This is a genomic window from Pseudomonas sp. LD120, assembly GCF_009861525.1.
In the GTDB taxonomy this organism is placed as follows: domain Bacteria; phylum Pseudomonadota; class Gammaproteobacteria; order Pseudomonadales; family Pseudomonadaceae; genus Aquipseudomonas.
This window is the reverse complement of record NZ_WVHL01000005.1, coordinates 1-113,183: the sequence shown is the minus strand read 5'-3', so window position 1 is coordinate 113,183 and position 113,183 is coordinate 1. Positions and strand designations below refer to the sequence as shown.

At 60.9% G+C, this 113,183-nt stretch carries 100 protein-coding genes, 2 tRNA genes, 4 rRNA genes and 2 pseudogenes (1 of these 108 running past the window's edge); 52 read left to right on the top strand and 56 right to left on the bottom strand.

Translation table 11 applies throughout. The features are described from left to right. The 4 genes from trkA to def form a co-directional block, all read right to left on the bottom strand. A protein-coding gene (gene trkA, locus PLD_RS14800; protein WP_159893923.1) for a Trk system potassium transporter TrkA crosses the window boundary here: on the bottom strand, positions 1 to 130 show its beginning. It extends 1,244 nt beyond the left edge of the window; only the first 130 of its 1,374 coding nucleotides appear in the window; the start codon lies at positions 128 to 130; the stop codon falls past the left edge of the window. A 22-nt stretch (positions 131 to 152) separates the two neighbouring features. Next, positions 153 to 1,478: a 16S rRNA (cytosine(967)-C(5))-methyltransferase RsmB gene (gene rsmB, locus PLD_RS14795; protein WP_159893921.1), complete on the bottom strand. Its 1,326-nt coding sequence runs from the start codon at positions 1,476 to 1,478 to the stop codon at positions 153 to 155. Then, entirely contained in the window at positions 1,475 to 2,425 is a 951-nt protein-coding gene (gene fmt, locus PLD_RS14790) for a methionyl-tRNA formyltransferase (RefSeq protein WP_159893919.1), read from the bottom strand. The genes rsmB and fmt overlap by 4 nt, the downstream gene beginning before the upstream one ends. A 114-nt stretch (positions 2,426 to 2,539) precedes the next feature. Beyond that, positions 2,540 to 3,046, bottom strand: a complete 507-nt coding sequence (gene def, locus PLD_RS14785) for a peptide deformylase (RefSeq protein ID WP_159893917.1) — start codon at positions 3,044 to 3,046, stop codon at positions 2,540 to 2,542. A gap of 399 nt (positions 3,047 to 3,445) precedes the next feature. Between def and dprA the strand changes: the two genes are divergently transcribed. Both dprA and PLD_RS14775 read left to right on the top strand, forming a co-directional pair. Beyond that, positions 3,446 to 4,558 carry a DNA-processing protein DprA gene (dprA, locus tag PLD_RS14780; protein ID WP_159893915.1) on the top strand — a complete coding sequence of 371 codons (1,113 nt, stop codon included), beginning with the start codon at positions 3,446 to 3,448 and terminating at the stop codon, positions 4,556 to 4,558. Between the two features lie 94 nt (positions 4,559 to 4,652). After that, positions 4,653 to 5,210 (top strand): L-threonylcarbamoyladenylate synthase, encoded by a 558-nt coding sequence (locus PLD_RS14775; RefSeq protein WP_159893913.1) that lies wholly within the window; start codon positions 4,653 to 4,655, stop codon positions 5,208 to 5,210. 170 nt (positions 5,211 to 5,380) lie between these two features. On the opposite strand, the gene PLD_RS14770 is transcribed toward PLD_RS14775, so the two are convergent. After that, positions 5,381 to 6,361 (bottom strand): NADPH:quinone reductase, encoded by a 981-nt coding sequence (locus PLD_RS14770; RefSeq protein WP_159893911.1) that lies wholly within the window; start codon positions 6,359 to 6,361, stop codon positions 5,381 to 5,383. A gap of 167 nt (positions 6,362 to 6,528) precedes the next feature. Between PLD_RS14770 and hemF the strand changes: the two genes are divergently transcribed. After that, positions 6,529 to 7,443 (top strand): oxygen-dependent coproporphyrinogen oxidase, encoded by a 915-nt coding sequence (gene hemF, locus PLD_RS14765; RefSeq protein ID WP_159893909.1) that lies wholly within the window; start codon positions 6,529 to 6,531, stop codon positions 7,441 to 7,443. A 118-nt stretch (positions 7,444 to 7,561) separates the two neighbouring features. After that, positions 7,562 to 8,383: a shikimate dehydrogenase gene (gene aroE, locus PLD_RS14760; protein ID WP_159893907.1), complete on the top strand. Its 822-nt coding sequence runs from the start codon at positions 7,562 to 7,564 to the stop codon at positions 8,381 to 8,383. Positions 8,384 to 8,551: 168 nt separating this feature from the next. Here the strand turns inward: aroE and PLD_RS14755 are convergent, their stop codons facing one another. The 3 genes from PLD_RS14755 to betC all read right to left on the bottom strand — a co-directional run bounded on the left by PLD_RS14755 (position 8,552) and on the right by betC (position 12,862). Further along, positions 8,552 to 10,120: a SulP family inorganic anion transporter gene (locus PLD_RS14755; protein ID WP_159893905.1), complete on the bottom strand. Its 1,569-nt coding sequence runs from the start codon at positions 10,118 to 10,120 to the stop codon at positions 8,552 to 8,554. A 209-nt stretch (positions 10,121 to 10,329) separates the two neighbouring features. Then, complete coding sequence (gene choX, locus PLD_RS14750; protein WP_159893903.1) at positions 10,330 to 11,247, bottom strand: choline ABC transporter substrate-binding protein; 918 nt, start codon at positions 11,245 to 11,247, stop codon at positions 10,330 to 10,332. Positions 11,248 to 11,347: 100 nt separating this feature from the next. Beyond that, positions 11,348 to 12,862 (bottom strand): choline-sulfatase, encoded by a 1,515-nt coding sequence (gene betC, locus PLD_RS14745; protein ID WP_159893901.1) that lies wholly within the window; start codon positions 12,860 to 12,862, stop codon positions 11,348 to 11,350. Between the two features lie 114 nt (positions 12,863 to 12,976). Between betC and PLD_RS14740 the strand changes: the two genes are divergently transcribed. Beyond that, the gene (locus tag PLD_RS14740) at positions 12,977 to 13,927 is read left to right on the top strand and encodes a LysR family transcriptional regulator (protein ID WP_159893899.1); all 951 of its coding nucleotides are present in this window, start codon (positions 12,977 to 12,979) and stop codon (positions 13,925 to 13,927) included. A 175-nt stretch (positions 13,928 to 14,102) separates the two neighbouring features. Then, positions 14,103 to 14,429: a DOPA 4,5-dioxygenase family protein gene (locus PLD_RS14735; protein WP_159893897.1), complete on the top strand. Its 327-nt coding sequence runs from the start codon at positions 14,103 to 14,105 to the stop codon at positions 14,427 to 14,429. A gap of 56 nt (positions 14,430 to 14,485) precedes the next feature. On the opposite strand, the gene PLD_RS14730 is transcribed toward PLD_RS14735, so the two are convergent. From PLD_RS14730 to trpB, 3 genes are all read right to left on the bottom strand, one after another. Next, positions 14,486 to 14,929: an anti-virulence regulator CigR family protein gene (locus PLD_RS14730; RefSeq protein ID WP_159893895.1), complete on the bottom strand. Its 444-nt coding sequence runs from the start codon at positions 14,927 to 14,929 to the stop codon at positions 14,486 to 14,488. A 123-nt stretch (positions 14,930 to 15,052) separates the two neighbouring features. After that, the gene (gene trpA / locus PLD_RS14725) at positions 15,053 to 15,865 is read right to left on the bottom strand and encodes a tryptophan synthase subunit alpha (protein ID WP_159893893.1); all 813 of its coding nucleotides are present in this window, start codon (positions 15,863 to 15,865) and stop codon (positions 15,053 to 15,055) included. Next, the gene (trpB, locus tag PLD_RS14720; RefSeq protein WP_016965136.1) at positions 15,865 to 17,085 is read right to left on the bottom strand and encodes a tryptophan synthase subunit beta; all 1,221 of its coding nucleotides are present in this window, start codon (positions 17,083 to 17,085) and stop codon (positions 15,865 to 15,867) included. The genes trpA and trpB overlap by 1 nt, the downstream gene beginning before the upstream one ends. Positions 17,086 to 17,215: 130 nt before the next feature. Between trpB and PLD_RS14715 the strand changes: the two genes are divergently transcribed. Next, entirely contained in the window at positions 17,216 to 18,109 is an 894-nt protein-coding gene (locus PLD_RS14715) for a LysR family transcriptional regulator (protein WP_159893891.1), read from the top strand. Here PLD_RS14715 and PLD_RS14710 read toward each other — a convergent pair. Then, positions 18,106 to 18,432, bottom strand: coding sequence for a YqjD family protein (locus PLD_RS14710; protein ID WP_159893889.1), 327 nt, complete (start codon positions 18,430 to 18,432; stop codon positions 18,106 to 18,108). The genes PLD_RS14715 and PLD_RS14710 overlap by 4 nt on opposite strands. 158 nt (positions 18,433 to 18,590) lie before the next feature. On the opposite strand from PLD_RS14710, the gene PLD_RS14705 reads away from it, so the two are divergent. Together PLD_RS14705 and PLD_RS14700 are read left to right on the top strand one after the other, a co-directional pair. Beyond that, the gene (locus tag PLD_RS14705) at positions 18,591 to 18,806 is read left to right on the top strand and encodes a dodecin (RefSeq protein ID WP_159893887.1); all 216 of its coding nucleotides are present in this window, start codon (positions 18,591 to 18,593) and stop codon (positions 18,804 to 18,806) included. 134 nt (positions 18,807 to 18,940) lie between these two features. Continuing rightward, positions 18,941 to 19,165, top strand: coding sequence for a DUF1161 domain-containing protein (locus PLD_RS14700; RefSeq protein ID WP_159893885.1), 225 nt, complete (start codon positions 18,941 to 18,943; stop codon positions 19,163 to 19,165). A 70-nt stretch (positions 19,166 to 19,235) separates the two neighbouring features. On the opposite strand, the gene PLD_RS14695 is transcribed toward PLD_RS14700, so the two are convergent. After that, positions 19,236 to 20,237, bottom strand: a complete 1,002-nt coding sequence (locus tag PLD_RS14695; protein ID WP_159893883.1) for an LLM class flavin-dependent oxidoreductase — start codon at positions 20,235 to 20,237, stop codon at positions 19,236 to 19,238. Between the two features lie 241 nt (positions 20,238 to 20,478). Between PLD_RS14695 and PLD_RS14690 the strand changes: the two genes are divergently transcribed. Then, positions 20,479 to 20,910, top strand: a complete 432-nt coding sequence (locus tag PLD_RS14690; protein ID WP_159893881.1) for an OsmC family protein — start codon at positions 20,479 to 20,481, stop codon at positions 20,908 to 20,910. A 151-nt stretch (positions 20,911 to 21,061) separates the two neighbouring features. Further along, complete coding sequence (locus PLD_RS14685; protein ID WP_159893879.1) at positions 21,062 to 21,295, top strand: DUF1161 domain-containing protein; 234 nt, start codon at positions 21,062 to 21,064, stop codon at positions 21,293 to 21,295. 6 nt (positions 21,296 to 21,301) lie between these two features. Here PLD_RS14685 and PLD_RS14680 read toward each other — a convergent pair whose 3' ends face one another. Next, positions 21,302 to 21,721 (bottom strand): hypothetical protein, encoded by a 420-nt coding sequence (locus PLD_RS14680; protein WP_159893877.1) that lies wholly within the window; start codon positions 21,719 to 21,721, stop codon positions 21,302 to 21,304. Positions 21,722 to 21,885: 164 nt separating this feature from the next. Here PLD_RS14680 and PLD_RS14675 point away from each other — a divergent pair, with 164 nt between their 5' ends. Then, positions 21,886 to 22,962, top strand: coding sequence for an aminopeptidase (locus tag PLD_RS14675; RefSeq protein ID WP_159893875.1), 1,077 nt, complete (start codon positions 21,886 to 21,888; stop codon positions 22,960 to 22,962). A 104-nt stretch (positions 22,963 to 23,066) separates the two neighbouring features. Here PLD_RS14675 and PLD_RS14670 read toward each other — a convergent pair whose 3' ends face one another. Further along, on the bottom strand, positions 23,067 to 23,717 hold the full coding sequence (locus PLD_RS14670; RefSeq protein ID WP_159893873.1) for an HAD family hydrolase: 651 nt from the start codon (positions 23,715 to 23,717) through the stop codon (positions 23,067 to 23,069). Positions 23,718 to 23,745: 28 nt separating this feature from the next. After that, positions 23,746 to 24,291 carry a gamma carbonic anhydrase family protein gene (locus PLD_RS14665; protein WP_159893871.1) on the bottom strand — a complete coding sequence of 182 codons (546 nt, stop codon included), beginning with the start codon at positions 24,289 to 24,291 and terminating at the stop codon, positions 23,746 to 23,748. 102 nt (positions 24,292 to 24,393) lie between these two features. On the opposite strand from PLD_RS14665, the gene prlC reads away from it, so the two are divergent. Both prlC and PLD_RS14655 read left to right on the top strand, forming a co-directional pair. After that, positions 24,394 to 26,445 carry an oligopeptidase A gene (prlC, locus tag PLD_RS14660; protein ID WP_159893869.1) on the top strand — a complete coding sequence of 684 codons (2,052 nt, stop codon included), beginning with the start codon at positions 24,394 to 24,396 and terminating at the stop codon, positions 26,443 to 26,445. Beyond that, entirely contained in the window at positions 26,442 to 26,720 is a 279-nt protein-coding gene (locus tag PLD_RS14655) for a YheV family putative zinc ribbon protein (RefSeq protein WP_047290196.1), read from the top strand. Before prlC ends, PLD_RS14655 begins: the two co-directional genes overlap by 4 nt. A gap of 111 nt (positions 26,721 to 26,831) precedes the next feature. On the opposite strand, the gene PLD_RS14650 is transcribed toward PLD_RS14655, so the two are convergent. Further along, positions 26,832 to 27,491 carry a dual specificity protein phosphatase family protein gene (locus tag PLD_RS14650; RefSeq protein WP_159893867.1) on the bottom strand — a complete coding sequence of 220 codons (660 nt, stop codon included), beginning with the start codon at positions 27,489 to 27,491 and terminating at the stop codon, positions 26,832 to 26,834. 247 nt (positions 27,492 to 27,738) lie between these two features. Between PLD_RS14650 and PLD_RS14645 the strand changes: the two genes are divergently transcribed. Both PLD_RS14645 and PLD_RS14640 read left to right on the top strand, forming a co-directional pair. After that, positions 27,739 to 28,797 carry a PA0069 family radical SAM protein gene (locus PLD_RS14645; RefSeq protein WP_159893865.1) on the top strand — a complete coding sequence of 353 codons (1,059 nt, stop codon included), beginning with the start codon at positions 27,739 to 27,741 and terminating at the stop codon, positions 28,795 to 28,797. 242 nt (positions 28,798 to 29,039) lie between these two features. Further along, positions 29,040 to 29,774 (top strand): carbonic anhydrase, encoded by a 735-nt coding sequence (locus PLD_RS14640; RefSeq protein ID WP_159893863.1) that lies wholly within the window; start codon positions 29,040 to 29,042, stop codon positions 29,772 to 29,774. Positions 29,775 to 29,876: 102 nt separating this feature from the next. Here the strand turns inward: PLD_RS14640 and PLD_RS14635 are convergent, their stop codons facing one another. Then, positions 29,877 to 30,527: a hypothetical protein gene (locus PLD_RS14635; RefSeq protein ID WP_159893861.1), complete on the bottom strand. Its 651-nt coding sequence runs from the start codon at positions 30,525 to 30,527 to the stop codon at positions 29,877 to 29,879. A 373-nt stretch (positions 30,528 to 30,900) separates the two neighbouring features. On the opposite strand from PLD_RS14635, the gene coxB reads away from it, so the two are divergent. The 4 genes from coxB (at position 30,901) to PLD_RS14615 (ending at position 35,293) form a co-directional block, all read left to right on the top strand. Further along, on the top strand, positions 30,901 to 32,028 hold the full coding sequence (coxB, locus tag PLD_RS14630) for a cytochrome c oxidase subunit II (RefSeq protein ID WP_159893859.1): 1,128 nt from the start codon (positions 30,901 to 30,903) through the stop codon (positions 32,026 to 32,028). An 82-nt stretch (positions 32,029 to 32,110) separates the two neighbouring features. Next, entirely contained in the window at positions 32,111 to 33,706 is a 1,596-nt protein-coding gene (ctaD, locus tag PLD_RS14625; protein ID WP_159893857.1) for a cytochrome c oxidase subunit I, read from the top strand. Positions 33,707 to 33,814: 108 nt separating this feature from the next. Next, entirely contained in the window at positions 33,815 to 34,372 is a 558-nt protein-coding gene (locus PLD_RS14620) for a cytochrome c oxidase assembly protein (protein WP_159893855.1), read from the top strand. Positions 34,373 to 34,405: 33 nt separating this feature from the next. Continuing rightward, positions 34,406 to 35,293, top strand: coding sequence for a cytochrome c oxidase subunit 3 (locus PLD_RS14615; RefSeq protein WP_159893853.1), 888 nt, complete (start codon positions 34,406 to 34,408; stop codon positions 35,291 to 35,293). Positions 35,294 to 35,300: 7 nt separating this feature from the next. Here the strand turns inward: PLD_RS14615 and PLD_RS14610 are convergent, their stop codons facing one another. Continuing rightward, positions 35,301 to 35,504, bottom strand: a complete 204-nt coding sequence (locus PLD_RS14610) for a twin transmembrane helix small protein (RefSeq protein WP_092318205.1) — start codon at positions 35,502 to 35,504, stop codon at positions 35,301 to 35,303. A gap of 70 nt (positions 35,505 to 35,574) precedes the next feature. Here PLD_RS14610 and PLD_RS14605 point away from each other — a divergent pair, with 70 nt between their 5' ends. Genes PLD_RS14605 through PLD_RS14585 form a run of 5 tightly spaced genes read left to right on the top strand, consistent with a single transcriptional unit; the run spans position 35,575 to position 39,483 of the window. Further along, on the top strand, positions 35,575 to 36,315 hold the full coding sequence (locus PLD_RS14605) for an SURF1 family protein (RefSeq protein ID WP_159893851.1): 741 nt from the start codon (positions 35,575 to 35,577) through the stop codon (positions 36,313 to 36,315). Then, positions 36,281 to 36,871: a hypothetical protein gene (locus PLD_RS14600; RefSeq protein WP_159893849.1), complete on the top strand. Its 591-nt coding sequence runs from the start codon at positions 36,281 to 36,283 to the stop codon at positions 36,869 to 36,871. Before PLD_RS14605 ends, PLD_RS14600 begins: the two co-directional genes overlap by 35 nt. Positions 36,872 to 36,881: 10 nt before the next feature. Beyond that, complete coding sequence (locus PLD_RS14595) at positions 36,882 to 37,961, top strand: heme A synthase (protein ID WP_159893847.1); 1,080 nt, start codon at positions 36,882 to 36,884, stop codon at positions 37,959 to 37,961. Beyond that, positions 37,949 to 38,851, top strand: a complete 903-nt coding sequence (gene cyoE, locus PLD_RS14590) for a heme o synthase (RefSeq protein ID WP_159893845.1) — start codon at positions 37,949 to 37,951, stop codon at positions 38,849 to 38,851. The genes PLD_RS14595 and cyoE overlap by 13 nt, the downstream gene beginning before the upstream one ends. Beyond that, positions 38,848 to 39,483, top strand: a complete 636-nt coding sequence (locus PLD_RS14585; protein ID WP_159893843.1) for an SCO family protein — start codon at positions 38,848 to 38,850, stop codon at positions 39,481 to 39,483. The genes cyoE and PLD_RS14585 overlap by 4 nt, the downstream gene beginning before the upstream one ends. A gap of 206 nt (positions 39,484 to 39,689) precedes the next feature. Here PLD_RS14585 and PLD_RS14580 read toward each other — a convergent pair whose 3' ends face one another. From PLD_RS14580 to zur, 7 genes are all read right to left on the bottom strand, one after another. Further along, positions 39,690 to 40,463: a MetQ/NlpA family ABC transporter substrate-binding protein gene (locus PLD_RS14580; protein ID WP_159893841.1), complete on the bottom strand. Its 774-nt coding sequence runs from the start codon at positions 40,461 to 40,463 to the stop codon at positions 39,690 to 39,692. Between the two features lie 63 nt (positions 40,464 to 40,526). Continuing rightward, on the bottom strand, positions 40,527 to 41,192 hold the full coding sequence (locus PLD_RS14575; protein ID WP_159893839.1) for a methionine ABC transporter permease: 666 nt from the start codon (positions 41,190 to 41,192) through the stop codon (positions 40,527 to 40,529). Beyond that, on the bottom strand, positions 41,192 to 42,199 hold the full coding sequence (locus PLD_RS14570; RefSeq protein ID WP_159893837.1) for a methionine ABC transporter ATP-binding protein: 1,008 nt from the start codon (positions 42,197 to 42,199) through the stop codon (positions 41,192 to 41,194). The genes PLD_RS14575 and PLD_RS14570 overlap by 1 nt, the downstream gene beginning before the upstream one ends. Positions 42,200 to 42,446: 247 nt before the next feature. After that, the gene (locus PLD_RS14565; protein ID WP_159893836.1) at positions 42,447 to 43,166 is read right to left on the bottom strand and encodes a PA5502 family lipoprotein; all 720 of its coding nucleotides are present in this window, start codon (positions 43,164 to 43,166) and stop codon (positions 42,447 to 42,449) included. Between the two features lie 37 nt (positions 43,167 to 43,203). Further along, positions 43,204 to 43,992: a zinc ABC transporter permease subunit ZnuB gene (gene znuB / locus PLD_RS14560; protein ID WP_159893834.1), complete on the bottom strand. Its 789-nt coding sequence runs from the start codon at positions 43,990 to 43,992 to the stop codon at positions 43,204 to 43,206. Next, the gene (znuC, locus tag PLD_RS14555) at positions 43,985 to 44,770 is read right to left on the bottom strand and encodes a zinc ABC transporter ATP-binding protein ZnuC (protein WP_159893832.1); all 786 of its coding nucleotides are present in this window, start codon (positions 44,768 to 44,770) and stop codon (positions 43,985 to 43,987) included. The genes znuB and znuC overlap by 8 nt, the downstream gene beginning before the upstream one ends. Continuing rightward, positions 44,770 to 45,252, bottom strand: a complete 483-nt coding sequence (gene zur / locus PLD_RS14550) for a zinc uptake transcriptional repressor Zur (RefSeq protein ID WP_159893830.1) — start codon at positions 45,250 to 45,252, stop codon at positions 44,770 to 44,772. Before zur ends, znuC begins: the two co-directional genes overlap by 1 nt. A gap of 66 nt (positions 45,253 to 45,318) precedes the next feature. Here zur and PLD_RS14545 point away from each other — a divergent pair, with 66 nt between their 5' ends. After that, complete coding sequence (locus tag PLD_RS14545) at positions 45,319 to 46,239, top strand: zinc ABC transporter substrate-binding protein (protein WP_159893828.1); 921 nt, start codon at positions 45,319 to 45,321, stop codon at positions 46,237 to 46,239. Positions 46,240 to 46,323: 84 nt separating this feature from the next. Here the strand turns inward: PLD_RS14545 and PLD_RS14540 are convergent, their stop codons facing one another. Beyond that, entirely contained in the window at positions 46,324 to 47,274 is a 951-nt protein-coding gene (locus PLD_RS14540; RefSeq protein ID WP_159893826.1) for a homoserine kinase, read from the bottom strand. Positions 47,275 to 47,336: 62 nt separating this feature from the next. Next, the gene (locus tag PLD_RS14535; RefSeq protein ID WP_159893824.1) at positions 47,337 to 47,624 is read right to left on the bottom strand and encodes a DUF2782 domain-containing protein; all 288 of its coding nucleotides are present in this window, start codon (positions 47,622 to 47,624) and stop codon (positions 47,337 to 47,339) included. Positions 47,625 to 47,698: 74 nt separating this feature from the next. On the opposite strand from PLD_RS14535, the gene polA reads away from it, so the two are divergent. Next, positions 47,699 to 50,491 (top strand): DNA polymerase I, encoded by a 2,793-nt coding sequence (polA, locus tag PLD_RS14530; RefSeq protein ID WP_159893822.1) that lies wholly within the window; start codon positions 47,699 to 47,701, stop codon positions 50,489 to 50,491. A gap of 412 nt (positions 50,492 to 50,903) precedes the next feature. Here the strand turns inward: polA and yihA are convergent, their stop codons facing one another. Then, on the bottom strand, positions 50,904 to 51,545 hold the full coding sequence (gene yihA / locus PLD_RS14525; RefSeq protein WP_123723777.1) for a ribosome biogenesis GTP-binding protein YihA/YsxC: 642 nt from the start codon (positions 51,543 to 51,545) through the stop codon (positions 50,904 to 50,906). A gap of 191 nt (positions 51,546 to 51,736) precedes the next feature. Here yihA and PLD_RS14520 point away from each other — a divergent pair, with 191 nt between their 5' ends. The 7 genes from PLD_RS14520 (at position 51,737) to PLD_RS14490 (ending at position 59,177) form a co-directional block, all read left to right on the top strand. Then, positions 51,737 to 52,027, top strand: a complete 291-nt coding sequence (locus PLD_RS14520; protein WP_159893820.1) for a cytochrome c5 family protein — start codon at positions 51,737 to 51,739, stop codon at positions 52,025 to 52,027. A gap of 45 nt (positions 52,028 to 52,072) precedes the next feature. Next, positions 52,073 to 52,678 (top strand): cytochrome c, encoded by a 606-nt coding sequence (locus tag PLD_RS14515; protein ID WP_159893818.1) that lies wholly within the window; start codon positions 52,073 to 52,075, stop codon positions 52,676 to 52,678. Positions 52,679 to 52,875: 197 nt separating this feature from the next. Then, positions 52,876 to 53,505: a thiol:disulfide interchange protein DsbA/DsbL gene (locus tag PLD_RS14510; protein ID WP_159893816.1), complete on the top strand. Its 630-nt coding sequence runs from the start codon at positions 52,876 to 52,878 to the stop codon at positions 53,503 to 53,505. Positions 53,506 to 53,517: 12 nt separating this feature from the next. Then, positions 53,518 to 54,396, top strand: coding sequence for an endonuclease/exonuclease/phosphatase family protein (locus PLD_RS14505; RefSeq protein ID WP_159893814.1), 879 nt, complete (start codon positions 53,518 to 53,520; stop codon positions 54,394 to 54,396). Beyond that, a complete protein-coding gene (locus tag PLD_RS14500; protein ID WP_159893812.1) occupies positions 54,393 to 56,600 on the top strand; it encodes a diguanylate cyclase in 2,208 nt (735 codons plus the stop codon). Before PLD_RS14505 ends, PLD_RS14500 begins: the two co-directional genes overlap by 4 nt. Positions 56,601 to 56,701: 101 nt before the next feature. After that, entirely contained in the window at positions 56,702 to 57,484 is a 783-nt protein-coding gene (locus PLD_RS14495; protein ID WP_159893810.1) for an N-acetylmuramoyl-L-alanine amidase, read from the top strand. Positions 57,485 to 57,554: 70 nt separating this feature from the next. Further along, positions 57,555 to 59,177 (top strand): EAL domain-containing protein, encoded by a 1,623-nt coding sequence (locus PLD_RS14490; protein WP_159893808.1) that lies wholly within the window; start codon positions 57,555 to 57,557, stop codon positions 59,175 to 59,177. Positions 59,178 to 59,181: 4 nt separating this feature from the next. Here PLD_RS14490 and PLD_RS14485 read toward each other — a convergent pair whose 3' ends face one another. Continuing rightward, positions 59,182 to 60,969, bottom strand: coding sequence for a KinB sensor domain-containing domain (locus PLD_RS14485; protein ID WP_159893806.1), 1,788 nt, complete (start codon positions 60,967 to 60,969; stop codon positions 59,182 to 59,184). Positions 60,970 to 60,979: 10 nt separating this feature from the next. Next, positions 60,980 to 62,326: a sigma-54-dependent response regulator transcription factor AlgB gene (algB, locus tag PLD_RS14480; RefSeq protein ID WP_159893804.1), complete on the bottom strand. Its 1,347-nt coding sequence runs from the start codon at positions 62,324 to 62,326 to the stop codon at positions 60,980 to 60,982. 438 nt (positions 62,327 to 62,764) lie between these two features. On the opposite strand from algB, the gene PLD_RS14475 reads away from it, so the two are divergent. The 5 genes from PLD_RS14475 (at position 62,765) to PLD_RS14455 (ending at position 67,162) form a co-directional block, all read left to right on the top strand. After that, on the top strand, positions 62,765 to 63,049 hold the full coding sequence (locus PLD_RS14475; protein WP_159893802.1) for a hypothetical protein: 285 nt from the start codon (positions 62,765 to 62,767) through the stop codon (positions 63,047 to 63,049). An 82-nt stretch (positions 63,050 to 63,131) separates the two neighbouring features. Continuing rightward, a complete protein-coding gene (locus tag PLD_RS14470; protein WP_084378456.1) occupies positions 63,132 to 63,296 on the top strand; it encodes a DUF1328 domain-containing protein in 165 nt (54 codons plus the stop codon). 2 nt (positions 63,297 to 63,298) lie between these two features. Further along, entirely contained in the window at positions 63,299 to 63,763 is a 465-nt protein-coding gene (locus PLD_RS14465; protein ID WP_159893800.1) for an inhibitor of vertebrate lysozyme family protein, read from the top strand. A gap of 743 nt (positions 63,764 to 64,506) precedes the next feature. Beyond that, the gene (gene gltP / locus PLD_RS14460; RefSeq protein ID WP_159893798.1) at positions 64,507 to 65,835 is read left to right on the top strand and encodes a glutamate/aspartate:proton symporter GltP; all 1,329 of its coding nucleotides are present in this window, start codon (positions 64,507 to 64,509) and stop codon (positions 65,833 to 65,835) included. A gap of 97 nt (positions 65,836 to 65,932) precedes the next feature. Further along, positions 65,933 to 67,162, top strand: coding sequence for a nucleoside recognition domain-containing protein (locus PLD_RS14455; protein ID WP_159893796.1), 1,230 nt, complete (start codon positions 65,933 to 65,935; stop codon positions 67,160 to 67,162). Positions 67,163 to 67,224: 62 nt separating this feature from the next. Here PLD_RS14455 and PLD_RS14450 read toward each other — a convergent pair whose 3' ends face one another. From PLD_RS14450 to PLD_RS14410, 9 genes and pseudogenes are all read right to left on the bottom strand, one after another. Further along, the gene (locus tag PLD_RS14450) at positions 67,225 to 67,854 is read right to left on the bottom strand and encodes an ABC-type transport auxiliary lipoprotein family protein (protein ID WP_159893794.1); all 630 of its coding nucleotides are present in this window, start codon (positions 67,852 to 67,854) and stop codon (positions 67,225 to 67,227) included. Further along, on the bottom strand, positions 67,851 to 68,789 hold the full coding sequence (locus PLD_RS14445; protein ID WP_159893792.1) for an MlaD family protein: 939 nt from the start codon (positions 68,787 to 68,789) through the stop codon (positions 67,851 to 67,853). Before PLD_RS14445 ends, PLD_RS14450 begins: the two co-directional genes overlap by 4 nt. Before the next feature lies 1 nt (position 68,790). Continuing rightward, on the bottom strand, positions 68,791 to 69,594 hold the full coding sequence (locus PLD_RS14440) for an ABC transporter ATP-binding protein (protein ID WP_159893790.1): 804 nt from the start codon (positions 69,592 to 69,594) through the stop codon (positions 68,791 to 68,793). Beyond that, on the bottom strand, positions 69,591 to 70,739 hold the full coding sequence (locus PLD_RS14435) for an ABC transporter permease (RefSeq protein WP_159893788.1): 1,149 nt from the start codon (positions 70,737 to 70,739) through the stop codon (positions 69,591 to 69,593). Before PLD_RS14435 ends, PLD_RS14440 begins: the two co-directional genes overlap by 4 nt. A 54-nt stretch (positions 70,740 to 70,793) precedes the next feature. Continuing rightward, positions 70,794 to 71,837, bottom strand: coding sequence for a DUF5924 family protein (locus PLD_RS14430; RefSeq protein ID WP_159893786.1), 1,044 nt, complete (start codon positions 71,835 to 71,837; stop codon positions 70,794 to 70,796). A gap of 159 nt (positions 71,838 to 71,996) precedes the next feature. Continuing rightward, positions 71,997 to 73,382 carry a pitrilysin family protein gene (locus PLD_RS14425; RefSeq protein ID WP_159893784.1) on the bottom strand — a complete coding sequence of 462 codons (1,386 nt, stop codon included), beginning with the start codon at positions 73,380 to 73,382 and terminating at the stop codon, positions 71,997 to 71,999. A 56-nt stretch (positions 73,383 to 73,438) separates the two neighbouring features. Then, positions 73,439 to 75,097 (bottom strand): Na/Pi cotransporter family protein, encoded by a 1,659-nt coding sequence (locus PLD_RS14420; protein WP_159893782.1) that lies wholly within the window; start codon positions 75,095 to 75,097, stop codon positions 73,439 to 73,441. A gap of 214 nt (positions 75,098 to 75,311) precedes the next feature. After that, complete coding sequence (locus PLD_RS14415; protein WP_159893780.1) at positions 75,312 to 76,079, bottom strand: TerC family protein; 768 nt, start codon at positions 76,077 to 76,079, stop codon at positions 75,312 to 75,314. A gap of 66 nt (positions 76,080 to 76,145) precedes the next feature. Then, positions 76,146 to 76,268 (bottom strand): annotated as a pseudogene (locus PLD_RS14410) (hypothetical protein); the annotation flags it as partial. A 263-nt stretch (positions 76,269 to 76,531) separates the two neighbouring features. Between PLD_RS14410 and PLD_RS14405 the strand changes: the two are divergent. Further along, positions 76,532 to 76,927, top strand: coding sequence for a GFA family protein (locus PLD_RS14405; RefSeq protein WP_371929085.1), 396 nt, complete (start codon positions 76,532 to 76,534; stop codon positions 76,925 to 76,927). Positions 76,928 to 76,948: 21 nt separating this feature from the next. On the opposite strand, the gene PLD_RS14400 is transcribed toward PLD_RS14405, so the two are convergent. The 10 genes from PLD_RS14400 to PLD_RS14355 all read right to left on the bottom strand — a co-directional run bounded on the left by PLD_RS14400 (position 76,949) and on the right by PLD_RS14355 (position 86,901). Further along, positions 76,949 to 78,910: a DUF4105 domain-containing protein gene (locus tag PLD_RS14400; protein WP_159893774.1), complete on the bottom strand. Its 1,962-nt coding sequence runs from the start codon at positions 78,908 to 78,910 to the stop codon at positions 76,949 to 76,951. Next, complete coding sequence (locus tag PLD_RS14395) at positions 78,907 to 79,227, bottom strand: DUF2388 domain-containing protein (protein WP_159893772.1); 321 nt, start codon at positions 79,225 to 79,227, stop codon at positions 78,907 to 78,909. The genes PLD_RS14400 and PLD_RS14395 overlap by 4 nt, the downstream gene beginning before the upstream one ends. A gap of 27 nt (positions 79,228 to 79,254) precedes the next feature. Continuing rightward, positions 79,255 to 79,557 (bottom strand): DUF2388 domain-containing protein, encoded by a 303-nt coding sequence (locus tag PLD_RS14390; protein ID WP_371929027.1) that lies wholly within the window; start codon positions 79,555 to 79,557, stop codon positions 79,255 to 79,257. Between the two features lie 107 nt (positions 79,558 to 79,664). Continuing rightward, the gene (locus PLD_RS14385; RefSeq protein ID WP_159893768.1) at positions 79,665 to 79,982 is read right to left on the bottom strand and encodes a DUF2388 domain-containing protein; all 318 of its coding nucleotides are present in this window, start codon (positions 79,980 to 79,982) and stop codon (positions 79,665 to 79,667) included. Between the two features lie 464 nt (positions 79,983 to 80,446). Then, the gene (locus PLD_RS14380; protein ID WP_011331828.1) at positions 80,447 to 80,662 is read right to left on the bottom strand and encodes a DUF1127 domain-containing protein; all 216 of its coding nucleotides are present in this window, start codon (positions 80,660 to 80,662) and stop codon (positions 80,447 to 80,449) included. Between the two features lie 318 nt (positions 80,663 to 80,980). Beyond that, entirely contained in the window at positions 80,981 to 82,474 is a 1,494-nt protein-coding gene (locus PLD_RS14375; RefSeq protein ID WP_159893766.1) for an acetyl-CoA hydrolase/transferase family protein, read from the bottom strand. A gap of 179 nt (positions 82,475 to 82,653) precedes the next feature. After that, the gene (locus PLD_RS14370; protein ID WP_047306786.1) at positions 82,654 to 84,090 is read right to left on the bottom strand and encodes an NAD(P)(+) transhydrogenase (Re/Si-specific) subunit beta; all 1,437 of its coding nucleotides are present in this window, start codon (positions 84,088 to 84,090) and stop codon (positions 82,654 to 82,656) included. Next, the gene (locus PLD_RS14365; RefSeq protein WP_005783507.1) at positions 84,090 to 84,413 is read right to left on the bottom strand and encodes an NAD(P) transhydrogenase subunit alpha; all 324 of its coding nucleotides are present in this window, start codon (positions 84,411 to 84,413) and stop codon (positions 84,090 to 84,092) included. Before PLD_RS14365 ends, PLD_RS14370 begins: the two co-directional genes overlap by 1 nt. Positions 84,414 to 84,428: 15 nt before the next feature. Beyond that, on the bottom strand, positions 84,429 to 85,550 hold the full coding sequence (locus PLD_RS14360; RefSeq protein ID WP_159893764.1) for a Re/Si-specific NAD(P)(+) transhydrogenase subunit alpha: 1,122 nt from the start codon (positions 85,548 to 85,550) through the stop codon (positions 84,429 to 84,431). Positions 85,551 to 86,001: 451 nt separating this feature from the next. Next, the gene (locus tag PLD_RS14355; protein WP_159893762.1) at positions 86,002 to 86,901 is read right to left on the bottom strand and encodes a LysR family transcriptional regulator; all 900 of its coding nucleotides are present in this window, start codon (positions 86,899 to 86,901) and stop codon (positions 86,002 to 86,004) included. Between the two features lie 157 nt (positions 86,902 to 87,058). Here PLD_RS14355 and PLD_RS14350 point away from each other — a divergent pair, with 157 nt between their 5' ends. The 10 genes and pseudogenes from PLD_RS14350 to PLD_RS31165 all read left to right on the top strand — a co-directional run bounded on the left by PLD_RS14350 (position 87,059) and on the right by PLD_RS31165 (position 98,155). Beyond that, complete coding sequence (locus tag PLD_RS14350; protein WP_159893760.1) at positions 87,059 to 88,240, top strand: acyl-CoA dehydrogenase; 1,182 nt, start codon at positions 87,059 to 87,061, stop codon at positions 88,238 to 88,240. A gap of 13 nt (positions 88,241 to 88,253) precedes the next feature. After that, positions 88,254 to 89,474, top strand: a complete 1,221-nt coding sequence (locus tag PLD_RS14345) for a CaiB/BaiF CoA-transferase family protein (protein WP_159893758.1) — start codon at positions 88,254 to 88,256, stop codon at positions 89,472 to 89,474. A gap of 645 nt (positions 89,475 to 90,119) precedes the next feature. Further along, positions 90,120 to 91,658 (top strand): 16S ribosomal RNA (locus PLD_RS14335). A 123-nt stretch (positions 91,659 to 91,781) separates the two neighbouring features. Further along, a tRNA-Ile gene (locus PLD_RS14330) sits at positions 91,782 to 91,858 on the top strand. Between the two features lie 10 nt (positions 91,859 to 91,868). Next, a tRNA-Ala gene (locus PLD_RS14325) sits at positions 91,869 to 91,944 on the top strand. Between the two features lie 221 nt (positions 91,945 to 92,165). Beyond that, positions 92,166 to 95,057 (top strand): 23S ribosomal RNA (locus tag PLD_RS14320). Positions 95,058 to 95,195: 138 nt separating this feature from the next. Further along, positions 95,196 to 95,311 (top strand): 5S ribosomal RNA (gene rrf, locus PLD_RS14315). Positions 95,312 to 95,423: 112 nt separating this feature from the next. Next, positions 95,424 to 95,539 (top strand): 5S ribosomal RNA (rrf, locus tag PLD_RS14310). Together the 16S, 23S and 5S rRNA genes with 2 tRNA genes alongside form the textbook arrangement of a ribosomal RNA operon. A gap of 735 nt (positions 95,540 to 96,274) precedes the next feature. Continuing rightward, positions 96,275 to 97,300: pseudogene (locus tag PLD_RS31170) on the top strand (cache domain-containing protein); the annotation flags it as partial. Positions 97,301 to 97,369: 69 nt separating this feature from the next. Further along, a complete protein-coding gene (locus PLD_RS31165) occupies positions 97,370 to 98,155 on the top strand; it encodes a methyl-accepting chemotaxis protein (protein WP_371929084.1) in 786 nt (261 codons plus the stop codon). A 77-nt stretch (positions 98,156 to 98,232) separates the two neighbouring features. On the opposite strand, the gene PLD_RS14300 is transcribed toward PLD_RS31165, so the two are convergent. Then, entirely contained in the window at positions 98,233 to 98,991 is a 759-nt protein-coding gene (locus PLD_RS14300) for a thioesterase II family protein (RefSeq protein WP_159893754.1), read from the bottom strand. A gap of 299 nt (positions 98,992 to 99,290) precedes the next feature. Here PLD_RS14300 and lapG point away from each other — a divergent pair, with 299 nt between their 5' ends. Next, a complete protein-coding gene (gene lapG / locus PLD_RS14295) occupies positions 99,291 to 99,983 on the top strand; it encodes a cysteine protease LapG (RefSeq protein WP_159893752.1) in 693 nt (230 codons plus the stop codon). Positions 99,984 to 99,997: 14 nt separating this feature from the next. After that, complete coding sequence (gene lapD, locus PLD_RS14290) at positions 99,998 to 101,944, top strand: cyclic di-GMP receptor LapD (RefSeq protein ID WP_159893750.1); 1,947 nt, start codon at positions 99,998 to 100,000, stop codon at positions 101,942 to 101,944. Positions 101,945 to 101,992: 48 nt separating this feature from the next. On the opposite strand, the gene PLD_RS14285 is transcribed toward lapD, so the two are convergent. The 5 genes from PLD_RS14285 to PLD_RS31150 form a co-directional block, all read right to left on the bottom strand. Continuing rightward, the gene (locus PLD_RS14285) at positions 101,993 to 102,331 is read right to left on the bottom strand and encodes a tryptophan synthase subunit beta (RefSeq protein ID WP_159893748.1); all 339 of its coding nucleotides are present in this window, start codon (positions 102,329 to 102,331) and stop codon (positions 101,993 to 101,995) included. Positions 102,332 to 102,489: 158 nt separating this feature from the next. Next, a complete protein-coding gene (locus PLD_RS30465; protein ID WP_256674829.1) occupies positions 102,490 to 111,327 on the bottom strand; it encodes an immunoglobulin-like domain-containing protein in 8,838 nt (2,945 codons plus the stop codon). Further along, positions 111,324 to 112,379 carry an immunoglobulin-like domain-containing protein gene (locus PLD_RS31160; RefSeq protein ID WP_256674636.1) on the bottom strand — a complete coding sequence of 352 codons (1,056 nt, stop codon included), beginning with the start codon at positions 112,377 to 112,379 and terminating at the stop codon, positions 111,324 to 111,326. The genes PLD_RS30465 and PLD_RS31160 overlap by 4 nt, the downstream gene beginning before the upstream one ends. After that, entirely contained in the window at positions 112,330 to 112,605 is a 276-nt protein-coding gene (locus tag PLD_RS31155) for an immunoglobulin-like domain-containing protein (RefSeq protein WP_256674635.1), read from the bottom strand. The genes PLD_RS31160 and PLD_RS31155 overlap by 50 nt, the downstream gene beginning before the upstream one ends. Further along, positions 112,602 to 112,754, bottom strand: coding sequence for a hypothetical protein (locus PLD_RS31150; RefSeq protein ID WP_371929024.1), 153 nt, complete (start codon positions 112,752 to 112,754; stop codon positions 112,602 to 112,604). The genes PLD_RS31155 and PLD_RS31150 overlap by 4 nt, the downstream gene beginning before the upstream one ends. Between the last annotated feature and the right edge of the window lie 429 nt (positions 112,755 to 113,183).

The window sequence follows — 113,183 nt, the reverse complement described above, 5'->3', positions numbered from 1 at the left end:
CCAGGCGATCGCCGAGGTCGCGCAGACGCTCGCCGTCGGTGTCCACCACGGTGATATCGTTGGCTTCGCTGGCCAGGTGTTCGGCCAGTGTGCCGCCCACTTGCCCGGCACCGAGGATGATGATTTTCATCCAGTCACTCCCTAAAAACCGTTTAGCCGCGAGTTGCGGCGATCTTGATCAGCTTGGCGTAGTAGAAACCGTCGTGGCCGCCTTCTTGCGCCAGCAGTTGGCGCCCGTGGGGCTGCTTGATGCCGGCCGCAGGCTGCCCCAGTTGGCCGCCGATGTCCAATTCACGAGCGCCTGGGGTACGGGTCAGGAACGCCTCGATAACCTCGGTGTTCTCGGTGGGCAAGGTCGAGCAGGTGGCGTAGAGCAGGATGCCGCCCACCTCCAGGGTTTGCCACAGGGCGTCCAGCAGTTCGCCTTGCAACTGCGCCAGGGCCGCGATGTCGTCGGGCTGACGAGTCAGCTTGATGTCTGGGTGACGGCGGATCACCCCGGTGGCCGAGCACGGCGCGTCCAGCAGAATGCGTTGGAACGGCTTGCCGTCCCACCAGGTTTGGGTGTCGCGGCCATCGGCGGCGATCAACTGGGCATCGAGCCCCAAGCGGTCGAGGTTTTCCCGCACCCGCACCAAGCGCTTGGCTTCCAGGTCCACCGCTACCACGCCGGCCAGGGCCGGTTGCACTTCGAGGATGTGGCAGGTCTTGCCGCCCGGGGCGCAGCAGGCGTCCAGCACCCGTTGTCCCGGCGCCAGCTCCAGCAGGTCGGCGGCCAGTTGTGCGGCTTCGTCCTGCACGCTGATCCAGCCTTCGGCAAAGCCCGGCAGGCTGCGCACATCGCCGGCTTCGTCGAGAACGATAGCGTCCTGGCTGTAGACGCAAGCCTTGGCCGTCACGCCAGCCTCGGCCAGCAACTGGAGGTAAGCGTCCCGCGAATGATGCCGGCGATTGACCCGCAGGATCATCGGCGGGTGGGCGTTGTTGGCAGCGCAGATGGCTTCCCACTGCTCGGGCCAGAAGGCCTTGAGGGATTTTTGCAACCAGCGTGGGTGCGCGGTACGCACTACCGGGTCGCGTTCCAGCTCAGTCAGCAGGGCCTCGCTTTCGCGCTGGGCGCGGCGCAGCACCGCATTGAGCAAGGCCTTGGCCCAGGGTTTTTTCAGTTTGTCGGCGCACCCCACGGTTTCACCGATGGCGGCGTGGGCCGGCACCCGGGTGTAGAGCAGTTGATAAAGCCCCACCAGCAACAGTGCCTCGACATCGGCATCGGCGGCCTTGAACGGCTTTTGCAGCAGCTTGGCCGCCAGTGCCGACAGACGTGGCTGCCAGCGCGCGGTGCCAAAGGCCAGGTCCTGGGTGAAGCCGCGATCGCGGTCTTCGACTTTGTCCAGCTGGGTCGGCAGCGAGCTGTTGAGCGAGGCCTTGCCGTTGAGTACCGCGGTCAGCGCCTTGGCGGCGGCCAGGCGCGGGTTCATTGGGCGTCCGCCGTCTGGCCGAGGACGGTGCCGAGGGCGAATTTCTCGCGACGGCTGTTGAACAGGTCGCTGAAGTTCAGCGCCTTGCCGCCGGGCAGTTGCAAGCGGGTCAGGCACAGCGCCTGTTCACCACAGGCGACGAGCAAGCCGTCCTTGCTGGCGCCGAGGATTTCCCCCGGGATGCCCTGGCCTTCGGCCAGGGTCGCGGCCAAGACTTTCAGGGCTTCGCCATTCAGGGTGCTGTGGCCGATCGGCCAGGGGTTGAAGGCCCGTACCAGGCGCTCCAGCTCCACGGCAGGGCGGCTCCAGTCGATGCGCGCTTCGTCCTTGTTCAGCTTGTGGGCGTAGGTGGCCAGGCTGTCGTCCTGGACTTCGTCTTGCAGGGTGCCGGCGGCCAGGCCTTCGATGGCTTGCAGCACCGCTGGCGGGCCCATCTCGGCCAAACGGTCGTGCAGGCTGCCGCCGGTGTCATCTGCACTGATCGGGGTGCTGACCTTGAGCAGCATCGGTCCGGTATCCAGACCGGCCTCCATGCGCATCACGGTCACGCCGCTTTGTGCATCACCGGCCTCCACGGCGCGCTGGATCGGCGCCGCCCCGCGCCAGCGTGGCAGCAGCGAGGCGTGACTGTTGATGCAACCCAGGCGCGGAATATCCAGCACCCCCTGCGGCAGGATCAGGCCGTAGGCCACTACCACCATCAGGTCCGGCTTGAGCGCCGCCAGTTCGGCCTGGGCCTCGGCGTTGCGCAGGGTCGGCGGCTGCAGTACGGGAATGTTGTGTTCCAGGGCCAGTTGCTTGACCGGGCTGGGCATCAGCTTCTGCCCGCGTCCGGCCGGACGATCCGGTTGGGTGTAGACCGCGACGATCTGGTAAGGGCTGTCGAGCAGGGCCTTGAGGTGTTCAGCGGCGAATTCGGGGGTGCCGGCAAAGACGATGCGCATCATGGGGTACTCGCTTGCAAAGGGGGCGCAGGAGAAACGATCGCGGGCAAGCCCGCTCCTACACAAATGCTTCATTGTAGGAGGGCGCTTGCCCGCGATGCATCACTGGATAAGGAATCAAGCCTGTTGGCGATGCTGCTTTTCCAGCTTCTTCTTGATCCGGTCACGTTTGAGCGTGGACAGGTAATCGACGAACAGCTTGCCGTTCAGGTGGTCGCATTCGTGCTGGATGCACACCGCGAGCAAGCCCTCGGCGATCAGCTCGTAAGGCTTGCCGTCGCGGTCCAGAGCCTTGACCTTGACCCGCTGCGGACGGTCGACGTTCTCGTAGAAACCCGGTACCGACAGGCAGCCTTCCTGATACTGGTCCATCTCGTCGGTCAGGGCTTCGAACTCGGGGTTGATGAACACCCGGGGTTCGCTGCGGTCTTCGGACAGGTCCATGACCACGATGCGTTGGTGCACGTTGACCTGGGTCGCCGCCAGACCAATGCCTGGGGCCTCATACATTGTTTCAAACATGTCATCGACCAACTGACGCACTTCGTCGTCCACTACGGCCACGGGTTTGGCGATAGTGCGCAGGCGCGAATCGGGGAATTCGAGGATGTTTAAAATGGCCATAAGCGTAATTGCTACACGTGTGAAGTAAGGGCGGAGTCGGCGTCCTGGCAGGTACTGGACCTGGTCCGCCGATGCAAAACGTGCTCTGGGAAGGAGCGAGCCGCGCAGGCTCTGGCGTTTTACGCGAGTGCACATAATAAAGGGATTCAGCCCATGAGGAAATCACTGTTCGCCCGTCAGGCGTTGGCTTGGATGGCCATCGATCGGCCTTGCACGGCGCTTCGACAGGCGAGGTGGGCGCTTGGGCGGGCGGTTACGCGGTGGCGCGGACAGAGCAATGCCGAGGCTCGTCCGTTGTAGTCCAGGCGTTCAAGGAAACCTTTCCTCAACAAGTTACCAACAGACTTATCCACAGCTTGTTCCGGCGTTCGCCGGACCGATGATGATCAAGGATGATTCATGTCGCACTCGACTGCTGCCTCTATTTCCCCGGCGGAACTTGAAGCCCGTATACGTTTGCACGCTCTGCCGGCCTTGGGACCCATGCGCTTTCAGCGTTTGCTCCAGGCCTTCGGTTCAGCCTCTAAAGCCCTGAGCGCTCCGGCCAGTGCGTGGCATTCCTTGGGCCTGCCGGTGGCGTGTGCCGACGCTCGACGCAGCGCTGAAACCCGTGAGGGCGCGCGCCGCACATTGGCCTGGATAGACAACCAGGCCCAGCATTTACTGATGTGGGACCAGCCTGGCTACCCGGCCTTGTTGGGACAGTTGGAGGATGCGCCGCCGCTGCTGTTCGTCGCCGGTGATCCGTCGATTCTTGAGCGTCCGCAGTTGGCGATGGTGGGCAGTCGCCGCGCCTCGCGGCCGGGCTTGGATACCGCCGCGGCGTTTTCCCGGAGCCTGGCCGGTGCTGGATTTGTGATCACCAGCGGTTTGGCCCTGGGCATCGATGGCGCGGCTCATCAGGCGGCCCTGGACGTTGGCGGACGCACTGTGGGCGTGCTGGGCACCGGTCTGGAAAATTTTTATCCACAGCGCCACCGGGTGCTGGCCAAGGCCATGATCGACCAGGGCAGCGCAGTGATTTCCGAGTTTCCCCTGGACACCGGCCCACGTCCTGAGCACTTCCCCAGGCGTAACCGGATCATCAGCGGTTTGTCGCTGGGCGTGCTGGTGGTGGAGGCCAGTGTCGCCAGCGGCTCGTTGATCACCGCGCGGCTGGCGGCGGAACAAGGCCGCGAGGTGTACGCCATTCCTGGCTCGATCCATCACCCCGGTGCCCGGGGGTGTCATCAGTTGATACGCGATGGCGCGGTGCTGGTGGAAAGCGTCCAGCACATCCTTGAAACGCTGAGCGGGTGGCGACACCAGCCGCCCGCTTCAGCACCGCCTGCCGCCAGTGCTCACCACCCATTGCTGGCGTTGCTGCACGTCGCGCCCCACAGCAGCGAGGCCTTGGCGCTGGCCAGCGGCTGGCCCCTGCCCCGGGTGCTGGCGGCCTTGACGGAGTTGGAGATCGACGGCTGTGCGGTCAATGAAAATGGCCGTTGGTTGGCGTGTCTGGGCGAGACTTGAGTGTGGTCATGGACTGTCGCCAAACGGGAACAGACCCTAGGTTTTATAGGCAGGATCGGTAAACTGCGCACAGCTTTTATCTGGAGGTTCGGCAATGGTCAGCAGTTGGCGTGTGCAACAAGCCGCACGAGAGGTTCGCGCAGGGGCGGTGATTGCTTATCCAACCGAAGCGGTCTGGGGCCTGGGGTGCGATCCGTGGAATGAAGAGGCGGTGGATCGCCTGTTGGCGATCAAGTCACGTTCGGTGGACAAAGGCTTGATCCTGGTCGCAGACAATATCCACCAGTTCGATTTCCTCTTCGAGGACTTTCCGGACACTTGGATCGATCGCATGTCCAGCACCTGGCCGGGGCCCAACACCTGGTTGGTGCCCCATCAAAACCTGCTGCCTGAGTGGGTGACCGGGGTGCATGACACCGTCGCGTTGCGGGTCAGCGACCACCCGTTGGTGCGTGAACTGTGCGCGCTGGTGGGGCCGTTGATTTCCACCTCGGCCAACCCTCAGGGCCGGCCAGCGGCGCGCACACGGATTCGGGTCGAGCAGTACTTCCGTGGGCAGTTGGACCTGGTACTCACCGGCAGCTTGGGCGGGCGCAAGAACCCCAGCCTGATACGCGATCTGGCCACCGGCAAGGTGGTGCGGCCTTCCTGAGGCATCTGTGGCAAGGGAGCGTGCTCCCGCTCGGCCGCGCAGCGCTCGCAGTCACGAGCAGCGCGTTGCAGCACAAGACACGCGGTGCCTGGATGGGGCTGCGATGCAGCCTCGCTCGCCACAGGGGGCAGCCCGGTTTCCGGCGAGTGCCTTCGCAGCAGGTAATGACCTCAATCGGGCAACAGCACCGTCGAACCGGTGGTGCGTCGCGCCGACAGTTCGATGTGCGCCTTGGCGGCGTCCGCCAGGGCAAAGCGCTGGCCAATCTCGATCTTCAACTTGCCGCTGACAATCATGGCGAACAGGTCGTCGGCCATGAGCTGCAGGTTCTCGGCATTGTTGGCGTAGCTGGCCAGGGTCGGCCGGGTGACATACAGCGAGCCCTTGGCCGAGAGAATCCCCAGGTTCACCCCTTCCACCGCACCCGAGGCATTGCCGAAGCTGACCATCAGACCACGTGGCGCCAGGCAATCCAGGGAGGTCAGCCAGGTGTCCTTGCCGACCCCGTCGTACACCACCGGGCACTTCTTGCCGTCGGTCAGCTCCAGCACTCGCTGGGCCACGTCTTCATGGCTGTAGTCGATGGTTTCCCAGGCGCCCAAGGCTTTGGCGATGGCGGCTTTTTCCGGCGAGCTGACGGTGCCGATCAGCTTTACCCCAAGGGCCTTGGCCCACTGACAGGCCAGGGAGCCGACGCCCCCCGCGGCGGCGTGGAACAGTATGGTTTCGCCCCCCTTGAGTTCATAGGTCTGACGCAGCAGGTACTGCACGGTCAGGCCCTTGAGCATCACCCCGGCGGCTTGCTCGAAGCTGATGGCGTCCGGCAGGTGCACCAGGTTGGCTTCGGGCAGCACATGCATAGTGCTGTACGCGCCCAGCGGGCCGCTGCCATAGGCCACGCGATCCCCGACCTTGAAGCGGGTTACGGCGCTGCCCACGGCGTCCACCACCCCGGCCCCTTCGGCGCCCAGGCCCGAAGGAAGCGCCGGCGGTGCATACAGGCCGCTGCGGAAATAGGTGTCGATGAAATTCAGGCCGATGGCCTGGTTGCTGACGCGCACCTGCTGCGGACCCGGCTCGACCGGTTGGTCATCCACATACTCGAGTACTTCGGGGCCGCCGTGGGCACGGAACTGGATACGTTTGGCCATCTGTATGCTCTCCTGGGTCGTCGCGTGAAAGGGCTCTATCGGACGCCTGTGCTTGACCTTCGTCAACTGCGACCGAATACAGTGCGGTGTTATGCTACGCGCCCATTTGCACCGGCCTGCGTTTTATCCCTAGCGCCGCGTAGCTCTGCCCGATTCAAGGTGATGCCATGACTACCCGCACCGAGGCCGTAAAAGCCTACCTGCTCGACCTGCAAGACCGCATTTGCGCGGCACTGGAAACCGAAGATGGCGGCGCTCGTTTCGTCGAGGATGCCTGGACCCGTCCGGCTGGTGGCGGCGGACGCACCCGGGTCATCGGCGACGGCGCAGTGATCGAAAAGGGTGGGGTCAACTTTTCCCACGTGTTCGGCAGCGGCCTGCCACCTTCGGCCAGCGCTCACCGCCCGGAACTGGCCGGTCGCGGTTTCGAGGCCCTGGGCGTGTCCCTGGTGATCCACCCGCATAATCCCCATGTGCCGACGTCCCACGCTAACGTGCGCTTTTTCATCGCCGAGAAGGAAGGTGAAGAGCCGGTCTGGTGGTTCGGCGGTGGTTTCGACCTGACCCCCTACTACGGCAACATCGATGACTGCGTGCACTGGCATCGAGTGGCCGAGCGGGCCTGCGCGCCATTCGGTCCGGATGTGTATTCGCGCTACAAGACCTGGTGCGACAGTTATTTCTACATCAAGCACCGCAACGAGCCTCGGGGCATCGGCGGGCTGTTCTTCGATGACCTGAACGAGTGGGATTTCGACACCAGCTTCGCCTTCATGCGGGCCATCGGCGACGCTTACATCGAGGCTTACCTGCCTATCGTCCAGCGCCGCAAGGCGATGCCCTACACCGAGTCGCAGCGTGAGTTCCAGGAGTTCCGTCGCGGCCGTTATGTGGAGTTCAATCTGGTCTACGATCGCGGCACGCTGTTTGGCTTGCAATCGGGCGGTCGCACCGAGTCGATCCTCATGTCGCTGCCGCCGCAGGTGCGTTGGGGGTACGACTGGAAGGCCGAGCCTGGCAGCGAAGAGGCGCGCCTGACCGAGTACTTCCTGCAAGACCGCGACTGGTTGGGCAACCACTAATACCGCACGCACTGCTAGCGCCGACTGCTCGGCCAAGAGGCCGTTGCAGCGGGCGCTGTTCGCGCTGGCGCAGTTGCCGGCCAGCCCGCTCTGGTGGGTGTTGAGCACAGGGGGAGAGATGGATCAGTACGTTGTTTTTGGTAATCCGATCGGCCACAGCAAGTCACCGCTGATTCATCGGCTGTTTGCTCAGCAGACGGGCCAGCAGTTGCAGTACACCGCCTTGCTGGCGCCTCTGGATGATTTTGCGGGCGCTGCCCGTAGCTTCTTTGCCCACGGACGCGGCGCCAATGTCACGGTGCCGTTCAAGGAAGACGCCTATCGTTTGTGCGACAGCCTGACCGAGCGAGCGCAGCGGGCCGGCGCGGTAAACACCCTGAGCAAACAGGCTGACGGCACGCTGCTGGGAGACAACACCGACGGCGCCGGGTTGGTGCGCGACCTGATGGTGAACGCCGGGGTCAGTCTCAAGGGCAAGCGGATTCTGCTGCTGGGAGCCGGTGGTGCCGTGCGCGGGGCCTTGGAACCCTTGCTGGCGCAGCAGCCGGCCTCGGTGGTAATTGCCAACCGCACGGTGGCGAAGGCTGAGCGTTTGACCGAGCTGTTCGCCGACTTGGGCCCGGTGTCGGCCAGTGGTTTCGACTGGCTGCAGGAGTCGGTGGACCTGATCATCAACGCCACCTCCGCCAGCTTGTCGGGGGAACTGCCGCCGATTGCCAGCAGCCTGATCGAGCCGGGCCGGACGGTGTGCTACGACATGATGTACGGCAAGCAACCGACGCCGTTCTGCCGTTGGGCCAGTGAACAGGGCGCGGCGCTGGTACTGGACGGCCTGGGAATGCTCGCCGAGCAGGCGGCGGAAGCCTTCTACCTGTGGCGTGGGGTGCGCCCGGACAGTGCTCCGGTGCTGGCCGAACTGCGGCGCCAGCTGGCCCTGTAACCCCCTGAAGATGAGGTGTGGCGGGGGAGCTTGCTCCCATTAGGCCGGGTTGGCGTACCAGCGCGCAGCGGTCGTCAAGCGGCTATCGCCCAGCAACAGGCAGAACCGGGAAACCGGCCTTGGGCTTGCTGCGCGAGCCACAGGTGGCGTCTCCCTCAAACCTTGGTGTCAGTCTTCGAAGTGGATCGGGCAGTGCTCCGGTCCTTCGAGCTTGATCAATTCCTCTTTTACCGTCTGTCGCGCCCGGCGCAGGGTCAGGCTGCGGTCCTGGCGTTTCAGCCGGCGCGCTTCCTGATGCAGCATCGCTACTCCTGAATAGTCGATGAAGTTGATCTGCCGTGCGTCGATCACCAACCGTGGCGCGTGGCAGCGTTGCATGCGCACCTGCAGGTAATGGCTGGCGCCGAAGAAGATCGACCCGCCGACCCGCAGGATGTCCTCATCGCCTTCGCTGAACTGCTGCACCCGGGGTTGCGAGGTGCGCTTGAGGTAGAAGAACAGCGACGCCAGCACCCCGGCGTAGATCGCTGTTTGCAACTCCAGAAGCAAGGTGGCGATGCAGGTCAGGCTCATCACCACGAATTCGGCGCGGCTGACCCGGAACAACGCGCGAACGCCTCGGTGATCCACCAGCCCCCAGCAGATCAGCAGGATGCTGCCAGCCATGGCCGGGATCGGAATATGTGCAATCAGCCCGGCGCCGGTCACCGCGAACAGCGCCACCCAGAGCGCCGAGAACACCCCGGCCAGGGGCGAGCGGGCGCCGGCTTCGTAGCTCAAGCCCGAGCGGGTGAAGGAGCCTGAGGACAGGTAGCCAGAGAAGCACGCACCGACGATGTTCGACAGGCCCTGGGTGCGGATTTCCTGGTTGGCGTCCAGCAGTTGCTCCGAGCGCGCCGACAGCGAGCGGGCAATCGACAAGCTGGTGACCAGCCCCAGCATGCCCACCGCCACGGCGCTTGGCAGCAGGCGCAGGATCAGCTCCAGGTCCAGTGGCACGGGGCTCAACGGTGGTAAGCGGCCAACAAAGGCGCTGACCCGTTGCACATGGCCGAACAGCCCTGGCAGCAACCACACCACCCAGGCGCTGAGTATCAGGCTGATCAACAGGCTCGGCCAGCGTGGCGCCAGCAGCTTGAGGCCAAGGCCGACAATCAGCGTGCCCAGTCCCAGCAGCAGCGAAGGCAGGTCCACGGCATCCAGATGCTCCAGCAGCTGGCTCAGGCTAGTGAGGGCGGTGGCTTGGCTGGGCAGGTCCAGGCCCAGCAGGTTAGGCAACTGTCCCAGGGCGATCACCACCGCCGCGCCGAGGGTGAAGCCCAGCACCACCGAATGCGAGACGAAGTTCACCAGGGCGCCGAAGCGCAACATCCCCAATAGCCACTGGAACACTCCGGCCAGCAGGGTCAGCAGCAGGATCAGGGTGATGTAGTCCTCGGAGGCCGGCAGCGCCAGGGGGCTGACACTGGCGTACAGAACGATGGAAATCGCCGCCGTGGGTCCGCAGATCAGGTGCCAGGAGGAGCCCCAGAGGCAGGCGATCAGCACCGGGACTATGGCCGCGTACAGCCCGTACTCCGGGGGCAGGCCGGCGATCAGGGCGTAGGCGATGGATTGTGGCAGGGCGAGAATCGCGCCGCTCAAGCCCACCAGCAAGTCACGACCGACGCTGGCGCGGGTCTGCTGTGGCAGCCAGCTCAGAAAGGGCAGCAGTGAACGGCGATTGGGCCAGGCCATGATTCCTCGCGGTTGGGTTGATTCAAGAGGTGTCAGGGTAATGCATTGTCCAGGCTTGGGCGTGGGGCTGAGCAACCTGCTCGCATTGCTCAGCCTCGTGGTCGCGGATTCTGCACTCGCGGCTTGCTGCTGGAACGCATTGGTCGCGGTTGGGACTGCTGCGCAAGCCCGCCCCCTGGCTGCAGCCATCGCCGTCGAGCATGGGCGATCTACAGGTTGGCCTGCACGGCCCCCAGCGCGTCTTGGCCATCGAAGGTCTTGACCCCTTCCAGCCATGGCTCCAGCACCGTCGGGTTGGCCTTGATCCAGGCCTTGGCCGCCTCGGCGTTGCTGACCTTCTTGTTTATCACCCAGGACATGATGCTGTTCTCCATGTCCTGGGTGAAACGCAGATTGCTCAGCAGCTTGCCGACATTCGGGCAGGCCTGTGCGTAACCTTTGCGGGTCAGGGTGTAGACGCTGCCGCTGGCACCGAAATACTTCTCGCCACCGGTCAGGTAGCGCATGTTCAGTTGCACGTTCATTGGGTGTGGGGTCCAGCCGAGGAAGGTCACGAAGCGCTGCTTCTTGGTGGCCCTGGAGACTTCGGCAAGCATTGCCTGCTCGCTGGATTCGATCAGCTTCCACTGGCCGAGGTTGAACTCGTTGTGCTTGATGATTTCCTGCAGCGACAGGTTGGCCGGGGCGCCGGAGCCGATGCCGTAGAGCTTGTGGTTGAACCGGTCGGCGAACGTGTTCAGATCGGCAAAGTCATGCACCCCCGCCTCCCACACGTAGTCCGGAACTGCCAGGGTGAATTCGGTGCCTTCCAGGTTTTTCGCCACCTGGGTGACCTCGCCATTGGCCACGAACTTGTCGTAGAAGCCTTGCTGCGCCGGCATCCAGTTGCCCATGAAGACATCCACCTGGCCGTCCTTGAGCCCGCCGTAGATGATCGGCACCGCCAGGGTATCGATCTTGGCCTTGTAGCCCATGCTTTCCAGCAAAAAACCGGTGATGGCGTTGGTGGCGGCGATGTCGCTCCAGCCTGGATCGGCCATTTTCACCGTCTCGCACGAGTCGGCCCAGACGGATGCGCTGCCCAGAGCCAGGAAGCCGATTGCCAGTGCTGTGGATAATCGTTGCATGTTCTTCCCCTTAAAACCGGTTCACGATCGGCGGCGCTTCGCTCATGCGTGGTTAAAAAGGCCTGAGCGTCGCGCGCTGGATCCTGTACAGGTGCTTACGTTATTGGTGTTGGCAGGGTTGTGGATAACGAGCCTTGCGCTCCAGGTCATCGAGGTCGATGTGGTTACGCATGTATTGCTCACCGGCGTCCACCATGGGCTGATGGTCCCAGCTCTTGCGTTTGCCCCGGCTCAGGGCGTCGGCCACCAGGCGGCGACGGCGCTGGCTGACCAGGACCTGTTGGTGAAGCGTCGGAATGTCCCATTTGTCCCGGGCTTCGGCGAGGAAGGCGCTGAACAGCGTTTGATGCTCGGCCGACTGGCTGAGGTCGCGGTGTTCCTGCGGGTCGTTGGCTACATCGAAGAGTAGACAGGGGTCGTCTTCGCTGTAGATGAATTTGTAGGCGCCCCGACGAATCATCATCAGCGGGCTGATGCTGCCTTCGGCCATGTATTCGCCGAACACCTCATCGTGGCCGCCCTGCCCCAGCAGATGGGGGACCAGGGAGCGGCCGTCCAGAGGTAGGTCGGGCTCCACGCGGCCACCGGCCAGCTCCACCAGGGTCGGCAGCAGGTCGGCGGTGGAGACGGCGGCGCCAACCCGCCCGGCGGCGAACTGCCCCGGCGCGCAGATCAGCAGCGGCACCCGGGCGGCCATTTCGAACCAGTGCATTTTGTACCAGAGGCCGCGCTCGCCGAGCATGTCGCCGTGGTCGCCGGAAAACACGATCAGGGTGTCGTCCGCCAGCCCGGTGTCTTCCAGGGTCTGCAGCAGCTTGCCGACGTTGCTGTCGATGTAGCTGCAGGCGCCGAAGTAGGCCCGTCGCGCGTCGCGGATCTTATCCACAGGCAGCGGTTTGTTCCACAGGTCGTAGACCTTGAGCAGGCGCTGGGAATGCGGGTCCAGCTCGCTCTGCGGTGGGGTCTGGGGCAGCGGAATGTCGTCGTCGCGGTACAGGTCCCAGAAGGCCTTGGGAATGGTGTAGGGATCGTGGGGGTGGGTCATGGAGACGGTCAGGCAGAACGGCCGGTCGCCGGCTTCGCGCACATGGTCGAACAGGTACTGCTGGGCCTTGAACACCACCTCTTCATCGAAATCCAGTTGGTTGGTGCGCACGCAAGGGCCGGCCTGCAGCACCGAGGACATGTTGTGGTACCAACTGGGGCGCACCTCGGGTTCATCCCAGTTCACCGCCCAGCCGTAGTCGGCGGGGTAGATGTCGCTGGTCAAGCGCTCTTCGTAGCCGTGCAACTGATCCGGGCCGCAGAAGTGCATCTTGCCCGACAGCGCCGTGCGATAGCCCAGGCGCCGCAGGTAGTGGGCGTAGGTGGGCACGTCAGCGGGGAAGTCCGCGGCGTTGTCGTAGGCGCCGATTCTGCTCGGCAACTGGCCGCTGACCAGGGTGAAGCGCGAGGGCGCGCACAGCGGACTGTTGCAGTAGGCGGCGTCGAACACCACGCCTTGGGCGGCCAGGCGGCTGAGGTGCGGCAGCTGGATCGGCGATGGACCGTAGAACGGTAGCAAGGGCGCGGCCATCTGATCGGCCATGATGAAAAGAATGTTCTTGCGCTTCATGGGTTCGCGGCATTCCATAGTCAAGGGTTATGCGAAAGTGCTGCGATTGAGCATGGATTCCATGTCTTTGGCGGTAAAGCCCATGCACGGCAATGACTAGGATAAGTACAGCTTATGTATGAAGCCCTTGGCGACCTGTCCCTGGACCTGCTCCGGGTGTTTGAAGCGGCCGCACGTCTGCGCAGCTTCACCGCGGCGGCAGTGGAACTGGGCACTACCCAGCCGGCGATCAGCCAGCAAATCAAGCGGCTGGAAGAGCAATTGGGCGTACGCTTGTTCGACCGCATCTACCGGGGCATCGAACTGACCGACTCCGGCGCGTTGTTGCTGGAGCAGGTGCAGATCGGCTTGCAGAGCATCGATGCCGGTCTCACTGCCCTGGTCCAGCAGCATCAGCACGAGGTGTTGCAGGTGGCCACGGATTTCGCCTTCGCCGCCTACTGGCTGATGCCGCGCCTGCATCGCTTCCATGAGGCCAACCCCCAGGTGGACGTCAGCCTGGTGACCAGCGAACGCAGCCACAGCATGCTGCGCAGCGATATCGACGTGGCGGTGTTGTTCGGCGACGGGCGTTTCAAACACGGCGAAGGTCACTGGCTGTTCAGCGAGGAAGTGTTTCCGGTGTGCAGCCCGCTGCTGCTCAAGGACCGCGCTGCCCCCCTGCCCGCCCATGCCCTGCTGGAGATGCCGCTGCTGCACCTGCGCGGCGAAAACGCCAGTCACTGGTTCGACTGGAGCGGGGTGTTCCGCGAACTGGGACTGGCCGGCGCCCCGCCCCCCGGGCAATTGCGTTTCGACAACTACACCCTGCTGATCCAGGCGGCCATCGGCGGCCAGGGCGTGGCCATCGGCTGGCGCCACCTGGTGGACAACCTGCTGGACCAGGGCCTGCTGTGCCGGCCGATCGCCCAGAGTGCGCTGTCCGCCTACGGCTATTACGTGGTGCTGCCGCCGCGCAAGCGTCGCGGGCCGTTGATCCAGCGCTTCGTCGATTGGCTGATGGCCGAGCAGGCCGGCAGCGGCCAGTTCCTCACGGGATTGTCGTTGCCGTCCATTGCCTTATAGGTGGATCGCAGCCTATAAGGCTGCGCCAGCAACTGCTGGAGGTGGCGGCGACGCTGGTGCAAGCGTTTTGAGCCGGTCGGCTTTCGGTGTTTTCATGGGGTCGGTGTTTTCTTCACAGCGGGTGTTCTGCATCTGTGGCGAGCCTTGAGGGCTCGTCTTTATCGCGAGGCTTTGCATGCAACGGATCAAGGGCTATCACGCCCATGTCTACTTTGACGCCAGCACCCTGGACCAGGCCCGGGCCTTGTGCGAGCAGGCGGCGCAGCTGTTCGAGCTGCAAATGGGCCGGGTACATGAGCGGCCGGTCGGGCCGCACCCGGATTGGAGCTGCCAGTTGGCGTTCGCTCCCGAGCTATTTGCCCAGGTGGTGCCGTGGTTGGCGCTCAATCGCCGGGGGCTGGTGGTGTTTTTACACCCGGACACTGGCAATGACCTGTTGGATCACACGGATCATGCGATGTGGATGGGAGCCGTCAGGCTGCTGGATGTGTCGGGGTTCTAAGGTGCGGCGGTGCACGGTAAGCCGGCTCCTGGAAGCCGGACTTGTACAAAAAACGATCAGTAGAGCACGCCGTTGAGGATCTCGTAGACGATCCCGGTGCTCACGGCGATCAGGATGATGTCACCGCCCATGCGTCGCCATTCGTAGCCTTGATACACCGGTAGGCGCGACAGGGCGCGGCGGTCGAGGCGCTCGCCGTAGTAGCCGTGAGGCAACGGCCGACCGCGGACCAGGTGGATACCCGGTGGCGGTGGAGCGCCGCGTACGAAGTAGCGGTGGTTGTCGCGGATGGTTTGACGCACCGGGCCAAAATCCCGGGGCGGGCCGCCCCGGTGGTTATTCCCTGAGCCGCGATGTTCATGACCGCGGTTGTCCCAATGCTCCTGCTGTGGCCCACCGCGATTATGGCCACCGCGTTCGTCGGCCATGACCTGTAGTAGCGGGCTTGCGCTGAGCATCAGCACGGCCGCACCGGCAATCAGACGTTTGGGCATTTTCATCAGGCATTCCTCACAGCGCATGCAGCAAAAAGGGGTTCAGAACGTTGGCTCTGAACCCCCAAGGTCTTGCTTATTTAGTCTGCGTGGCGAGGCGCTAATTCCTCTGTATCGGGAACTTTACCTTCAGCTGACCCGGGCTTGACGCACGCCTTCGGACAAGGCCGCGCACAGGCTCAGGACTCCGTCCACCGCTTGCTCGCAAGACTCGGCATTGGCGATGTGGTCGATCAGCGCCGAGCCCACGACCACGCCGTCTGCCAGGCGGGCGATGGCGGCGGCCTGCTCCGGGGTGCGGATGCCGAAACCGATGCTGATGGGCAGGTCGGTGTGGCGTCGCAGGCGGGCCACGGCCTCCTCCACATGCTCCAGGGTGGCGGCGCCGGCGCCGGTCACCCCAGCTACCGAAACGTAGTAGACAAAGCCGGAACTGCCATCGAGCACCTTCGGCAGGCGCGCGTCGTCGGTGGTCGGCGTGGTCAGGCGGATGAAGTCGATGCCGGCGGCCTGGGCCGGGTCGCAGAGCTCGCTGTTATGTTCCGGTGGCATGTCGACCACGATCAGGCCATCCACCCCGGAGGCCTTGGCGTCGGCGATGAAACGCCCCACGCCGTAGTGGTGGATGGGGTTGAAGTAGCCCATCAGCACCAACGGGGTTTCGTGGTTGCCGTCGCGGAATTCGCGGACCATCTGCAGGGTTTTCGCCAGGTTTTGCTGGGCTCCCAGGGCGCGGATGTTGGCCAGCTGGATCGCCGGGCCGTCGGCCATCGGATCGGTGAAGGGCATGCCCAGTTCGATCACGTCGGCGCCGGCTGCGGGCAGGCCCTTGAGGATCGCCAGGGAGGTGTCGTAGTTCGGATCGCCTGCGGTGATGAAGGTCACCAGGGCGGCGCGGTTCTGTTCTTTGAGCTTGGCAAAGCGGGTGTGCAGGCGGCTCATCAGTGTTTCTCCTGCTGGGACTGTTGCATGTGGTGCATGACGGTTTGCATGTCTTTGTCGCCACGCCCCGAGAGGTTGACCACCATCAGGTGATCCTTGGGTAGGGTCGGTGCGCGCTTGAAGACTTCGGCCAGGGCGTGGGCGCTTTCCAGGGCCGGGATGATGCCCTCCAGGCGGCAGCATTGGTGGAACGCGGCCAGGGCTTCGTCGTCGGTCACCGAGGTGTATTCGACGCGGCCGATGTCGTGCAACCAGGCGTGTTCCGGGCCGATGCCGGGGTAGTCGAGGCCGGCGGAAATCGAGTGGGCGTCGATGATCTGGCCATCGTCGTCCTGCAGCAGGAAGGTGCGGTTGCCGTGTAGCACGCCGGGTACGCCGCCGTTGAGGCTGGCGGCGTGTTTGCCGGTCTCGATGCCGTAGCCGGCGGCTTCGACGCCGATGATCTGCACGCTTTTATCGTCAAGGAACGGGTGGAACAGGCCCATGGCGTTGGAACCGCCGCCGATGCACGCCACCAGGCTGTCCGGCAGACGGCCTTCCTGGGCTTGCATCTGCTCGCGGGTTTCCTTGCCGATCACCGCCTGGAAGTCGCGGACCATGGCCGGATACGGGTGCGGGCCGGCCACGGTGCCGATCAGGTAGAAGGTGCTGTCGACGTTGGTTACCCAGTCACGCAGGGCTTCGTTCATGGCGTCTTTCAGGGTGCCGGTGCCGGCGACGACCGGGATCACTTCGGCGCCTAGCAGCTTCATGCGGAACACGTTGGCCTGTTGGCGTTCGATGTCGGTGGTGCCCATGTAGATCACGCATTGCAGACCAAAGCGCGCGGCCACGGTGGCGGTGGCCACGCCGTGCATGCCGGCACCGGTCTCGGCGATGATGCGTTTCTTGCCCATGCGCCGGGCCAGGAGGATCTGGCCGATGCAGTTGTTGATCTTGTGCGCGCCGGTGTGGTTCAGCTCTTCGCGCTTGAGGTAGATCTTGGCGCCGCCGCAGTGTTCGGTCAGGCGCTCGGCGAAGTACAGCGGGCTTGGACGACCGACGTAATCGCGCTGGAAGTAGGCCAGTTCCTTGAGGAACTCGGGATCTTCCTTGGCCTTTTCGTATTCACGGGCCAGGTCGAGGATCAGCGGCATCAGGGTTTCTGCCACGTAGCGGCCGCCGAACGCACCAAACAGGCCGTTGTCGTCAGGACCATTACGCAATTGGGACTGGGTCATTGGAGCGCTCCCGGAGAAGTGTGTGGAAAGACGGTGTCGTCGAAGAACAATGGTGTTCACTCTACCCCTGACACTGGTGGCTGAAAACCGATAAGATCGCCACAACCTGTCAGGAAAACTCACAAGTAAAATGAGCCGCGATCTGCCTCCCCTGAATGCCCTGCGGGCCTTCGAAGCCGCCGCCAGACTCAACAGCGTCAGTCAGGCTGCCGAGCAATTGCACGTCACTCACGGCGCGGTCAGCCGCCAGTTGAAAGCGCTCGAAGCGCACCTGGGGCTGAGCCTTTTCGTCAAGGACGGGCGAGGCCTTAAACTCACAGATGCCGGAGTCCGCCTGCGGGATGTCAGCAATGAGGCATTCGAGCGTCTGCGCGACGTGTGCGCCGAACTGACCCAAAGCAGCGCCGATGCGCCGTTCGTCCTTGGCTGCTCTGGCAGCTTGCTGGCCCGCTGGCTGATTCCGCGCCTGGGACGATTGCATGCCGACCTTCCGGACTTGCGCCTGCACCTGTCTGCCGGTGAGGGCGATCTGGACCCACGCCGCCCGGGGCTGGATGCCTTGCTGGTGTTCGCCGAGCCGCCGTGGCCTGCGGACATGCAGGTCTATGAGTTGGCCTGCGAGCGCATCGGCCCGGTGCTCAGCCCGCGTTATGGCGGTTACCCGCATTTGCGCGAAGCGCCGGCCACGGTGCTGCTGGAAGAGTCTCTGTTGCACACCACCTCGCGCCCCCAGGCCTGGCCCAGTTGGGCGCGGCAAAATGGCATCGCCACCGAACGGCTGAAGTACGGGCAGGGTTTCGAGCATCTGTATTATTTGCTGGAAGCGGCCGTGGCTGGGCTTGGCGTGGCGATCGCCCCGCAACCGCTGGTGACCGAGGACTTGCTGGCGGGCAGGCTGGTGGCCCCGTGGGGGTTTTCCGACACCCCGGGGCAACTGGCGCTGTGGCTACCCAAGCGCGCCGCGGACGGGCGCGCTCGGCAACTGGCGCAGTGGCTGAAAAATGAACTGCGCCAGCAACGTTAATTACGGTGTTTGCACAACAGATACGCGGCCAGCAGACCAATAGCGCCGACGGCCACACCGGCAGTGGTCCACGGGTGCTCCTGGGCATAGTCGCGGGTGGCGATCCCGGTTTCACGGGTTTTTACTTTGACTTCTTCATACGCGTCGGCGAGCAGGCTACGCGAGTGCTTCAAGGCACTTTCAGCATTGCTTTTGAGCGCTTTGAGGGTTTTGCGCGACTCGTCAGAAGCGTCGTCCTTGAGGCTTTCCAGGGATTTGAGCAGGCTTGCGATCTCAGCTTCCATGCTTTCCAGTGAGGCTTTGCGTAGCGAAGTATTGGCCATGTCGGCTCTCCTGCAGGGTGATGAGTGGGCTGTGTAATATCCGACTGCGACGTATGGGGAAAGTGCAGAAAATCTGAATTTCCCCCTGGGCAATGGCGCCCCCCGTAATAAGAACAATCACTGCTAGGCTGTAATTCACAGCTAAAAAGGAGAACGCCATGACCGATCATCACACCTACAAAAAAGTTGAGCTGGTGGGTTCGTCGCCCAACAGCATCGAAGAGGCGATCAACAACGCGCTGGCCGAGGCGCATAAAAGCATCAAGCACTTGGAGTGGTTTGAAGTGACCGAAACACGCGGTCATATCAAGGACGGCAAAGCGGCGCACTTTCAGGTCACGCTCAAGGTGGGGTTTCGGATTGTGAATAGTTGAAGGCTTGAGCTAGGCTCTGGAACTTGTGCGCTGGCCGATTGCCATAGGAAATGGCAAAGCGCTACAACTGTTTTGAACCTCTGTCAGGCCGGCCTCTACGCCGCCTCTTTTGATCCGACCAGGGAATGTGACCGATGAAAAACCTAGTATTAGCTGCTGCTTTGTTGAGTCTTGCGGGAACTGCCTTAGCCGCTGGCAAGCCCTGTGACGAGCTCAAAGGCGAGATTGCTGCAAAGCTCGACGCCAATGGCGTCGCGCACTACTCGCTGGAAGTGGTGGACAAAGGCGCGGCGGCAGACGGCAAAGTGGTCGGCTCTTGCGAAGCCGGCACCAAGGAGATTGTCTACAAGCGTGGCTGAGCCCTTGTAGAGGTAAAAAAACCGACGCCAAGGCGTCGGTTTTTTTTGCCTGCCAGAACCTGCCCCGGCCTTAGCCTTTCATCACTTGTGACAGCAATTCATAGGAATGCAGGCGATCGGCGTGTTCGTACAGGTCGCAGGTGAAGATCAGTTCATCGGCACCGGTCTGCTCGATCAGGACTTCGAGCTTGGCGCGGATTTTTGCCGGGCTGCCGATCATGGCCAGTCCCAGGAAGCTCATGACGGCCTCCTTCTCGTGGGGCAGCCACAGGCCATCCATGCTTTGTACCGGCTTGCGCTGCACCAGGCTCTGGCCACGCATCAGCGCGAGAATCCGCTGGTACACCGAAGTGGCCAGGTACTCGGCCTGTTCATCGGTGTCGGCGGCGACCAGCGGTACGCCGAGCATCACGTAAGGTTTGTCGAGCACCGCCGAAGGCTTGAAGTGGTTGCGATAGACGCGAATTGCCTCATGCATGTAGCGCGGAGCGAAATGTGAGGCAAAGGCATAGGGCAAACCCCGCTCTCCAGCCAATTGCGCGCTGAACAGGCTGGAACCCAGCAACCACACCGGCACGTTGGTCCCGGTGCCTGGTACCGCGATCACTCGCTGTTCTGGGGTACGCGGGCCGAGATAGGCCATCAGCTCCGCCACGTCTTGGGGGAAATCGTCGGCACTGCCGGAGCGTTCCCGGCGCAGGGCGCGGGCGGTCATCTGGTCTGAACCCGGTGCGCGGCCCAGGCCCAGGTCGATGCGGCCCGGGTACAGGCTTTCCAGGGTGCCGAACTGTTCAGCGATCACCAGTGGCGCATGGTTGGGCAGCATGACGCCGCCGGAACCGACGCGAATGGACGAGGTGCCAGCGGCCAGGTAGCCGAGTAAAACCGAGGTCGCGGAGCTGGCGATGCCGTCCATGTTGTGGTGCTCGGCGACCCAGAAGCGAGTGTAGCCGCACTTTTCCACGTGTTGCGCCAAGTCCAGGGAATTGCGCAAGGATTGCGCCGGGCTGCCGTCTTCGCGCACGGGCACCAGGTCGAGGGTCGAGAATTTAACAGCGGACAGCGCAGTCATAAGCCTGCTTCTCCTTAAGGGTGTGCAGGCTTGTGTCATGAGCCAAAGCCTGTCGAAGTCTGTAAGTCAGACCTATGCAATGTGGGCATATACCCGAGTTTCAATAGTCAGAGTGAATTTGTCGGGTAAATGAACGCCGATCACCCCGTCTGAACTTTGCCGTCAGATCTATCCTCAGAACCCTTAGGCAACGCAAACCATTACGGTGCGAATCATCGCGCTGGTTCTTAAGGAGATAGAGATGAGTATCAAAAAGAAAGCCTCGGCTCATTGGGAAGGTGATCTGAAAACCGGTATTGGCTCTATTTCGACCGAAACCGGTGTGTTGCGCGAAGCGCCTTACGGTTTCACGGCGCGTTTTGAAGGTGGCAAGGGCACCAATCCGGAAGAGTTGATCGGTGCCGCCCATGCGGGCTGCTTCTCCATGGCTTTTTCGATGATTCTTGGTGAGGCCGGGCTCAAGGCGGACAGCATCGACACCCAGGCGCAAGTGACCCTGGATCAGGTCGACGGCGGCTTCGCCATCACTGCGGTGCAGCTGATTCTGAAGGCGAAGATCCCCGGCGCCAGTCAGCAGCAGTTCACTGAGTTGAGCAATAAGGCCAAGGAAGGTTGCCCGGTGTCCAAGGTGCTTAACGCCAAGATCAGCCTGGATGCGACCCTGGTCGGCTGACGCGGGCGCAGCGCGGCGAGCCGGTTCCTTGCCCCATGGCCGGAGCCGGCCAGCGCGCTGGCCCAGAACTCGTTTCCAATACCTGTGGTCGAATGCTCGACTGCGGCTTCAGTGCACGTTCGTGCGCGCCGCAGCCAGGGAGCTTTAGATCATGAAACGTTTTGCCTTGGCGGTTGTTAGTTGTGCGCTGGCCTCATCGGCCCTGGCCGCCCCCAAGCCCTGTGATGAACTCAAGGCCGAGATCGAAGCCAAGATCCAGGCCCGGGGCGTACCGTCCTACACGCTGGAAATCGTCAACAACGACGAAGTCCAAGACACCAACATGGTGGTCGGCAGCTGTGAAAACGGCACCAAGAAGATCATCTACCAGAAGAACGATGGCTGAGCCCAATCAGGGCACGCAATTGATCATGCGCTCCTCGGCGACGATCTCGCGCTGGGCGTTGTACAGCCGGGCGCTGGGGGTGAACGCCAGGTTGCGCGCTTCCAGGCGATAACGCTGGCCGGCCTGGAAATGGTCGTAGCGCACTGTCAGGTAGCACAGGCGTTCCTGAGGTTCGGCATTCATGCCCATGCCGCCGGAGAACACCTCGAAGTCAAAGCGCACCGTCAACTCATGGCTACCCGGGCTGACCTGGAAGTAGCGGCCGTCCTGCAAACGCTGGTTGTCCAGGCGTTCGGCCATCACCAGTTTGCCGCCTGGGGTCGGTGTGGCCAGGTCGATCCAGGCCTGCTGGGGATCGACGTTGGGCAAGGGGCTGGAGCAGGCGCCGAGGGCGGTGAGGCTGAGGGCGAGCAATAAGTGGCGCATGGCGGTGGCCGATTGAGCGTGGGGAATCTGAGCATAACGCTGATCAACGACCTTGGCAGCCCTCTGCTGGTGTTGCGGGCATTTCCAGTGACGTCACGGGCGCCTGGCGAAGTGTCGGGCTGGCGAGATAGTCTTGCCGGCAGATTTTCTCCGGATGATGCACATTGAACAGGCCGCCTTCATGCCATCGGATACGTGATGCCGTTTCGCGTGTCCTGCTGCCGATCCTGATGCTTGGCCTGCTCAGCGGCTGCAGCAGCCTGGATTACTACAGCCAACTGGCCAGTGGACAGTTGCAGCTGTTGCGGGCGCGCACCCCGGTGGCCGAGGTGTTGGCAGATCCCGCTAGTGACCCGACCCTGCGGGCCCATCTGGCCCAGTCGCAGCGGGCCCGGAGCTTTGCCAGCCAGTACCTGCACCTGCCGGACAACCGCAGCTACCGGCTGTACGTCGACATCGGCCGGCCCTATGTGGTGTGGAATGTGTTCGCTACGCCGGAGTTCTCCCTGAGTCCGCAAACCCACTGCTTTCCCATTGCCGGTTGCGTCGCCTACCGCGGCTACTACAGCCAGGGCGCGGCTCGCGGTGAGGCGGCGCGGCAGCAGCTAAAAGGCATGGATGTGGCAATTGGCGGGGTGGAGGCGTACTCGACCCTGGGCTGGTTCGACGATCCGATCATCAGTTCGATGATGCACTGGGGCGATGAGCGCCTGGCGACCCTGATCTTTCATGAGCTGGCCCATCAGCGCTTCTATGTGAAGGATGACACCGAGTTCAATGAATCTTTTGCCACCTTCGTCGAGCAGGAGGGCACACGGCAATGGCGGGCCTATCGCGGTTTGCCGCCCCAGGACAACGTCGATGTGCGCCAGCGTGATCAGTTCATCCAGCTGTTGCTCGATACGCGCAAACGCCTGGAGCGTCTATATGCCCTGCCCTTGCCCGTCGAGCAGATGCGTCAGCGCAAGGCATTGGCGTTCGAGCGTTTGCGCGAGGATTATCGGCAACTGCGTGACAGCCAGTGGGCCGGCTCCAAACGTTATGATGCCTGGATCAATGCGCCGCTGAACAATGCGCGGCTGCTGCCGTTCGGCTTGTACGACCAGTGGGTGCCGGCATTTGCCGCGTTGTTCAAACAGGTGAGGGGCGACTGGCCGGGGTTTTTCGCCGCGGTGGAGACGCTGGGGCAGTTGCCGGTCGAGCAGCGCAAGGCGGCCTTGCAGCGACTGATGGGGGCTTGAGGTAACGCGGATCGAGCGCGGTGGCAGGTTGTGACAAGCGCGCTGGGCGCCCCGGCGGGAGCAAGCGCCCTTGTCCCCGTGGGTGCCTTGGGTTCGGCTGGTGCCTAATGGCCTAAAAACGCCTGGTGCAGCTCGGCCAGGGTTTCGAAGTGATAGGCCGGTGCTTCTGCAATCAACTCCTCGCGACTGCCAAAGCCATAGCCCACCGCCGCTGCGTCCAGGCCGTTGCGCCGGGCTCCGATCAGGTCATGCTTGCGGTCGCCGATCATCAGGGTGGTGGCCGGGTCGAGCCGTTCCTGCTCCAGCAAGTGGGCGATCAGCTCCACCTTGTCGGTGCGGGTGCCGTCCAGCTCGCTGCCGTAGATCACCTTGAAGTGCCGGGCGAAGTCGAAATGGCGGGCGATTTCCCTGGCGAACACCCAGGGTTTGGAGGTGGCGATGTACAGTTGTCGGCCTTGGTTGCCGAGGGTTTCCAGCAGCGGCATGACACCGTCGAAAACCCGGTTCTCATAGAGACCGGTGACTTTGAAGCGTTCGCGGTAGAAGTTCACCGCTTCCCAGGCCCGGGCTTCGTCGAAGGCGTAGAACTGCATGAACGCCTGCAACAGCGGTGGGCCGATGAAGTGTTCCAGCCGGGTCAGGTCCGGCTCATCGATGCCCAGCTTGCCCAGGGCGAACTGGATCGAGCGGGTGATGCCTTCGCGCGGGTCGGTCAGGGTGCCGTCGAGGTCGAATAATACGCTTTGGTAATGCATGGTAGGTCCTGGGCAGTGCAGCTATGGGTCAAGGCTGGTCGTAGCCTTCGGCCAGGTGCAGGTCTTTGAGTTTCACGTAGTTGGCCGCGCTGTAGGTGAAGAACGCCCGCTCCTTGTCGGTCAGCGGGCGTGCCTGTTTCACCGGGCTGCCGACATAGAGGAAACCGCTTTCCAGGCGCTTGCCCGGCGGTACCAGGCTGCCGGCGCCGACGATCACCTCGTCTTCCACCACCGCGCCGTCCATGACGATGCTGCCCATGCCGATCAGGACCCGGTTGCCGATGCTGCAGCCGTGGAGCATGACTTTGTGGGCGATGGTCACGTCATCGCCGATCAGCAGCGGGAAGCCGTCGGGGTTGAAGGGGCCGGCGTGGGTGATGTGCAGCACGCTGGCGTCTTGCACGCTGGTGCGCGCGCCGATGCGGATACGGTGCATGTCGCCGCGGATCACGGTCAGCGGCCAGACTGAGCTGTCGGCGCCGATTTCCACGTCGCCGATGACCACCGCCGAGTGGTCGACAAAGGCCCGTTCGCCCAGGTTGGGTGTGTGTTTCTGGTAGGTGCGAATGGCCAAGTGCGCATGCCTCTCTGAGATTTATTAATGGGGTCTATAGCTGCGGTGGCTGTCGATTGTAATTAAGATGGCGCAATGTTTCTTCCAGCCAAGGTGCCCACCGTGAGTGTGAACAACCCTCTTCTGCAGCCCTACGACCTGCCGCCGTTCTCGGCGATCCGCGCCGAGCATGTGCAACCGGCCATCGAACAGATCCTGGCTGACAACCGCGCCGCCATCGCTGAGATCCTCAAGACCCAAGCCACCCAGCCGACCTGGGCTGGCCTGGTGCTGGCCATGGACGAGCTGAACGATCGACTGGGCGCCGCCTGGAGCCCGGTCAGCCACCTCAACGCAGTGTGCAACAGCGCCGAGCTGCGCGAAGCCTACGAGGCGTGTCTGCCGGCCTTGAGTGCCTACTCCACGGAAATGGGCCAGAACCGCGAGCTGTTCCAGGCCTTCGACGCCCTGGCCAAGAGCCCGGAAGCCGCTGGGTTCGACGTGGCGCAGAAGACCATCCTCGAACACTCCCTGCGGGACTTCCGCCTGTCGGGCATCGACTTGCCGCCCGAGCAGCAACAGCGCTACGCAGAGGTACAAAGCCGGCTCTCGGAGCTGGGCAGCCGTTTCTCCAACCAGTTGCTGGACGCCACCCAAGCCTGGACCAAGCACATTACCGATGAAGCGGCCCTGGCCGGTCTGACCGATTCGGCCAAGGCGCAAATGGCGGCCGCCGCACAGGCCAAAGGCCTGGAAGGCTGGCTGATCACTTTGGAATTCCCTAGCTACTACGCGGTGATGACCTACGCCGAGGATCGTGCCCTGCGCGAAGAAGTCTACGCCGCCTATTGCACCCGAGCGTCGGACCAAGGCCCCAATGCCGGTCAGAACGACAACGGTCCGGTGATGGAAGAAATCCTCGACCTGCGTCAGGAGTTGGCCCAGCTCCTGGGTTTTGCCAGTTTCTCCGAGCTGAGCCTGGCCACCAAGATGGCCGAGTCCAGCGATCAGGTGCTGAGTTTCCTGCGGGACCTGGCCAAGCGCAGCAAGCCTTTTGCCGCTCAGGACCTGGAACAACTGCGGGCTTATGCCGCCGAACAGGGCTGCGCTGACCTGCAAAGCTGGGACAGCGGTTTCTACGGCGAGAAGCTGCGCGAACAACGTTACAGCGTGTCCCAGGAAGCCCTGCGCGCCTACTTCCCCATCGACAAGGTGCTGAGCGGGCTGTTCGCCATTGTCCAGCGCCTGTACGGCATCGAGATCGCCGAGCAGACCGGCTTCGACACCTGGCATCCGGATGTTCGCCTGTTTGAAATCAAGGAGAACGGCCAGCACGTCGGGCGCTTCTTCTTCGACCTTTACGCCCGCGCCAACAAGCGTGGCGGAGCCTGGATGGACGGTGCCCGCGATCGTCGTCGCACGGTTGACGGTGTGTTGCAGAGCCCGGTGGCCAACCTGGTGTGCAACTTCACCCCGGCCGACAGCGGCAAGCCTGCACTCTTGACCCACGACGAAGTCACCACCCTGTTCCACGAGTTCGGTCACGGTTTGCACCACTTGCTGACCCGGGTCGAGCATGCCGGTGTTTCCGGGATCAACGGCGTGGCCTGGGACGCGGTCGAACTGCCGAGCCAGTTCATGGAGAACTGGTGCTGGGAGCCGGAAGGCTTGGCGTTGATCTCCAGCCACTACGAGACCGGTGAGCCGCTGCCCCAGGACCTGCTGCAGAAGATGCTGGCGGCGAAAAACTTCCAGTCCGGGCTGATGATGGTGCGCCAACTGGAGTTCTCCCTGTTCGACTTCGAACTGCACGCCACCCATGGCGATGGCCGCAGCGTGCTGCAAGTGCTGGAAACCGTGCGCGACGAGGTCTCGGTGATGCGTCCGCCGGCCTACAACCGCTTTCCCAACAGCTTTGCCCACATCTTCGCCGGTGGTTACGCCGCGGGTTACTACAGCTACAAGTGGGCGGAAGTGCTGTCGGCCGATGCCTTCTCCAAATTCGAGGAAGACGGCGTGCTCAACCCTGCCACCGGACGGGCGTTCCGTGAGGCGATCCTGGCCCGTGGCGGCTCCCAGGAGCCGATGGTGCTGTTCGTCGATTTTCGCGGACGGGCGCCGTCGATTGACGCACTCTTGCGCCACAGCGGCCTCAGCGAGGACGCGGCAGCATGAGTGACGCACCCGTGAAGACCAAGAAACGCTTTATCGCCGGGGCGGTGTGCCCGGCGTGCAGTGAGCAGGACAAGCTGATGATGTGGAGTGAGGACGACGTACCCCATCGCGAGTGCGTGGCCTGTGGCTACTCCGACACCCTCAACGAGCAGGGCCTGTCGGTGCCCAAGGAGCTCGGGACCCGGGTCAACAGCGCGACGCCCAAGGTGGCCGACACCAAGGTGCAATCGGTGCAGTTCTTCCCCAACCCCAAGTTGAAGAAAAAAACCGATTAAGGGTGCAAGAAGAAGCCGGCTCCTGTGCGGGAGCCGGCTTGTCGGTCAAGCGCTTTGCCTTGCTTGCTTTCGTCCGCACGGTGGTTTGTGGCCACCTTGAGCGGCGAGCCTTCAGTGACTCAGTGGCTTGGTGGCCGTCACCGTCTCGAACCAGCTCTTCACCGAACAGGTGGCGAACACACTGGTGCTGCAATCGCCATTGGCCAGCGCGGTGCGCAGTTTGTCGATATCCGCCTGCATCATGTAGCGAATGCCATCCTTAAAGTGGGAGCTGTCGCCAAACCCGCCTTCGGTCATTTCATTCAGCGCATCTTCTTTGCTCCATCCCTGAATCACTACTCGATACATCGCCGACATCAAGCCGGTGCGGTCCGAGCCATGCTTGCAGTGCATCAACACCGGGCCTTGGGCTTCAGCGGTCTGGATCGCGCGTAGGACTTTGAGCACATCGGCGTCATCCACATGGTTGGTGCGATAGGGCAACTGCACTTGGTTGATGCCCGAAGCGCTCAGCCAATGAGCGTCGGACTCCGGCAGAAAATTGATCACTGTGCCGACCTTGAGTTTTTCCAACAACGCCAGCGCGTCTTTGTCCGGCAGGGCACTGCGATACAGTGTTGGCGACATTTCATACAGGTTGTACTGTTTTTCCACTGGCTGGGCCCACTGTTCCGGGCGGCTGCTGGGGGCGTCGGCGGCGTGGGCCTGTGGCCCTGCGAGCAGTGCCAGCAATGTCAGGCACAGTGCAGGAAACAATCGAATTCTGAACATGGACGGGTCACTGGGTGGGATTCAATACTTCAAAGTGTGTGCTTTTCTCGGTCAAAGCTCTGTGAGGCGTCTGTCAAAGAAACGTGAACCTAAACGACATCCCCGCGCGGCAAGCCGGACACGTGCCAGCACCATATGAGCAGGTGGTGTAACGCGGTTCGACAAAGGCTGGGTTTCGGTCCGGCGGTGCTGGTCAGATAAATCTGGCTCCATTACTGTATGTGCATACAGTCATGGAGCGCTGCTTATGTTCAGCCCTTTACCGTCTCGTGGTCGCGGCACCGCGAGTAACCCGCACAATCGCTTCGCCCCCCGGCATTCGGTGGCCGAGGACGATGGTTGGTACCAAGAGGTGCCGCTGACCCAGGGCACCGAGGTGCGGTTTGAAACGGCCAAGTCGATCATCACCCGCAACAGTTCGCCGGACCTGCCCTTCGACCGTTCGATCAATCCGTATCGCGGCTGCGAGCATGGCTGCATTTATTGTTATGCGCGGCCCAGTCACGCGTACTGGGATATGTCGCCGGGGCTGGACTTTGAAACCAAGCTAATCGCCAAGAGCAACGCCGCGGCGCTGCTGGAGCAGCAACTGTCCAAGCCGGGTTATCGCTGCGCGCCAATCAACCTGGGTTCCAACACCGACCCGTATCAGCCCATCGAGCGTGAGCAGCAACTGACCCGGCGCACCCTGGAAGTACTGCTGCGCTATCGGCATCCGGTGACCATCGTCACCAAAGGCTCGTTGATCCTGCGCGACCTCGACTTGCTGACGGAATTGGCGCAGCGGCGGCTGGTGGCGGTGATGATCAGCCTGACCACCCTGGACGATGAGCTCAAGCGCATTCTCGAACCGCGGGCGGCAGCGCCCAAGGCGCGTTTGCGGGCGATCCGGGTGATGCGTGAGGCCGGCATCAAAGTGGGAGTGCTGTGTTCGCCGATGATTCCGATGATCAACGACAGCGAATTGGAAAGCCTGCTCAGTGAGGCTCATGCCGCCGGGGCGCAAAGTGCGGCGTATATGATGCTGCGCTTGCCCCTGGAGGTGGCGCCGCTGTTCGAGGAGTGGCTGGCGGCGCATTATCCGCAGCGCGCGGCTCATGTACTCAGCCTGATCCGCCAGAGCCGTGATGGTGAGCTTTATGACAGTCGCTTTGGCAGCCGCATGCGCGGTGAGGGCCCTTTCGCCGACCTTCTGGCCCAGCGCTTCGCCAAGACGCTCAAGCGCCTGGGGCTCAATCGTCGCGAGGGTTTCGACCTCGACTGTTCGGCCTTCTGTCCGCCGGGCGGGCAGATGTCGTTGCTGTGAGGAACATTGGCCTATCGTTGAATAGCCAGCACGGAGCGTCGAGGTACCCTGGTCACTTTTTGGTATCGCCCAGCGCGGCGTTCCAGAGCGTTTCATTCAATTTGAGTCAAGGTTTCAGGGCTGCCTTGTTCATCAAGTGACTTATGGGTCACGCTTGGCCATCCGCTCGACTTTTAATCGAGCGCTGGCGTCGTGCCGGATAATTCTGGAAAATTCATCAAATCCGACAGAGAGGCTGAAGCATGAGTGACAAGGATAAACAGCCGTTGGCTGCGTCGGCTCCCGCACCCAGCGAGGCCGCCGAAACCGCCGATGCAGCGTTGCAGCATATCGTTGACGGCTTTTTGCATTTTCATCATGAAGTCTTCCCGCAGCAGGAAGAACTGTTCAAAAAGCTCGCTACAGCACAGCGTCCGAGGGCAATGTTCATTGCCTGCGCCGATTCGCGCATCGTTCCCGAACTGATTACCCAAAGCTCCCCCGGCGACCTGTTCGTGACCCGCAACGTGGGCAACGTAGTGCCGCCTTATGGGCAAATGAACGGGGGTGTTTCCACGGCGATCGAGTACGCGGTGCTGGCCCTTGGGGTACACCACATCATCGTTTGCGGCCATTCGGATTGCGGCGCCATGCGTGCGGTGCTCAACCCGCAAAGCCTGGAGAAGATGCCCACGGTCAAAGCCTGGCTGCGTCACGCTGAAGTGGCGCGGACCATGGTTCATGAAAACTGCGCTTGCGCCGACGAGTCGTCCAGCATGCATGTGCTGACCGAGGAGAACGTCATCGCTCAGTTGCAGCATTTGCGCACCCACCCCTCGGTGGCCTCGCGCATGGCCAACGGCCAATTGTTCATCCACGGCTGGGTCTACGACATCGAGAGCAGTTCGATCAAAGCCTACGACGCGGATAAAGGTTGCTTCCTGCCGCTTGATGGCACCCTGCCGATTCCTGTGGCGACGCCTAAAGCGCGCTTCTGAGTCTTCCTGAATCTCTGTCGGCGTCAGGACCGCTATTGGCGCGGTGCGGCGTGGCCCCCTCACCACAAGGCTCGGTTCGAGCCTTGCTGGTGAGGCGTGAGGTCAGGCGGCGGGCTGGTCGAGTTCCAGTTCCACGCCCAGTTGGCGCGACAGGCAGGGCCAGCGCTTCCAAGCGTTTTCGGTGTCCGGGCTGCTGAGTTTGTCGCGGTAGGTTTCCACCGATTCCAGGGCGAAGCTGTCTTCGTCGAGCATGGCGTCGACGGCGTGATGCACGGCTTCGTCCAGTTGGTTGGCGAAGGACTCGCCGATCAGTTGGTGGGCGATGAGGTTGGCGACTGTCATGTCCAGAGGGATCAGCGGACGGCCGAAGTGCTTGATGTACAGATCGTTGACCTCTTCCACCAGGCGGTGGGCCAGGTAGGCTTCGTCCAGCAGGCTGTCGAGGCCTACGTGGCCTTCCATGATGGCCGGGGGTTGGAGGAAGAATTGCTCGGCGATCTTCAGTACCGGTTTGATCTGCGATTCGATGCCGGCTTCACGGGCAACGGCGTTGGCGGCGTCCAACAGGTCGGGAACCTGGTCGATGTAGGCCCTGACGAAGCGGGTCATGACGCCCTCGGCATCGACTTCGGGCAATTGGATGGCGGGGTGCAGGTGAGGCAGTTGGGTTTTCAACTGCTGGGTCAGCAGACCGGTGCTGGCTTCGTGTTGCTGGGCCAGTTGGATCTGCTCGCGCAATGCGGCGGTGTTCATGAAAACTCCAGGGAACAAGGGCAAATGATTAGGGAAGACATAAGTTAGCGTGCTTACAAAATCGGCTAAGACGCATTTGTAATAATTATTTCATGCTTAGTCATCAGGGTTATATCGCTTTGTGTATGGGCCATCCTGACCCCTCCAGTGCCGTGGCTTACACCTTCCTTTTCCAGTGTCTCAGCTCATTTACGCCACCGCGTTGCGAGGTGAGAGTCGCTGTCTATACTCGCCAAGGAATGAAGTTAGCTGATGACGCTCGACTGCAAACGCAGCGAGGCCCCGGCCGGTTTAAGTTCGTAGTCTAGGCAGCCGCTCCCTTGCCGCAGGTGTTGAGCCTCCGGGATAACAAGAACGATAAGGGGAACCCGCAATGATGCGACATCCACCTGTTTGGATGGGCCTCCTGTTGTGGTCGGTATTCAGCCAGGCGCAAGCCGCCTGGACGGTGAATATGACGCCTGGGGCGACCGAGATAAGCCACGCGGTATTCGACCTGCACATGACCATCTTCTGGATCTGTGTGGTGATCGGGCTCATCGTCTTCGGCGCGATGTTCTGGTCGATGATCGTGCACCGTCGCTCCACCGGCCAGGTCCCGGCCCGCTTCCACGAAAGCACCACGGTGGAAATCCTCTGGACCATCATCCCCTTCCTGATCCTGGTGGCCATGGCTGTCCCGGCGACGGCGACCCTGATCAAGATGTACGACACCAGCGAGCCGGACGTGGACATCCAGATCACCGGCTACCAGTGGAAGTGGCACTACAAATACCTGGGCCAGGATGTGGAGTTCTTCAGCAACCTGGCCACCCCCGCCGAGCAGATCCACAACAAGAGCGCCAAGGGCGAGCACTACCTGCTGGAAGTCGACCAGCCCCTGGTGCTGCCGGTGGGGGCCAAGGTGCGTTTCCTGGTGACCGCCGCCGACGTGATCCACTCCTGGTGGGTGCCGGCCTTCGCGGTCAAGCGTGACGCCATCCCGGGGTTTGTCAACGAAGCCTGGACCCGGGTCGACAAGCCCGGCATCTACCGTGGTCAGTGCGCCGAGCTGTGCGGCAAGGACCACGGCTTCATGCCGATCGTGGTCGAGGTCAAGAGTCAGGCCGACTACGCCACCTGGCTGGGCGAGCGCAAGGCCGAGGCTGCCCAGCTCAAGGAGCTGACCAGCAAGGAATGGACCCTCGACGAGCTGGTGGCCCGTGGCGACAAGGTCTACCACACCACCTGTGTCGCCTGTCACCAGGCGCAAGGCCAGGGCCTGCCGCCGATGTTCCCGGCCCTCAAGGGCTCGAAGATCGCCACCGGGCCCAAGGGCGATCACTTGAATATCGTCCTTCACGGCAAACCGGGGACTGCCATGGCGGCCTTCGGCAAGCAGTTGTCGGAAGTCGACATCGCCGCCGTCGTCACTTACGAGCGCAACGCCTGGGGCAACAACAAGGGCGACATGGTCACGCCAAAAGAAGTGCTGGCGCTGAAACAGGCGGAAAGCCAATGAGCCGGCTTATTGGGGATTTCCGCAACCGCTCGGGGTGCAGTGTCCCTGGGCGTCCAGCCCACCCGTTTGCAGGAGACAGGGCATGAGTGCAGTGATTGATGACCACGGCCACGCCGGCCATGATGACCACGCCCATGGTCCCGCCAAGGGCCTGATGCGCTGGGTGCTGACCACCAACCACAAGGACATCGGCACCCTGTACCTGTGGTTCAGCTTCGCGATGTTCCTGCTGGGCGGCTCGTTCGCCATGGTGATCCGCGCCGAGCTGTTCCAGCCCGGGCTGCAGATCGTCGAGCCGGCGTTCTTCAACCAGATGACCACCATGCATGGCCTGGTGATGGTCTTCGGCGCGGTGATGCCGGCCTTCGTCGGCCTGGCCAACTGGATGATCCCGCTGATGATCGGCGCCCCGGACATGGCCCTGCCGCGGATGAACAACTTCAGCTTCTGGCTGCTACCGGCGGCCTTCCTGCTGCTGGTCTCGACGTTATTCATGCCCGGCGGCGGGCCGAATTTCGGTTGGACCTTCTACGCCCCGCTGTCCACCACCTACGCCCCGGAAAGCGTGACCTTCTTCATCTTCGCCATCCACCTGATGGGCATCAGCTCGATCATGGGCGCGATCAACGTGATCGCCACCATCCTCAACCTGCGTGCCCCGGGCATGACCCTGATGAAGATGCCGCTGTTCGTCTGGACCTGGCTGATCACCGCGTTCCTGCTGATCGCGGTGATGCCGGTGCTGGCCGGTTGCGTGACCATGATGTTGATGGACATCCACTTCGGCACCAGCTTCTTCAGTGCCGCCGGCGGTGGCGACCCGGTGTTGTTCCAGCACGTGTTCTGGTTCTTCGGTCACCCCGAGGTGTACATCATGATCCTGCCGGCCTTCGGTGCCGTCAGCTCGATCATCCCCACCTTCAGCCGCAAGCCGCTGTTTGGCTACACCTCGATGGTCTATGCCACCGGGGCGATTGCCTTCCTGTCGTTCATCGTCTGGGCGCACCACATGTTCGTGGTGGGCATCCCATTGGTGGGCGAGCTGTTCTTCATGTATGCCACGTTGCTGATCGCGGTGCCCACCGGGGTCAAAGTGTTCAACTGGGTTAGCACCATGTGGCAGGGGTCACTGACCTTCGAGACGCCGATGCTGTTCGCCGTGGCCTTTGTCATTCTGTTCACCATCGGCGGCTTTTCCGGACTGATGCTGGCCATCGCCCCGGCGGACTTTCAGTACCAGGACACCTACTTCGTGGTGGCGCACTTCCACTACGTGCTGGTGCCGGGGGCGATCTTCGGGATCTTTGCCTCGGCCTATTACTGGTTGCCCAAGTGGACCGGGCACATGTACGACGAAACCCTGGGCAAGCTGCACTTCTGGCTGTCTTTTGTCGGCATGAACATGGCGTTCTTCCCCATGCACTTCGTCGGGCTGGCGGGCATGCCGCGGCGGATTCCGGACTACAACCTGCAGTTCGCCGACTTCAACATGGTGTCCTCCATCGGCGCCTTCACCTTCGGCGCGACGCAGATTTTCTTCCTGTTCATCGTTATCAAGTGCATTCGCGGCGGCAAACCGGCCCCGGCCAAGCCGTGGGAAGGGGCCGAAGGGCTGGAGTGGAGCATTCCATCGCCGGCGCCGTACCACACCTTCGTCACCCCGCCGGAAGTGAAATGAACAGTTCTGCAGGAGCGAGCTTGCTCGCGAAGGCGTCGGGCCAGGCGATAGAACGCATTGCCCGGTTCGCCAGCAAGCCGGCTTCTACAGGTTGGGGAGGACGTTGAGATGGCCGAGATCTCGCTGAAGAAGCTGGTGACCCGCCTGTTGCTGGTAGTGACGGCGATGTTTGTCTTCGGTTTTGCCCTGGTGCCGATCTACGACGTGATGTGCAAGGCCCTGGGAATCAACGGCAAGACCGGCGGGCAATACGCGGATCAAGGGCAGCAGGTGGATGAGTCGCGCCAGGTGCGGGTGCAGTTCCTGTCCACCAATGCCATCGACATGGTCTGGGAGTTCTACCCCAAATCCGATGACATCGTGGTCCATCCGGGAGCGGTCAACGAGATGGTCTTCATCGCCCGCAACCCCAGCGATCACCCGATGAGCGCCCAGGCCATCCCGAGCATTTCCCCCAGCAGCGCCGCCATGTATTTCCACAAGACCGAGTGCTTCTGCTTTACCCAGCAGGTGCTGCAGCCCGGAGAGAAGATCGAAATGCCGGTGCGGTTCATCGTTGACCGCGACATGCCCAAGGATGTGAAGCACCTGACGCTGGCTTACACGCTGTTCGATATCACCGCGCGTCATCCACCGGTGGCGGTTGCCGCCAAGACCGGTGGATAGACGATCTGGCGTGCCCGATAAGGAGAACAACCCATGGCGACTCATGAGCACTATTACGTTCCTGCCCAGAGCAAGTGGCCGATCATTGCGACGGTGGGCATGTTCGTCACCGTGTTCGGCCTGGCGACCTGGTTCAACGACCTCAAGGCGGCGCGCCCGGAATCCCATGGCCCGCTGATCTTTTTCGTCGGTAGCCTGCTGCTGGCCTACATGCTGTTCGGCTGGTTTGGCGCGGTGATCAAGGAAAGCCGCGCGGGCTTGTACAGCGCTCAACTGGACCGCTCGTTCCGCTGGGGCATGAGCTGGTTCATCTTTTCCGAAGTGATGTTCTTCCTGGCCTTCTTCGGCGCGCTGTTCTATGTGCGACACCTGTCCGGGCCCTGGCTCGGCGGTGAGGGGAACAAGGGCATCGCCCATATGCTCTGGCCGAACTTCGAGTTTGTCTGGCCCCTGCTCAACAACCCCGACCCTAAACTTTTTCCATCGCCCACGGGCACCATCAGCCCCTGGGGCTTGCCGCTGCTCAACACCGTGCTGCTGGTCAGTTCCAGTGTCACCGTGACCATCGCCCACCATGCCCTGAAGAAAGGCCATCGTGGTGCGCTGAAGATCTGGCTGGCGCTGACCGTGCTGCTGGGGTGCGCCTTCCTCGGCTTCCAGGCCGAAGAGTACATCCACGCCTATCACGAGCTGGGCCTGACCCTGGGGTCGGGGATCTACGGCGCCACCTTCTTCATGCTCACCGGTTTCCACGGCGCCCACGTGACCATCGGCACCTTGATTCTGTTTGTGATGCTGATACGCATCATGCGCGGGCATTTCGACGCCGAGCATCAGTTCGGCTTCGAGGCGGCCAGTTGGTACTGGCACTTCGTCGATGTGGTGTGGATCGGCTTGTTCGTTTTCGTCTACGTGCTCTGAGTCGCCCTTACCAGGGGGCGTGGGACACCAGCTGGCCGCTGAAGAAACCCCAGGCGATCAAGCCCACGGTGATCGCGGCCAGGCACACCCGAACACTCAGGGCGGTCACCAGACGCTTGGATTGACTGTCGTCCTTGACCAGAAAGAACAAGCCGCTGAACAGGCTGATCACCGTGGCAATCAGCATCAGGACGATGGCTGCTTTGAGCATGGTGGGACTCCGGGGGGAACGCGATGTACAGCAGTATAGCGAGTGGATTTCTCAACCTTGCGGGCCGCCCATGAAAGGCTTCCGGCCCGGCGTCGTGCCGACCTTGTTGGTGCTGTTGCTGCTGCCGGTGCTGATTTCCCTGGGCTTCTGGCAACTGAGCCGTGGCGAGCAGAAGCGCCAATTGCTGACCAGCTACGCCGAGCGCCGCGTGGCCGAGCCGGTGTCGTTGTTCGAGTTGCTGGCGGTCGAGGACCCCGCCTTTCGCCGGGTGCGCCTGCACGGTCATTTCGATGCCGATCACAGCCTGCTGCTGGACAACCGCCTGCACGACGGCAAGGTCGGGGTCGAGTTGCTGCAACCCTTCCTCGATCAGGCCAGCGGGCGCTGGTTGCTGGTCAATCGTGGCTGGCTGCCCTGGCCCGATCGGCGCACGCCTGCGGCATTCAGCACCCCGGAGCAGAGCCTGAGTCTGGATGCCTGGGTCTACGTTTCTCCGGGCGCGGCGTTCCAACTGCAGGCCGACCCGGCGGCTGCGCGCTGGCCACGCTTGATCACCGCCGTGCACCCGGAGGCTCTCTGGGCTGAGCTTGGCCGCAGCGGCTTCAACCATGAAGTGCGTCAGGAGTCCGGTGCTGGCGCCTACCTGACCGCGTGGCCGGTGGTGGCCATGGGGCCGGAAAAACACCTGGGCTATGCCGTGCAGTGGTTCGCCATGGCCCTGGCCCTGCTGCTCCTCTATCTCTATTTCGGTTGGCACAACGCACGGGAGAACCGCCATGGGAACGGCCATGAATCCACCCAACACCTCTGACGCCCAGGTGCCCAATCGGCGCCGCGGCCGTTGGCAACTGGTGCTGATCCTGCTGATGGTGATCGGCCCGATGATCCTCGCCACTGGCATGTACAAGCTGCAGTTCTGGGTGCCGGAAAGCCGCAGCTATCACGGTGAATTGATCGGCAATGGCCAGACCCGCGCGCAGATCGGCGTGCAGTCCGAGGAGGATCGCTGGCAGATCCTGGTCACGGCCCCCAAGGCGTGTGATGCCGATTGCCAGCAACTGGTGTACCTGGCGCGGCAGATCCAGGTGGCCCTGGGCCGCGATGCTTCGCGGGCCAGCCATGCCCTGGCCAGCGCCCAGCCGCTGAGCGCCGAATACCAAGCCAGGCTGCAGCGCGAGTACCCGCAGTTGCAACGCTACCCCCTGGACCTGGCGACCTATGCCAAAGGCGTCAACGACAAGGACGCGCCGCAGCTGTGGATCGTTGATCCCCACCGCAATCTGGTGTTGCGCTACGACGCTCGGGTCAAGGGCAAGGACCTGCTCAACGACCTGCGTCACCTGCTGAAACTGTCGAACATCGGATAAGGGCATCGTCATGGCCAAACCTGGATTTCGCCTCGCGTTGTTGGCCACTTTGCTGGCTCTGATCGTGGTGCTGCTGGGCGCCTACACCCGGCTGACCCACGCCGGCCTGGGCTGCCCGGACTGGCCCGGCTGCTACGGCTTTATCAGCGTGCCGAACAGCGAAGCCCAACTGGCCCATGCCGAACTGCATTTTCCCGACACCCCGGTGGAAGCCCACAAGGGCTGGAACGAGATGATCCACCGCTATTTCGCCGGCACCCTGGGGCTGTTGATCGTGTTGCTGGCGGCCCGCGCCTGGAGCCATCGCCGGCATCCCGGGCAGCCGCTGAAGCTGCCGCTTTTCCTCCTGGTCGTGGTGTTCGCCCAGGCGGCCTTCGGCATGTGGACGGTGACCCTCAAGCTCTGGCCTCAGGTGGTCACCGCGCACCTGCTGGGCGGCTTTGCCACCTTGAGCCTGCTGTTCCTGCTGACCTTGCGCCTGTCCGGCGTGCTGCCGGCGCTGATCGTGCCGCGGCGCCTGCAATACTGGGCCACGGCCGGGCTGGTGCTGGTGATCGGGCAGATCGTCCTGGGCGGCTGGGTCAGCTCCAACTACGCCGCCGTGGCCTGCATCGACCTGCCCACCTGCCATGGCCAGTGGTGGCCGAACATGGATTTCGCCAACGGCTTTCACCTGACCCAGCACATCGGCCCCAACTACTTGGGCGGACAATTGGACAGTGACGCCCGCACCGCCATCCACATGACCCACCGGGTCGGTGCGGTGCTGGTGACCCTGGTGTTGCTGGGGCTGGCCTGGCAACTGCGGCAGACCGGCATGACCCGTCTGGCCGGGCTGGTGCTGCTGGCCCTGAGCGCGCAGATCAGCCTGGGTCTTAGCAACGTACTGTTCCACCTGCCCCTGCCGGTGGCGGTGGCGCACAACGCCGGGGGCGCTGCGCTGCTGCTGACCTTGGTGCTGGTCAACTATCACGCCCGTACCAGCCTGGTGCAGGCCCGGGATCGCCTGTCCCTGGGCTGGCGTCTGAGCCCGCGCAAACAGGTGGCCGGTCCCATCACCATCAAAGGAGAAATGCCATGGCGACTCTGATCAGCGAACGTCAGCAGCCCCGGGCGATCTGGCGTGATTATCTGGAGCTGACCAAGCCCAAGGTGGTGGTGTTGATGCTCATCACCTCCCTGGTGGGCATGTTCCTCGCCACCCGCGCCGGGGTGCCCTGGACCGTGCTGGTGTTCGGCAACTTGGGTATCGCCCTATGCGCAGGTGGCGCGGCGGCGGTGAACCATGTGGTGGACCGGCGCATCGACGCGCTGATGGCCCGGACCCACAAACGGCCCTTGGCCCAAGGCCGGGTTTCACCCCGGGCGGCCTTGGCGTTCGCCCTGTGCCTCGCGTTGGCCGGGCAAGCGCTGCTGCTGGCGTTCACCAATCCGCTCACGGCCTGGCTGACCCTGGCGTCCCTGCTGGGTTATGCGGTGGTCTACACCGGCTTTCTGAAGCGCGCGACGCCGCAGAACATCGTGATCGGCGGGCTGGCTGGCGCGGCCCCGCCGCTGCTGGGCTGGGTCGCCGCCACCGGGCACCTAAGCGCCGAGCCGCTGCTACTGGTGCTGATCATTTTCGCCTGGACCCCGCCGCACTTCTGGGCCCTGGCCATCCATCGCAAGGAGGAGTACGCCAAGGCCGATATTCCGATGCTGCCGGTGACCCACGGCGAGCATTACACCAAGGTGCACATCCTGCTCTATACCTTTGCCCTGCTGGCGGTGAGTCTGCTGCCCTATGCCATCCACATGAGCGGCGTGCTGTACCTGGTGTGCGCCCTGCTTCTGGGCGGGCGCTTCCTGCAATGGGCCTGGGTGCTGTACCGTGGCACTCGGCCGCACGCGGCGATCAACACCTTCAAGTACTCTATTTATTACTTGTTCCTGCTGTTCATCGCCCTGCTCGTAGACCACTACCTATTGTTGAACCTATGACTCGAACTCAGAAAACCGTCTTTATTCTCGTTGCCCTGGTGGCCCTGGTCCTGGGGCTGACCGTCAACAAAGTACTGTCCGGCAAGGGTCAAGGCGACCCCACGGCACTGATCGACGCCGGCATCATCCTGCTGCCCCAGAGCCGCACGCTGCCGGCGGTGAAGATGCTCGATGAGGACGGCCAGCCCGTGATGATCGATGAGTTGAAGGGCAAGTGGTCGCTGCTGTTCTTCGGCTACACCTTCTGCCCGGACATCTGCCCCACCACCCTCGCCCAACTGCGGCAGATCAAGAGCGAGTTGCCCAAGGAGGCGGTGGACAAGCTGCAGATCATTCTGGTCAGTGTCGACCCCGGTCGCGATACCCCGGCGCAGCTCAAGCAGTACCTGGGCTACTTCGACAAGGACTTCCAAGGCCTGACTGGTGCCTCGATTGAAGACCTGCAGAAACTTGCCAATGCGGTGAGCATTCCCTTCATTCCGGCGGACACCAGCAAGCCCAACTACACCGTGGACCACAGCGGCAACCTGGCGGTGATCGGCCCGGACGGTCGCCAGCGGGGTTTTATCCGCGCGCCACTGAATAACCAGAAGCTGGTGGCCCAGTTGCCGGTGATGTTGCAGCGCCAATAACGCGGCATGCTTGAACCGTTGAACCGTTGAACCGTTGAACCGTTGAACCGTTGAACTGCTGCACCCTGTAGCCGTTGCCGCAGGCTGTGATCGGCCTCGAAGAGTGAGGCCCCCCTAAGGCGCTCCGCGCCTTATCGCAGCCTTCTGCAGCGGCTACAAACAAAACGGGGCGCCCTAAGGCGCCCCGTTTGTGTTTCAGCTACCGATCAGAACGCCGGCACAATCGCGCCTTTGTACTTCTCGAGAATGAATTGCTTCACTTGCGGACTGTGCAGGGCCGCGACCAGCTTCTTCATGGCGTCCGAATCCTGGTCGTCAGGACGGGCCACCAGGATGTTCACGTAAGGCGAGTCTTTACCTTCGATCACCAGGGCATCCTTGGCCGGGTCCAGCTTGGCTTCCAGAGCGTAGTTGGTGTTGATCAGCGCCAGATCGACCTGGGTCAGCACACGCGGGATGGTGGCCGCTTCCAGTTCACGGAACTTCAGGTCTTTGGCGTTCTCGGTGATGTCCTTGACGGTGGAGAGAATGTTGTTGGAGTCCTTGAGCTTGATCAGGCCGGCCTTGTCCAGCAGCAACAGGGCGCGACCGCCGTTGGTGGCGTCGTTGGGGATCACCACGGTGGCGCCGCCTGGCAGTTCGGAGAGTTGCTTGTACTTGCTGGAGTAGGCGCCCAGCGGCTCGATGTGTACGCCCGCGACGCTGACCAGTTGGGTGCCTTTGGCCTTGTTGAACTCATCCAGGTACGGCTGGTGCTGGAAGAAGTTGGCGTCCAGGCGTTTCTCGGCCACTTGCACGTTGGGCTGCACGTAGTCGGTGAAGACCTTGACCTTCAGGTCCACGCCTTCTTTGGCCAGGGCCGGTTTGACGAATTCCAGGATCTCGGCGTGGGGCACCGGTGTGGCGGCCACGGTCAGGGTTTCGGCGGCGTGCGCGGAGAACGCGGCAACGGCTGCGAAAGCGACGAGTAGTTTTTTCATCGAACAAGCTCCTTGTAAGTCGCCCGACCCCGGGCGCCTGCCGGCCGGGGCCGGTGTTTATATTTATTTGCGGGAAAAGTGCACCACCAGCTTATCGCCAACGGTTTGCAGAACCTGAACCAATACCAGCAGCAACACGACGGTGACCACCATGACATCGGTCTGGAAACGCTGGTAGCCGAAGCGGATCGCCAGGTCGCCCAGGCCGCCGGCACCGACAACGCCGGCCATGGCGGTGTAGGACACCAGGGTGATCGCGGTTACGGTGATCGCGGCAAAGATGCCTGGACGGGCTTCCGGGAGCAACGCGTTGGTAATGATCTGTCGGGTGCTGGCGCCCATGGACTGGGTGGCCTCGATGATGCCGCGATCCACTTCACGCAGCGCGGTTTCTACCAGGCGGGCAAAGAACGGTGTAGCGCCTACCACCAGCGGTGGAATGGCCCCGGCGACCCCCAGCGAAGTGCCGGTGATCAATACGGTGAAGGGGATCATCACGATCAGCAGGATGATGAATGGCAGCGAGCGCAGGATGTTGACGATCAGCGACAGCAGCGCATACAGCGACTTCTGCTCCAGCAACTGGCGCGGGCTGCACAAAAACAGCAACACCCCCAGGGGCAGGCCCAGCAGTACGGTGAACAGCAGCGAGCCGCCGAGCATCATCAGGGTGTCACCAGTGGCCAGCCAGATTTCCAGCCAGTCGATGTTGGCGAAGAAGGTATCCATCAGCGCAGCACCTCCATGTGGACATCCGCCGCGGTGAAGCGGGCGAAGGCCGCTTCCATGTCACCGCCGGTGATGGCCAGGGTCAGTTGCCCATAAGGGGTGTCTTTGATGCGGTCGATGCGTCCGGCGAGGATGCTGTAGTCGACCCCGGTCTCCCGGGCCACGGTGCCCAGCAACGGTGCGTAGGTGGCATCGCCCTGGAACGTCAGGCGTACGATGCGCCCCGGTACGTGGGCGAAGTCGTCGCGTTGCTCGCTTTCGTCGATTTGTTCGTCCTCCTGGACGAAGCGCTTGGTGGTCGGGTGCTTGGGGTGCAGGAACACCTCGGCCACCGAACCCTGCTCGACGATTGTGCCGGCATCCATCACCGCCACTTGGTCGCAGACGCGACGGATCACGTCCATTTCGTGGGTGATCAGGACGATGGTCAGGTTCAGCTCACGGTTGATCTCTGCCAGCAGTTGCAGGACCGATGCGGTGGTCTGCGGGTCCAGGGCGCTGGTGGCTTCGTCGCACAGCAGGATCTTCGGTTTCGTGGCCAGGGCGCGGGCGATACCGACACGTTGCTTCTGGCCACCGGACAACTGTGCTGGGTATTTCTTCGCGTGGTCGGCCAGGCCAACCCGCTCCAGCAACTCAGCCACTCGGCGTTGGATGTCGCTGCGCGACAGTTCGCCGGCCAGGGTCAGAGGCAGGGCGACGTTGTCGGCTACGGTCTTGGAGGACAGCAGGTTGAAGTGCTGGAAGATCATCCCGACCTGTTGCCGGAAGCGGCGCAGGCCATTGGCATCCAGCGCGGTGACTGCTTCGCCGTCGACGATGATCGTGCCGCCGCTGGGATTCTCCAGGCGGTTGATCAGGCGCAGCAGGGTACTTTTACCCGCGCCGGAATGACCGATCAGGCCGAACACCTGGCCATTCTCGACCCGAAGACTGGTCGGGTGCAGGGCGGGGATATCCTTACCGGCGACCCGGTAGGTTTTATGGACGTTTTGAAACTCGATCACGTAGCGAACCTTGTGGGGCGCGTTAGAAAAGGATCAGCGGTTAGCCGGGCGCGCATTTTAGCCTGTCCGTATAGAGGTTCTTAGCATTTATTTCGCGATCATCCTGCCATTTGGCAATAACGCGATCAAAGGTCATCAACAAGGCGCCCAGCACTGGCGCTGACAGGAAAGTGGCAGGTAGCAGCTGCTCGGGAGCCGCCACCACGGCTCCCGGGCTGGAAGCGGATACGCGAGGGCGCGCCTCACCTCACTGGGGCTTGCGCGGACTCAGCACCATCTGCGCCGGTACATGGCGCACGATCTGCCGACTGATCTTCTGCTCGAAGCCCGGGTCGAGCTTCTTCACCCGCTTGCCGAGCAAGGTCGACAACCAGGGGTAATCCTCGGTACGAGGCACCTGAATGCTCACATCACACTGATAATTCACCACATCGGCGGCCAAGGCATCGAGTTGCCGACGCAGCGTTTGGATATTGCGGGTGTCCAGGGCAATGGTGGTGCTTTCAGCGGCCGGGTCGATCAGCTTGGCTGGCGCACGGGCCTCGGCAGCCTTGAGCGCGGCTTCGGCTTGATCCAGCTCGGCTTTGCGTGCATAGGCAATGGCATTGTTGACCCCGCCGGTCAGTGCCGGCGCCTTGGGCATCAATGCCCGGGCACGACTCAGAGCGGTAGCGGCGGCATTCACATCGCCTTTTTGCAGAACGATCTGGCTGCGCTGCAGATAGGCTTCGGCCACTTGCCGCTGGTATTGCACCAGCTGCGGGTCGTCAGGCGTTTGTGCCTGCAATGCGCTCAATTGATCTTCGGCGGTGGCCAGCTCGTTGCTGGCGATGTTTTGTTCCAGCTGCGCGATGGCCGTGGCCCGCGCATCGGGGACCTGGGTGGTCGCCGGTGGCGTGCTTTGGCAGGCCCCCAGCAGCAGGGAAAATGCGACAAGGAGCAGATAACGGGAGGCGAACGGCTTCATTCCTGCGACTCTCTAATTGCGCAAAAAGCGAGCAAGTCTACACCCCTCGACGGGGCAGAACAAAACTCAGCAGAAACAATGCGGCGGCCACGACCACGATCGACGGCCCGGCGGGGGTGTCCTGGAACCAGGACAGCGCCAGCCCGCCGCACACCGCAAGCATGCCCAGCACACTCGCGCCGAGGGCCATTTGCTCCGGCGATCGGGCGTGTCGCTGCGCCGCCGCGGCCGGGATGATCAGCAGCGAAGTGATCAGCAGTACCCCGACAATTTTCATCGCCACGGCAATCACCACGGCGATCAGCAGCATCAGCGCCAGGCGCAGCGAGGCCACGGGCAGCCCTTCGACCTTGGCCAGTTCTTCATGCACGGTGATGGCCAGCAGTGGGCGCCACAGCGCCACCAGCAGTAACAGTACCGCTGTGCTGCCGCCGAGGATCCACGCCAGGTCACCGGGGCTGATCGCCAGCAGGTCGCCGAACAGGTAGGCCATCAGGTCGATCCGCACTTCATGCATGAAGCTTAGTACCACCAGGCCCAGAGACAGGGTGCTGGGGGCAAGAATTCCCAACAGCGTGTCGGATGCCAGGGGCTGGCGCTGTTGCAGGGTCACCAGCAGCACCGCTAGCAGCAGGCAGCCTACGGTGACCGCCACCGCCGGGCTGATATCCAGCAGGAATCCCAGGGCTACGCCCAAAAGCGCGGCGTGGGACAGAGTGTCGCCAAAGTAGGCCATGCGCCGCCAGACCACGAAGGACCCCAAGGGACCTGCAACCACTGCCAGGGCCAAACCTGCGAGCAGGGCGTAAAGCAGAAAATCAGCCATGCTTGCAGTTTTCTCCATGGACATGGGCGTGGCCCGCGGCGGGCTGGGTGATCACCGAACCATGCAGGTCATGGGCGTGATCGTGATGGTGGTGGTAGATCGCCAGGCTTGGTGCGTTCTTGCCAAACAGCTCGACAAAGGCCGGATCGCCACTGACCTGCTCGGGGTGCCCGGAGCAGCAGACGTGCCGGTTCAGACACACCACCTGATCGGTGGTGCTCATCACCAGGTGCAAGTCATGAGAGACCATCAGCACACCGCAGCCATGACGGTCCCGCAGGCGAGTAATCAGGCTATAGAGCTCGGCCTGGCCGGCGACGTCGACGCCTTGCACCGGTTCGTCGAGCACCAGCAGCTCAGGCTCGCGTAGCAGGGCCCGGGCCAGGAGCACGCGCTGCATCTCGCCGCCGGAAATGCTTTGCACCGGGCTGTCGATCACCTGTTCGGCGCCGACTTCCTTGAGAGCAGCCAGCGCTCGACGGCGATCAACCCCCGGCACCAGGCGCAGAAAGCGCAGCACCGATAGCGGCAAGGTCGGGTCGACATGGAGTTTTTGCGGCATGTAGCCGACCCGCAGCTTGGGTTTGCGCCAGACGCTACCACTGTCGGGTTTGAGCAGGCCGAGTACGGCGCGCACCAGCGTGGTTTTGCCGGCGCCGTTGGGGCCGATCAGGGTGACGATCTGCCCAGGTTCGACGCTGAGCTGGATGTTATCCAGCACGTTCTGCCCGGCAAAGGTCACCCCGACCTGATCGAGGCGGATCAACGCAGTGCTCATCAAGCCCCCTGGCAGCCCGAGCAGAGCCCGACCACTTCGACAGTCTGGCCCTCGACCACGAAACCGACATCACGGGCGCTGGTGACGATGGCATCGCTGATGGATTTCTGTTCGAGTTCGATGGCGGCGTGACACTCGCGGCAGATCAGGAACTGACCTTGATGCGCGTGTTCCGGGTGGTTGCAGCCGACAAAGGCGTTGAGCGAAGCAATGCGGTGCACCAGGCCGTTTTCCAGGAGGAAATCCAGCGCCCGGTACACCGTTGGTGGCGCGGCGCGGCGACCGTCCTGCTCGCTGAGCACGGCGAGAATGTCATAAGCCCCCAAAGGCTTGTGGCTTTGCCATACCAGTTCCAGCACCCGTCGGCGCAGGGCGGTCAGGCGCAGGCCTTGCCGAGCGCACAGGGCATCGGCCTCAGACAGTGCGTTGTGCACGCAGTGAGAGTGGTCGTGTGGACGGCTGGCGAGGGGTGTTTTAGGCATGAGCGGCGACGAGGTTTGTGAGAGACGTTATTATGTTACCCGTTCTCGCCTCTTCGAGTGTTCATCGTGCCCAGACTTTTTCGCCTTTTTGTCGCTTTTACTCTCAGCTTGCTCACGATCGGTTCGGCCCAGGCTGACGTTCGTGTCCTCACTAGCATCAAGCCCTTGCAACTGATCGCTGCGGCGGTGCAGGACGGTGTGGCGATTCCGGAGGTGCTGTTGCCGCCGGGGGCGTCGCCGCACAACTATGCGCTGCGCCCTTCCGATGTACGCAAGGTGCAGAGTGTTGACTTGCTGTACTGGATCGGGCCGGACATGGAAGGCTTTCTGCCGCGAGTCTTGAAGGGACGCAGCTTGCCGTCGGTAGCGGTGCAGGACCTGCCAGGCTTGAAGCTTCGCTATTTCACTGCGGATAGTCACTCGCACGCTGAAGATAGCGACGAACATGATCACGATCATCGTCCTGGCTCGCTGGATGCGCACCTCTGGTTGTCGCCGGTCAACGCTCGGGTGATCGCCACTCGCATGGCTGCCGACCTGAGCGCCGCCGATCCGGCCAATGCCGCACGTTACCAGAGCAACCTGAAGGCTTTCAGTGCGCGCCTGGATGCCCTGGACAGCCGCTTGAAGGCGCGTTTGGCGGGGATCGTGGGCAAGCCTTATTTCGTCTTCCATGAGGCGTTCGACTACTTCGAGGATGCTTATGGCCTCAAGCACACCGGGGTGTTCAGCGTGGCGTCCGAGGTCCAGCCGGGTGCCCAGCACGTAGCGGCCATGCGGGCAGAGTTGCAGCAGGTCGGTAAGACGTGCGTGTTCAGCGAGCCGCCTTTGCGTCCACGTCTGGCTGAAACGCTGGTGGCTGGCCTGCCGGTGCAACTGGCGGAGTTGGATGCGTTGGGTGGCTATACGCCAGCGACAGCGCAGGGGTATGAGCAAGTGCTGGAGAAGTTGGGAAATGATCTGGCCGGTTGCCTGGAGCAGCTTTAAACCGGACTTTCTTGCATGGCGTGTAGCGTGGACCAGTCGGCCGCTCCAGGTGTTCTGTAGCGGCTGGCTTGCCTGCGAAGGGGGTCAGATGGCGAATGGCAGCGCCAGGTTGACCTGTTGCCGCTGGGTCAGGCGTTGCTGGAACTCCATCGGATCGTGAATCAGCACGTCCTGGCCGGCGAAGCTCTCGGCGGCAATCAGCCGCGACAGCCAGAAACGCACGCAGGCTATCCGCAGCATCGTCGGCCAGAGCTCGGCCTCGGCCGCGGTAAAGGGCCGCAGCGCCGCATAAGCACCTAGCAGCGCTCGGGCCCGGGGCCCATCGATCATGCCTTCGGCATCAGAGCACCAATCGTTCAGGGCAATGGCTATGTCGTAGAGCATCGGTCCCGAACAGGCGTTGTAGAAGTCGATCAGACCGGTCAGGTGGGTGCCTTCGAACATCGCGTTGTCGCGGAACAGGTCCGCGTGGATGTTGGCCCGAGGCAAGGCCAGGATCTTGCTCTTTTGCTCGGCGATTTCATCCAGCGTCCGCTGCAGCAGGTCTTGAGCGGGAGCATCCAGGTGCGATAACAGCTGCGTGCCCTCTTCCTGCATCCAGTCCAGGCCACGATCGGTCTTGCGCTTGATCATGTTGTCCTTGGTGGCCACGTGCAGATGGCCAAGCAGTTCACCGACCTGGGCGCAATGTTGGGCGTTGGCTTGCTTGATGTGCTTGCCCGCCAGGCGTGGTTGCAGCAGTGCCGGCTTGCCCGCCAGCTCACGCAGGGCCACGCCGTCGCTGGTACGTAGAGCATAAGGGACCGGCAGATTGGCTTGGTGCAGCACGTCCAGCAGTTCGATGAAGAACGGCATTTCCTGGACGGGGCCACGTTCTACCAGGGTCAGGACGAACTCGCCCTGTTCCAGGCTGATGAAGAAATTGGTGTTTTCGCTACCAGCGGCAATCCCCTGGAAGTCAAGCAGGCGGCCGAGCCCATAAGGGGCGAGAAAGGTTTCCAGCTCGGGCCGAGCCAGGGGGGTAAACACAGACATGGTTAAAAACTGCCAGTACGGGCGCCGCTATCGAGCCGGCGCCAATTGAAGTCGAGAGTGTTTTACCACTCAAAGATTTTCCACGAAGGGATCAGCATATCCGGTTGATCCGAACGGATGAAGTTGCCGTCGGAGCCATCCGCGCGCACCAGGAAGTAGGGTTTGCCGCCCTTGGGGGTGACCTTGATGGCGTACAGAAAGCCATTTTGCCGGTACTCCTGGATGGTCTTGTCGCCTTCCGTGCGAATGGTGACTTGCGGGTCCGCTGACGGCGCATCTTCTGCGGCGATCACGGCCATTGGAGCGATTGCAATCAAGCCGGCCAGCAGCAAGCGATTTAGTGTGCGCATGATAACCTTGTCCCTTTGTCGTCAACGGTCCCGCTATTCTAGCGCCGGACCCGCCGAAAAGGTTGATCCTGCTCATGAGCCAAGCCCCCCTCGTCCTGGTGGACGGTTCTTCATATCTGTACCGTGCATTTCACGCGTTGCCACCGCTGACCACGTCCCAAGGCCTGCCTACCGGCGCGGTCAAGGGTGTGCTGAACATGCTCAAGAGCCTGCGCAAGCAGTACCCCGACAGCCCGTTCGCCGTGGTCTTCGACGCCAAGGGCGGGACCTTTCGCGATGACATGTACGCCGAGTACAAGGCCAACCGCCCGAGCATGCCCGACGACATGCGGGTGCAGATCGAGCCTTTGCATGCCAGTGTGATCGCCCTGGGGTTTCCGTTGCTGTGCGTGGAAGGGGTCGAGGCCGATGATGTGATCGGCACTCTGGCCCGCAGCAGCGCGGCGGCAGATCGTCCGGTGGTGATCTCCACTGGCGACAAGGACATGGCCCAGTTGGTGGATGGGCACATTACGCTGGTCAACACCATGTCTGGTAGCAGCATGGATGTGGAAGGCGTGAAGGAGAAATTCGGTGTCGCTCCCGAGCAGATCATCGATTACCTGGCACTGATGGGCGATTCTTCCGACAACATTCCAGGTGTGCCGGGCATTGGTCCGAAGACCGCCTCTGGCCTGCTGGTAGGGGTCAACGGTGGTTTGAAGGAGCTCTACGAGCAACTCGATATGGTACCGACCTTGCCAATCCGCGGCGCCAAGAACCTGCCGGCCAAGCTCGAAGAGCACAAGGAGATGGCCTTCCTCTCCTACCAGTTGGCGACCATCAAGGTGGACGTGCCGCTGGATATCGGGCTCGACGACCTGCACCTGGGCGAGCCGGATCGCGAGAAGCTGGTGGAGCTCTACAGCCTGCTGGAATTCAAGAGCTGGCTCGACGAATTGCAGCGTGATGCCAAGCGCGTCGAGCTCAGTGGTGCCGAGACGGCGCCGGCCGCCGCGTCGCAATCGCCGGCAGCAGAACTGCCACCGCTTGAACTGCAGTACGAAACCATTCTCGATCAGAAGCGTTTTACTGTCTGGCTGGAGAAGCTCAAAAGCGCCAAGCTGATGGCCTTCGATACCGAGACCACCGGCATCGATGCCCAGCAGGCGCAGCTGGTGGGTTTGTCCTTCTCGGTCAAGGCTGGCGAGGCCGCCTACATCCCGTTGACTCATTCATACTTGGGCGCGCCAGAGCAACTGGATCGCGATACCGTGTTGCTGGCCCTGAAGCCGTTGCTGGAAGACCCCAAGCTGCTCAAGGTCGGTCAGCACGCCAAGTTCGACATGAACATCCTGGCCAATTGCGCGATTGGGGGCGATCAGGCCAACGGCATCACCGTGCGCGGCATCGCATTCGACACCATGCTCGAATCCTATGTGCTCAACTCCACCGCCACCCGGCATGACATGGATAGCCTGGCGCACAAGTACCTGGATCACCGTACCGTGAGTTTTCAGGATATTGCCGGCAAGGGCGCCAAGCAGCTGACGTTCGATCAGATCCCCCTGGAGCAGGCCGGGCCTTATGCCGCCGAAGATGCTGATGTGACCTTGCGTTTGCACCAGACGCTCTTCGAAAAACTGACGGCCATCCCGAGTTTGGCCAGCGTGCTCACTGATATCGAAATGCCTCTGGTGCCGGTTCTGGCGCGCATCGAGCGTCAGGGGGCCTTGGTGGACGACAAGCTGCTGGGGATACAGAGCATTGAGCTGGGCGACAAGATGGTGGCCCTGGAGCGCGAAGCCTTCGAAATTGCCGGTGAGGAGTTCAACCTGGGCTCGCCCAAGCAACTGGGCGCGATCCTCTACGACAAACTCGGCCTGCCGGTGCTGAAGAAGACCGCCAAGGGGCAGCCATCCACCGCTGAAGAGGTGCTGGCCAAGCTTGCGGAAGACGACTATCCATTGCCGCGGGTGCTGATGCAGTACCGCTCCATGAGCAAGCTGAAAAGCACCTACACCGACCGCCTGCCGGAGCAGATCAATCCGCGCACCGGGCGCATTCACACATCCTATCATCAGGCGGTGGCATCCACTGGTCGGTTGTCGTCCAGCGATCCGAACCTGCAGAATATTCCTGTGCGCACCGCCGAGGGACGACGTATCCGCCAGGCCTTTATCGCCCCGGCCGGCTACAAGCTGCTGGCGGCGGATTATTCGCAGATCGAGTTGCGGATCATGGCGCACTTGTCCCGGGATGAAGGTTTGCTCAATGCCTTCCGCAATAATCTGGATGTACACACGGCTACCGCGGCCGAGGTGTTCAAGGTCGAGCTTGAGGACGTTACGTCCGATCAGCGTCGCAGTGCCAAGGCCATCAACTTCGGCCTGATCTATGGTATGGGCGCACAGAAACTGGGCAAGGACATCGGGGTCGACACCAAGCAGGCCAAGGCTTACATCGACACCTATTTCGCCCGTTATCCCGGGGTTCGCGAGTACATGGAGCGCACCCGCGCCCAAGCGGCCGATCAAGGGTACGTGGAGACCATCTTCGGTCGTCGCCTGTATCTGCCGGAGATCAACTCCAACAAGCCGCAAGAGCGTGCCGGCGCCGAGCGCACGGCGATCAATGCACCGATGCAAGGTACGGCGGCGGACATCATCAAGAAGGCCATGGTGGCGGTGGACGGCTGGCTGGAGTCTTCGGGACTGGATGCTCGGGTCATTCTTCAGGTGCACGACGAACTGGTACTGGAAGTGCGAGAGGACTTGGTGGATCGGGTGCGCGAAGAGATTCGTGGCTACATGAGTGGTGCTGCGACGCTGGATGTACCGTTATTGGTGGAAGTCGGCGTCGGAAATAACTGGGACGAGGCCCATTAAGGGTACTTTTCAGTGATTTTTGCCGCGGCATAGTGTCGCGGCGAAAACTGGCGAAGAGCTATTAGCACAGAAAATCTTATCGACTATTGCCAATAGTTTTTGCAGTCCACTGGAACTAAATCGGTGAAGGCCACTCAGAGTTACTGAATGGCTGGTGAAGCCCTTCGATGCTCCTATGTTGTGTTAAGTGTTGGCAGATATCTGGACCTCGCCCTAGCGGTCTAGAGCTTGAACCCCGAACTTCCCCCTCCCCATACGAAGTCCGGGGTTTTTTTTGTCTGAAAACTGCCTGGGAAATGATCATGCTGCGTTAAAAGCGCGGCGCGAAATGCTCATTTACAGCCAGTAAACTCCGCTTTCGCAGCGCGTTTTTTCCTTTCCTGATCATCCTCCAGACAGTTTCCGATGGCTCTCAGGCCTCGATTTCGGCGCCTTTGTCGGCCAGCTCCATCCAGCCCGCCAGTACGGTGTAGGCCTCTTCCAGGCCCATGCGCTTGGGGGCTGAGAACAGTTGGATGGTGACGGCTTCGCCCCAGCCCTTACGGATCTGCGACTGGACTTTGAGCAAGGTGTTCTTGGCCGCGCCGTAGGTCAGTTTGTCGGCCTTGGTCAGCAGAATGTGCATCGGCATGCCGCTGGCTACAGCCCAGTCCAGCATCAGCAGGTCGAAATCGGTCATGGGATGACGGATATCCATCATCAGGATCAGGCCTTTGAGGCTCTCGCGGCTACCCAGATAGGCTTCCAGGTGGCGCTGCCAGTGTTGCTTGAGCGGGATCGGTACTTTGGCGTAACCATAGCCCGGCAGGTCGACCAGACGGCGATCATCGTCTAGCTTGAAGAAGTTCAACAGCTGCGTGCGCCCCGGAGTTTTCGAGGTGCGGGCCAGGCTGGCGTGGGTCAGGGTGTTCAAGGCGCTGGATTTGCCGGCGTTGGAGCGCCCGGCAAACGCTACTTCAAAGCCATCATCGTCAGGGCATTGATCGACTTTGGCGGCGCTGAGCATGAACGTAGCCTGTTGGCACAGGCCGAGGATGGGGTTCTTGAGTTGCATGGGATTTCCGATTGGGGCGGTGCCGAGAGTGGACGCGGCGAGCGGTGTCGTTTCCGTTTCAGTAACGCCAGTATATAATGCCGCAGATTTTGTGTGCGCTTTGTCCCAGCGTAGGATGAAGTTCACGAGGGCGATAAACCTTGGATGCGCGATAGAACGCATCACGCTCTCAACCCTGAAAAGGTCGTCTTATGACGAAATGGCTGCTAGCTGCCGGTGTCTTGATGCCGCTTTACAGCGCTCAGGCTACACAGGATCCGGAAGCTGTGTACAACCGTGTTTGTGGGGCTTGTCATTCCGGCCAACTACCCACGGCGCCCCGTAAGGGCGACCAGGAAGCTTGGGCGCCGAGGTTGGCGCAAGGTATGGAGACGCTGGTGCAACACGTGACCCAGGGTTTCAAGGCGATGCCGCCGCGTGGTTTGTGCATGGACTGCAGTGCCGAGGATTACCGAGCAATCATCTATTGGATGAGCGAGTGATCCCGGTCCATAACTCTTAACCCTTAGCCGTAGTTGGATTAGCTGATGAACAAATTACTCGTGAGTCTGCTGTTGACCTTGGGCATCACAGGTGTAGCCCATGCCGCAGGCGACGCTGCTGCCGGTCAGGCGAAAGCCGCAGTATGTGGCGCTTGCCACGGTCCTGATGGGAACAGCATGGCGCCAAACTTTCCCAAGCTGGCGGGCCAGGGGGAAAGGTACTTGGACAAGCAGTTGCACGATATAAAGTCAGGCAAGCGCCAGGTGCTGGAAATGACCGGGCTGTTGACTAACCTGAGCGACCAGGACCTGGCAGACCTCGCCGCTTACTTCGCGAGCCAGAAAGGCAGCGTCGGCGCAGCAGATCCTAAGCTCGTGGCCCGTGGTGAAGAGCTCTTCCGTGGCGGCAAGCTGGATCAGGGCATGCCGGCTTGTATCGGTTGCCACGCGCCAAACGGTGCGGGTAACGCTGCGGCCGGTTTCCCTCACTTGGGTGGTCAGCACGCACAATACGTGGCCAAGCAGCTGACGGACTTCCGTGAAGGCAACCGTACCAACGACGGCGACACTATGATCATGCGCGCCATTGCTGCCAAGCTGAGCAACAAGGACATTGAAGCCGTGTCCAGCTATATTCAGGGTCTGCACTAAGGCTGGCTCGATCAGGTTGTTGACAGTGTTGAGCCGCGGCAACCTTAATGATCGATTAATCTGATGGTGCAAGCATATAAGGGTGGCTCAGGCCGCCCTTTTTTGTGGCGTCTGCCGCTACACTAGCGAAATCATGTCCGCCATGATCTGTCTGAATTCAGGTCGCGCGAGGCGCCCAAATTGTCCAGGAGTAAAGCATGCGTAATCTGATTCTCAGTGCCGCTCTCGTCACCGCCAGCCTGTTTGGCGTGACCGCTCAAGCCGCCGAGCCGCTTGAGGCCGGTAAAACCTATGTCGAGTTGAGCAGCGCCGTTCCGGTTGCGGTGCCTGGCAAGATCGAAGTTGTCGAGTTGTTCTGGTACGGCTGCCCGCACTGCTACGCCTTCGAGCCCACCATCAATCCTTGGGTTGAAAAACTTCCCTCTGACGTCAACTTCGTACGCATTCCGGCGATGTTCGGCGGTATTTGGAACGTTCATGGCCAGTTGTTCATCACCCTGGAAGCCATGGGCGTTGAGCACAAGGTTCACAAAGCCGTATTCGAAGCCATCCACAACGGCAAGAAACTCGCCACTCCAGAAGAGATGGCCGAGTTCCTGGCTGCCGAAGGGGTCGATAAGGGCAAGTTCCTGAGCACCTACAATTCCTTCGCCGTCAAAGGCAAGGTTGAAGACGCCAAGAAGAAAGCCCAGGCCTATCAGATCACTGGCGTACCGACCATGGTGGTCAATGGCAAATACCGTTTCGACTTGGGTACCGCTGGCGGTCCTGAAGGCGCGCTGAGCGTAGCCGACCAGCTGATCGCTAAAGAGCGGGCAGCCAAGTAAGCGCTGCCTGTCATGTCGCGCTGGGGCTCGGAACGCATCGTTGGCCTGCATGATGCGCAGGTCAACGAACATCATTTAGCATCCACCGGCCTGCCGGCTGACAGTCGCCTGCGGTTACTCAGTTTCAATATCCAGGTCGGTATCAGTACCGAACGTTATCGTCATTACCTGACCCGCGGCTGGCAGCACCTGCTGCCCCATAACGGCCGGGCGGACAATCTGCAGAAGATTGGCAGTCTGCTGGGTGATTTCGACCTCGTGGCCCTGCAGGAGGCCGATGGTGGCAGCCTGCGTTCTGGCTATATCAATCAAGTGGAACATCTGGCTCAGCTGGGTGCCTTCCCTTACTGGTACCAACAGCTCAATCGCAACCTGGGGCGCCTGGCTCAGCACAGCAATGGCGTGCTCAGTCGGTTGCGCCCTTGGGCTATCGAAGACCATCCGTTGCCCGGCCCCAAAGGGCGCGGCGCCATCCTGGTGCGTTTCGGCGAAGGTCCCGAGGCGCTGGTGGTGGTGATGATGCACCTGGCGCTTGGCGCTCGTACCCGAACCCGGCAGTTGGCGTATATTCGCGAGCTGATCGGTGGTTACAAGCATCAGGTGTTGATGGGGGACATGAATACCCATGCCAGCGATTTGCTGGAGCATTCCCCTTTGCGTGACCTCAGCCTGTTGGCGCCGCAACTGCAGGCGACCTTCCCCAGCTGGCGTCCACAACGCTGCCTGGACCATATTCTGCTCAGCCCCAGCCTGACGCTGGAGCGTGTCGAGGTCCTGGCCCACCCCATATCCGATCACCTGCCTGTCGCGGTAGAGATTCGTCTGCCGGGTTCGCTCACGGCTGATGCATTGCCCGCGTTGAGTCCTGCCCCACGCGGAACCGATGAATGAGCGACGACGCCCAGCGCTGGAAAGAAAAATACCTTAAAAGCATCGAACAGCAGGACAAGCTTGAGCGCCGATGGGCGGCTCGCCTGGACTTGCTGCGACGCGGTCTGGTGCGCAGCACCCTGGCGGCGGAAGGTAGCGACCGTGCGGTCGACCAGTGCATGAAGGAAATGCGCGAGGTGGTGCGCACCGATGACATGGACGCCAAGTTGGCGGCCCTGTTGCCACGTCTGGAAAAAGCCGTGCTGGATTCCGAGCAGCGGCGGGAAACCCGGGTCGAGCAGATGAGCAGCGCCTTGACCGCGCTGGTGACTCAATTGCAATCGCTGCCGCTGCCCCGGGACGTCAGTCGTCCCTTGAAGGCGTTCGCCAAGCAGTTGGACAGTCGTGTCGATCAGGCGCGGGAGATTCCCTTGCTATTGGGGGAGCTGAGCAGCCTGCAGGGTAAGGCTTTGAGCCATTTGGAGAGTCCTGCGGAGCCTGGGCGACCGAGCCTGTTGCAGCGTTTGTTTGGTGCCCGAGACGCCGCTGACGAGCCGCCCGTCCCCGTCGCGCCGACTGCGCCCCAGGCGCCGGTACCGGCCGCCGCGTTGACCCCTGCTCCCCAAGCGGAACAAGCAGTGAGCGCCGACGAAGCCGTGCGCGAGCACTACCAGCCGCCGACGGCGGCCTTGCCTGAAAGCGTCGAGACCTCTAAGGCACCAGCACCAGAGGGCCCGCTACAGCCACAGGCTGATCCTGCGCCTGAACCAAGCGTCGAGGCGCCCGCGGTCGTTGAGCTCGAAAAGAGCCTTGCGCCCTCCCCGGCCCCAGTGGTGGCGTTCGAGCCCCCGGTTCTGGCGTCGGAGCCAAACACGGAGCCCGCGCCTCAGGTCGTTATCGCGGTGCAGGATCCAGCGCCCATCGTGGTTGAATCCAAGGGCCAGGCTGCCATAGAGGCGGCGCTGATCCCCAAGGTAGCGCTGGAACCTGCAAGTGCGGCTCCGAGTGAACCGGTAGCGTTCAACCCCGATGAGTTGCAGCCAGCTCCTGCGGTTGCGCCTGTGGTGCTGCTCGACAGCCTGCCTTTGCCGACAGTGATGGCCGAGGCCCTGGCGGCCATTGATCCGGAACAGTCGGAGCACGATGTGCTCTACGCGCTGCCAGACTCCCCTGAACCGTCCTACAGCTCGGTGGCCAAGCACATTGAGCACACGTTGCTGGGGCTGCTTGACGACCTCAGCCTGCCAGAGCGCCACCGGCCTCAGGCCGAAGCCATGCGCGATCGCCTGCAACATGGGCTGAATTGGTACGAACTGCTGCCGATCCTTGACGATCTGGCAGTGTTGATGCTGGCAATCACTGACTCTGGTCAGCATGAGTTCGAGAACTATCTCAAGCATCTAAACGAACGCTTGGAAGCCTTCCAGAGCAATCTGCAAGCGGCCAGCGATGGCCATGCCGACAGCCGTTCGGCGGCTCGGGCGATGGACACCCAGATCCGCGAACAGGTCGATGGCTTGCAAAGCAGCGTGCAGGACGCAGCGGACCTGGATGACCTCAAGCAGGTGCTGGAGAGTCACCTGGAAGGCCTGCTGGGCACCATGGATCAGCATCAGAAGCAGCGCGACGAGCGTGAGAAGGACATGGCCGATCGTCTGCAAAGCCTGGCGCAAAGGGTTTCGAGCATGGAAGAGGAGGCCCAGGGTTACCGAGAACATCTGGAGGAACAGCGCCAGAAGGCCTTGCTCGACCCGCTGACCGGCCTGCCCAACCGCGCTGCGTGGAGCGAGCGCCTGGAGCATGAAGTCGGTGAATGGCAGCAGCATGGCAACAGCCTGCTACTGGCCATGCTCGACCTCGACCATTTCAAGCGGGTCAATGACAACTACGGCCACCTGGCGGGGGACAAGGTGTTGAAGATCATTGCCAACGTGTTGCGCAAGCGCCTGCGTGGCAGCGACTTCATCGCGCGCTTCGGCGGTGAAGAGTTCGTTTTGTTGATGCCCAATACTCCGTGGCCCGTGGGGATGCGGATAGCCGAGACCCTGCGCGTGGCGATCGAGGCTTGCCCGTTCCACTTCAAGGGCGAGCGGGTGACCATTACCATGTCCATCGGCTTGAGTGCGTTCAAGGCAGGTGACCGCAGTGATCTGGTGATTAAAAGAGCCGATCAGGCGCTGTACCGGGCCAAAGATGCTGGTCGCAACCGGGTTGAGGCAGGTTGAGGTGCGGGCTGATTCCTGTCTGAAACCATTGTTTTGCTCATGATCATCCAGGCACTACGTTACACTGTTGCATTATCGTCTTTTGCGTACTGCCCCTTGCCATGAAACTCCTCGCTCTTGCCTGCTCCCTGCTGATCCTCGCTGGTTGTGCCAGCGGTCCACGAATCGACACCAGCCACCCTTCGGTCAACTACGATCAGCGTGTTCAGTTCATCATCGTCCATTACACCTCGGCGTCGTTGGAACGCTCCCTGGCGTTGCTGACCCAGGGCCAGGTCAGCAGCCATTACCTGATCGGTGACGACAAAGCCGCCACCCTCTACAAGCTGGTGGATGAGCAGTATCGTGCGTGGCATGCCGGCCAAAGCCAGTGGCAAGGCCGTACTTGGCTCAATTCCAGCTCCATTGGTATTGAAATCGTCAATCCCGGCTTCAGTGACGGTCCTAACGGACGGCGCTGGTACCCCTACAGCGAAGCACAGATCCAGAACCTGATCGTGCTGCTCAAGGATATCAGCCAGCGTAACAACATCTCCCCGCGCAATATCATTGGCCACAGCGACATTGCCCCCTTGCGCAAGCTTGATCCGGGGCCGTTGTTCCCTTGGAAGCGCCTGGCCGAGGCTGGCCTTGGTCTGTGGCCCAATGCCGAGGCCGTGGCCCGCCAGCAGGTGTTTTATGCGGCTAACCTGCCGAGCATCAGTTGGTTCCAGGAGCAACTGGTACACCTGGGCTATGACACCCCGCAGACTGGTGAACTGGATGTGGCCACCCGTCACGTGCTGGCGGCGTTCCAGATGCACTTCCGGCCGAGCCGTTTCGACGGTACGCCAGACGCCGAAAGCGCGGCCATCTTGCAGGTGCTTAACCAGACAAAAAACTGACGCCGCCGGACGGCTCGCGCCAATTGCTCAATCAGTTGCTATAACTCATTGGTAATCCTTCGGATCTCTGATGATGCCGGCTGTTCGCCAACCCATGCGTGCCTGGTTCTATCGCCCCTGGTTGCTGGCGACGCTGGCGGCCGTGCTGAGCGCGGGGATTTTCGTGCTGGGCAGCGCTGGCGTGGCCATGCACCAGATCCAGCAGCGCGAAAGCGCGCAGATGAATGCCCAGAGTCAGCGTTTTCTGGAGCGCCTGGAGCAACTGTTCGTGCAGCTGCGCGAAGGCCTGGACGAACTGGAGGCGCAGCCGCTGCGCGAGTGCAGCCCGGACATGATCGTGGCCTTGCAGAAGGTCAGCTACAACTACCGCTTTATCTATGAAGCGGCCTACATGGACGCCACCCAGTCCTGTTCCAACTGGCCGCGACACCCTCTCACGTCTTCGGACAGGGAAGCGGATATTCGCGGGCCGACTTACAGCTATTGGCTAAACACCTCGACCCAGCCCAACGAAAACCTGGCAACGCTGATGCTGGGACGGGGGCATTTCCGGGTTGCCACCTCTCGTGGACATTTGACCGACGTGGTCGATCTGCCACCCGGCGGCAGCCTGATGGTGGTGGTCGATCATGGTCAGCGGGCGATTCCGGTGCTGGGGGCGCCCCGTGTCTGGCCTCCGTTGCAGCCATGGCAGGCCAGCCACAACGGACCCTTGCAGGTCACCCTGGACCTGCTGATCTATCGCATGCCGACGCAAAATCCCGAATATCAGCTGGTGTTGATCGCGCCTCGGGCCAGTCTGCGGACGGAAATGCTCAACGGTTGGTGGTGGCTGTTGCCGGCCAGCCTGTTGTTGGCGCTGTTCGTTGGGGTTTTGGTGTATCAGTTGATGCGTCAGCGTCAGACCCTGGGCGCGGAGTTGCAGGGAGCCTTGCGTCGGGGGGAGTTGCAGGTGCTCTATCAGCCAATTTTCGACCTCAATAGCCGCCAGTGTGTCGGCGCCGAGGCGCTGCTGCGCTGGCGTCGCCCGGATGGCACCCTGACCAGCCCCGATCTATTCATTCCCCTGGCGGAAAATACTGGGCAGATCCGGCAGATCACCGACTTCGTCCTGCAGCGTCTGCTGGAGCAGTTGGGGCACGTTTTGCGGGCCAATCCGCAGCTGTACATCTCGGTGAATCTGGCGGCTTGCGACGTGATGGTGCCGCGCATTGGCGTGGTCATGGCGCGACTGTTGGCGCAGCACAACGTGGCGGCGCAACAGATTGCTTTCGAGGTGACCGAGCGCGGCTTGATCGATGTGGTGGTGGCGCGTGACAACCTGCAAGCCCTGCGCGATGCCGGGCATCAAGTGTTGATCGACGATTTCGGTACTGGCTATTGCAGCCTGTCCTATCTGCAAACCCTGCCGGTGGATTGCCTGAAGATCGACAAAGCCTTTATTGACGCACTGGGCCACGACGCCGCCAGCAGCGGCGTGGCGCCGCACATCATTCGCATGGCCCACGCGCTGAAGCTCAAGGTGATTGCCGAAGGCATCGAGTTTGAGGACCAGGCGCTGCTGTTGTGCAGCGAAGGCGTGAGCTTCGGTCAGGGCTGGTTATTTGCCCATGCCCTGACGGCGCTGCAATTTACCGAGTTGATCACCCGCGGGCGCCGCCTGATGAGCCGGCGCCTGGGGGACGAGACGTAAGCACCTACAGCGGCAGCGCCATGTAGAACTGAGTCCCTTGTCCTGGTCGTGAATACACACCCATGCGCCCGCCGTGGAGCTGGACGATTTCCTTGCATAGCGCCAAGCCGAGTCCGGCGCCACCTTTCTTGCGCCCCACTTGGACAAAGGGTTCAAAGATCCGCCCCTGCTGGCCGTACGCGATGCCCTCACCGTTGTCCTCGACACTGACAATCACCCGTTCGCCGTGGCGTCGGGCTTGTAGGTGTATCTGGCCGCCGCTGGCGGTGTGGCGCAAGGCGTTGTCGATCAGGTTGTCCAGCACCCGTTCCAGTTGCGGACGGTCGGCGTGCAGGCGCGGCAGTGGTGCCTGGACCTCCAGCAAGAGCATGATGCCTTGTTGATGCGCCTGTTCGGCGAAGCGGCTTTGCGCCTGTTCTAACAGCGCTTGCAGAGGGCACGGGGCCAGGACGAGTTTTTGCAGACCGTTCTGGTAGCGAGAGAAGTTCAGCAGGTCGTTGATCAGTTGCATCAGGCGCTGCATTTCTTCATTGACCGTATTGAGCAGGTCGGTTTCCCGGGAATCCTCGGCAAAGTGCAGGCGCTCCTGAAGCAGGCCGAACGCCATGTGCATGCCGGTCACGGGGGTCCTTAGCTCGTGGGAGGCACGCAGCACGAATTCACTGCGCACCCGCTCGAACGCCCGCTGCTCGGTGACATCGTGGAGCACCATTACCGCGCCGAGAATATGGCCCTGAGTGTGGCTCACCGGGGTCAGGCTGTAGGTCAGCAGGCGCGATTCGCCATCGACCTTGATATCCAGGTCCTCCGGCGCGCGCTCCAGGCTGCCGCCACGCAGGACCAATTGCAGTTGTTCGTCCAGTTCGGGGCGTTGCAAGGCCGACCCCAGCCCTTGGCCGAGGCGTTCCTGGTCCCAGCCCAATTGACGCTGGGCCACGGGGTTGAGGTGCTCCAGGCGGCCTTGGCGGTCGATCATCAGTAAACCGTCGTCAATGCTGTCGAGCACCGCCTGCAAACGTTGCTGGCCGGCCAGCAGCTCGTCAACGTTGGTTGCCTGATGCTGGCGCAGGGCTTCGGCCATGATCCCAAAGCGGCGGGTCAGCAGGTTCATTTCCGCCGCCGCCGAGATGGGCAAGGTAACGTCGAAATTGCCTTCGCCGATCTTGTCGGCGGCTTTGGCCAGGGCTTCGATCGGACCACCAAAGCGCCTGGCGATGGCGTGGGCGGTGACAAAACCGATGATCAGCACCGCCAGCCCCACCAGCCCTAGCAAGCCGGCCACCAGCAGTGCGCGGTCGTGGGCTTGGCGCTGCACTTGGCTGATGTTCTCCAACGCCTGTCGGTGTTGGCTGATCAGCCCGCTGCGCAGGGCATTGAATCGTTCGGTCAACGGGTTGTTGTCACTGAGCCCGGAGGCGCTGGCGCTGCTAAGTTCAAAGGCCTGGAAGAAACGCTGGTAGTCGCTGCGGGCCTGCTGAAAACCATGCAGGGACTGGGTTGGCTGCTCGTGGGCGATGCCCTGATCAAGCAGATCCAGATATTGTTTTCTGGAGGCTTGCAGGGCCGCGTGGTCGGGATTGCGGCTGAGCATGATAATCAACTGGTCGCCCAGGCTCTGGCGCAGCTTGAGCCCCAGGTCCAGGGTGATGAAGTTGTCGCGGATTAGCGATTCCTGATTGCTGGCCATCTGCATCACGCTGACCAGACCCAGCATCAGCCCCAGCAGGGCAGCGGTGATCAGCGCCGAAATGCTCAGAAACAGCCGGGTCCGCAGTTTCATCGCTAGCTTCATGAGGTTGCGCTCACAGGTTGTACTGTTTGCGTTTGCGGTACAGCGTCGAAGCGTCGATGCCCAGGGTCTTGGCCGCTTGGTCCAGGGTGTCGCTGGTGGCCAGAACAGCGCCGATATGGGCCTTTTCCAGCTCGTCCAGGCTTAGCGCCGCACCGATGCGCGGGGCGTTCTGGGTCGGCTGCTCGGCCATGCCCAGGTGGCTGATTTCCACCCGCTCCTGGGGGCAGATGATGCTCGCCCGCTCTACCACGTTGCGCAATTCGCGGATGTTGCCTGGCCAGCGGTAATTGAGCAGGGCTTCCCGGGCTTCGTCGCTGAAGCCCCGGCCAGGCCGCGAATACTCTTTGACGAAGCGTGCGAGGAAGCGGTCGGCCAGGGTCAGGATGTCTTCGCTGCGCTCGCGCAGTGGCGGCAGGTGCAGGGTGATCACGTTCAGGCGGTACAGCAGGTCTTCACGAAAACGTCCGTCGCGCACCATGTCCTCAAGGTTGAGGTTGGTGGCGGCGAGGATGCGCACATCGGCGCGGCGGGTCACTGGGTCACCGACGCGCTCATATTCCTTGTCCTGGATGAAGCGCAGCAGCTTGGGTTGCAGGGTCAGCGGGAAGTCACCGATTTCATCAAGGAACAGGGTACCGCCATCGGCCTGATTGACCCGCCCCAGGGTGCTTTCGCTCGCGCCGGTGAATGCGCCGCGACTGTGGCCGAAGAGTTCGCTTTCCATCAGTTCGGCGGTCAACGATGGGCAGTTGATGGTCACGCAGGATTTTTTCGCCCGTTTGCTCCAGCCGTGGATGGCCCGCGCCAGCTCACCTTTACCCGTCCCGGACTCGCCAAGAATCAGGATGTTGGCGTCAGTACTGGCAACCTGGCGTGCGGTTTCGAGGACCACTTTCATGGCCGGGCTGTGGGAGTCCAGGCCGTCCTTGGGTTTGCGCACTTCGCCTTCCAGGGCTTCCAGGCGCGCCGACAGCTGGCGCACTTCCAGTTGCTTGGCGGTGGCCAGGCGCAGTTGGTCGGGGCTGCAAGGCTTGACCAGATAATCGGCGGCGCCGGCCTGGATCGCATCCACCGCGGTGTCCACGGCGGAGTGGGCGGTGACGATCACCACTCGCATCCAGGGCGCTTGAATGCGCATTTGTGCCAGCACGTCGAGGCCGTTGTCTTCTCCCAGGCGCAGATCGAGGAAGCACAGGTCGAAGACCTGGCGCTGCATCAGCGCGTCAGCCTGGGCCGCGCTGTTGGCGGTGGCCACGGTGTAGCCCTCGTCTTCCAGGCAATAACGAAAGGTGCGAAGGATGGCGGATTCATCGTCAACCAGAAGGATGCGGCCTTGATTCTCCGGCGCTGACTCCATGTTCCCAGGCTCCTCTAATGACTGATCTGATTTAGTCCCGGATAAATCGGGCAAGTTGCAATGTTAATTCTGATCCATTCCACGGCACGCAGGTTAGATATCTCCGGTTGAAGTGGCTAACAAGCTGAAATTTCGAATGTTCTGCCCGGAGCGCACGCGGCGTGAGTCTGTATCAGGCTGTCCGCCGATTGGCAAAGTTCCCCCTGTGATCAAAAAACGTTCAAGGTTTTTCGGGCCGATCGTGCATTCCGCACGATCGGCCAGGTGCCATCGTGCAGGATGCGTGTGTGAGGGGGCCGCATGAAGAGATTAAGTCATTGATTTAATTAATAAAAAACTCTTATTAAAAGCTGGCATGCAGACTGCAATAGCCCTCTTATCGAGAAGCGCGGGCCATGGCTTCCATCACAACACCACCAATGTGGGAGAAGTTTCAGGATGAATCGCCAACGTCTTGCCCTATTGCGTATTGCGCCACTGCATATTCAGCAAGGTCTGTTTGCCAGCCTGGCGTTGTTGGTCACGCTGCTTGCCTGTCAGCAGTTCCAGCGCTGGCAGGACAGCCAGGCGCCAGCGCCGCGTGTGCCGGTCCACCATTCCACGCACCCCCATTTCACCTCGGTCAGTAACCAGCTCTCCGACCCGACTCCCGCGCACTGGATGGCTGCCGATCAGGCGCAGCCGGCGCTGGACGCGCCGCGTCAGGAACGCTGGGTGTTCTAGGCATCAAGGCCGGGGCTGCAACTCGCGGCATCCGGCTGGCTCCACCGGCATCACCACTAATAGAAGAGTAAGGAGAATCACCATGCTGAGCTGGGCAATCACGTTCTTGATCATTGCCATTGTTGCCGCGGTACTGGGCTTCGGTGGTATCGCGGGCACTGCCACGGGTATCGCCAAGATTCTCTTCGTGGTGTTCCTGGTGATGTTTATTGTTTCGTTCTTCTTTGGCCGTCGCGGCCGAGGCTGATCATGAGTCTTTCGTTGAAAACATGGGCTGCCACGTTGTTGCTGGGTGTCAGCACCCTGGCGTCGGCGGCCAATGATGGCCAGGCACGAGCCAATCAACTGCTGAGCTCGGACGAGCAGTTTCGTGAAACCTGGAAGGGGGTTGTGCACAAGGAAGAGCGCCTGCCCGATTGGGTGATGAACCTATCGGGCGCGGCTCAACAAATGACAGCCGTGGAGGAGGATGGCGAGCGCTATCTGGTGGGCCCTTTGTGCGAAACGGCACAGAGCTGCCAGCACCAGCGCCTGATCGTGGCTTTCAGCTTCGACAAGGAGCATGCATACGCAATGCTGGTGGAAGTGCCAGCGGGGTTACCCGTGGATAAATCGCCCACCCGGCATGCCCACTATCGCTTCCTCGGCGAGCCCGATGACGGGATGCAGGCATTGCTCAAGGAACAACTGCGCAAGGCCCCGAACTGGTACTGAGTTCGAGGTGCATTATGCGCATTTTGATAGACGAAGGGGCCTCCCAGGCACTTTCGCCTGTTGCACCACCCGAGGAGGGCGTATGCATGACCAAGGGGCCGGGATGTTCTGATCCATGTGGTCGGAGTGACCTAGAGGTACAGGGAGTACCTTCGTACAGGGCCGGGTCAGGAACGAACCGCGCCGCAGGTGCGCAAGTCGGCAAGCGACTTGACGGGCTTGCGGCGTGTTTGAAATGCAAAGACTTGTTCTAGAGCCATTGCTACTTATTTGCCGCACCCTTCCCCGCTGAAAAATCTTCCCTTGATCCCGATCAAACGTTTCTGGTTGTTTCTCTGCGACCGTACATCGAGAAACTTTGCGGAAAATCTGCATCACCCATGGGCGCCTTACCCAGAACTTTCCTGAGTTTTTTTCAGAATATTCCTGACTCATCCGACAACCCCGAACACCGCCTGAAATGGCTGTTTTACGGCATTATTGCCTGCCGAAATGGCGTATTCGAACCCTGTGGGACGCTGTTTTTTTTTATGAAAACTCATGCCGATTCGGCATAGGGTAGGCGTTTACGGCATTAGACGCGCCCCCCCTGCATCGGAATAGTTGCGCCTTTTTTCGCCCGAAGAGAGCCGTAAATAATCGCTCGGGATGACCTTATACGGGGGCTGATGCACAAACTTTTCCGCCATTGAGCGTTCCAGTTCGCGCATCAGCCCGATTCCAACTGAAGTAAGGGTAATGATATGAAGAAGGCAAAATTAAGCCTCGCCTGGCAGATCCTCATTGGTCTGGTCTTGGGGATTGCGATTGGCGCGCTGCTCAATCATTTCAGTGCTGAAAAGGCCTGGTGGATCAGCAACGTCCTGCAACCTGCGGGCGATATCTTTATCCGCTTGATCAAGATGATCGTGATCCCGATCGTCATCTCCTCGCTGATTGTCGGCATCGCCGGTGTCGGAGACGCCAAGAAACTTGGCCGTATCGGTCTGAAGACCATTATCTACTTCGAAATCGTCACCACCATCGCCATCGTCGTCGGCCTGCTGCTAGCCAACCTGTTCCACCCGGGTTCAGGCATCGACATGAGCACCCTGGGCACTGTGGATATCTCCAAGTACCAGGCCACCGCCGCCGAAGTCCAGCATGAACACGCGTTCATCGAGACCATCCTCAACCTGATTCCGTCGAACATCTTCGCGGCCATGGCCCGCGGCGAGATGCTGCCGATCATCTTCTTCTCGGTGCTGTTCGGCCTGGGCCTGTCGAGCCTGCAGTCCGATCTGCGTGATCCGCTGGTGAAGATGTTCCAGGGCGTCTCGGAAAGCATGTTCAAAGTCACCCACATGATCATGAACTACGCCCCTATCGGTGTATTCGCGCTGATCGCGGTGACGGTCGCCAACTTCGGTTTCGCCTCGCTGCTGCCATTGGCCAAGCTGGTGATCCTGGTGTACGTGGCCATCGCCTTCTTCGCCTTTGTGGTCCTGGGCCTGATTGCCCGCCTGTTTGGCTTCTCGGTGATCAAGCTGATCCGCATCTTCAAGGATGAACTGGTGCTCGCCTACTCCACCGCCAGCTCGGAAACCGTGCTGCCACGAGTGATCGAGAAGATGGAAGCCTACGGAGCGCCGAAAGCCATCTGCAGCTTCGTGGTGCCGACCGGTTACTCCTTCAACCTTGACGGTTCGACCCTGTACCAGAGCATCGCGGCGATCTTCATCGCTCAGCTGTACGGCATCGACCTGTCCATCAGCCAGCAACTGCTGCTGGTGCTGACCCTGATGGTCACCTCCAAAGGCATCGCCGGGGTTCCGGGCGTGTCCTTCGTGGTGCTGCTGGCGACCCTGGGCAGCGTGGGCATTCCGTTGGAAGGCCTGGCTTTTATCGCCGGTGTGGACCGTGTGATGGACATGGCACGTACCGCCTTGAACGTCATCGGCAACGCCCTGGCGGTGCTGGTCATCTCCCGTTGGGAAGGCATGTACGACGATGCCAAGGGCCAGCGCTACTGGAACTCCCTGCCGCACTGGCGCAGCAAAGAGCCGCTGCCAAACGCTGAGGTCAGCCGCTGATCCCTAGCCGCTAACAGAACAAACCCCGGTCAACCCGGGGTTTGTCGTTTCTGCCCGCCCCGCTATCATTCGCCGCATCTTCCGAGGGATATGACTGATGCTCAATGGCCTGTGGCTTGGCTTCTTTGTTGTCGCGACCGTGTCGGCCCTGGCGCAGTGGCTGGTAGGCGGAAACGCCGGCATCTTTGCCGCCATCGTGGAAAGCATCTTCGCCATGGCCAAGCTGTCGGTGGAAGTCATGGTGCTGCTGTTCGGCACCCTGACCTTGTGGCTGGGCTTTCTGCGGATCGCCGAGAAGGCCGGCATCGTCGAGTGGCTGGCCAAGGTGCTGGGCCCGCTGTTCAAGCGCCTGATGCCCGAGGTACCGCCCGGTCATCCGGCGCTGGGCCTGATTACCCTGAACTTCGCCGCCAATGGCCTGGGCCTGGATAACGCCGCCACGCCCATCGGGCTCAAAGCCATGCGCGCCTTGCAGGAACTCAACCCCAGCGCCACCACCGCGAGCAATGCGCAGATCCTGTTCCTGGTGCTCAATGCGTCGTCATTGACCCTGCTGCCCGTGACGATTTTCATGTACCGCGCCCAGCAAGGCGCCGTGGACCCGACCCTGGTGTTTCTGCCGATTCTCCTGGCCACCAGCGCCTCGACCCTGGTGGGCCTGCTGTCGGTGGCGGTGATGCAGCGCCTGCGCCTGTGGGACCCAGTGGTGCTGGCTTACCTGATCCCCGGTGCCCTGGCCCTGGGGGCGTTCATGGCCTTGCTGGCAACTCTGTCGGCCACAGCTCTGGCGTCCTTGTCGTCGATTCTGGGCAACCTCACGCTGTTCGGCCTGATCATGTTGTTCCTGGTGATTGGCGCATTGCGCAAGGTCAAGGTCTACGAGGCCTTTATCGAGGGCGCCAAAGAGGGTTTTGATGTCGCCAAGAGCCTGTTGCCGTATCTGGTGGCGATGCTCTGCGCCATTGGAGTGTTGCGGGCTTCCGGCGCGCTGGATTTCGGCCTCGACGGCATTCGCCATCTGGTGTCTTGGGCTGGCTGGGACACGCGCTTCGTCGACGCCCTGCCCACCGCCCTGGTCAAGCCGTTCTCCGGCAGCGCGGCCCGGGCGATGCTGATTGAGACCATGCAGAGTCAGGGTGTGGACAGCTTCCCGGCATTGTTGTCGGCGACCATCCAGGGCAGCACTGAAACCACGTTCTACGTCTTGGCGGTCTACTTCGGTGCCGTGGGTATTCAACGGGTACGCCACGCAGTGGGCTGTGCCTTGCTGGCGGAGTTTGCTGGCGTGCTGGCGGCGGTTGCGGTGTGCTACTGGTTCTTTGGTTGAGCGGATCACGCCTTCGCCGGCGGGTCGGTTTGCGCTGCCTGGTGGCGGTCGGCGAATGGCCCTCAATGCTTCACGGCTAACTGGCCCTGCTCCACCGCCCACTCCACCACCTGCCGGGTCAGCGTGTCGCTGGCTTGGCCAAACCCTGCGATCACCGCCGGGACTTGGGTGTCGCTCAGGGGCTGGCGCACTTCGAAGCGCTGGCTGCTGAGGATCTTCTGGTCATAACCACGAATCAGTCGCGCATCCAGGCGAATCACCACTTGGGCGTTCTTGCCTTGGTACTCAGTCTGAAAGGCTTGCAGGTCGCCGCCCAGGGCCAGTTCGGTCTGCAAGTTGCTGTCGTCCGTGCTCAACAACCGCACCCGGCCGTCGCGCTGGAAACCATCCAACAGGCGATTACGCAGCAGGATCGGCGCCGGGTCGCTCCAGCGTGATGCCTTGTAGCTGCTGATCAGGTTGCCCCGGGGGATCACCGCGATCCGCGCGCTGTTGAGGGCATCGCCGGCCTGGGGCTTGAGTAACTGCAGCGACCAGGGCAGTGCCTGGCCAGGTGCTGTGGCCCTGCTCTGGTTGACCGGCAGGCGGTAGATATCCAGCGGTTCGCTTTTGGGCAGGATCGAGCAGGCACTGCTCAGGGCCAGGGCGGCGCTCAAGGCCACGGGGGCCAGCAGGCGATAGGCACGCGTCATGGCGTGAACTCCTTGTTCTTCTCGTTACCGAGCAGGTAACCGCCGGGGTTGGCTTCCAGGCGGCGAGTGATGGCCCGCAGCGAACTCAAGGTCTCGCGTAGCTCGCGTACCGCCGGCGCCAGGCCGTTGAGTCCTTGCATGCCGTTGTTCAGCGATTCTTGGTTGTCGCTCAGCAGTTTATTGAGGGTGGCGCTGCTGTGTTCCAGGGAGCGCATGGCTTGCTCGGCGCTGCCGAACATCTGCTTGCCCTGACTGTTGAGCAGGCCGTTGGCGTTGCGCATCAGGGCGGTGGTCTGTTCCAGCATGGTGCTGGTCTGCTTGCTGATGGAGCCCAGTTGCTGCATCAGCAGGCGCAGGTCGTGACGTTGCTCAGCGATGCTTGCCGAGGTTTTCTCCAGGTTGTCCAGGGTGCTGCTGACCCGGTCCACGTTGGCGCGGGAGAACATACGGTTGGCGTTGTGCAGCAGCAGGTTGACCCCGGTCATCAGGTCGTTGCTGTTGTTCAGCAGACGGGCGATGGGCGATGGTGAGGCGATGATGGTGGGCAAATGACCGTTTTTGCCCTTCAGGGGCGGGCTTTGCGGCGTACCGCCACTGAGTTGGATGATCGAGGTGCCGGTGATGCCGGTCAGGGCCAGTTTGGCTTGGGTGTCTTCCTTGATCGGGGTATCGCCGCCCAGGCGGATCTGCGCCAGTACCCGACGCGGGTCGTTTGGGTCCAGGCGCAGGTTGACCACGTCACCGACCTTGATCCCGCTGTATTGCACGGCGCTGCCCTTGGACAGGCCGCTGACCGCCTCATTGAACACAATCTGGTAGTCCTTGAAGGCGCTGTCGACACTGGATTTGGCCAGCCACAGGCCGAACAGCAAGGCGCCGGCCACCACGATCACGGTGAACAGACCGATCAGTACATGATGGGCTCGGGTTTCCATGTCATTCCTCGTTGGTCGGTTGAGCGGCCAGATACGCCGCGCGGCCGCGAGGGCCATGGAAGTATTGGTGAATCCACGCATCCGCGGTTTCGGAGACAACATCAATGGCGTCCGCCACCAACACCTTCTTCTGCGCCAGTACCGCCACTCGGTCGGTGATGGTGTAGAGCGTGTCCAGGTCATGGGTGATCAGGAACACGCTCAGGCCCAGGGCGTCGCGCAGGGTCAGGATCAGTTGATCGAAGGCCGCGGCGCCCACTGGGTCGAGGCCGGCGGTGGGTTCGTCGAGAAACAGGATGTCCGGGTCCAGCGCCAGGGCACGGGCCAGGGCCGCGCGTTTGACCATGCCGCCAGACAGCGACGCCGGGTATTTGTCGGCCGCCGACAGGGGCAAGCCGGCCAGGGCCAGTTTCACTGCCGCCAAGTGCTCGGCATCGGCACGGGACAGCCCGGCATGCTCGATCAGCGGCAAAGCGACGTTCTCGGTCACCGTCAGCGAGGTGAACAGCGCGCCTTTCTGGAACAGCACGCCAAAGCGCCGCTCAATCCGTGAACGGTGCTGCTCCGGCAGGCTGGGCAGGTCCTGGCCAAACACCCGCACCGAGCCTTCGCTGGGCTGGCGCAGGCCGACGATGCTACGCAGCAACACCGACTTGCCGCTGCCGGAGCCACCGACCACGCCAAGGATCTCGCCCTTGTACACGTCCAGATCGAGGTGCTCATGCACGCTCTGCTTACCGAAGCGATTGCACAGGCCCCGGACCTCGATCACCGCCTCGGCGGGCGGGCGCGTTGGGCGGCTCACCAGCCCATCTCCATGAAGAACAGCGCGGCCACGGCGTCGATGACGATCACCACGAAAATCGACTGCACTACGCTGGAGGTGGTGTGAGCACCGACCGACTCGGCACTGCCGCTGACCTTGAAGCCCTCCAGGCAGCCGATGGCGGCGATCAGGAAGGCGAAGATCGGCGCTTTCACCAGGCCCAGCAAGAAGTGCTTAACGCCAATGTCCGAGTGCAGCAGCGACAGGAACATCGCCGGCGAGATATCCAGGGACAGGGCGCAGACCACGGCGCCGCCGATGATTCCCGAGAGCATCGCCAGGAAGGTCAGCATCGGCAGCGCCACCAGCAACGCCAGGACCCGGGGCAGTACCAGCAACTCCACCGGGTCCAGGCCCAGGGTACGGATCGCATCGATCTCTTCGTTGGCCTTCATTGAGCCGATCTGTGCGGTGAAGGCACTAGCGGTACGCCCGGCCATGAGAATTGCGGTGAGCAACACGCCGAACTCCCGCAGAAAGGAAAATGCCACCAGGTCCACGGTAAAGATGCTGGCACCGAAATTGGCCAGCACCGTGGCCCCGAGAAAGGCCACCACCGCCCCCACCAGGAAGGTCAGCAGGGCGACGATGGGCGCCGCGTCGAGGCCGGTTTGTTCGATATGCGCGACCACCGGGGTGATACGCCAGTGTTTGGGGCGCAACAGGCCACGGGCCAGGGTCTCGAGGATCAGGCCGATGAAGCCCAGCACCTTCAGGGTGTCTTGCCAGACGTTGTAGACCGCGCTGCCGATGCGCGAAAGCAATTGCACACTGACCGAAACCTGCGGTTCCTTGACCGGCACGCAAAAATCCTTGAGCGAGCTGTAGACCGTATGCAGTAGTGCACGGTCGGCGTCGGACAGGGTGCAATCGGGGTGCTCGGCGCACTGGCTCAGGCGTTCGGCGCCCAGCAGTTCCAGCAGCAGCGAAGCACCGGCGGTGTCCAGGGCACCCAGGTCGTTGAGGTTGATGTGGGTACTGTTGTCATAGCGGCCGCTCAAGGATTGGCGCAGGCGCTTGAGGTCGCTGTAGTGCGCCAGCGTCCAGTCGCCGCCGATGCGCAATTGCGCCGGAGAATGGGCAAGGTCCAGTTCAGCGGTGCCGGGCGTCACGCGACTAGTCATAAGCTCCGAGCTTGTATGGCGATTGCGCAGTGCTACGTAATAGCACGATCCCAGCTACTTTGCCTGGCCGCTCCTGGCCGTGTCTTGACTTGAGTCGGTGATCTCGAAGCGCAGCACGCCGATCACTTGCCCGTCTTCGGTAATCACCCGGACTTGCCATTTCCCCAGCGGGTCAGCGGGGAAGTTCTGCTTGTGGGACCAGGCGCGGTAGCCCTCCTTGCGCCCGCCGTGGATGTCCAGGGCGATGCGGTCCAGTTCGCGGCCGTTGAACTGCCAGACGTGATAGATGCGCTCGTCCAGGCCACGCGGTGCGTTGATGGCGGTGAAGGCATACAAACCGTTGCTGCGTACCTGGCTGACGCTGACCTGTTTCAGGCTGTCCCCCGGCGTACGGTCCTGGAGTTGGGTGCTGATGGCGTCCTCGGTCAGCCATAGCGTGGCCGGTGGCACCCAGGAGCGCAGCAGCCAGCCGGTGCTGCCAATGGCCAGGGTGATGCTCAACACGGTCAAGGCGCCGCGTAGGCTGCGGATCGGCAGGATCGAGGCCAGGCTGGGGAAGGACAGGAGCATGGCGGTGGCCAGGGCCAGTTTGTAGCTTTGTGCGGTCGTCAGGTGGAGGATCAGCGGCAGCGCGGTGAGCAACGCTGCGAACAGGGTCAGGGTGTGCAGCGCAAGGAACAGCCAGCGCCGCGGGGCCAGCCATTTGTAGTACAGCGGGTCGATGATGGAAATCAGGGCCGAGGCGCCCAGCAGCCCGGTGAACACCAGTTGTCCACTGTTCCAGCTGGTGGTGATGAAGAAGAACGGCAGGACGAAGAACAGGCTTTCCTGATGGATCATCTGCGTCGCATAGCGCAGCAGCGGCTGGGGGATCTCGCGCTTGAAGACCTGGATGAACAACTGGGTCAGGCTGTTTTCCAGCATCAGCCAGACCCAGCTCACCAGCAGAATGACGGCAATCCACGAGGCCAGGCTTTGTTGGCGGTCCACCAGAATGAAGCTGGCCACCCCAGAGATAAAGCCGCCGAGCGCAATGACCCCGGGATAGCGCTTCATCAGTTCGAGAATGCGCTCAATGGCGAGGGTCAGGTTAGGCATGGGGCGGGGTCACAGTCATGGCGGGAAACAACCTCGACAGGATACCGTCGGCGGCGATCCGTGGCGAGGAGGCTGACGTTGTGATCCGCCGGATGCCGTGCGACAGCGTGCTGTGGCTGCAGCACGCATCGCTGGGAACAAGCGGCCTAGCCATGCCAGTTAAGGCTTGCGCCGATGACGCAGCAGGTAACCGCCAAGGCTGCCCAAGACGATCAGGGCCAGCAAGCCGCCGCCCAGTTGGAGCAATTGCTCGTCGCCCAGCAGCGGTTTTTCGATGCGCAGGTACCCCGGCTGTTGCAGCAGTTGGCGTAAAGCCAGGTTGGCTTGCCTCAGGCTCACGGCCTGCAGGCGTTTGGCGGGATCGCTGAAACGGCCATTGTCGAAATCCCCCAGAACGCTCCAGTAGTAGTCCGCCAGGGCGCTGTTGCCTTGCACTGCCCAGGCCTGGCGATCGATGGCGACCTGTTTCAGGCGCGCAAAGGTGGCCGGGTCGAGGCCGTGCTCCAGCAGGTCCGCCTTGAGCTGTTCGACCACTTGCCGGACCTGGGGCAAGTCATCTCGCGCAAGATCGGCATTGAGGCTGAGAAAACCGACGCTCCCGAAAACCTCACGGTCGCTCCAGGGGCCGTAGGACAACTCACGCTCCAGGCGCAACTGACGGTACAGCGCCCAGTCCAGATAGTCCTTGAGCAGATCGAAGGTGGCGTCATGCTGCTGGTCCAGGACGGGCTCGGGAAACAGCCAATGCAGTTGCGCGCTTTGTCCGACCCAGCCATTGATCAGTGTGCGTTCGACCGCCGCGGTGCCCTGGATCTGCGGCAACTCGCGGTGCTCGCGGGGCTCCACCGGTTCGAGGGCGCCGTAGGTGCGTTCCAGGTAGGCCGGTAGCAGGCGGTCCAGATCGCCCACCACGATCAGGGTCATGTTGTTGGGCGCGTACCAGTCTTTGCGTACCTGCTCCAGTTGGGTCAGGGCCAGGTGCCCAACTTCGGCGCGCTCGGCGCATTTGAGCCCCAGCTCTACCGCCAGTTGACTGCTGGCCTTGTGGCCCAGGTCTTGGCGGTCGAGCCAGCGTTGCAGGTGCGAGTAATGGCCGCCGTCTTCACGTTCCACCACTTGCTTGGCGGCGGCTACGGCGCGGTCGTCGAGACGGGTGTGGGTCAGTAGCGCCAGCAGCAGGTCGAGGACTTTACGCTGGTTTCTTGCCGGGGCCTCGATGACGAACGTGGTGTCGGCATTGCTGGTGTAGGCGTTCCACTCGCCGCCCAGGGCTTGCATGCGCTGCTCCAGGCCACCTTCGCCGCTGGCGTCGATGCCGCTGAACAGCAGATGCTCAAGCAGGTGCGGCAGCTCTTTATCGGCACAGGCGAAGTCGTCGAAGCCGACGCCCACCACAAGGCGGATCGCCACATGGCCACGTTCGCTGCCGGGCTTGAGCAGTAACTGCAGGCCGTTGGGCAGGGCGTAGCCTTCGACCTGAAAACGATCCAGGGCCCATCCTTGTGCACTGCCCAGCAGCAGGCAGGCGAATAACAGACAACGCATAACAAGCTTCCTTACGGCGTGCGTACGTTGTACAGACTTCATGGCACGGTGGACGTTCAGGGTGAATGAGTGATGTCAGTCATGTCCTCGATGACCAGGGCACCGCTGTCGGTAGTTTCCAGGACCACATAGGCGCTGCTGCAGAACAGCGAGTTGAGGCGTTTCATGTCGGCGATCAGCTCCAGGTGCAGCGAGCTGGTTTCGATGCTCTGGACGATCTTGCGTTGCAGCCGGCTAACGTGGGCATGAGCCAGGCGGCGCTCCTGGGCGCGGAAGCGGCGTTTCTCCCGCAGTAACTGGCGCGCGCTTTCCGGGTCGGCACTGAGGAACACCGAGAGTCCGAGGCGCAGGTTGGCGACCAGTTGCGCGTGCAGTCCGCTCAGCTCTTCCAGGCCGACCTCGGAGAAGGAGCGGCGTTGGGATGTCTTCTGCTGTTGGACCTTGCGCAGCATGCGTTCGATCAAGTCGCTGGCCAGCTTGAGGTTGATCGCCAGTTCGATGATCTCGGCCCAGCGCCGACTGTCGCGCTCGCCGAGGTCTTCGCGGGGCATTTGTGCCAGGTACAGCTTGATGGCGCTGTACAGCGCTTCGACGTCGTCGCTCAGGGCGCGCATTTCCTGGGTGATGGCGGTCTGTTTGCCGCGCAGCACATCGCGCATGGCCTCCAGCATGTTATCGATCAGGTCACCGATGCGCAGGGTTTCCCGGGCAGCGTTGGCCAGGGCCAGGCTCGGGGTGGTCAGGGCGGTGGGGTCGAGGTGCCTTGGCCGGGCACGGCCGCTGTCTTGCGAGCGCTCTGGCAGCAACCAGGCACAGAGCCGGGCCATGGGGCCGACGGTGGGCAGCAGCAACAGGCAGCGGGCGATGTTGTACAGCAGGTGGAAGCCGATCACCACTTCCTGGGGGCTGAAGTCCAGGCTGTCCATCCAGTGAGCCAGCGGGTCTAGCACCGGAATGATCAGCAGCAGGCCGACCAGCTTGTACAACAGGCTGCCCAGTGCCACTTGGCGTCCGGCGGCGTTCTGCATGCTGGTGCTGAGGAAGGCCAGCACCCCGCTGCCGATGTTGGCGCCGATCACCAGGCCGATGGCCACCGGCAGGCTGATCACCCCGGCCCCGGCCAGGGTGGCGGTCAGCAGCACTGCGGCCAGGCTGGAGTAGGACACCATGGCGAATACCGCGCCCATCAGTGCATCTAGGAGGATGTCGCCGGTGAGCGAGGCAAACACGACTTTCACCCCTTGGGCCTGGGTGATTGGCGCGGCGGCTTCGACGATCAGTTGCAGGGCCAGGATGATCAGGCCCAGGCCGATGCCGACCCGGCCCAATTGGCCGGCGCGGGTCTGTTTGCGCGACAGGAAGAAGATCACCCCGAGGAAGATCAGCAGCGGAGACAACCAGGACAGGTCGAAGGTCAGTACCCGGGCCATCAACGCGGTCCCGACATCGGCGCCGAGCATGGTCGCCAGCGCCGGCGTCAATGCCATCAGGCCCTGACCGACAAACGAAGTCACCAGCATCGCCGTGGCATTGCTGCTCTGGACCATGGCCGTCACCAGGATCCCGGCGGCGAACGCCAGCGGCCGTTTGGCCATGTTCTGGCCGATCACATGCCGCAGGTTGGTGCCATAGACCCGTAAAATACCGGTACGGACGATGTGTGTGCCCCAGATCAGCAAGGCCACGGCGGAAAGCAGATTGAGCAGGGTCAGCATGGGAGGGCCCCCTGGGGTGAAGTGCCCCAAGCGGGGCCAATGGACGGTGTTGCGCGAGTTCTACGTTCTGCAGTTAAGCTGTAGCTGGCCTACGCGCCGACCGCCAGCATTGCACGGCTGGCCCAGGTATTGAAACTCAACGGTCATGAAGTCAGCCGGCTGCACAGGTGGAAAAGGGGCTCGAAAGCCCCTTTCTGTTCAAGGGCACTCTGGGTTATTGACCGGGAATGTCTTTGCGCAGTTTCACCGGATCTTGCTGCTTTTTTTTCTTGGCGATTGCGCTGCGCATCTTGATGTTGATGGTCTCCACTGCCAGGGAGAAGGCCATGGCGAAGTACACGTAGCCTTTGGGCACATGCACATCGAAGGCTTCGGCGATCAGCACCGTGCCCACCACCAGCAGGAACGACAGCGCGAGCATCTTCAGCGAGGGGTGCTTGTCGATGAAGTCGCCGATGGTCCCGGCTGCCAGCATCATCACCAGAACGGCGACGATGATCGCCGCCACCATCACCGGCACATGGGACACCATGCCGACAGCGGTGATCACCGAGTCCAGTGAGAAGACGATGTCGATGATTGCAATCTGGATGACGGTGTAGAGGAAGTTACCGCCCTTGCCTTTGGGGTGTTCGTTGGTTTCGTCCTCGCCCTCTAGGGCGTGGAACATCTCTTGGGAGCTTTTCCACAGCAGGAACAAGCCGCCGAAAAACAGGATCAGGTCACGTCCGGAAATGCCCTGCTCCAGCACGGTGAACAGATCGTCGGTGAGGCGCATGACCCAGGCGATCGACAGCAGCAGCATGATCCGCGTGACCATGGCCAGGGCCAGGCCGAAGATCCGGGTGCGTGCCTGCATGTGCTTGGGCATGCGGCTGACCAGGATCGAAATCATGATGATGTTGTCGATCCCCAGGACGATCTCCAGGGCGGTCAAGGTGAAGAAGGCAATCCAGATTTCCGGGTTGGTCAGCCATTCCATGTGTCATCCTTTTAGCGAGTGTTACAGCTGGGACCGTATCGTTGGCCCTGGCGCAGAATCGTCGCGTTACAGGGGGCTGAACAGCGGAAAAATCCCCATGAGCAGCGCCGTGAACATTATGCATAAGCAGACCGGCACCGCCCACTTGAGGGTGACGCGCTGGTGATCGCCGAAGTCGATACCGGCCATGATCCGCAGGTTGATGCCAATCCGGCTGTACCGCCGCAACATAGCGGCTCCGCAGATGATGTAGGGGGGGCGGTCACCGTTCTTGGGCACCTTCAGGGCCTGAATGGCGGTGCCGACTGGGACGTTCAGCGGGTTGCCTTTGACCCGCTTGAGGGGTTTGCGCAGCCAGCTTTCGCCGCAGAAAGGAACGATTGCAGGGGGGCAGCCGATGAGCGGCCTAGAGTGGCGGATATCACGATAAAGGAGGGACGCACATGAGCCAGATGCACCATGAGGGAGGTTGTCACTGCGGCCGACTGCGCTATCGGTTCAGCGGGCCGCTGCGCGATATCGCCCATTGTCACTGCTCGATCTGTCGGCGAGTCAGCGGTGGCCTGGTGACCACTTGGATCACCAGGCCCGCCTCGGCTTTCCATTGGACCAAGGGAACCCCGGCCCGTTACGACTCTTCCAGCCACTGTGCGCGTTACTTCTGCGGCAACTGCGGCGCCCACTTGGCGCTGGTTACCGACCTGAGCCCGGACAGCGTCGATGTCACTATTGCCAGCCTGGATCATCCGGAACGGGCTCCGGCCGATCGGCATATCTGGACCGACAGCCGCCTACCCTGGCTGCACCTGGATGAACACTTGCCCCAAGAGCCGCAGGAATCACTGTAGAGCGCGGCGACTGCGCAGGGCTCAGGGCAGCTCCAGCCCACCCGCGGACTTGTGCAAAGCCCGCAGATGCTCGCCCACCTGCTTCAGGTTGGCTTCATTGGCGGCGATCTCGGCGGCCCGGGCCGGTTCCAGCAGGGCGCGCACTTCCTTGTCCAGGTCAAGGGTCAAGGATTGCAGCTGCTTCTGGCGCTGGCTGCTTTCGAACTCCAGGCGCTGCCACTCGGCAGCTTGGGGCAAGCCATAGCCGCTGCTGCCCAGCAGTTCCGCCGGTCGGCTGAGGAAGCCGCTGTTGGCGAGAATTTCCTGCAAGGTCTTGTTGGCCTTTTCCATGCCGCCATTTTTCAGCTCCCGGGCGCCCAGGTAGCGCTGCTTGACCTCGTCCTGGGCCAGCAGCAGTTGCCGGCGATAGCTGGCTTGTTCCAGCAACAGCAAGGCGGCGCTGGTGCGCAGGTCGGCCCGGGCGAACCATTGGCGGCGCTGCTCGGCGCTCAGCGACAACCAGTCTTCGACGCTGGCCTGCTTGATCGGCAAGTGCTTTTTGATCACCTCGAACATCGCCTGGTAGCGGTCGCGGAAGGAATCGAAGCGATAACCCAGGCGCAGCGCCTCGCGGGGATCGTCGAGCACGCTGGTGTCCGCCAGTCCCCTGCCCTTGAGCACTTCCAGCAAACCGTTGGGCATGATGCTGTCCAGGCCGATCAGTTGCTTGTTGTTACTGCCGCTGCGCAGCAGCTTGAGGCTTTCCACCGCGCAGTTGTTGGACAGGAAGTAGTAGTTGCCGTCGTAGCTCCAGTGCATTTCGGCGGCGTGTTCCACGGTTTCTTCGATTTCCCGCCGCGACAGGTTCAAGGGCACCGATGCCAGGCTGCGCAGTTCGGTCTTGGTGTATTCGTCGATCACTTGGGCCAGTGGCAGGACAAACAGTCGTGAGGGGTACTTGCCCACCAAGCCGTCCCAGCTGGACAGTTGCACGTCACCGACAAAGGCGCGATAGGACAGCACCAGATGTTGATCCAGGTCCAGCCGGCAGTCCGGTCCACGGGGCCGGCCCGGGGCACAGATCACCAGACGCAGCATGCTGTGGCCCCAGCGGCTAACCCAGTTCTGGTTAGCCTCGGCCAGCAGGTAGTCCACGGCGTAGACCCGCTCCGGGTCGACCTGCCCCAACGGCGTCTTGGCGAAGTCGTTGCCGGCATTGAGGAAGGCGAAGGATTTGGCGCAGGTGTCCTTGGCGGCGGGCGCCCAGCCAAAATGTGCCTGGTAGTAGCGGTACAGTGCCGGCCGCCGACAGGCGTAGCTTGGATCGAGGAGAAAGTACTCCATGTTCACCGCCACGAATTCCCTCGGGTTGGTGATCTCGTAGAGGTCCGGGCTGCGGGCGACTTGCCGGTTGTGCTGTTCGCGTTGCCCTCGGCGCCCCACATATTGAGGCCAGCCGGCCAGGTCCAGCAGGCGCGGGTCGTCGCTCAAGGTAAAGCGCCGATCATTCTGGCCACGGCATTCATCGGGCAAGCCGATCAGCCCGGAGGTGTTGTTCTGGCGGGTGCAGCGTTGGATAAGGCTGCGTTCGGCGGTCGGCCATAAGCGTGCGCGGTCATACAGATGGGTCAGCTCATGGAGCACCGTGGCGAGCATTTCCCGGCGCACGGTGCCGTGGGGCCGTTGGGTCTGCTGGGCGGCTGCCGAGCCGTCGGTCAGGCTCGGCAGCAGCGCGATATTGAGGTCCAGCTCCGCTACTAGGGCGGCCTCGCCATAGGCGTTGTCGGGCATCTGGTCGGTCCAGCCGACGTCAATGGTGCGGTCCAGTTGCTGGATCAAGCGTGGCGGCAGCGCCTGCATCGCTTCATCCAGCAATGCCTGGCTGGCGTGTTGTTGCGCCAGACTCAAACCTTCGGTCTTGAGACGCAATTGCAGGTCGGCCTGGGCGTTGCCGCAGAGCAGCGCCAGGGTTCCGGCCAGCAGCCAGGCGAACGCGGGTTTCACAGGGCGAGGATGGCTTCGGCCAGCACTTGATCGCTGGCATCGCGGGCTTCCGGTAGGTGGGTACGCAAGGTATCGAATGCGGCTTCCAGTTGCGCGCCACGGATATCACCGTTGCTGGCGACGAAACTGGCGGCGTCGTCGTGGGCTTCGCGCACGACTTTGGCGTCGCGGATCGAGGTGGTGGTGTCTGAGGAAAAATCGACTGTGCGGCCGGAGGCTCGGACGATGATGTTACTGGTGGCGACCAGGGTTTGTGCCTGGGCCACATCGGCCAACAACAACAAGCCAAGGGTGGCGGCAATCAGCGGGCTGCGCATGGAACGACTCCGGAATAACAAGAATGGCTATTGGACGAGAATTGCCTGCGCCAGTTCAAGGTCGCTGGCATGAAGTTTTGTCTGGTGCTGGCGCAGGTATTTCAGTGCGGATTCCAGGCGAGCGCCACGCAGTTGGCCGTCGGTGGCAACGAAGGCGGCGGCGTCATCGTGGGCCGCGAGCAGCAGTTTATGGTCGAAGGGCGCGGAGGTCACCTGGCTTGTGGCGTAAGCGGCGATCACCGAACTCTGGGTGGTCAGGTCGAATGCCTGTGCCGAGCCGGCCCAACAGATGGCGATCAATAGGGGAGTGGAAAGCGAAATTCTGAACAAACCCGTAAGTCTCGATAGCTGAAAAATCAGCGCCAAGGCTAGCGCAATGCCCCGAACAGGACCAGCGCAGAGGGCTTCAGGTGCGCGCGCACCCGAAGCAGGCCGTCTCAGATCGCCAGGATCGCCTGGGCCAACTGCGCGTCCGTGGCGTTCAGTTGTGGAGCCTGTTGGCGAATGTGGTCGAAGGCGCTTTCCAGCTTCACCCCACGAATGGCGCCGTTTGTAGCAACGAAGCTGGCAGCGTCATCCCGGGCGGCACGCACGATTTTGCTGTCACGCAGCGAGGATGTGGCGTCGGAGCTGGCATCGGTTGTGGCTTTGAGTGCACCGACAATGGCGTCGGTGGTCACGATCAAGCTGGTGGCGTGGGCATTGGCGGCCAGGACCAGCAATGCGGCGGCGCTGAACAGGCGAACACGAGACATGGGTAACTCCTGTGAATGAACAGACAATTAAAAGGCGCTGAGTGAGACGCTGGGCAGCCACTGCGAAGAGCTGTGCCTGATTAATCTGACGCAATTCGAAGGATAATCGCCACTTCGAGTCAGATATTAGGATGGATGATGTCATTCGCCCAGATCCCTCACGGGGCTTGGCGCCCGCCGGAGGAGCCCGATTTGTCGGCTCGTTGACAGTGGCTGGTGCCAGCGCGGCCTTAAGGTGCCGGGCCTCGCCGTGGCCAGACAGAGGCGTCTGGTTTAACTGTACTGCTATATTTTGAATTTGTTGGAACTGTACTTGTTGGCGTTTGAAAAGACGCGACTTGGACGTTGAAGGTTTTTCCCTCGCCATAACGACAAGACCCGTCGCGGTTTCCCGCGACGGGTCTTGTGTGTGCAATTCGGGGTGCTGGCGGTGGACCCTGCGGGTCAGAGCCAGCGACGCTGAGTTAGCGCCAGAACGGCTTGCTCAGCTCTTCGTAGCGTTGTGCTTCGCTGATCCCGGCATCGGCCAGCAGACGCGAATCCAGGCGAGCCAGTTGATGGCGGCTGGAGATGCGGCGCTGCCACAGCATCAGGTTGGCAATAACGCGCAGAGGCAGGGAAGCCTGGGTTTTTACAGCTTTGTCTTCGAAGAACAGTTCGGAACTGAGTGTACGTTCCATGATTGACATCCTTCCGCTTGTGGCGGGATCAGGTAGTGGTTTAACTGATGCCAATGATCCTCTTCTCGCGCAAGTCTCTCTAGATACAGTTCACCTGTATTGTGAGGGACCAGTTAACTGTTTATAGGGGCTGTACTGTACGGAAATAGGGTAACTGTACCTGTTGGCACTATTTTGGTGCGTTTAGGTGGTTTTTGATGGGGGTGGCGTGAGTTTTAGCGCGAAAGATACCGGTACAGTAGTACAGTTTTTTCGTTCTGCGCTGGGCGGCCGGCAAGCTGACGAAACTGTGTTTGCGTCAGCTGCCAACGGTGTCAATCAATCAGCGAGCATTTTCCCGGTTTCTTCCAGGTTGATGTGCCAGCTCAGCGCGTCACGCAGGATGTGTGGCGTATGACCGCCCAGGGCGCAGGCTTTGGTGAAGTAGTCATTCAGTGCTGCGCGGTAGGACGGATGCACACAATTGTCGATGATCACCCGGGCTCGCTCTCGCGGCGCCAGGCCACGCAAGTCTGCCAGGCCGATCTCGGTGACCAGGATGTCGACGTCATGCTCGGTGTGGTCCACGTGGCTGACCATGGGCACCACGCTGGAAATCGCCCCGCCCTTGGCAATCGACTTGGTGACGAAGATCGCCAGGTGCGCGTTGCGGGCGAAGTCGCCGGAGCCGCCGATGCCATTCATCATCCGCGTACCGCAAACGTGGGTGGAGTTGACGTTGCCGTAGATGTCGAACTCCAGCGCGGTGTTGATGCCGATGATGCCCAGGCGACGCACCACTTCCGGGTGGTTGGAGATCTCTTGGGGGCGCAGCACCAGCTTGTCCTTGTAGCGCTCCAGGTTGCCGAACACGTCGGCATTGCGCCGGCTCGACAGGGTGATGGAGCTGCCCGAAGCGAAGCTCAGCTTGCCGGCGTCGATCAGGTCGAAGGTCGAGTCCTGCAGTACTTCGGAGTACATGGTCAGGTTCTCGAACGGCGACTCGATCAGGCCGCACATCACCGCGTTGGCAATGTTGCCAATACCGGCCTGCAGTGGGCCGAGCTTGTTGCTCATGCGTCCGGCATCCACTTCTTGCTTGAGGAAGTCGATCAGGTGATTGGCGATGCCTTGGGTCTCGCTGTCTGGCGTCGACACGGTGGACGGCGAGTCAGGCTGGTTGGTAATGACGATGGCGACGATCTTTTCCGCCGGGATCGGAATGGCCGTGCTGCCGATACGATCGTCGACTTTCACCAGGGGAATAGGTGTACGGGTCGGCCGATAGGTCGGGATGTAGATGTCGTGCAGGCCTTCCAGGTTTGGATTGTGCGCCAGGTTGATCTCGACGATCACCTTTTTGGCGAAGATCGCGAAGCTGGCGGAATTGCCCACCGAGGTGGTCGGCACGATGTGCCCCTGCTCAGTAATGGCGACGGCTTCGATGACCGCGATGTCCGGCAGCTTGAGCTGCTGGTTGCGCAGTTGCTCGACGGTTTCCGACAGGTGTTGGTCGATGAACATCACTTCGCCGGCGTTGATCGCCTTGCGCAGGGTGCTGTCCACCTGGAACGGCATGCGCCGGGCCAGGACGCCGGCCTCGGTGAGTTGCTTGTCCAGGTCGTTGCCCAGGCTGGCGCCGGTCATCAGGCTGATTTTCATCGGCGTCACCTTGGCCCGTTCGGCCAGGGCATGGGGCACGGCCTTGGCTTCACCGGCGCGGGTGAAGCCGCTCATGCCGACGGTCATGCCGTCCTCAATCAGAGCGGCAGCGTCGGCGGCGCTCATCACCTTATCCAACAACGAAGGCAAGCGGATACGATCACGGTACATGGATTGTTATCTCGGGCAACGGAAGCAAGAAGCGCAGTCTAGTGATTTAAAAAAAAAACACCGCGCGACAAAGGTCGAATGAAAGGCCCTGATCTAGAGCCTTCTGTCGGCTTAATGAAATAAATAAAAAACCCCAGCCTACTAAAGGCTGAGGTTTTGGGTATTGCGCTACAGCAGCTTTACTCGACGGCTTTGACCATGTCTTCGATGACCTTCTTCGCGTCGCCGAAAACCATCATGGTCTTGTCCAGGTAAAACAGTTCGTTGTCCAGACCGGCATAGCCGCTGGCCATGGAGCGCTTGTTGACGATGACGGTCTTGGCCTTGAAGGCTTCGAGGATCGGCATGCCGGCGATGGGCGACTTCGGATCGTTCTTCGCCGCCGGGTTGACCACGTCGTTGGCGCCCAGTACCAGCACCACGTCGGCCTGGCCGAACTCGGAGTTGATGTCTTCCATCTCGAACACTTGGTCGTAAGGCACTTCGGCCTCGGCCAGGAGTACGTTCATGTGGCCGGGCATGCGCCCCGCGACCGGGTGGATCGCGTACTTCACGGTCACGCCGCGATGTACCAGCTTCTCGGTCAGCTCCTTCAGCGCGTGCTGGGCCCGGGCCACGGCCAGGCCGTAACCGGGAACGATGATCACGGTGTCGGCGTTGGTCAGCAGGAAAGTCGCATCGTCCGCCGAGCCGGATTTCACCGGACGGGCTTCCTGTGCCCCGGCCGGGCCGCCTGCGTCGGCACTGTTGCCGAAACCGCCGAGCAGCACGTTGAAGAACGAACGGTTCATCGCCTTGCACATGATGTACGAGAGGATCGCGCCGCTGGAACCCACCAGGGAGCCGGCGATGATCAGCATCGAGTTGTTCAGCGAGAAACCGATCCCTGCAGCAGCCCAGCCCGAGTAGCTGTTGAGCATCGACACCACCACCGGCATGTCGGCGCCGCCGATCGGGATGATGATCAGCACGCCCATGACGAAGGCCAGCGCCAGCATCAGGGCAAAGGCGCCGAGGTTGCCGGTGGCCATGAAGGTCACGCCCAGGCCCAGGGTGGCCAGGCCCAGTACCAGGTTGAGTTTGTGCTGGCCGGCGAACTGTACCGGTGCGCCCTGGAACAGGCGGAACTTGTACTTGCCTGACAGCTTGCCGAAGGCGATCACCGAACCGGAGAAGGTAATGGCACCGATGGCGGCGCCGAGGAACAGCTCCAGGCGGTTACCGGCGGGGATCGCGTCGCCCAGGTGTTTGACGATGCCCAGGGACTGCGGTTCGACCACCGCGGCAATGGCAATGAACACCGCTGCCAGGCCGATCATGCTGTGCATGAAGGCCACCAGTTCCGGCATCTTGGTCATCTCGACGCGCTTGGCCATGATCGAACCGGCGGTGCCGCCGATCAGCAGGCCGACGATGACGTAGCCGATGCCGGCGGTGGCCAGTTCTGCGCCGAGCTTATAGATGAGGCCAATGGTGGTCAGTACCGCCAGGGCCATGCCCAGCATGCCGAACAGGTTGCCGCGTCGGGACGTGGTCGGGTGCGAAAGCCCCTTGAGCGCCTGGATAAAGCACACCGAGGCGATCAGATAGAGGGTTGTTACCAGGTTCATGCTCATTATTTCTGCACCTCTTCTTTCACGGCTTTGGGCGCTTTCTTCTTAAACATTTCCAGCATGCGGCGGGTCACCAGGAAGCCACCGAATACGTTGACCGCAGCCAGGGCTACGGCCAGGGTACCCATGGTCTTGCCCAGCGGGGTCACGGTCAGGGCGGCAGCCAGCATGGCCCCGACGATGACGATGGCGGAAATGGCGTTGGTCACCGCCATCAGTGGCGTGTGCAGTGCGGGTGTGACGTTCCAGACCACGTGGTAACCGACATAGATCGCCAGCACGAAGATGATCAGGTTGTAGATACCGGGGGAGATAAGCTCTTCCATCGTCTGAATCCCTGCTTAGGCGTTTTTGCGGATGACTTGGCCGTCGCGGCACATCAGGCACGCGGCGACGATGTCGTCTTCGAGGTTGACTTCGAACTGCCCTTCTTTGGTGAAGACAAGCTTCAGGAAGTCCAGCAGGTTGCGGGCGTATAGCGCCGAGGCGTCGGCGGCCACCGCGCCGGCCAGGTTGGTCGGGCCGACGATGGTCACGCCGTTTTCCACCACCACCTGGTCCGCCACGGTCAGCGGGCAGTTGCCACCCTGAGCGGCTGCCAGGTCGATGACCACCGAGCCGGGCTTCATCTGGGCCACGGTTTCGGCGCTGAGCAATGTCGGCGCCTTGCGGCCCGGAATCAGCGCCGTGGTAATGACGATGTCGGCTTGCTTGGCGCGCTCATGGACTGCCAGCGCCTGGCGTTGCATCCAGCTGGCCGGCATGGGGCGAGCGTAGCCGCCAACGCCGACCGCGCATTCGCGCTCTTCGTCAGTCTCATAAGGCACGTCGACGAACTTGGCACCCAGGGATTCGATCTGTTCCTTCACTGCCGGGCGTACGTCCGAGGCTTCGATCACCGCGCCCAGGCGCTTGGCCGTGGCAATGGCCTGCAGCCCGGCCACTCCGGCGCCGAGGATCAGCACGCGGGCAGCCTTCACTGTGCCGGCGGCGGTCATGAGCATCGGCATGAAGCGCGGGTAATAGTGGGCGGCCAGCAGCACAGCCTTGTAACCGGCGATGTTGGCTTGGGACGACAGCACGTCCAGGCTTTGGGCCCGGGAGGTGCGTGGCGCCGCTTCCAGGGCGAAAGCGGTGATCCCGTGTCCGGCCAGCTTGGCGATGGTTTCATTGCTGAACGGATTGAGCATGCCCACCAGTACGGTGCCGCGTTTGATCAACGCTAGCTCGCTGTCGCTGGGCGCCACTACCTTGAGAATCAGCTCGGCGCCAAAGGCATCGTTGGCGCTGCCAATGGTGGCTCCTGCCGCTTCATAGGCACTGTCGACCACGCTGGCGCTAATGCCGGCGCCGCTTTGCACAGTGACTTTATGACCCTGGCCGATCAGCTTTTTGATGGTTTCCGGGGTTGCAGCAACCCGTGTTTCACCCGTCTGGGTTTCGAGAGGAACACCAATGTGCACGTCAAATCTCCTGCTTGATCTTATTGCTTTCGATCTTTCTTAGAAGGCCAGCGCACTGCGTAGGGTGCGACTGGGGCGGCCGATCAGCACGACCCCACTGAAATCACAGCGGGGCGCGGCATTTTGCAGGCGAACTTTGAGGCCTTCAAGGGATTCTGACTAGTGACGGAAAATTAACTACAAGTCACCCCGTGACCGAATGTCGCAAGGGGCGGGGTTAAACCCTTGTAAGCCTTTAATTTCAAGGCTTTCATCGTTTGGATAAGATTTTTCTCATTAGCTGTGCGAATAGTCTTACATTACTGTCAAATAAACCCTACAAGCCGCGTGGTTAGGCGCTTTTAGGACTATTGTCCGAGGTATCGGTACAGTTTGTCTAAAAGCGACAAATACTTATATCTGTAGGGCTTGTGATTTTCCGACTACAGGGTCAGCTAGTCGCTGAAAGCCTTTACCCTTCAAGGTTGTAGCTGTGTGCCTGATTCACTAGCCAATCGCGAAATGCTCGTAAAGAGGCGGATTCCACCTTGCGCTCGGGAATCATCAGGTAATACGCCTTGATGCTGGTCAGAGCCTGCGGGTTGGCAATGACCAGGCGTTTTTCCGCCAGTTCGCGCTGGATCAGGAAGGATGGAATCAGCGCGATACCCATGTCGTGCATGGCTGCCTGGGCGAGCATGGAGAATAGCTCGTAGCGCGGGCCTGTCATGTCGCGGGGGACGTTCAACTGCTGTGAGTTGAACCATTGGCGCCAGGCATAGGGTCGAGTGGTCTGTTGCAGCAGGGGCAGCTCGGCAATGGCTTCGGCGCTCAGCTGCTGCCGATCAGCCAGCAGGGCCGGGCTGCACACCGGTACCGGGTGCTCGCCCATCAGGCGATGGGATTGTGTGCCTGACCAGTCGGCATCGCCAAAGTAGATGGCGGCATCAAAAAGCGTGTCGGCGAACAGGAAGGGGCGCGTACGGTTGGTCAGATTAACCGTGACTTCCGGGTGTTGCTGCTGGAAGTCCTTCAGGCGTGGCAACAGCCACTGCGTGCCGAATGTCGGAACCACCGCCAGTTCGATCACGTTGGTGCCCTGCTGGCCCATTACGGAAAGCGTGTCACGCTCCACTGCATCTAACTGGGTAGCGATTCGGCGGCTGTAGGAAAGTCCGGCTTCGGTGAGTTTGACTCCCCGTCGCGAGCGTCGGAACAGTTCTACGCCGAGGAACTCTTCCAGGCTGGCGATCTGTCGGCAGACGGCACCCTGAGTGAGCGAAAGTTCCTGTGCTGCCTTGGTGAAGCTCTCATGTCGTGCGGCGGCTTCGAAGCTGATGAGAGCAGCGGTGCTGGGAATCTTTCTGCGCATGTACGGCTATCTCACTAATAGAGCCTGTAGAAGGCACTTGGGTCGTTACGGAGTGAGAAATTAGCACAACAGTATGCAAAATCCTCGTTTGCCCGCAGGCTTCTGGTAGGCCTAGGATCAGCTCACGATAGTTGACCTACTTCACGAGGATTCACTCATGGGCGGTAAAGCAAGCTTCAACTGGATCGATCCCCTTCTGCTGGACCAGCAACTTACTGAAGAGGAGCGCATGGTCCGCGACAGCGCTGAGCAGTTCGCTCAGGACAAGCTGACGCCACGGGTATTGGAAGCTTTCCGTCATGAGAAGACCGATCCGGCCATCTTCCGTGAAATGGGTGACGTCGGCCTCTTGGGCGCGACCATTCCTGAGCAGTACGGCGGCAGCGGTTTGAACTATGTCTGCTATGGCCTGATCGCCCGTGAAGTGGAGCGTGTGGATTCGGGGTACCGCTCAATGATGAGCGTGCAGTCGTCTCTGGTGATGGTGCCGATCAACGAGTTCGGGACCGAGGCACAAAAACAGAAATACCTGCCGAAGCTGGCATCTGGCGAGTGGATCGGTTGCTTTGGTCTGACTGAGCCAAACCACGGATCTGACCCGGGTGCGATGATTACTCGCGCTCGTAAAGTGGATGGCGGCTACAGCCTGACCGGCACCAAGATGTGGATCACCAACAGTCCGATCGCTGATGTGTTTGTGGTCTGGGCCAAAGACGACGCTGGCGATATTCGTGGTTTCGTTTTGGAGAAAGGCTGGAAAGGTCTGAGCGCTCCCGCCATTCACGGCAAGGTGGGGCTGCGGGCATCGATTACCGGTGAGATCGTCATGGACAACGTGTTCGTCCCGGAAGAGAACATCTTCCCGGACGTGCGTGGTCTGAAAGGTCCCTTCACTTGCCTGAACTCGGCTCGTTACGGCATCTCCTGGGGCGCGCTGGGTGCGGCGGAGTTCTGTTGGCATACCGCGCGCCAATACACGCTGGACCGTCAGCAGTTCGGTCGCCCTCTGGCGGCGACTCAATTGATCCAGAAGAAGCTGGCAGACATGCAGACCGAGATCACCCTCGCCCTTCAGGGCTGTCTGCGTCTGGGGCGAATGAAGGATGAAGGCACTGCGGCAGTGGAAATCACTTCGATCATGAAGCGCAACTCCTGCGGCAAGTCCCTAGACATCGCGCGGATGGCCCGTGACATGTTGGGGGGCAATGGCATCTCTGACGAATTCGGTATCGCTCGGCATTTGGTGAACCTGGAAGTGGTCAACACTTACGAAGGCACTCATGACGTACATGCACTGATTCTCGGGCGTGCGCAAACTGGCATCCAGGCGTTCTATTAATAGGAGAGCGGCCATGGGCGCGTTATCGCATTTACGGGTACTGGATTTATCGCGGGTACTGGCCGGGCCATGGTCCGGCCAGATCCTGGCGGACCTGGGGGCTGAAGTCATCAAGGTCGAGCGTCCGGGCAATGGTGATGATACGCGTGCCTGGGGGCCGCCCTTCCTCAAAGACGCCTATGGCGAGAACACCACGGAAGCGGCTTATTACTTGTCCGCCAACCGTAACAAGCAGTCGGTGACTATCGACTTTACTCGCACTGAGGGGCAGCGGCTGGTGCGTGATCTGGCGGCGAAGTCGGACATCGTTATCGAAAACTTCAAAGTCGGCGGTTTGGCAGCTTACGGGTTGGACTATGAGTCGCTCAAAGCGGTTAACCCGAGTTTGATCTATTGCTCGATCACGGGGTTTGGTCAGACAGGGCCTTATGCCAAGCGTGCGGGTTATGACTTCATGATCCAGGGATTGGGTGGCCTGATGAGCCTGACGGGGCGTCCTGAGGGGGATGAAGGGGCTGGGCCGGTGAAGGTCGGTGTGGCGTTGACTGACATCCTCACCGGGCTTTATTCGACGGTGGCGATTTTGGCGGCCTTGGCTCACCGCGACCAAGGCGGCGGTGGGCAGCATATTGATATGGCGTTGCTGGATGTGCAGGTCGCGTGCCTGGCGAATCAGGCCATGAACTACCTGACTACGGGGGTTGCCCCTAAACGCCTGGGTAATGCTCATCCTAATATTGTTCCTTACCAAGATTTTCCGACGGCGGATGGCGACTTCATCCTTACCGTAGGCAATGACGGACAGTTTCGTAAGTTCGCTGAGGTCGCGGGTCAGCCGCAGTGGGCGGACGACCCGAGGTTTGCGACCAACAAGCTGCGGGTGGCCAATCGGGCGGTGTTGATTCCGCTGATTCGTCAGGCGACGGTGTTTAAAACTACGGCTGAATGGGTGAGTCAGTTAGAGCGGGCTGGTGTGCCTTGCGGGCCGATCAATGACCTGGCTCAGGTGTTTGCCGATCCGCAGGTCGTGTCCCGTGGTTTGGCTGTCGAATTGCCTCATGCTTTGGCTGGAGCGGTGCCTCAGGTCGCTAGTCCGATTCGTCTCTCCGAGACGCCCGTGGAGTACCGCAATGCGCCTCCTTTATTGGGTGAGCATACGGCGCAGGTTCTGCAGCGGGTTCTGGGGATGCCGCTCGACGCGGTAGATGTCCTGAAGCGCTCGGGAGTGCTTTAGGCTCCTCTTCTATATAGAAGGATGTCTTGCGCTTCTATATATAGCGATGGCCAAGCACCCCTTGGGGGGGGGGGGTCGGGTTTATTCATAGAAAATGCAAATTAAGTGTTGACGGCAGATTCTACAGGTCTATAATTCGCCCCACTTCCGGCGCAGTCGAAACGGAAAACTCCTTGAGATTCAACGAGTTGCGCAGTTTTCGACAGCGGTTACGCTTCAGATCATCGAAGCCAGAAGCAGTTAGTAAGGCAGTGTGTTTTCGCCTTGTTAACGATTCGATCCTCTCGGTCGAAAGCGGTTAAAAAGAGGTGTTGACAGCAGCGTGTAACGCTGTAGAATTCGCCTCCCGCTGACGAGAGATCGGAAGCGCAAGTGGTTGAAGTTAAAAAGGAAACTTTGAAAACTTCTTAAAAAAATCACTTGACAGCAAATGAGGCTGCTGTAGAATGCGCGCCTCGGTTGAGACGAAAGATCTTAACCAACCGCTCTTTAACAACTGAATCAAGCAATTCGTGTGGGTGCTTGTGGAGTCAGACTGATAGTCAAAAAGATTATCAGCATCACAAGTTACTCCGCGAGAAATCAAAGATGTAACCAACGATTGCTGAGCCAAGTTTAGGGTTTTCTCAAAACCCAAAGATGTTTGAACTGAAGAGTTTGATCATGGCTCAGATTGAACGCTGGCGGCAGGCCTAACACATGCAAGTCGAGCGGCAGCACGGGTACTTGTACCTGGTGGCGAGCGGCGGACGGGTGAGTAATGCCTAGGAATCTGCCTGGTAGTGGGGGATAACGTCCGGAAACGGGCGCTAATACCGCATACGTCCTACGGGAGAAAGTGGGGGATCTTCGGACCTCACGCTATCAGATGAGCCTAGGTCGGATTAGCTAGTTGGTGAGGTAATGGCTCACCAAGGCGACGATCCGTAACTGGTCTGAGAGGATGATCAGTCACACTGGAACTGAGACACGGTCCAGACTCCTACGGGAGGCAGCAGTGGGGAATATTGGACAATGGGCGAAAGCCTGATCCAGCCATGCCGCGTGTGTGAAGAAGGTCTTCGGATTGTAAAGCACTTTAAGTTGGGAGGAAGGGCAGTTACCTAATACGTAATTGTTTTGACGTTACCGACAGAATAAGCACCGGCTAACTCTGTGCCAGCAGCCGCGGTAATACAGAGGGTGCAAGCGTTAATCGGAATTACTGGGCGTAAAGCGCGCGTAGGTGGTTTGTTAAGTTGGATGTGAAAGCCCCGGGCTCAACCTGGGAACTGCATCCAAAACTGGCAAGCTAGAGTATGGTAGAGGGTGGTGGAATTTCCTGTGTAGCGGTGAAATGCGTAGATATAGGAAGGAACACCAGTGGCGAAGGCGACCACCTGGACTGATACTGACACTGAGGTGCGAAAGCGTGGGGAGCAAACAGGATTAGATACCCTGGTAGTCCACGCCGTAAACGATGTCAACTAGCCGTTGGGAGCCTTGAGCTCTTAGTGGCGCAGCTAACGCATTAAGTTGACCGCCTGGGGAGTACGGCCGCAAGGTTAAAACTCAAATGAATTGACGGGGGCCCGCACAAGCGGTGGAGCATGTGGTTTAATTCGAAGCAACGCGAAGAACCTTACCAGGCCTTGACATCCAATGAACTTTCTAGAGATAGATTGGTGCCTTCGGGAACATTGAGACAGGTGCTGCATGGCTGTCGTCAGCTCGTGTCGTGAGATGTTGGGTTAAGTCCCGTAACGAGCGCAACCCTTGTCCTTAGTTACCAGCACGTTATGGTGGGCACTCTAAGGAGACTGCCGGTGACAAACCGGAGGAAGGTGGGGATGACGTCAAGTCATCATGGCCCTTACGGCCTGGGCTACACACGTGCTACAATGGTCGGTACAGAGGGTTGCCAAGCCGCGAGGTGGAGCTAATCCCATAAAACCGATCGTAGTCCGGATCGCAGTCTGCAACTCGACTGCGTGAAGTCGGAATCGCTAGTAATCGCGAATCAGAATGTCGCGGTGAATACGTTCCCGGGCCTTGTACACACCGCCCGTCACACCATGGGAGTGGGTTGCACCAGAAGTAGCTAGTCTAACCTTCGGGAGGACGGTTACCACGGTGTGATTCATGACTGGGGTGAAGTCGTAACAAGGTAGCCGTAGGGGAACCTGCGGCTGGATCACCTCCTTAATCGACGACATCAGCTGCTTCATAAGCTCCCACACGAATTGCTTGATTCATTGAAGAAGACGATAGAAGCAGCTTTAAGCTCCAAGCTGATAGCTCCAAGCTAACAGTTACAAGCTCGAAATTGGGTCTGTAGCTCAGTTGGTTAGAGCGCACCCCTGATAAGGGTGAGGTCGGCAGTTCGAATCTGCCCAGACCCACCAATTTTGTTATGGGGCCATAGCTCAGCTGGGAGAGCGCCTGCCTTGCACGCAGGAGGTCAGCGGTTCGATCCCGCTTGGCTCCACCATAAACTGCTTCTGAAAGCTTAGAAATGAGCATTCACTTTGAATGTTGATTTCTAGTCTTTTGATTAGATCGTTCTTTAAAAATTTGGGTATGTGATAGAAAGATAGACTGAACGTTACTTTCACTGGTAACGGATCAGGCTAAGGTAAAATTTGTGAGTTAAATTGCAAATTTTCGGCGAATGTCGTCTTCATAGTATAACCAGATTGCTTGGGGTTATATGGTCAAGTGAAGAAGCGCATACGGTGGATGCCTTGGCAGTCAGAGGCGATGAAAGACGTGGTAGCCTGCGATAAGCTTCGGGGAGTCGGCAAACAGACTTTGATCCGGAGATCTCTGAATGGGGGAACCCAGCCATCATAAGATGGTTATCTTGTACTGAATACATAGGTGCAAGAGGCGAACCAGGGGAACTGAAACATCTAAGTACCCTGAGGAAAAGAAATCAACCGAGATTCCCTTAGTAGTGGCGAGCGAACGGGGACTAGCCCTTAAGTGGCTTTGAGATTAGCGGAACGCTCTGGAAAGTGCGGCCATAGTGGGTGATAGCCCTGTACGCGAAAATCTCTTAGTCATGAAATCGAGTAGGACGGGGCACGAGAAACCTTGTCTGAATATGGGGGGACCATCCTCCAAGGCTAAATACTACTGACTGACCGATAGTGAACTAGTACCGTGAGGGAAAGGCGAAAAGAACCCCGGAGAGGGGAGTGAAATAGATCCTGAAACCGTATGCGTACAAGCAGTGGGAGCAGACTTTGTTCTGTGACTGCGTACCTTTTGTATAATGGGTCAGCGACTTATTTTCAGTGGCGAGCTTAACCGAATAGGGGAGGCGTAGCGAAAGCGAGTCTTAATAGGGCGTCTAGTCGCTGGGAATAGACCCGAAACCGGGCGATCTATCCATGGGCAGGTTGAAGGTTAGGTAACACTGACTGGAGGACCGAACCGACTACCGTTGAAAAGTTAGCGGATGACCTGTGGATCGGAGTGAAAGGCTAATCAAGCTCGGAGATAGCTGGTTCTCCTCGAAAGCTATTTAGGTAGCGCCTCATGTATCACTGTAGGGGGTAGAGCACTGTTTCGGCTAGGGGGTCATCCCGACTTACCAAACCGATGCAAACTCCGAATACCTACAAGTGCCGAGCATGGGAGACACACGGCGGGTGCTAACGTCCGTCGTGAAAAGGGAAACAACCCAGACCGTCAGCTAAGGTCCCAAAGTTATGGTTAAGTGGGAAACGATGTGGGAAGGCTTAGACAGCTAGGAGGTTGGCTTAGAAGCAGCCACCCTTTAAAGAAAGCGTAATAGCTCACTAGTCGAGTCGGCCTGCGCGGAAGATGTAACGGGGCTCAAACCATACACCGAAGCTACGGGTATCACGTAAGTGATGCGGTAGAGGAGCGTTCTGTAAGCCTGTGAAGGTGAGTTGAGAAGCTTGCTGGAGGTATCAGAAGTGCGAATGCTGACATGAGTAACGACAATGGGTGTGAAAAACACCCACGCCGAAAGACCAAGGTTTCCTGCGCAACGTTAATCGACGCAGGGTTAGTCGGTCCCTAAGGCGAGGCTGAAAAGCGTAGTCGATGGAAAACAGGTTAATATTCCTGTACTTCTAGTTATTGCGATGGAGGGACGGAGAAGGCTAGGCCAGCTTGGCGTTGGTTGTCCAAGTTTAAGGTGGTAGGCTGGAATCTTAGGTAAATCCGGGATTCTAAGGCCGAGAGCTGATGACGAGTTACCTTTTAGGTGACGAAGTGGTTGATGCCATGCTTCCAAGAAAAGCTTCTAAGCTTCAGATAACTAGGAACCGTACCCCAAACCGACACAGGTGGTTGGGTAGAGAATACCAAGGCGCTTGAGAGAACTCGGGTGAAGGAACTAGGCAAAATGGCACCGTAACTTCGGGAGAAGGTGCGCCGGTGAGGGTGAAGGACTTGCTCCGTAAGCTCATGCCGGTCGAAGATACCAGGCCGCTGCGACTGTTTATTAAAAACACAGCACTCTGCAAACACGAAAGTGGACGTATAGGGTGTGACGCCTGCCCGGTGCCGGAAGGTTAATTGATGGGGTTAGCTAACGCGAAGCTCTTGATCGAAGCCCCGGTAAACGGCGGCCGTAACTATAACGGTCCTAAGGTAGCGAAATTCCTTGTCGGGTAAGTTCCGACCTGCACGAATGGCGTAACGATGGCGGCGCTGTCTCCACCCGAGACTCAGTGAAATTGAAATCGCTGTGAAGATGCAGTGTATCCGCGGCTAGACGGAAAGACCCCGTGAACCTTTACTATAGCTTTGCACTGGACTTTGAATTTGCTTGTGTAGGATAGGTGGGAGGCTTTGAAGCGTGAACGCCAGTTTGCGTGGAGCCATCCTTGAAATACCACCCTGGCAACTTTGAGGTTCTAACTCAGGTCCGTTATCCGGATCGAGGACAGTGTATGGTGGGTAGTTTGACTGGGGCGGTCTCCTCCTAAAGAGTAACGGAGGAGTACGAAGGTGCGCTCAGACCGGTCGGAAATCGGTCGTAGAGTATAAAGGCAAAAGCGCGCTTGACTGCGAGACAGACACGTCGAGCAGGTACGAAAGTAGGTCTTAGTGATCCGGTGGTTCTGTATGGAAGGGCCATCGCTCAACGGATAAAAGGTACTCCGGGGATAACAGGCTGATACCGCCCAAGAGTTCATATCGACGGCGGTGTTTGGCACCTCGATGTCGGCTCATCACATCCTGGGGCTGAAGCCGGTCCCAAGGGTATGGCTGTTCGCCATTTAAAGTGGTACGCGAGCTGGGTTTAGAACGTCGTGAGACAGTTCGGTCCCTATCTGCCGTGGACGTTTGAGATTTGAGAGGGGCTGCTCCTAGTACGAGAGGACCGGAGTGGACGAACCTCTGGTGTTCCGGTTGTCACGCCAGTGGCATTGCCGGGTAGCTATGTTCGGAAAAGATAACCGCTGAAAGCATCTAAGCGGGAAACTTGCCTCAAGATGAGATCTCACTGGGATCTTGAATCCCCTAAAGGGCCGTCGAAGACTACGACGTTGATAGGTTGGGTGTGTAAGCGCTGTGAGGCGTTGAGCTAACCAATACTAATTGCCCGTGAGGCTTGACCATATAACACCCAAGCAATTTGCTTAAGAAGCGAGTTGCGGTGTGTGAAGACGAAACGAACCGAAAGTTTGCAAACACACAAAGCTATTACATACCCATTTGCTGGCACGTTGCACAGGCAACGGACTGGCTACCGAATTTCTTGACGACCATAGAGCGTTGGAACCACCTGATCCCATCCCGAACTCAGAAGTGAAACGATGCATCGCCGATGGTAGTGTGGGGTTTCCCCATGTGAGAGTAGGTCATCGTCAAGATTAAATTCCGAAACCCCAATTGCGAAAGCAGTTGGGGTTTTGTCTTTATGTAGAAGTTGCTGATTTTGCTGACACGTTCGATGTTGAATCCAACGGGTCTGCCACAGAATTTCTTGACGACCATAGAGCATTGGAACCACCTGATCCCATCCCGAACTCAGAAGTGAAACGATGCATCGCCGATGGTAGTGTGGGGTTTCCCCATGTGAGAGTAGGTCATCGTCAAGATTAAATTCCGAAACCCCAATTGCGAAAGCAATTGGGGTTTTGTTTTTATGGCTTAAAACTCACATGCAGGCCATCCCCATGGCATTCAAGCGAGGAGCCGGCAGATCCTGTCTGACCGTGATGCCTCGAATTCGCGCTTCTTGCTGATTCCACTGAACACTCAGTTGGCGTTACCAGAAGTAGATGCCTGTCAGCATGCCCGGGACATAGCCCTGTTCTGAGCGCATGGGTTACCCACCCTCATTGCTGATCTATTTACGAGTGGCCATCGACACGCTTCGTATGCGCTGTTGCTCCCGGTCGCAACCCGGCTGCGGATTGCGTTGAAGCTCTACACGCTGCTTATAAGTCTGTAGTGGTCTAATCTCCTCAGCGCGGAGATCCTGATCCCTTGGGGTACGTACAGCTCACTGAATACTCGCCTTTAGTCAAGTCTAGGTGAGGGGGTAAATGATAATTAGTCGTAACTTTGTAAAGGGTTTATCGATTGCCGATTACCAAGGGGATCAACCGCCTGAAAATACGTTACGGCCGCTTTAGAGTACCGTTCGGCGGGATTCAGCAAATTCATCAGGCTAATTCAGAGAAATCTCTAAGGGATCTCAGCTTCTTGCCGAAAGACTAATATGACATGAATGCACCAAAGTAGAGCGGTTAAAGAATGTCGCCTGCGCTGTTACATGGAATGTTGCTTTATGGACGCATCCCCACTTTTTGCATAAGAAGTCCCATGAAATGAATCTCAAGTTCAGCCATAAAATCCTTCTGGCCGCCTCTGGCGTAGTGGTTCTGGCTTTTGCGTTGTTCACTTTGTACAACGACTACCTGCAGCGAAACACCATTAGGCAGAACCTCGAATCCTCTATTGAGCAGGCGGGTGAGCTCACCTCCAGCAGCGTGCAGAACTGGATGAGCGGGCGCATTCTGGTGCTCGAAAACCTGGCGCAGAACGTTGCTCACCAAGGTCACAACGCAGATTTCCCAGGGTTGGTGGATCAACCGGCCTTTACCTCGAACTTCCAGTTCACCTACGTCGGTCAAGCCAACGGCACCTTCACTCAGCGGCCCGACGCGAAGATGCCTGATGATTACGATCCGCGTCAGCGCCCCTGGTACAAACAGGCTGTGGCTGCCGACAAAACCATGCTGACCCCGCCTTATATGGCGGCTGTAGGTGGCTTGGTCGTGACTATCGCGATGCCGGTGAAGAAACAGGGTGAACTGCTGGGCGTGGTCGGTGGTGACCTGAGTCTGGAAACCCTGGTGAAGATCATCAACTCGGTAGACTTTGGTGGCTTGGGGCATGCGTTTCTGGTCAGTGCCGACGGTCAGGTGATCGTTAGCCCGGACAAAGACCAGGTGATGAAGAACCTCAAGGATATTTACCCTGGCGCCAATTTGCGGATCGAGAAGGGCAACCAGGAAGCGGTTCTGAACAAACAGGAACGCATCCTCTCCTTCACTCCTGTGACAGGCCTGCCGAATGCGGATTGGTACATCGGGCTGTCTATCGATAAGGCCAAGGCCTATCAACCCCTGACCCAATTCCGCACATCCGCCTTGATTGCCATGTTTATCGCCGTATCCGTGATTGCCGTGCTGCTGACTCTGCTGATCCAGGTGCTGATGCGTCCACTGATCACCATGGGCCGGGCGATGCAGGACATCGCCCAAGGTGAGGGTGATCTGACCCGGCGCCTGGTGGTGGAAAGCAAGGATGAGTTCGGCGAGCTGGGCAGTTCGTTCAACCAGTTCGTGGAGCGGATTCATGCATCGATTTCCGAAGTTTCCTCGGCCACTCGTCAAGTGCATGACTTGTCCCAACGGGTAATGACGTCATCCAATGCTTCGATCATCGGTTCCGATGAGCAGAGTGCACGGACCAATAGCGTGGCGGCGGCGATCAATGAGTTGGGCGCTGCCACCCAGGAAATCGCCCGTAACGCCTCCGATGCTTCGCAGCATGCGAGCGGCGCCAGGGAGCAGGCAGATGACGGTCGCCAAGTGGTGGAACAGACAATCGAGGCGATGAACGAGTTGTCGCAAAAGATCAGTTTGTCCTGCGCTCAGATCGAAACCCTGAACGCCAGCACCGACAACATCGGGCACATTCTTGATGTGATCAAGGGCATCTCTCAGCAAACCAATCTGTTGGCCCTCAACGCTGCTATTGAAGCGGCCCGGGCCGGAGAAGCCGGTCGCGGCTTTGCCGTGGTGGCTGATGAAGTGCGTAACCTGGCCCACCGTACCCAGGAATCGGCGGAAGAGATTCATAAGATGATCACCTCTTTGCAGGTTGGCTCCCGCGAGGCGGTGTCGACCATGAACGCCAGCCAAGTGTCCAGCGAAGAGAGCGTCGAAGTGGCGAACCAGGCTGGTGCGCGGTTGGTCAGCGTAACTCAGCGGATCGGTGAGATCGACGGCATGAACCAATCTGTAGCGGCGGCGACCGAGGAGCAGACGGCGGTGGTGGAGACCCTCAACGTCGACATCAACCAGATCAACCTGCTGAACCAGCAAGGCGTCGCCAACCTCAACGAAACCCTAAAAGATTGCGATGCGTTGTCGCAGCAGGCCAGTCGTCTGAAGCAGTTGGTCGACAGCTTCAAGATCTGAAGCACTGTAGCCCATGACCGTTGAGCCCGCTCCTGCATGATAGTAGGGCGGGCTTTTTCATGAGCGGGTGTTCGGGCTCAGTATTCCCCAAGTAACCCCAGATGAGTGTTGATCACTTGCAGCAGGCGCTGGCGCTGGGACTTGATGAAGAAGTGATTTCCGGCTACTTCGATCAGCTCGAATTCGCGGCGGGTGAACTCACGCCAGTTGAGCACGTGGTTGACCGTCGCCAGGGGGTCTTCACTGCCGTAGAAAGCCGTCAGCGGGATGTCGAGGCAGCCGCTGGAGGTGTCGTTCCAGGTTTCGAAAAGCTTCAGGCCGCTGCGCAGCACGCGTTCGTAGGCTTGCAGTTCGCCGGGCTGTCTGGGGATTTCCAAGGCGCTGGCGCCCAGGCTCAGGATGGCCTCGTGAAAGGCGTCAGTGGACAGCGAGTGCAGCAAGGGGCGATGTGGCAGGCTGTCAGGGCTGCGACAACCGGAGACAAACAGGTGACGAGTCTGCTCGGGGAAGTGTTCCTGGGCGTGTTTGCAGGCCTCATACGCCAGCAACGCGCCCAAGCCGTGACCGAATAATGCGTGGGGTTCGCCCAGCCAGGGCTCGAGTGTGGCGAAAGTGCTTTGCAGCAGGCTTGGCCAGGTGTCACAAGGCGCTTCATCATGGCGTGGACCGTGCCCAGGCAGATTGATCGCCACCAGCTCAATATGGTCGGCCAAATCGTTGGACCAGACTCGCAGTTGTTCTGCTGCCGCGCCGGCCTGGGGAAAACAGATCAGGCGGATCCGCGTGTTTTGCCCTGAGTTGATCACCAGCGTCCATTGTCGGTTGTCGGTGTACACGGTTTTTCCTTAAGCACGTGGGCCGGCGATTCCCTTTTCGCCGCTGATAAGGGCAGTCTGGTCGAGAACCTTCCAGTCTGCGAGCGGTTGTAAACATAGTGGCTGATGTCGGCGAATGCACGCGGGTGATAAGCAAACTGATAGCGCATTGCTGGCACCGTCAATCACAGTTGCAGCTATTCTCTGAATATTTCGTATCGACCTTTTAAGGTGGCCGGTGATTGTAAGGTGCCATTGTCTTTTCTCCGGTCAGCCTTCACCATCAGCCGATTGACGACAGCTTCCATGGACTCATCGCATTGGCGGCACCTTTAGCTCTTTCACGGACCTTGCGCTGGTTCGGCTCGGCGTTGCTGCTGGCTGGCATGCTGCTGGGCAGCCTGCAGGCCGATTGGGATTTTTCCCAGATCAGTCGTCGTGCCACTGCGCTCTACGGTCCGCTGGGCGAAGGTCAGCAGCGCATCGATGCCTGGCAGCGCTTGCTGGCCTCTCAAAAGCAACTCCCCGAGCAAGAGCAATTGAGAGTGGTCAACCGATTCTTCAACAAGAACGTGCGCTATGTCGAAGACATCGATCTATGGCGCAAGGTGGATTACTGGGAAACCCCGATCGAGGCCTTGTGGAAGGGGGCGGGTGATTGCGAGGACTATGCGATCGCCAAGTATTTCAGCCTGCGCCACCTCGGGGTGTCCAGTGACAAATTGCGCATCACCTACGTCAAGGCTTTGCGCCAGAATCGCGCGCACATGGTCTTGACCTACTATTCCACTGCGGACGCCATGCCGCTGGTGCTCGACAGCCTGGAGGACTCGATCCGTCCGGCCAGCGAGCGGACCGATCTGTTGCCGGTGTACTCGTTCAATGCTGAAGGGTTGTGGCTGCCGGGCGCCAAGGGCAATAAGCGGGTTGGTGATACCAAGCGTCTATCCCGTTGGCAGGACGTGTTGAGAAAAATGCAGGCCGAGGGTTTTCCGGTCGAGACGACTAACTAGGAGCACGAGCTCAGATGTCTTTGTTCAAACAACTGCTGATCGCAATCTGTGTGTTCCTGGTGGTCGCTTTCAGCGGCAGCTTTATGGTCAGCCTGGAAAGCTCGCGCGCTCAATACGTCAATCAGCTGCGCTCCCACGCTCAGGACGCCGCTACGGCACTGGCCCTGTCGCTGACGCCGAACATCGACGATCCGGCGATGGTTGAGTTGATGGTCAGTTCGATCTTCGACAGCGGTTATTACGCGAGTATCCGAGTGGTGGACCTGGCCACCGACAAGACCATCGTCGAGCGTAGCGGCATTCCGGAAGTCAGCAACGTGCCTCAGTGGTTCGTCAATCTCATCGGCCTGGAGCCGGCTGGCGGTGATGCCATCGTCAGCCGCGGCTGGGAGCAGGCGGCACGAGTCGAAGTGCTCAGCCACCCGATGTTCGCCGTGGCCAAGCTCTGGCAGAGCGCACTGGGTAGCCTGGGGTGGCTGTTGATCTGTGGTGCGGTGAGTGCGGTACTGGGGGCCTTGTTGCTGCGTCGCCAGCTCAAGCCCCTGGACTACATGGTCCAGCAATCCCACGCGATTGCCCGGCGTGAATTTCTCAGCTTGCCGCAACTGCCTCGTACGCCGGAACTGCGTCGAGTGGTGCAGGCGATGAACCAGATGGTCGAGAAGCTCAAGGCGCTGTTTCAGGAGCAGGCCGAACGCAGTGAAAAACTGCGCATCGAGTCCTATCAGGACAGCCTGACCGGGCTGGCTAACCGACGTTATTTCGAGATGCAACTGCACGACCGGGTGAGCAACTCGGAGCAGGCCAGCTCCGGCTACCTGCTGTTGTTGCGGGTCAAGGACCTGGCCGGCTTGAACCAGCGCCTGGGCGGCCAGCGTACTGACCTGCTGTTGCAGGCGGTGGGCGAACAGTTGCTACGCGAGTGCAGCAAGTACCCTGAAACCACCAACCTGGTGACACGCGTGCGTGGCGGTGAGTTCGCCGTGCTGGCGCCGGGCTTGGTTCGTGAAGAGGCGATCTTGCTGGCTCAGAGCCTGGAAAGCGCCATGAGCAGCCTGCATGCCACCGGTGCCACCGACGTGCAATCAGTGGCGTCTATCGGCCTGGCGGCTTTTGCCCATGGCGATTCGCCGCAAGCAGTGCTCAGCCTCGGTGACCAGGCGCTGGCCCAGGCGGAAGCCCAGGGCGATGTCAGTTGGGCCTGTCTGGATCACAGCAGCAATACCCAGGTCGGCGATGATCACCATGCATGGCACCAACTGTTGGATCGGGCGCTGTCGGAACAACGTTTTCAATTGTATTTCCAGCCCGTGGTGGCCACTCAGGACACCTCGCGGGTGCTGCATTACAAGGTGCTGTCGCGGCTGATGGACGAGCATGGGCAGACCATTGCTGCCGGGCGTTTCCTGCCATGGCTGGAGCGCTTCGGCTGGACCGCGCGTCTGGACCTGCTGATGCTTGAACAGGTGTTGAAGCAGATGGCCGGGCATCGGGACAGTCTGGCCTTGAACCTCTCGGCCGCCACCCTGGAGGACCCTCAGGCCTTGAACCGCGTGTTCGAGATGCTGCGACAACATGCTGATTTGGGGCCGCGCCTGACCTTGGAAATCGGCGAAGAACAGTTGCCCGAGCAGGTGCAACTGGAACAGTTGACCCGGCGTCTGCGGGCGTTGGGCTTCTCCCTCAGCCTGCAACGTTTTGGCGGTCGCTTCAGCATGATTGGCAACCTCGCGCGTTTGGGCCTGGCCTACCTTAAGATTGACGGCAGCTACATCCGCGACATTGATCAAGAAAGCGATAAGCGCCTGTTTATCGAAGCCATCCAGCGCGCCGCCCATAGCATCGACCTGCCGCTGATTGCCGAGCGGATCGAGACCCAGGGCGAGCTGCAAGTGATTCGGGAAATGGGCTTGTATGGCGTGCAGGGGCAGTTGTTCGGCGAACCGGCGCCCTGGCGTTGAAAGGATAAGGATGAGGTTACAGTCGCCGGCGGGCTGGCGACCGCTGCTTCAGATCAATCCGGTTTCATCATCGTTGATCAACCGGCTCAAACCACCCAAGGCCTCACGGGCCTGGCTCCGATCCATCAATTTGGCCTGGGCCGCTGCAGGCAGGTCGGTGACGCGGATCACGCCCTTGCTGGTCAGGACCTGAATCAGGTCGTCCAGTACCCGGATCATCTCCAAGTCACTTTGCTTGAGCTGCTTGAGGCTGACCTCTACTGCCTCATTGGCGTACCAGGTCTGGATCTCATGATGATCGGCAGGCAGTGTCTCGGTGGCTTCGGCGTAAGCAGTGGCTTCCACGCGAATCAGCTGGCCTTGTGCATCGCGTTGCACGTAGAACATGGCGAATCCCTCAGGCTTTTTTTCCGCTTCAGGCTGTCAGCAGCATAGGCCAACGCAGCATTAGGAGCGCGAGTATGCGATGCGCCGAGACAATCGTCACGACGCAAGCTGTTTACCGAGACTCGACGGCCACCCGTAATGGGTAGCCGCCAAGGCCATCAGCTGTTGTTGTGATCGATCTTGATGGTCGGATCGCTACCGGCAATCAACGAGTTGATGCTGGCGTTTGACCAGTTGTTGCCTTCCAGCTTGATCGTCACATCGGCGTTGGCCAGGCCGCCGTCGGCGTTGAGCTTGCCTTCAGAACTGACCTGCAGCGTCGAAACGCCATCCACGGTGGTGATCTTGAGGAAGTTGTCGATGGTGCTGCCACTCTCGCCCTGCAGCAGATCCCGCAAGTCGATACGGTCACCTTCGCCGGCCTTGAAATCCTTGATCACATCGTTGCCGGTATCGCCGGCCTTCCAGACAAAGGTATCAGCACCCGAACCGCCGATCAGGATGTCGTTGCCCTGACCGCCGATCAAGGTGTCGTTACCGGTGCCGCCCAGCAAGATGTCATTGCCCTTGCCGCCGTCCAGCAGGTCGTTGCCGCCCTGGCCGAAGAGAATGTCATTACCAGCGCCACCCAACAGGGTGTCGTTGCCGTCGTGCTTACCAGACACATCGAACTCGGTGTAGTGCTCGGTGATGTACTGGTGCACGTTGCTGGTGCTGACCTGGCCTACATCGACTCCGGTCTGCTTGGCCACATAGGCCTGCATGGCCTGATAACCCTCGCCGGCAACGCCGTTGAAGCTCACCAGATCGCCGAACAGGATGTCGTTGCCGTGGCCGCCATTGACGATGTCTGAACCTGGCATGGTGGCTTCGGTGTGACCGATAATGGAGTTGGCCAGGTCGTTCGGGTCGATGTTGGTCTGCGGCTTGCCATCGCTGTCGTATGGCTTGAGGTCGTTGAGGCTGACATCGTTGTTCAGGCCGATGGCTTCCACCTGAGACAGTTTGCTCAGCAGCACAAAACCGTCATTGGAGTTGCTGGTGGTGGCCCAGTTGGTGGTACTGCCATTACCCGCCAGGGTGGACAACTCATAGGTGCCGTCGCCCTGAGCGTGCAGGGTGCCCAGGGTCGCACTGTTCCAGCCGCTGCCCCACCAGTTGCTGCTGTAGGTCTGCAGTACCACCGTGCCGTTGGCGTTCACGCTGAGGGCGTGGGTGCTGTCGATGTAGGTGCTGAAAGTATCCCCCAGTTTGTAGTTGCTGGTGGTCACCACATCGTCGAGGCGCACGTTACCGTACAGCGTCGGGTTGGTCTGCTCGCCGGTCTGGTAGTAGGTCGGCTTACCGTCGGTGATGAAGTAGGTCAGGTTGGTGGCATTGGTGTTGCTGGTAGCCTGGCTGCTCTGGAAGAAGTTGGCCGTGGTCTTGAACACGTCTTCGTAGTTAGTACCGCCGCCGGAGCTCATTGAATCCAGCACGGCCTTGAGCTGGGCCAGGGCGTTCGGGTCGTTGAGGTTCACCGACACCGACTGGTTGACCTGGGAATCGAAGTCGGCAAGGAAGATGTTCACCGTGCCTGAGCCGGCGCTGCCGATGCTGCTCTTCAGGGTATTGAAGACTGCAGTCAGGGAGTTTTTGGCCGCGGTGATGGCGCTGCCCATACTGCCCGAACTGTCAACCATGAAGGCGATGTTGTAGTTGGTGCCGGGAACCACGGTCAGACCGCCGATGTCCGCGACGACAATATCGTTACCGTCGGTGCCCGTCACGTTGTCGTCGCCGGAGGTGGCGACAATCGCGTTGTAGTTGGCCGGGTAGACCGTGACCGGGATCTGCGCCGAACTACTGGCAGAACCGCCCAGGGACTCGGTGGAGGTGGAGGTCACTGTCAGGTTGAACGAGCCATTGTAGTAGCTCGGCGGCGTGACAGTCAGGGTATCCAGGTTCCAGCCCGTGACATTGGCTTCACCCGAGGAAGCGGTGGCGGTGAAGGTATGCCCATCACCATCGCTGAGTACCGAGCCTGCGGGAATGCCACTGATCTTCACGCTCAGGGTTTCCGAACCGTCGGTATCGGTCAGGCCGGTGCTGATCTTCGACAGGTGCACGCTGCCGCCTTCGCCGCCCTCGTTGAGCTTATAGCCGTCGTAGTAACCTTCACCGTTGGTGCCGTGCAGGTCAGATACCGAGACCCCAGCATTGGTCAGGTCGGTGACGCCGGTGTACAGCGGCACGCCGGCGTTGCTCAGGTCCACAGCGGCGCCGCCATTGACCGAGAGGTTGACGTCGTAGTTGCCCAGACCGGCCTGGTTGTGGTGGTAGATATCGATGGTGTAGTAGCCGCTGCTGGTCGGGGTGAAGGTACCGTTGAGGTTACCGCCCGCGCCCCAGGTGGTGCTGGCCACGTTTTTGCCGCCAATGGTCACCAACAGGCTGTCGTCGCCAGTGCCGGAGAAGGTGTAGGCCTTGCCGGCTTCCAGGTAGATCAGGCCGGAGGTCTTCGATGCGGTGCCTGGCGTGATGTTGCCGTCGGACTGGACGTTGGTCGCCAGGCTGCTGCTGTTGGGCGTGCCGGCAGCATCAATGACCGATTTCAGGGTGCTGGCGGACGCGCCGCTGCCGTCGGTGCCCAGGCCGCTGAGTCCGGTCCAGACTTCCTTGAGCAGGCCCACCGAGTTCACGTTGTTGCCGGCCACGCTCAGGGTCGGTGCATCGGCCACTGGGGTGATGTCGACCGTGACCGTACCGGTGCTGCCGAGGGCTTGGCCATCGGTTGGCTGGAACTTGATCTGCGCGTAATCGGCCTGCTGGTTGCCCACACCATTGCCGCCGTAGCCGTTGGTGCCGGATTCGTTGGCGTCCGGGGTGAAGCGCAGTTTGCCGGCATCGATATCGGCCTTGCTGAAAGTCTGGTTGTTGGCCACATCCTTCCAGGTCGAACCGTCCAGGTACTGCAGTTTGCCGTCACTTGGCAGCTGGGTGATCTTCACCCCGAGGCTGGACGCCGGGCTGTCGACGTCGCTGACGCCGAAGTTCGACCAGGCCAGGGCCAGCGGCGTGTCTTCGCTGCCGGTGACCGCGCCGCCGGTAGCGGTCGGCGCATCGTTAACCGCTACCACGTTGACCGTGGTGGTGGCGACGTTGGAGTAGTTGCCACCATCGGTCACGGTCACGGTGATGGTCCGTGGCGTGGTGCTCGGATCTTCACTGTTGTTGGTGAAGGTGATGTTCTTGATCTGCTGCATGTAGTCGGCCAGCGTCGCGTTGCCCGACAGGGTCAGGGTGATCGAACCATCCTTGCTGTTGGCATTGATGTTGATGCCATTGACGCTGTTGCCCAGGTTCAGCGAGTCCCCTGGCTGACGGTTGGTCAGCACGATGGTGGCGCCGGTGAGCAGGGTGCTGTCCGGGTCGGTGATGCTCAGGTCGGTGTCGGCAATCGATACGCCCGGGCCTGAAGTGCCTTCGGTGAAGGTGACTTTGTAGTCGGCCCCGGTGGCACCACTGGAGTTGTTGGCATCCAGATCGATGACCGGTGGTGCATCGTTATCGATGATCGAGGTGGTGACGCTGTTATTGCTGCCCACCACCAGGTTCTCGAAGTTACCGCCCGTGGCCGAGTCGATCTTGACCACGAAATTTTCCGTGCCTTCGGTGATCTTGTCGTCAATGGTGGCGACGTTGAAGGTGGCGCTGCTGGCACCGGCCGGAATCTTCACGGTGTACACGCCGCTGAAGTCCGAGCCGTCGGTGGCGGTGCCGCTGTAGCTGATCTTCAGGGTGACTTCGGTCTGTGCCGGGTGGGTCAGGCTCACGGTGTAGCTGGCGGTCTGGCCTTCAGTGACCGAGGTGCTGCCGGTGATACCGACCGAAGTGGTATCGACGGTATCGGTGACGTTGGTCACTGCCGCAGTGGTATCCGGAACCAGCTTCTCGAAGTTGCCACCAGTGGCGTTGGTGATGCTGGCATTGACCGTGCCGGCATCGATGTACACGTCATCAGTCGGGGCCGCGACGCTGACGGTGCCCGTGGTGCTACCGGCGGCAATATTGATCACCGCACCGTTGCTCAAGGTCACGGTTACCGGAGTGCCAGCGGCATTGCTCAGGGTAGCGGTGTAGATGATTTGCCCCCCTTCAGCCACAGTACCGGTAGCGCTCAGGGTCAGATTGGTGGTGTCGACGGTATCGGTCACGGTGGTGCTGACCGGCGATTGGTCGGCCACCAGCTTCTCGTAGTTACCGCCGCTGACATCGCTGATGGAGTTGGTCAGCGGAGTGTGGCCGATCAATACATCGTTAGGCGCAGAGATGTTCACCGAACCGGTGGTTTCACCGACCGGGATGGTGATCTTCTCGCCGTTGGCCAGCGTCACGGTGACAGGCGAGCCAGTCACCGGCGCGGTGACGGTCGCGGTGTACGTGACATTGCCACCTTCGACTGCCGAAGGCGTAGCGGTGAGCGATACGGTGCTGGTATCGATGGTGTCAGTGACGTCGGTTACCGCTGGAGCGGTGTTGGTCTCCAGGTTCTCGAAGTTGCCGCCTTCAGCTTTGGTGATGGTGGCTTCAACCGTGCCGGCATCTTTGTACACGTCATCAGCCGGAGCGGCGACGGTTGCCGTGCCGGTGGTTGCGCCTGCGGCAATGGTGATCACCGCGCCATTAGAGAGCGTGACCGTGACAGGTGTACCGGCAGCGTTAGTCAGAGTCGCGGTGTAAACAATGGAGCCACCCTCAGCCACGGTGTCGGTCGCCGACAGGCTCAGGGTGGTGGTGTCAGGTGTATCGGTCACGGTGGTTTCAGCAGGTTTATCGCTGATGGCCAGCTTCTCGTAGTTACCACCGTCCGCGTTGGTAATGGTGGTGCTCAAGGAGCTGCCGCCAGCCAATGCGTCGTTTGGTGCAGTGAAGTTCACCGACGCCTGGCTCTCGCCAACAGGGATGGTGATGGTTTGTCCGTTGGACAGTGTCACAACCACAGGCGAACCAGTAACGGGTGCAGTCACCGACGCGGTGTAAACCACGGTGCCGCCTTCGGCCACGCTCGGCGTAGCGGTGAGCGATACGGTGCTGGTGTCGATGGTGTCAGTGACGTCGGTTACCGCTGGAGCAGTGTTGGTCTCCAGGTTCTCGAAGTTGCCGCCTTCAGCTTTGGTGATGGTGGCTTCGACTGTGCCGGCATCTTTGTACACGTCATCAGCCGGAGCGGCGACGGTTGCGGTGCCGGTGGTTGCGCCTGCGGCAATGGTGATCACCGCGCCATTAGAGAGCGTGACCGTGACAGGTGTACCGGCAGCGTTAGTCAGAGTCGCGGTGTAAACAATGGAGCCGCCTTCAGCCACGGTGTCGGTCGCCGACAGGCTCAGGGTGGTGGTGTCAGGTGTATCGGTCACGGTGGTTTCAGCAGGTTTATCGCTGATGGCCAGCTTCTCGTAGTTACCGCCGTCCGCGTTGGTAATGGTGGTGCTCAAAGAGCTGCCGCCAGCCAATGCGTCGTTTGGTGCAGTGAAGTCGACCGACGCCTGGCTCTCGCCAACAGGGATGGTGATGGTCTGTCCGTTGGACAGTGTGACTACAACTGGGGAGCCAGTAACCGGCGCGGTGACAGAGGCGGTGTAAACCACGGTGCCGCCTTCGGCCACGGTTGGGGTGGCAGTCAGGCTGACGGTCGAAGTATCGATGGTGTCAGTGACGTCGGTTACCGCTGGAGCGGTGTTGGTCTCCAGGTTCTCGAAGTTACCGCCTTCAGCTTTGGTGATGGTGGCTTCGACTGTGCCGGCATCTTTGTACACGTCATCAGCCGGAGCGGCGACGGTTGCGGTGCCGGTGGTTGCGCCTGCGGCAATGGTGATCACCGCGCCATTAGAGAGCGTGACCGTGACAGGTGTACCGGCAGCGTTAGTCAGAGTCGCGGTGTAAACAATGGAGCCGCCTTCAGCCACGGTGTCGGTCGCCGACAGGCTCAGGGTGGTGGTGTCAGGTGTATCGGTCACGGTGGTTTCAGCAGGTTTATCGCTGATGGCCAGCTTCTCGTAGTTACCGCCGTCCGCGTTGGTAATGGTGGTGCTCAAGGAGCTGCCGCCAGCCAATGCGTCGTTTGGTGCAGTGAAGTCGACCGAAGCCTGGCTCTCGCCAACAGGGATGGTGATGGTCTGTCCGTTGGACAGTGTCACAACCACAGGCGAACCAGTAACGGGTGCAGTCACCGACGCGGTGTAAACCACGGTGCCGCCTTCGGCCACGGTTGGGGTGGCAGTCAGGCTGACGGTCGAAGTATCGATGGTGTCAGTGACGTCGGTTACCGCTGGAGCGGTGTTGGTCTCCAGGTTCTCGAAGTTACCGCCTTCAGCTTTGGTGATGGTGGCTTCAACCGTGCCGGCATCTTTGTACACGTCATCAGCCGGAGCGGCGACGGTTGCCGTGCCGGTGGTTGCGCCTGCGGCAATGGTGATGACCGCGCCATTAGAGAGCGTGACCGTGACAGGTGTACCGGCAGCGTTAGTCAGGGTCGCGGTGTAAACAATGGAGCCGCCCTCAGCCACGGTGTCGGTCGCCGACAGGCTCAGGGTGGTGGTGTCAGGTGTATCGGTCACGGTGGTTTCAGCAGGTTTATCGCTGATGGCCAGCTTCTCGTAGTTACCGCCGTCCGCGTTGGTAATGGTGGTGCTCAAGGAGCTGCCGCCAGCCAATGCGTCGTTTGGTGCAGTGAAGTCGACCGAAGCCTGGCTCTCGCCAACAGGGATGGTGATGGTCTGTCCGTTGGACAGTGTCACAACCACAGGCGAACCAGTAACGGGTGCAGTCACCGACGCGGTGTAAACCACGGTGCCGCCTTCGGCCACGCTCGGCGTAGCGGTGAGCGATACGGTGCTGGTGTCGATGGTGTCGGTGACATCAGTGACGGCTGGAGCAGTGTTGGTCTCCAGGTTCTCGAAGTTGCCGCCTTCAGCTTTGGTGATGGTGGCTTCGACTGTGCCGGCATCTTTGTACACGTCATCAGCCGGAGCGGCGACGGTTGCGGTGCCGGTGGTTGCGCCTGCGGCAATGGTAATCACGGCACCGTTGCTCAAGGTCACGGTTACCGGAGTGCCAGCGGCATTGGTCAGAGTCGCGGTGTAAACAATGGAGCCACCCTCAGCCACGGTGTCGGTCGCCGACAGGCTCAGGGTGGTGGTGTCAGGTGTATCGGTCACGGTGGTTTCAGCAGGTTTATCGCTGATGGCCAGCTTCTCGTAGTTACCACCGTCCGCGTTGGTAATGGTGGTGCTCAAGGAGCTGCCGCCAGCCAATGCGTCGTTTGGTGCAGTGAAGTCGACCGACGCCTGGCTCTCGCCAACAGGGATGGTGATGGTCTGTCCGTTGGACAGTGTCACAACCACAGGCGAACCAGTAACGGGTGCCGTCACCGACGCGGTGTAAACCACGGTGCCGCCTTCGGCCACGGTTGGGGTGGCAGTCAGGCTGACGGTCGAAGTATCGATGGTGTCAGTGACGTCGGTTACCGCTGGAGCGGTGTTGGTCTCCAGGTTCTCGAAGTTACCGCCTTCAGCTTTGGTGATGGTGGCTTCGACTGTGCCGGCATCTTTGTACACGTCATCAGCCGGAGCGGCGACGGTTGCGGTGCCGGTGGTTGCGCCTGCGGCAATGGTGATCACCGCGCCATTAGAGAGCGTGACCGTGACAGGTGTACCGGCAGCGTTAGTCAGAGTCGCGGTGTAAACAATGGAGCCGCCTTCAGCCACGGTGTCGGTCGCCGACAGGCTCAGGGTGGTGGTGTCAGGTGTATCGGTCACGGTGGTTTCAGCAGGTTTATCGCTGATGGCCAGCTTCTCGTAGTTACCGCCGTCCGCGTTGGTAATGGTGGTGCTCAAGGAGCTGCCGCCAGCCAATGCGTCGTTTGGTGCAGTGAAGTCGACCGAAGCCTGGCTCTCGCCAACAGGGATGGTGATGGTCTGTCCGTTGGACAGTGTCACAACCACAGGCGAACCAGTAACGGGTGCAGTCACCGACGCGGTGTAAACCACGGTGCCGCCTTCGGCCACGGTTGGGGTGGCAGTCAGGCTGACGGTCGAAGTATCGATGGTGTCAGTGACGTCGGTTACCGCTGGAGCGGTGTTGGTCTCCAGGTTCTCGAAGTTACCGCCTTCAGCTTTGGTGATGGTGGCTTCAACCGTGCCGGCATCTTTGTACACGTCATCAGCCGGAGCGGCGACGGTTGCCGTGCCGGTGGTTGCGCCTGCGGCAATGGTGATGACCGCGCCATTAGAGAGCGTGACCGTGACAGGTGTACCGGCAGCGTTAGTCAGGGTCGCGGTGTAAACAATGGAGCCGCCCTCAGCCACGGTGTCGGTCGCCGACAGGCTCAGGGTGGTGGTGTCAGGTGTATCGGTCACGGTGGTTTCAGCAGGTTTATCGCTGATGGCCAGCTTCTCGTAGTTACCGCCGTCCGCGTTGGTAATGGTGGTGCTCAAAGAGCTGCCGCCAGCCAATGCGTCGTTTGGTGCAGTGAAGTCGACCGACGCCTGGCTTTCACCAACAGGGATGGTGATGGTTTGTCCGTTGGACAGTGTCACAACCACAGGCGAACCAGTAACGGGTGCAGTCACCGACGCGGTGTAAACCACGGTGCCGCCTTCGGCCACGGTTGGGGTGGCAGTCAGGCTGACGGTCGAAGTATCGATGGTGTCAGTGACGTCGGTTACCGCTGGAGCGGTGTTGGTCTCCAGGTTCTCGAAGTTGCCGCCTTCAGCTTTGGTGATGGTGGCTTCGACTGTGCCGGCGTCCTTGTACACGTCATCAGCCGGAGCGGCGACGGTTGCGGTGCCGGTGGTTGCGCCAGCAGCAATGGTGATGACCGCACCGTTGCTCAAGGTCACGGTTACCGGAGTGCCAGCGGCATTGGTCAGGGTCGCGGTGTAAACAATGGAGCCACCTTCAGCCACGGTGTCGGTCGCCGACAGGCTCAGGGTGGTGGTGTCAGGTGTATCGGTCACGGTGGTTTCAGCAGGTTTATCGCTATGGCCAGCTTCTCGTAGTTACCGCCGTCCGCGTTGGTAATGGTGGTGCTCAAAGAGCTGCCGCCAGCCAATGCGTCGTTTGGTGCAGTGAAGTCGACCGACGCCTGGCTCTCGCCAACAGGGATGGTGATGGTTTGTCCGTTGGACAGTGTCACAACCACAGGCGAACCAGTAACGGGTGCAGTCACCGACGCGGTGTAAACCACGGTGCCGCCTTCGGCCACGCTCGGCGTAGCGGTGAGCGATACGGTGCTGGTGTCGATGGTGTCAGTGACGTCGGTTACCGCTGGAGCAGTGTTGGTCTCCAGGTTCTCGAAGTTACCGCCTTCAGCTTTGGTGATGGTGGCTTCGACTGTGCCGGCGTCCTTGTACACGTCATCAGCCGGAGCGGCGACGGTTGCCGTGCCGGTGGTTGCGCCAGCAGCAATGGTAATCACCGCACCGTTGCTCAAGGTCACGGTTACCGGAGTGCCAGCGGCATTGGTCAGGGTCGCGGTGTAAACAATGGAGCCGCCCTCAGCCACGGTGTCGGTCGCCGACAGGCTCAGGGTGGTGGTGTCAGGTGTATCGGTCACGGTGGTTTCAGCAGGTTTATCGCTGATGGCCAGCTTCTCGTAGTTACCGCCGTCCGCGTTGGTAATGGTGGTGCTCAAGGAGCTGCCGCCAGCCAATGCGTCGTTTGGTGCAGTGAAGTCGACCGAAGCCTGGCTCTCGCCAACAGGGATGGTGATGGTCTGTCCGTTGGACAGTGTCACAACCACAGGCGAACCAGTAACGGGTGCAGTCACCGACGCGGTGTAAACCACGGTGCCGCCTTCGGCCACGCTCGGCGTAGCGGTGAGCGATACGGTGCTGGTGTCGATGGTGTCGGTGACATCAGTGACGGCTGGAGCAGTGTTGGTCTCCAGGTTCTCGAAGTTGCCGCCTTCAGCTTTGGTGATGGTGGCTTCAACCGTGCCGGCGTCCTTGTACACGTCATCAGCCGGAGCGGCGACGGTTGCCGGTGCCGGTGGTTGCGCCAGCAGCAATGGTAATCACCGCACCGTTGCTCAAGGTCACGGTTACCGGAGTGCCAGCGGCATTGGTCAGAGTCGCGGTGTAAACAATGGAGCCACCCTCAGCCACGGTGTCGGTCGCCGACAGGCTCAGGGTGGTGGTGTCAGGTGTATCGGTCACGGTGGTTTCAGCAGGTTTATCGCTGATGGCCAGCTTCTCGTAGTTACCGCCGTCCGCGTTGGTAATGGTGGTGCTCAAAGGAGCTGCCGCCAGCCAATGCGTCGTTTGGTGCAGTGAAGTTCGACCGACGCCTGGCTTTCGCCAACAGGGATGGTGATGGTTTTGTCCGTTGGACATGTGACTACAACTGATCCGGTGACCGCGCGGTGACGGTCGGTGTAAACCACGGTGCCGCCTTCGGCCACGCTCGGCGTAGCGGTGAGCGATACGTGCTGGTGTCGATTGTCGGTGACTCAGTGACGGCGGGAGCAGTGTTGGTCTCCAGGTTCTCGAAGTTGCCGCCTTCAGCTTTGGTGATGGTGCTTCACCGTGCCGGCGTCACTTGTACACGTCACAGCCGGAGCGGCGACGGTTGCCGTGCCGGTGGTTTGCGCCAGCTCAATGGTAATCACCGCACCGTTGCTCAGGTCACGGTTACCGAGTGCCAGCGGCATTGGTCAGGTCGCGGTGTAAACAATGGAGCCGCCCTCAGCCACGGTGTCGGTTCGCCGACAGGCTCAGGTGGTGGTGTCAGTGTATCGTCACGGTGGTTTCAGCAGTTTATCGCTGATGGCCAGCTTCTCGTAGTTACCGCCGTCCGCGTTGGTAATGGTGGT

What these genes read in the sequence shown, in the direction of transcription:
- PLD_RS14425 (WP_159893784.1), bottom strand. Translation starts at nt 73,382, where the DNA reads ATGCGTTGTCTGTTATTCGCCTGCCTGCTGCTGGGCAGTGCACAAGGA.
- PLD_RS14715 (WP_159893891.1), top strand. Translation starts at nt 17,216, where the DNA reads ATGAGCCGCGATCTGCCTCCCCTGAATGCCCTGCGGGCCTTCGAAGCC.
- PLD_RS14690 (WP_159893881.1), top strand. Translation starts at nt 20,479, where the DNA reads ATGAGTATCAAAAAGAAAGCCTCGGCTCATTGGGAAGGTGATCTGAAA.
- PLD_RS14470 (WP_084378456.1), top strand. Translation starts at nt 63,132, where the DNA reads ATGCTGAGCTGGGCAATCACGTTCTTGATCATTGCCATTGTTGCCGCG.
- zur (WP_159893830.1), bottom strand. Translation starts at nt 45,252, where the DNA reads ATGCCTAAAACACCCCTCGCCAGCCGTCCACACGACCACTCTCACTGC.
- PLD_RS14380 (WP_011331828.1), bottom strand. Translation starts at nt 80,662, where the DNA reads ATGGAACGTACACTCAGTTCCGAACTGTTCTTCGAAGACAAAGCTGTA.
- polA (WP_159893822.1), top strand. Translation starts at nt 47,699, where the DNA reads ATGAGCCAAGCCCCCCTCGTCCTGGTGGACGGTTCTTCATATCTGTAC.
- trpB (WP_016965136.1), bottom strand. Translation starts at nt 17,085, where the DNA reads ATGACCCAGTCCCAATTGCGTAATGGTCCTGACGACAACGGCCTGTTT.
- coxB (WP_159893859.1), top strand. Translation starts at nt 30,901, where the DNA reads ATGATGCGACATCCACCTGTTTGGATGGGCCTCCTGTTGTGGTCGGTA.
- PLD_RS14420 (WP_159893782.1), bottom strand. Translation starts at nt 75,097, where the DNA reads ATGCTGACCCTGCTCAATCTGCTTTCCGCCGTGGCCTTGCTGATCTGG.
- PLD_RS14540 (WP_159893826.1), bottom strand. Translation starts at nt 47,274, where the DNA reads ATGTCTGTGTTTACCCCCCTGGCTCGGCCCGAGCTGGAAACCTTTCTC.
- PLD_RS14350 (WP_159893760.1), top strand. Translation starts at nt 87,059, where the DNA reads ATGGGCGGTAAAGCAAGCTTCAACTGGATCGATCCCCTTCTGCTGGAC.
- PLD_RS14680 (WP_159893877.1), bottom strand. Translation starts at nt 21,721, where the DNA reads ATGCGCCACTTATTGCTCGCCCTCAGCCTCACCGCCCTCGGCGCCTGC.
- aroE (WP_159893907.1), top strand. Translation starts at nt 7,562, where the DNA reads ATGGATCAGTACGTTGTTTTTGGTAATCCGATCGGCCACAGCAAGTCA.
- PLD_RS14345 (WP_159893758.1), top strand. Translation starts at nt 88,254, where the DNA reads ATGGGCGCGTTATCGCATTTACGGGTACTGGATTTATCGCGGGTACTG.
- PLD_RS14445 (WP_159893792.1), bottom strand. Translation starts at nt 68,789, where the DNA reads ATGGAAACCCGAGCCCATCATGTACTGATCGGTCTGTTCACCGTGATC.
- PLD_RS14430 (WP_159893786.1), bottom strand. Translation starts at nt 71,837, where the DNA reads ATGCCTAACCTGACCCTCGCCATTGAGCGCATTCTCGAACTGATGAAG.
- PLD_RS14375 (WP_159893766.1), bottom strand. Translation starts at nt 82,474, where the DNA reads ATGTACCGTGATCGTATCCGCTTGCCTTCGTTGTTGGATAAGGTGATG.
- PLD_RS14505 (WP_159893814.1), top strand. Translation starts at nt 53,518, where the DNA reads ATGTCGCGCTGGGGCTCGGAACGCATCGTTGGCCTGCATGATGCGCAG.
- PLD_RS14500 (WP_159893812.1), top strand. Translation starts at nt 54,393, where the DNA reads ATGAGCGACGACGCCCAGCGCTGGAAAGAAAAATACCTTAAAAGCATC.
- PLD_RS14385 (WP_159893768.1), bottom strand. Translation starts at nt 79,982, where the DNA reads ATGTCTCGTGTTCGCCTGTTCAGCGCCGCCGCATTGCTGGTCCTGGCC.
- znuB (WP_159893834.1), bottom strand. Translation starts at nt 43,992, where the DNA reads ATGGCTGATTTTCTGCTTTACGCCCTGCTCGCAGGTTTGGCCCTGGCA.
- PLD_RS14655 (WP_047290196.1), top strand. Translation starts at nt 26,442, where the DNA reads ATGAGTGACGCACCCGTGAAGACCAAGAAACGCTTTATCGCCGGGGCG.
- PLD_RS14580 (WP_159893841.1), bottom strand. Translation starts at nt 40,463, where the DNA reads ATGAAAAAACTACTCGTCGCTTTCGCAGCCGTTGCCGCGTTCTCCGCG.
- PLD_RS14575 (WP_159893839.1), bottom strand. Translation starts at nt 41,192, where the DNA reads ATGGATACCTTCTTCGCCAACATCGACTGGCTGGAAATCTGGCTGGCC.
- betC (WP_159893901.1), bottom strand. Translation starts at nt 12,862, where the DNA reads ATGAAGCGCAAGAACATTCTTTTCATCATGGCCGATCAGATGGCCGCG.
- algB (WP_159893804.1), bottom strand. Translation starts at nt 62,326, where the DNA reads ATGGAGTCAGCGCCGGAGAATCAAGGCCGCATCCTTCTGGTTGACGAT.
- trpA (WP_159893893.1), bottom strand. Translation starts at nt 15,865, where the DNA reads ATGAGCCGCCTGCACACCCGCTTTGCCAAGCTCAAAGAACAGAACCGC.
- PLD_RS14770 (WP_159893911.1), bottom strand. Translation starts at nt 6,361, where the DNA reads ATGGCCAAACGTATCCAGTTCCGTGCCCACGGCGGCCCCGAAGTACTC.
- PLD_RS14435 (WP_159893788.1), bottom strand. Translation starts at nt 70,739, where the DNA reads ATGACTAGTCGCGTGACGCCCGGCACCGCTGAACTGGACCTTGCCCAT.
- def (WP_159893917.1), bottom strand. Translation starts at nt 3,046, where the DNA reads ATGGCCATTTTAAACATCCTCGAATTCCCCGATTCGCGCCTGCGCACT.
- yihA (WP_123723777.1), bottom strand. Translation starts at nt 51,545, where the DNA reads ATGCAACTCAAGAACCCCATCCTCGGCCTGTGCCAACAGGCTACGTTC.
- PLD_RS14475 (WP_159893802.1), top strand. Translation starts at nt 62,765, where the DNA reads ATGAATCGCCAACGTCTTGCCCTATTGCGTATTGCGCCACTGCATATT.
- ctaD (WP_159893857.1), top strand. Translation starts at nt 32,111, where the DNA reads ATGAGTGCAGTGATTGATGACCACGGCCACGCCGGCCATGATGACCAC.
- PLD_RS14700 (WP_159893885.1), top strand. Translation starts at nt 18,941, where the DNA reads ATGAAAAACCTAGTATTAGCTGCTGCTTTGTTGAGTCTTGCGGGAACT.
- PLD_RS14735 (WP_159893897.1), top strand. Translation starts at nt 14,103, where the DNA reads ATGCAACGGATCAAGGGCTATCACGCCCATGTCTACTTTGACGCCAGC.
- PLD_RS14355 (WP_159893762.1), bottom strand. Translation starts at nt 86,901, where the DNA reads ATGCGCAGAAAGATTCCCAGCACCGCTGCTCTCATCAGCTTCGAAGCC.
- PLD_RS14730 (WP_159893895.1), bottom strand. Translation starts at nt 14,929, where the DNA reads ATGAAAATGCCCAAACGTCTGATTGCCGGTGCGGCCGTGCTGATGCTC.
- gltP (WP_159893798.1), top strand. Translation starts at nt 64,507, where the DNA reads ATGAAGAAGGCAAAATTAAGCCTCGCCTGGCAGATCCTCATTGGTCTG.
- PLD_RS14465 (WP_159893800.1), top strand. Translation starts at nt 63,299, where the DNA reads ATGAGTCTTTCGTTGAAAACATGGGCTGCCACGTTGTTGCTGGGTGTC.
- cyoE (WP_159893845.1), top strand. Translation starts at nt 37,949, where the DNA reads ATGGCGACTCTGATCAGCGAACGTCAGCAGCCCCGGGCGATCTGGCGT.
- PLD_RS14615 (WP_159893853.1), top strand. Translation starts at nt 34,406, where the DNA reads ATGGCGACTCATGAGCACTATTACGTTCCTGCCCAGAGCAAGTGGCCG.
- rsmB (WP_159893921.1), bottom strand. Translation starts at nt 1,478, where the DNA reads ATGAACCCGCGCCTGGCCGCCGCCAAGGCGCTGACCGCGGTACTCAAC.
- PLD_RS31165 (WP_371929084.1), top strand. Translation starts at nt 97,370, where the DNA reads ATGACGTCATCCAATGCTTCGATCATCGGTTCCGATGAGCAGAGTGCA.
- fmt (WP_159893919.1), bottom strand. Translation starts at nt 2,425, where the DNA reads ATGATGCGCATCGTCTTTGCCGGCACCCCCGAATTCGCCGCTGAACAC.
- PLD_RS14510 (WP_159893816.1), top strand. Translation starts at nt 52,876, where the DNA reads ATGCGTAATCTGATTCTCAGTGCCGCTCTCGTCACCGCCAGCCTGTTT.
- PLD_RS14775 (WP_159893913.1), top strand. Translation starts at nt 4,653, where the DNA reads ATGGTCAGCAGTTGGCGTGTGCAACAAGCCGCACGAGAGGTTCGCGCA.
- PLD_RS14485 (WP_159893806.1), bottom strand. Translation starts at nt 60,969, where the DNA reads ATGAAGCTAGCGATGAAACTGCGGACCCGGCTGTTTCTGAGCATTTCG.
- PLD_RS14740 (WP_159893899.1), top strand. Translation starts at nt 12,977, where the DNA reads ATGTATGAAGCCCTTGGCGACCTGTCCCTGGACCTGCTCCGGGTGTTT.
- znuC (WP_159893832.1), bottom strand. Translation starts at nt 44,770, where the DNA reads ATGAGCACTGCGTTGATCCGCCTCGATCAGGTCGGGGTGACCTTTGCC.
- PLD_RS14365 (WP_005783507.1), bottom strand. Translation starts at nt 84,413, where the DNA reads ATGGAAGAGCTTATCTCCCCCGGTATCTACAACCTGATCATCTTCGTG.
- PLD_RS14370 (WP_047306786.1), bottom strand. Translation starts at nt 84,090, where the DNA reads ATGAGCATGAACCTGGTAACAACCCTCTATCTGATCGCCTCGGTGTGC.
- PLD_RS14565 (WP_159893836.1), bottom strand. Translation starts at nt 43,166, where the DNA reads ATGAAGCCGTTCGCCTCCCGTTATCTGCTCCTTGTCGCATTTTCCCTG.
- PLD_RS14670 (WP_159893873.1), bottom strand. Translation starts at nt 23,717, where the DNA reads ATGCATTACCAAAGCGTATTATTCGACCTCGACGGCACCCTGACCGAC.
- PLD_RS14595 (WP_159893847.1), top strand. Translation starts at nt 36,882, where the DNA reads ATGGCCAAACCTGGATTTCGCCTCGCGTTGTTGGCCACTTTGCTGGCT.
- PLD_RS14635 (WP_159893861.1), bottom strand. Translation starts at nt 30,527, where the DNA reads ATGAACACCGCCGCATTGCGCGAGCAGATCCAACTGGCCCAGCAACAC.
- PLD_RS14495 (WP_159893810.1), top strand. Translation starts at nt 56,702, where the DNA reads ATGAAACTCCTCGCTCTTGCCTGCTCCCTGCTGATCCTCGCTGGTTGT.
- PLD_RS14705 (WP_159893887.1), top strand. Translation starts at nt 18,591, where the DNA reads ATGACCGATCATCACACCTACAAAAAAGTTGAGCTGGTGGGTTCGTCG.
- PLD_RS14395 (WP_159893772.1), bottom strand. Translation starts at nt 79,227, where the DNA reads ATGCGCAGCCCGCTGATTGCCGCCACCCTTGGCTTGTTGTTGTTGGCC.
- PLD_RS14600 (WP_159893849.1), top strand. Translation starts at nt 36,281, where the DNA reads ATGGGAACGGCCATGAATCCACCCAACACCTCTGACGCCCAGGTGCCC.
- PLD_RS14415 (WP_159893780.1), bottom strand. Translation starts at nt 76,079, where the DNA reads ATGGAATGGCTGACCAACCCGGAAATCTGGATTGCCTTCTTCACCTTG.
- PLD_RS14450 (WP_159893794.1), bottom strand. Translation starts at nt 67,854, where the DNA reads ATGACGCGTGCCTATCGCCTGCTGGCCCCCGTGGCCTTGAGCGCCGCC.
- PLD_RS14755 (WP_159893905.1), bottom strand. Translation starts at nt 10,120, where the DNA reads ATGGCCTGGCCCAATCGCCGTTCACTGCTGCCCTTTCTGAGCTGGCTG.
- PLD_RS14585 (WP_159893843.1), top strand. Translation starts at nt 38,848, where the DNA reads ATGACTCGAACTCAGAAAACCGTCTTTATTCTCGTTGCCCTGGTGGCC.
- PLD_RS14285 (WP_159893748.1), bottom strand. Translation starts at nt 102,331, where the DNA reads ATGTTCTACGTGCAACGCGATGCACAAGGCCAGCTGATTCGCGTGGAA.
- PLD_RS14490 (WP_159893808.1), top strand. Translation starts at nt 57,555, where the DNA reads ATGATGCCGGCTGTTCGCCAACCCATGCGTGCCTGGTTCTATCGCCCC.
- PLD_RS14685 (WP_159893879.1), top strand. Translation starts at nt 21,062, where the DNA reads ATGAAACGTTTTGCCTTGGCGGTTGTTAGTTGTGCGCTGGCCTCATCG.
- PLD_RS14455 (WP_159893796.1), top strand. Translation starts at nt 65,933, where the DNA reads ATGCTCAATGGCCTGTGGCTTGGCTTCTTTGTTGTCGCGACCGTGTCG.
- PLD_RS14620 (WP_159893855.1), top strand. Translation starts at nt 33,815, where the DNA reads ATGGCCGAGATCTCGCTGAAGAAGCTGGTGACCCGCCTGTTGCTGGTA.
- choX (WP_159893903.1), bottom strand. Translation starts at nt 11,247, where the DNA reads ATGCAACGATTATCCACAGCACTGGCAATCGGCTTCCTGGCTCTGGGC.
- PLD_RS14640 (WP_159893863.1), top strand. Translation starts at nt 29,040, where the DNA reads ATGAGTGACAAGGATAAACAGCCGTTGGCTGCGTCGGCTCCCGCACCC.
- lapD (WP_159893750.1), top strand. Translation starts at nt 99,998, where the DNA reads ATGTCTTTGTTCAAACAACTGCTGATCGCAATCTGTGTGTTCCTGGTG.
- PLD_RS14645 (WP_159893865.1), top strand. Translation starts at nt 27,739, where the DNA reads ATGTTCAGCCCTTTACCGTCTCGTGGTCGCGGCACCGCGAGTAACCCG.
- PLD_RS14515 (WP_159893818.1), top strand. Translation starts at nt 52,073, where the DNA reads ATGAACAAATTACTCGTGAGTCTGCTGTTGACCTTGGGCATCACAGGT.
- PLD_RS14650 (WP_159893867.1), bottom strand. Translation starts at nt 27,491, where the DNA reads ATGTTCAGAATTCGATTGTTTCCTGCACTGTGCCTGACATTGCTGGCA.
- dprA (WP_159893915.1), top strand. Translation starts at nt 3,446, where the DNA reads ATGTCGCACTCGACTGCTGCCTCTATTTCCCCGGCGGAACTTGAAGCC.
- PLD_RS14610 (WP_092318205.1), bottom strand. Translation starts at nt 35,504, where the DNA reads ATGCTCAAAGCAGCCATCGTCCTGATGCTGATTGCCACGGTGATCAGC.
- PLD_RS14405 (WP_371929085.1), top strand. Translation starts at nt 76,532, where the DNA reads ATGCACCATGAGGGAGGTTGTCACTGCGGCCGACTGCGCTATCGGTTC.
- PLD_RS14535 (WP_159893824.1), bottom strand. Translation starts at nt 47,624, where the DNA reads ATGCGCACACTAAATCGCTTGCTGCTGGCCGGCTTGATTGCAATCGCT.
- PLD_RS14520 (WP_159893820.1), top strand. Translation starts at nt 51,737, where the DNA reads ATGACGAAATGGCTGCTAGCTGCCGGTGTCTTGATGCCGCTTTACAGC.
- hemF (WP_159893909.1), top strand. Translation starts at nt 6,529, where the DNA reads ATGACTACCCGCACCGAGGCCGTAAAAGCCTACCTGCTCGACCTGCAA.
- PLD_RS14605 (WP_159893851.1), top strand. Translation starts at nt 35,575, where the DNA reads ATGAAAGGCTTCCGGCCCGGCGTCGTGCCGACCTTGTTGGTGCTGTTG.
- PLD_RS14695 (WP_159893883.1), bottom strand. Translation starts at nt 20,237, where the DNA reads ATGACTGCGCTGTCCGCTGTTAAATTCTCGACCCTCGACCTGGTGCCC.
- PLD_RS14710 (WP_159893889.1), bottom strand. Translation starts at nt 18,432, where the DNA reads ATGGCCAATACTTCGCTACGCAAAGCCTCACTGGAAAGCATGGAAGCT.